This is a genomic window from Azospira inquinata, assembly GCF_018905915.1.
Taxonomy (GTDB): Bacteria; Pseudomonadota; Gammaproteobacteria; order Burkholderiales; family Rhodocyclaceae; genus Azospira; species Azospira inquinata.
The window spans coordinates 3068347-3182630 of record NZ_CP064782.1; the positions used below are offsets into that span (position 1 = coordinate 3068347).

Below are 114284 nucleotides of genomic sequence, written 5' to 3' on the forward strand. Positions count from 1 at the left end.
ATCTTGCGCGCACATCCCTTACCATTGGAGAAAAACCATTTCCATCAGGATTATCTGTTAGTTGTTGATTAGTCCAAGGAGGCAGAGTTATTTCTAACCAATGCTCACCACCGTCAGATGTTTTCCATATGCGCATCCCATCAGCAATAAGGTAGCCATGTCGTCCGTCCGGTAAAAAAAGAGGCTGTCCCGGTTGTACTCGATCAGGCCAAGGTAATTGGTGCCAGGTATTGCCTCCGTCGACGCTTTTCCAAAGTGTATGCCAGCGCTGTCCATACCCATCTGGACCATTAGGTAATTTGTAATTAGTCCAATCTGTAGTTACGTAAATTGTTCTCCAGTCTGGCGATATCCACCAAGCCCCATTTTGTCCTGGCTTTTCAAATATTCGTGCGATTCCATTCTTTAAATTCCCACGAAGAATGCGAATGGTGGATCTATTTTCAATTTCGTCTTCGTCCTTCATCCAGGGCTCTGTTTCTTCCGGTTTATAGTTGTCCGGTAATTTTCCTGTAGGTACCGCCTTAAACTTTATTTCCGGTGTTATTGGCTTAAAAACAATGGCCTGGGTTCCAGATATTCTCAAGTCACCGCCGCCGTAAGGCTTGTCATGTTCCATTAGTTCTGTTTCATAAGTCCATATATTAAGTGCCTTGTATAAACCATATCCCCCTGCGGTAAGTAATACAATGAAAAATGTGATCGCTAATATTGCTTTAATAATGGGGCATAAAATACACCAGATTCCTAATGAAAAAGAATGGAGAAAATTTTTTTAAATATGAAAATTCATCGTTTTAGTTGTTGCTAACCAAGTCTTTGGTGTGCACAAGGACACTTCTTATTTTGATAAAGGCCGTCCCGTGGCCGGGTCCAGCCCCTTGGCCTTTGCCATGGCAACAATACGGGCTTCACTGGGGAGGGGCGGGGGCTGGTTGGCTTCCCAGGCTTCCTGCCACTCCAGCTTGCCGTTCCAGGCTGGCAGCTTGGCGGGGGGCAGGGGAACGATCCGGTCTATTTCTGGGACCTGAGGTTTCAGGTAGGAGTAGACGGAGAGCATGTCCGCAATGATGCGATATCGCCTTGCCCGTTCTGGATCTTTTTGTCTGGCCTAAGTAATGCAGTTCATCGTTCGAGGCTGGGCCCGTAAAGCCATGTTCAAGAAAGGATGGGGCCACCTCGTTTCCGGCTTTTGCGCCGAGCTGGAAGATTTTGAGGGCTTCTTCGTAGTGTTTTAGTATTTTTTGGTGGATGGCGTATTCCAGGGCCGCTTCGCCATGGCCTTGTTCTGCTGCGCAGCGGAACATGGCATAGCCGATCGCTTGAATATCCGGTGGATTGCCAACCCCGCTGATTTTATCTCCCACTACGTACTGAGCTTCCGGATTCCCCAGGTCGGCCGCCTTTCGGTAGTACTTCAAAGCCAGTTCCTCGTCTTCCTTCACCCCATAGCCCTGTTCCAGCATCCGGGCCATGTCGTAATAGCCCCCCGGAATGCCACGGCGGATCAGGTCCTGGGTCAGTTGATAGATTTCTTCTTCCCGGTTATCGCTGGTGGCATTGCCTTCCCCCAGGAGGCTTCTTAGTTCCAGGTTGGCTTTGTCGTGACCATAAGCCGTGGCAATGCGTAGCAGCCGTTCCATTTGGGGATATTGGGCCGGGTTCTCCGTGAGCAGGTTCTTTTTACGGAGCCAGCGGGCGTAGCGGTAAAGCTGGTCTGCTTCCGGGTCCCGGGGCGGGATGCGGTCTTTTTCGTAGGCGCAGGTAAAACTTAAACGGGCTTTAACCTGTGCCCAGCTTTTGCCGTCTTGGGGGACGCTGATTTCCGGGAGGTCCGACATTCGGTGACCTTCCCCTAGAAAGGGGACCTCCCCATCGCAGGCCGTGAGGGCAATAAGGAGGGGAGCGAGGCACCAGAGGCTGCTGGCCTGCCACCCCTTCCTATTCCCTTTGATCGGGCCGCTCCGGTTCATTTTGGCAAGGGCCTTCCCGTGGCCGGGTCCAGGCCCTTGGCCTTTGCCATGGCCACGATTCGGGCCTCGCTGGGGAGGGGAGGAGGCTGATTGGCCTCCCAGGCTTCCTGCCATTCTAGTTTGCCGTTCCAGGTGGGTAGCTTGGCTGGGGGCAGGGGAACGATCCGGTCTATTTCTGGGGCCTGAGGTTTAAGGTAGGAGTAGACGGAGAGCATGTCCGCAATAGCGAGATATCGCCTTGCCCGTTCTGGATCTTTGGTCTGGCCTAAGTAATGCAGCTCATCGTTCGAGGCTGGGCCCGTAAAGCCATGTTCAAGAAAGGATGCAGCCACCTCGTTTCCGGCTTTTGCTCCAAGTTGGAAGATTTTGAGAGCTTCCTCATGGTTTCCTAAATCTTTCTGGTGGATGGCGTATTCCAGAGCCGCTTCCCCATGACCTTGTTCTGCCGCGCAACGGTACATGGCATAGCCGATCGCTTGAATATCCGGTGGATTGCCAACCCCGCTGATTTTATCTCCCACCACGTATTGAGCTTCCGGATTCCCCAGATCGGCTGCCTTTCGGTAGTACTTCAAAGCCAGTTCCTCGTCTTCCTTCACCCCATAGCCCTGTTCCAGCATTCGGGCCATGTCGTAATAGCCCCCCGGGATACCCCGGCGGATCAGGTCCTGGGTCAGTTGATAGATTTCTTCCTCCCGGTTATCGCTGGTGGCATTGCCTTCCCCCAGGAGACTTCTTAGCTCCAGGTTGGCTTTGTCGTGGCCATAGGCCGTGGCAATACGCAGCAGCCTTTCCATTTTGGGATATTGGGCTGGGTCTTCCGGGAGCAGGTTCTTTTTACGGAGCCAGCGGGCGTAGTGATAAAGTTGGTCTGCCTCCGGGTCCCGGGGCGGGATGCGGTCTTTTTCATAAGCGCAGGTAAAACTTAAACGGGCTTTTACCTGTACCCAGCTTTTACCGTCTTTGGGGACGCTGATTTCTGGGAGGTCTGACATTCGGTGACCTTTCCCTAGAAAGGGGACCTCCCCATCGCAGGCGGTGAGGGCGAAAAGGAGGGGGGCGAGGCACCAGAGGCGGCTGACCTGCCACCCCTTCCCATTCCCTTTGAACGGGCCTCTCCGGTTCATTTTGGCAAGGGCCTTCCCGTGGCCGGGTCCAGCCCCTTGGCCTTTGCCATGGCAACAATACGGGCTTCACTGGGGAGGGGCGGGGGCTGGTTGGCTTCCCAGGCTTCCTGCCACTCCAGCTTGCCGTTCCAGGCTGGCAGCTTGGCGGGGGGCAGGGGGACGATCCGGTCTATTTCTGGGACCTGGGGCTTTAGGTAGGAGTAGCCGGAGAGCATTTCTCCAATGAGGCGGTATCGCCGTACTCGTTCCGGGTCTTTGGTTTGCCCTAAGTATTCCAATTCATCATTCAGCTGCGGACCGTTAAATCCCTTTTCCAAAGCGAAGGCAGCTGTTTCATTTCCAGCTTTTGCGCCGAGTTGGAAGATTTTGAGAGCTTCGTCATAGTTTTTTAGAGCCTGCTGGTGGATGGCATATTCCAGGGCGGCTTGACCGTGGCCTTGTTCTGCTGCGCAGTGGTACATCTCCATGCCAATATTTTGTATATCCAAGTGGCCTGTTTGACGTACTAGTTTATCTCCCACCACATACTGAGCCTCCGGATTCCCCAGGTCGGCCGCCTTTCGGTAATACTTCAAAGCCAGTTCGTCATCTTCCTTCACCCCATAGCCCTGTTCCAGCATCCGGGCCATGTCGTAATAGCCTCCCGGGATACCCTGACGGATCAGGTCCTGGGTCAGTTGATAGATTTCTTCCTCCCGGTTGTCGCTGGTGGCATTGCCTTCCCCCAGGAGACTTCTTAGTTCCAGGTTGGCTTTGTCGTGACCATAAGCGGTGGCAATGCGTAGCAGCCGTTCCATTGGGGGATATTGGGCCGGGTCTTCCGGGAGCAGGTTCTTTTTACGGAGCCAGCGGGCGTAGAGGTAAAGCTGGTCAGCTTCCGGGTCCCGGGGCGGGATGCGGTCTTTTTCATAAGCGCAGGTAAAACTTAAACGGGCTTTGACCTGCACCCAGCTTTTACCGTCTTTGGGGACGCTGATTTCTGGGAGGTCTGACATTCGAGGTTCCTTACTAAATAGAGGGTGATCCGGGTCGCAGGCCGCTAGGGTGATGAGGAGCGGGGCTAACCGCCAGATTTTGTTGGAGTTAGTCTCCATTGCTGCGATCCTTAGTTCCGGCATAGAATTCCACCAAAGAGGCGATAGGCGAGTGTCCGAAACCTTGTTGTTCTTTGTTTCGGTTGATGACGTAATCCCAATTTTTGTAAGCCTCTGCCATTCCTTTTAGCCCTAGAGCTTCTTCTCCACTTTTGCTTTTTGTATGTAATCCCCACAGGTGTTTGCGGGTCGGCGTGGTAATTTCCGGGCGGTGGTGGGCGATGTTGAGTTCGCTATCCACCTGCATGCTGCGGGTATTCAAGTTGGCGCTACCCAGGGTCATGAAAGCGTCGTCAATGAGCATTAGCTTGGCGTGTACATAGACCGGAACCCAAGGGTGGCCTTGGGGAGTATTGGGTGCAACCAGGGTGCAGATATGGCATTTCAGCCCGGGCCGGTCGATGGCGGTAACTTTGTAGTTTTTGTCCTGGATGGTGGCCAATTCCCTGGCTTTTTCCTTTTGCTTGGCCTCTGCTGCCCGAACCTGGGCATTGGCCTTGTCGTAGCGTTGGGTCAGGTCTTGGGCTGTATTAGGCAACCCCGCCAACTGGCTGGCCTCCACGTCTAGTCCATGAAGCGAAGAGCGGGCGGACCGGACTTCCGTATTGGCGTCGCCTAAGGCACGCTTCGCCTGATCTTCCCGTTCTGCTTTTGCCACATTGGGTAGAACATCAGCCCGGCCCAGGCTTTCCAACATGCGATAGGTATTGACTTTACCTGCGCCCAAGCCTTCATTTTCGTCGGCGTTAGTGATTGCAAACAGATAGATAGGGCCATGCTTTCCCGGATCCCGCTTCATCTGGGCTTGTTTTGCCGCACAGGCTTTGAGCGTTTCTGCGAACGGTGGCCAGCGGAAGTATTGGTTTTCCACATAGACATATTGGGAAGCCATGGTCAGCGCTTGCAAATAACATTTTTTTATATCTTCGACTGCTTTTTTTTGGGATTGGGTGCGCAAAAATTGCCCCTTGATATAATTATCCCTGAGGGCGTAGGGGTAATCCTTGAATCGGGGCGGGGGAAGAGATTCTCCTGTTTCGTCTTTCCAGGCTTGGGCAAAGTTATCAAATAAATCTCCCACTAATTCGCCGGTTATCCTGGCGGAAAAATCCTGACGGGGCAGGTGGCCATTTCTTCCAGTATTGCTCGTGTATCTTTTATAGCCATGCGGACTATCGTCCCAATACTCGTCAAGCATGTTATGTCCCATAACATAGCCGACACAATGATGGGGGTCTTCATAATCAATAACGACTGATTTTTGGTGGTGGGAGGGGCCTGCGGCTAGTTTGAGTTTGGTTTCGTTGCTTAGGTCTTTGTCGTCATAACGCTTTTCCTTTAATCTTTCTCGGTCGCTATTGGAAAAGCCACGGCTGACAAATATTATATTTCCCGTTTTTGGCGTGGGGTTAATCCCCTTTATTTCTGACTTTTTGTTATAGTCGTTAAGAGTCTGATATCTGTCGTAACGAAAAAACCACTGTTGGTTATATTTGTATTGGTTGTCCGACATATTGCTAGGCTGATCTTTAATGGCTGATGCATGTCGCCCAGGAAGATTTGCTTCTCCTGGTATCATTCCTGTGATATTTATACCAAGACCTGCTGGATTTACTGCGTAGCTAATTATTCTTATCTTTACCCCGCGCTGGCCAACTTGTTCTAGTAACTCTCCAATGCAGGGTGTTGCTTCATTCCCATCACGGATAAAATACATCGAGGGTTGAAATCCCCAACAAACTATTGAGACCGATTTCTTGGCTCTGGCTATGGCTTCATGAATATCCCTGAAGGCATCTTTTCCATTGACGAGTAGGTGGAAAGCGCCGTTTTTTGGGGTATATTCCGATTTATTTAAAAACCATTGCGGAGTTAGGGTGGCGGATGATGTGTTATTTAGGCTGAGTGGTACGTTTATTTTGCTCATTTGTTATTCTGTTTCAGAGGAGTTTTTGGTAGTAGTCAAAGGCGTGATCCTTTGGGGGGATGTTTTCGCTTTCGCTGGCGCTGCTACCGGCGATATGAGGTATAAATCCAGCATTTAAAGCAGGGTCTTTTTCTGGATCGTCGTAATCAGTTTTAATGGGGATTTTATATATCAGTCCGTTGGCTAGTTCAACTCGGTACTCTTGAGTAATTACGGCATGGTCAACGAGAATGCTGCCTTCTTCGTCCAATACATCTTCCTTTATCAAGGCCCCGTCTGCGTATAGCTTATAAGGCATCCCCATCCAGGCTGTTTTGGCTCCGGCGGGGGCGTGGTCAAAATTAAAGCGTAAAGGCATTTTGTAGCTGCTTTGCGGGTAATCCGGATGGGCGGCAGTCATGCTGGCTGGGCCGCTCCAATCATGGGTCGCCCCCTTAATACTCACTACTCCCGGGGCATGGAGTTCAATCTTGCCGCCTTTGATACGGATATAGGCGCCGCCGCTGGTGAGCAGTACTTCCTCTTTGGCATTGAGGAGTTGTTTGGCGCTCACGCTGGTGATAGTGACATCCTTATCGGCGGTAATTTCCATAGCGTCGCTTTGCGCCTGCACCTGAACCTTGCCCTTGGCCGCAATGAGCTTGAGGGCGATCTGATCTTTCACTCCGGCGACGAAGAGGCTGATGTGTTGGCCCACGTTGTGGAGCCAGCGGCGGCCGGAGGTTTGTTGGGTGTCCCGTTGGGCGATCAGGTCCAGGTTGGTGCCGGTGCTCACCGTGGCGCTTTGTTCCGTCCCGGCGGCCAGGCCCCCGGGGGCGGAGAGGATCATGAGGGGCTGGCGCCCGGTCTGATCCTGGGCGGTTTTCCCTTCCGGGTCCGTGTTGCTGCCCCCTTCCCAGGCTTTCAAGGCGCTGACCTGGTGGTGCAGGTGGCCCGTGGGGGTTTTGCTGGCCTTGGCGTTGTTGGGCTGGATTTGTTCCGGGCCCGTTTCCACCGTATCCGCTAGCTGATGGGTGGCGTTTTCGCCCAGGGCCTGGCTTAGGGCCAGGGCGCTTTCCAGTTGGTGCTGGATGCCGCTCCGGGCCAGTTGTTTGCCGCCAGCGTTGGCCTGGGCTTCGGTGCTGAGGAGCAGGCCCTGGCCCGCCCGCAGGGCGCCTTGCCGGTCGGTTCGCAGTTCAAAGCCGTCCCCTCGGGGCGTGGCTTTGCCCTCGGTCCGGGGATGGGTGAGGAAGCCCTGGTTGAGCTGGGTTTTGCCGTGTTCGCTGGAGAGTTTGGCCCGCACTTCCCCCGGGGTGTCGTCGAAGAGCAGTTCGTTGTATTGGCCCCCCTGGTGTTCCTTACTCTTGATGCCGGAGAGGGTTTTGTTGGCGGGGAGGGTGCCGGCGCCGCTGAAGGTGGGGGGAAGGTGGCTGCCGTTATAGAGCACCCCGGTGATGAGGGGCCGGTCAATGTCCCCTTCCAGGAAGTCCACCAGCACTTCCTGGCCGATGCGGGGAATGAACTGGTGGCCCCAGGCGGCCCCGGCGCTGGGCATGGCGACCCGGAGCCAGCAGCTGGAGGTGTCGTCCCGATTGGCCCCCACGGTGGGGTGTTCGTCGGGCCGTTGCCAGTGGAACTGGACCTTGATGCGGCCCTGGGCGTCCGTATGCACTTCTTCCCCCGAGGGGCCCACCACGGTGGCGGTCTGGGCGCCCCGGGCCGTGGGTTTGGCCTGGTCGCTGTGGGCATAGGCCGGGGTGAGGGGGAGGCCCCGGCGCTGGGCGGTGAGGTGGGTCTGGAAGGGCTGGGCTTCTGTGGGGGAGAGGCTCCCGGCGCCTGAGGTGCCGGCGGTGGGGCTGGTCAGGGCGCTTTGCCCCAAAAGGCTGGGGGGCAGTTGCTGGGCCAGTTCTCCGGGCAGGTTGTTCCTGGCCGCGAACTGTTGCCGGGTAACCACGAATTCCCGCTGGTCGCTGCCCTTCCCGTCCAGGGCCGGGTGGTCGTCCAGGCGGAACCATTGACCCGCCAGAAGGCCCCGCACCGTGCCCTGGCCGGTGAAGGCCTTGGCGCTCCGGTCATGGGCCTGTTGGCGCAGGCGGGCGTAGCGTTCCAGCTGATCCGGGTCTTGGGCGTAGTAGAGGCTTTGGGGGTCGTAGTCTTCCAGGGTGGTGCCGGCGGCCTGGCCGTCTTTTCCCTGTTCCACGTGGCTCCCATCCCCTCCTTGCAGGGTGGTGACAGGCTGGTAGTCGAAGCTGGCCAGGCTCACTTTGCTGGAGACCACCTGGCGCTGGCTTTCCCAGTGGCTGAGGCCGTCTTCTTGCTCCGTGGCGTCGCTGCGGTGGAAGCGTACCCGCTCCAGGGGGGCGGCCGGGACCGCATAGGGATCGTCGAAGGCCACCAGGGTGACGTGGGGCGTACCTTCCTGGCTATGGTCAAAGCGCCAGGCCAATCCTTCTTCGTGGAGCAGGCGGACGATGAAGTCGTAGTCGGTCTCCCGGTACTGGAGACAGTAGCTGCGGGGGGAGAGGGGCTGGGTCAGGTGGAAGTCCAGCTGTTGCTGGGCGGCAAAGACCGGGTTGGCGGCCCGGTGTTCGTCCAGGATCTGGCGGATGATGGCGTCTGGGGTGAGGTCCTGGAAGACCCGGCTGGTGTGGCGGAGCTTGAGCAGGGCCAGGGGCGGTTCCAGGGTCAGGGCATAGCGGGCGAAGCCCCCGTCACTGGCCAGGGCTTCGGCACCGCTGACCACGCCGCAGCGCACCACCGGGGCCCCATCCTGGCCTTCCACCGTCAGGGCGGCGGCTAAGCCCAGGAGGCTTTTGAGTTCCAGACCCACGTCCGGGGACAGGCATTCCACCCGGTAGCGGTAGGACTGGGAGAGGCCTTCTTCCCCTTCCAGGGCGTGGGGCAACAGCCGCTCCGACCAGACTTGGCCATCCCCCAGTTGCAACCCGAACTGCCGACCCGCCTGCAAATACCCGCTTCCGTAACTCTCCAATAGCTCCGCCAGGGATTTCATACCAGCATACCAAATGCATGAAAGGCGGCATTGTAACCTGCTCCCTATGGCATGGGAATAATGTGACTTTCGTCACAGTTAAATCGTTCTAGCGCTTTTTGGAGGGGACTGGAGTTTTTCCGCTTTTTGGGGGTGATTTGGCATAAAAAAGCCCCGGACCTGCCGGGGCTTGATGTGGGGGAGGCGCAGCAATCAGCGGATTTCCAGCAGGCTTTCGTCCCAGCTGGGGTGTTTTTCCAGACCGATGAGGTTGGCGACCGTGGCGGCGATGTTGGAAAGGCCCGCCTGTTCGGTTTGCTTGAGGGAAAGCTTGCCGCCGCTCACGTTGTCGTAGAGGATCAGGGGCACCGGGTTCAGGGTGTGGGCGGTCTTGGCTTTGTAGGAGCCGTCCTTGTTCTTGGCCGGTTGCTTGGTTTTTTTGTCCAGCTCGTACATTTCGTCCGCGTTGCCGTGGTCGGCGGTGATCAGGGCAATGCCTCCGGCGGCGTCGATGACCGGGAGCAGGCGTTCCAGGGCCAGATCCACGGCTTCCACGGCCAGGGTGGCGGCGCGGAAGTTGCCGGTGTGGCCCACCATGTCCCCATTGGCGAAATTGCAGCGCAATACCTTGTGTTTCCCGCTTTTTACGGCGGCGATCATGGCGTCGGCGATTTCGGCGGATTTCATCCAGGGGCGCTGCTCAAAGGGCACCACGTCGCTGGGCACTTCCTGGGTGGTTTCCCCTTCAAATTTGCCCGAACGGTTGCCGTTCCAGAAATAGGTAACATGGCCGTATTTCTGGGTTTCGGAGCAGGCGAACTGGGTGACGCCGGCCTTGGCGAACCATTCCCCCATGGTGTTCTGGATGGCCGGTGGGGCTACCAGATAGCGCCGGGGTAGCTGCAAATCCCCATCGTATTGGAGCATGCCCGCGTAGGTGACCCGGGGATGGCGCACCCGGTCGAATTTGTCGAAGTGTTCTTCTTCAAAGGCCCGGCTGATTTCGATGGCCCGGTCACCCCGGAAATTGAAGAAAATCACCCCGTCCCCGTCCTGGATGGGGCCCAGGGGCTGGCCGTCCTGGGCGATGACGAAGGGGGGCAGATCCTGATCGATGGTGCCCGGGTGGCTCTGGCGCAGGGCCTGGATGGCCGCCGTGGTAGAGGGAAACTGTTCCCCTTCGCCCAGCACGTGGGTTTTCCAGCCCGCCGCCACCATGGCCCAGTTGGCTTCGTAGCGGTCCATGGTAATGACCTGGCGGCCACCGCCGGAGGCGATTCGGGCATCGAAGCCGGCATCGGAAATATCCGCCAGGAAGGCTTCAAAGGGGGTGACATAGTCCAGGGCGCTGGTTTCCGGCACGTCCCGACCGTCCAGCAGCACGTGGATGCGCACCGTGGCAATGCCTTCCGCCTTGGCCTGGGTGACCATGGCCTTTAGGTGGTCGATGTGGCTATGCACATTGCCGTCGGAAAAAAGCCCCAGGAAATGGAGTACCCCGGGCCGCCCGTTGGCGCCCTGTTTGACTCCATCCACCACCTGGCGCCAGCCGTCCCCCTGCCAGAGGCTGCCGGAGGCGATGGCCTGGGCCACCAGGGCCGCCCCCTGGGCATAGACCTGACCGGCGCCGATGGCGTTGTGGCCCACTTCCGAATTGCCCATATCGTCGTCGGAGGGCATGCCCACCGCCGTGCCGTGGGCTTTCAGCCGCACATTGGAATAGTGGGCGAAGAGCCCGTCCAGGGTGGGTTTGCGGGCGGCGGCGATGGCACTGCCCAGATCGTTTTTGGGCAGGCCGTAGCCGTCCATGACAATAATCACCACGGGCCCGGGCACGCCGGGGAAAGAGGAGAGCTTTTGCAGCATGGGAGAATCCTGTGAGGGACGGAAAGGAAATGCCGTTCCGTTTCGGCGGACCCCTGGGCCGGGAAAATCCCGGGGCCGGGCCGAAATGCACGGATTTGGCGCCGGGCGAAGTATCCTAGTGCACCGGAGCAACGTCAATCCGGAAATACCCGAAATTCCATGGAGGAGACGGCATGGTGGAAACGGTAGCAAACAGCGGTACAGCAACCCGCGCCATCAATCTGGCCTTGCAGGGCGGGGGCGCCCACGGGGCCTATAGCTGGGGGGTGCTGGACGCCCTGCTGGAAGACGGGCGTTTTGAATTCGAGGGGGTGAGCGGCACCAGCGCCGGGGCGGTGAACGGGGTGGTACTGGCCAACGGCCTGATGCAGGGCGGCCGGGACGGGGCCCGGGAGGCCCTGGCGGACTTCTGGCAATCCATTTCCGTGGATATGCCCATGGAGCTGCCCCTGGAAATGCCCTTTTCCTTCCTGGGCAACGACAATTCCCCCATCCTGCCCGCCACCCGGATGATGCTCAACTGGACCCAGTACCTGTCCCCCTATCAGCTCAATCCCTTCAACTTCAACCCCCTGCGGGACCGGCTGGTGGAGCGCATCGACTTTGCCGGGCTCCAGACCCATAGCCCAGTACGTCTCTTCCTCGCCGCCACCAATGCCAATACGGGCAAGCTGCGCCTCTTTCGCAACGGGGAGTTGAGCGTGGATACGGTGCTGGCCTCCGCCTGCCTGCCCATGCTCCACCACGCCGTGGAAATTGACGGGGAGCCCTACTGGGACGGGGGCTATTCGGCTAATCCGGCGGTTTTTCCCCTGTTTTACGAATGCCAGAGTAAAGACAATCTGCTGGTGCTCCTGGCCCCCCGCAGCTTTGGGGAATTGCCCACGGGGGCCGATGCCATCCGGGCCCGGGCCCTGGAACTGGCTTTCAACACCAGCGTGCTCCGGGAAATGCTCATGTTCGCCAACGTCACCGCCTTTTCCCAAGCCCATCCCGGGGCCCCCGGGGGCCTGGAGCAGCGCCTCATTTCCACCCGCTTCCACCTCATTGAGGCGGATAGCCTCCAGGCCCAGTACGGCAGCGCCACCAAAATCACCGTGGATTGGCCCTTCCTGCGCACCCTCCACGACCAGGGCTATGAGGAGGGAAAGCGCTGGCTGGCGGAAAACGGGGACCAGGTGGGGCATCGCAGCAGTATTGATCTGAAGGCCCGTTTCGGCGCTTGAGGGGGCGGCCTGCCCTCAAGGAGGACGGCCCCGGGGAACCAAATCCGAGGGGCGCCCCTCCCAAAAGCAGGCCCTTTCTATTTCTGCCCTTGCCATGAGCCCAACTCACCTTAACGCGGAAACCCCCGCCCAGCTTCAAGCCCGCCACCAAGCCTGGCGCCAGGCCCGTGAGGCCGAACTATCCGGGCCGGAAAGCTGGCTGGGGCTGGCGGGCCTGTATTGGCTGGAGCCGGGCGCCAACCCGGTGGGAAGTGCCGGAGAAAACAGCGTGATCCTGCCCCGGGGCCCGGCCCGGCTCGGCGCCCTAGATTGGGAGGGGGAAGCGGGGGTGTATTGGCGCCCCGCCTCCCCCGGAGAAACCCGGCGGGAGCCGGGTGGGGCCGGGGCGGCTGCGTCAGCGGATGGCTCCCCCGTACCCGCCGATCCCTGGGCCCAGCCCCTGGCGGATGATCGGGAGGGGCGGCCCGACCGGGTGTGCCTGGGGGGTCTGGTCTTTTTCCTCATCCGCCGGGGGGAGCGTCTGGGCGTCCGGGTGCGGGATCTGGACTGGGTCGCCACCCGGCCCTTTGGTGGGGTGCCCACCTATCCCTTTGATCCAGCCTGGCGCCTGACGGGCCGCTGGGAGCCTCTGGAGCCGCCCCAGACCCTGCTGGTGCCCGACGTGACGGGAGAGGAACGGCCCGTCACCGTGGATCACGGGGCCCGCTTTACCGTGGCCGGGGAAGACTACCAACTGCTGCCCCAAAGCGTGGGGCCGGACGGAGTACTGCTGGTTTTCCGGGAGTGGGGTAGTGGCCGGGAAACCTACGGGGGCGGCCGTTTTCTCCATTGCCCGCCACCTGAAGGTGGGCGCATTCTCCTGGACTTCAACCGGGCCTATAACCCGCCCTGCGCCTTTACCCCCTTTGCCACTTGCCCTCTGCCGCCCCCGGAAAACTGGTTGCCCCTAGCCATTCCTGCCGGGGAACGGAAGTGGGACGGCCATCCCTGATGTCGGCCTCCGGAAGGCCTTGGGGGCCGCCCTTCTCCGGGAGATAGGGGTGGAGAAAGGCCCGGGGCGGCCCGGACTGGACAGACCCGGTGGCGCCTGGCCTACAATAAGCCGATCAGTTCAATGTCATAGCTGACGCGCCAGCGGAAACGTGGGGGCGTCCCAAAGGAGCCGGCGGTGGACGATCATCAGCGACTGAAAACCCTGCTGGACGCCTTGCCCGATCCGGTGTTTTTCAAGGATGGGGAAGGGCGTCTGCGCCTAGCCAACGGGGTGGCCCTGGAAGTCTTCGGCCTGGACCGGGTGGCCTGGCAGGGCAAAACCGACCTGGAGCTGGCCGGGATGCTACCGGACCGGGCCCAGGCCCTGGTGGTCTGCCACAGCCAGGATCAGTTGGCGTGGGAAAAGGGCGGCCGTCACGATTCCCTGGAGCGGGTACCGACGGCGGATGGTCGGGAGCTCCTGAGTTACGAAGTCACCCGGGTGCCCCTTTTTAATCCGGATGGCAGCCGCCGGGCCCTGGTGGTGGTGGGGCGGGACTGCACCGCCCGCAAGGCCCTGGAAGAGGTGGAACTGCGTCAGCGCAACAGCCTGCGCCATCTGAACGAAATTGCCGCCTTTACCCAGCTTTCCCTGGCGGAACAGTTCCGTCGCGCCCTGACCATCGGCGCCGCCCATCTGGGCCTGGAATTCGGCCTGATTGTGGCGGTGGAAGGGGAGGAAGGGCGGCTGGTATCCCACGTTTCGCCCCCCGGGGTGCTGGCAGATGATCTGCGCCTGCCCCTGGCCCAGACCTATTGCAGCCTGACCCTGGCCCAGGGGGATGTGCTGGCCCTGCGCCAGACCGGGCGCTCCCTCTATCGGGATCACCCCGCCTACCGCTATCTGGGGCTGGAGTCCTATATCGGCGTGCCGGTGCTGGTGCGGGGTCGGATTTACGGGGTGGTGAGCTTTGCCTCGGTTTATCCCTACAAGCGGGAGTTTGACGAGGGGGACCGGGAATTTCTCAATCTCCTGGGCCGCTGGGTGGGTACCGCCATCGAGCGCCAGCAGTGGGAGGAGGAGGTGCGCCAGCTAGCCTACTACGATTCCCTCACCGGCCTGCCCAACCGGCGCCTCTTGCTGGACCGGCTGGAACTGGCCCTGGCCCAGGCCCGGCGCCAGAAGCGGGCCCTGGCGGTGATGTTCCTGGATCTGGACAATTTCAAGCAGGTCAATGATGCCCTGGGCCACGACGCCGGGGATCAACTGCTTCGGGAGGTGGCCCGGCGCCTCAAGGCCTGTGTGCGGGAAGGGGATACAGTGGCCCGTCAGGGCGGGGACGAATTCATCATCGTTCTTTCCGAAATCGGGGCGCCGGAAGACGCGGTCCGGGTCGCGGAAAAAATCCGGGATGCCCTGGTGCGACCCATTGCCGCAGGGGGAGATTACCGGGTGACCACGGTGAGCATGGGCATTGCCATCCGCCCCCGCCATGGTCGGGACGGGGTGCCGGAGCTGATGAAAAAGGCCGATGAGGCCATGTATGCCGCCAAACAGGGCGGCCGGGACGCCTATCGCTTTCACCCTTGAGGGGAAGGGAGGGTCTCAAGGGGCCAGGCTAGCATTAGAGGCCGTGAAGGCGGGTAGGGGCGAAGGGGGGCCAGGAACGCCAATAGGGACGCCGTTTTTCTCCCTATTGGTCTTAGGGTTAAGGTCGGAATAAAGATAAATCTCTTTGATATATAAGAGAATTCTTACCCTATTGGGTTTGCGTCACCCCTCCCGTAACGGTAGACTCGCCCTGTCCCCCAACGCAGGGGCACCGGTTTTCCTGGAAAACCGCCTTTAACGATACAAACCGCTACGGTTTTTCCCCAATGCCTTCCCTGGATGCCCTGGATATCCTGAAAACCCCGGTCTGGCTGGTCGCCCCCCAGCCGGAAGAACTGGTCTTTGCCAACGGTGCTGCTCGCCAACTGACCGGGGAAGCCACCCTGGAACGCCTGCGCCACGGCGCCTACTCGGCCCACGCCCAGCGCATTTTGACCGCCTACCTGCCAGCCCTGGCGGGGGACGAGCAGGTTGTGGAAATTCTCACCGTGGCCCGCCACGGGCGACCGGGGCCGATCAGTTGCCGCCTTTCCCTGACCCGCAGCCAGGGTCGGGAGTTGATCGTTTTTGAGGGGCTCCACACGGAAGTCCCCGGGGTGCCCGGCGCCATGCCCCTCCTGGGGCGCTTGTGCACCCGGGAATATTGCCGGGACGAGCGGGGCTTTTACGAGCGCCTGTTCCGCACCAATACGGCGCCCATGCTCCTTATCGACCCCCAGGAGGATGGCCGCATTGTGGATGCCAATCAGGCGGCCGCTGGTTTCTACGGCTACACCCACGATCAGCTTTGCGCCCTGCACACCTGGGAAATCAACGTGCTGGGGCGGGAGGTGGTGCCCGTCATGCACGAGGTGGCCAAGCTGCCCGGAGGCCACAAACCCCTCAATTTCGAGCACCGCCTGGCGGACGGCAGCACCCGCCATGTCCAGACCTATGCCGGGCCTTTGGAACTGGACGGGCGGCGTCTGATGCTCTGCATCATCCATGACATTACGGAACAAAAGCGCCTGGAACAGGAACTGGAACGGGCCGCCCTGCGGGACGCTCTGACCGGCCTGGGCAATCGGCGCCAGTTTCTCCAGCTGGTGGATCAGGCCCTGTCCCACAGCCGCCGCTACCATGAGGCCTTCAGCCTGCTCCTGGTGGATGCGGATAATTTCAAGGGCATCAACGACGGTCACGGCCATGACATCGGCGACGAAGTGCTGAAGCTCCTGGCCCACACCCTGGAAGCCCGGACCCGGGAAAGCGATGCGGTGTGCCGCTGGGGCGGGGAGGAATTCGTGGTCTTTCTCCCCCATACGGACCTGGTGGGGGCCCAGGAACTGGCCGAGGGGGTGCGTGCCGCGGTGGAGTGCCTGGTCCGCCCCGATCTACCTCCCCTGACCGTGAGTATTGGGGTCGCCCAGTATCGGGCCGACGAAGACGCCACCAGCCTCTTTAAACGAATGGACGAGGCCCTCTACCGGGCCAAGGCCGGGGGGCGGAACCGGATTCAGGCCTCCTAGTCACCGGACGGCCTGGACCGGAGGGACGCACCTCGGAGGAACCACCCCGGTTTCCCCCGGGGGGCGGTGACAACCCGGGGCCCGGCAGCCCTTTTAGCGCATGGCAAACAATTCCTGGTGGAAGCATCCGGCGGCCAGACCCCGGCCCCTCAGACCCGTTTCCATGGCCCGGCCAAAAGCCTGGGGCCCGCAGAACCACACTTCCGCCTGCTGCCAGTCCGGCACCACCTGACAGAGCCGTTCCACATCCAGACGCCCATCCCGTTGCTCCCAAAGCAGATGGAGCTTGACTCCGGCCTGGGCTGCTGCCCGGGTGAGCCGCTCCACGGCGCTGGCGTCATAGGTGGCGGTGGCGTGGAAGAGGTCGATTTCCGAAGGCTTTGGGGCGGAGCCGAGGGCGTCCAGCCGGGCCAGGAAGGGGGTGATGCCGATACCGGCGCCGATCCAGATCTGGCGCGGTTTGCCGCCGAAGGTGAATTGACCGTAGGGGCCTTCCACCCGCACCGGGTCGCCCACGGCCAGTTCCTGGGGCAGGCGCCGGGTGTAGTCCCCCAGAGCCTTGATCATGAAGCGTAAGCGCCCATCCCCGTGCCAGGCGGAGCTAATGGTGAAGGGATGGGCCCCTTCTTCATGGTGAAAGGTGAGATAGGCGAACTGACCCGCCTGATGGCCCGGCCAGCCCTGGGGAACCTGGATTTCCAGACTCAGGACGCCACTTTCCGGATGTACTTCCCGGGCCAGGATTTTGCCCGTGACGGGGCGCCGTCCGGCCCGGCGGCCGAACAGGGTGAGGAAGGCGGCTACCGTGCCCAGGGTTAGCAACAGGGCCATGATCAGGCCCACCGGGCCGCTCCAGTAGTCAGCCTTGAGCAGTACCACGCTGTGGAAGACCAGGGCCAGGTACACCAGGGGGAAAAGCCGGTGGGTCTGGAAAAAGCGCCGGTAGGGGAAGTATTTCACCAGGGCCAGGATCATGAGCAGGGCGGCGGCGTAAAAGGCCCATTCCCCCACCTGTTCCGCCGGGCCGTGGAGGTGTTGCAGCACCTGCTGCCAGGAGCCGTCGGGTAGAGGGGGGCGGCCATGGCGGGCGGGCCGGGTGAGCCAGCCCAGACCTACCAGCCATTTGGGGCCCTGGGCCAGAAGCCAGTGCCCCAGAGAGAGCACCAGGGCGCTGATGCCCAGCCATTTATGCAGGCGATAGAGCTTGTCCAGACCGCCCAGGCGTCGTTCCAGGAAAAGGGGGCGGACGGCCAGAATCATGGCCAGGCTCATGACCCCCATGAGTACCACGCCGCTGGCCTGCATGAGGAGTTTGCGCCAGGCGAAAAAGTCCCCCAGTTGGGAGAAGTCGGGCTGGTCGGTGATCCACCAGGCCAGGAAGAGTACGGTCAGGGCAGCCCAAAAGCTGCGGGTCAGGGTTTTCATGGCAAAGCCTCTTGCGTTAAGTCTGAGGTCAGCCTAGTGTCCTAATATCTTTCTCGCAAGATAATTTGCAGAACCTTACACCCCCCTACATTTCTTTGTAATCGGTGACAAAAACCAGGAAAGAAGGGGGCGGAGCCGCCATGGAAAACCAACCAAGCCTCGCTCACCATACCTGGGACTCTTCCCTGGACCCCCTGGCGGTGCCCCTGTTCCTTACCCTGCAATGGGCCCAGGGTCAGTCCCTGGCCCGCATGGGGCCCCTGTTGGCGAAACACGGCCTGAGTCAGGCGGAATTGGATGTGCTGGCCACCCTACGTAACGGGGGGCAGGAGAAGGACGGGAGCAGGGGGGAAGGGCGCTTTGAACTGACCCCCTCCCGGATTCAGGCCCGCATGCTCATTACCTCCGGTGGCCTGACCAAGGTGCTGGCCCAGCTGGAGCGGCGGGAGCTGGTTTCCCGCTCCCGTCAGGAGGGGGATCTGCGGGTAAAGCCCGTGTCTCTTACCCCCGCGGGACGGGCGCTAGTGGAAGCCGCCATGGCGGATCTGGTGGCGGCGACCGGAGCCTGGATGCGCCACGCCCTGAGTTCGGAAGAGATGGTCCGGCTGCAAACCCTGCTGGCCCGGCTGGCGGGAATGGGGCCCGCCCGGGAAACGGGGGACGACTCCCGGGAATAGGGGCGTTCGCCTTTCTAGGGGGCGCAGGACGATGGGCTAAATGCCGTCACCCCTGCTAAGGGGGGGGCTAGGAAACATAGGGAAAAGCGTGGCACGAGGGCCCGTGGGACATCCCAGGGGCTTCAGCCACGCCCCTTTCCCCTTGCCTAAATGCGGCTTCAGACCACCACCAGGCTCTGCCGGCCCCACCAGGTTTCCCCCGGGGCCAGTTCGATGGGCTGGGCTACGGCGGCGGCTTCCACGCAAAGCATGTAGCGAAAGCCGCTGGGAGGCATGTCGTCCATGGCCCCGCACTTTTCTTCCCAGGGATTCCACACCACCAGATCGGGGAAGCCTTCCGCGTAAATGCCCAGGGTCCGGTCCCCGTCTTGCAGCATCAGGGGCTTGGTTATGCCCGGATAGAGCCGGTCCACCTCTTCTTCCACCTGAAGCTCCGTGCCCGTATCCCGGTATTCCTGGAGGTCGCACCGGTCCAGGTAGGTGGCGCCGTGAAGCCCGGTGAGGGTGCTTTCTTCCACCTCTTTGACCTTGAGGTAGGTGTGCAGGGCGGCGGTGAAGCTGAAGGGTTCTCCCTCTTCCTGGTCCGGGTTTTCCACTTCCAGTTCCATGTCCAGGCGCTGGCCTTCCAGGGCTACGGTGAATTCGGCCTTGAAGGGATGGGCCCAGTAGCCGTAGCTCACCTCGTCCGCCTCCAGGGTAAAGACCGCCAGCACGGACTTACCGTCTTCCCGGAGTTCGCTGAGGCGCCAGGGCAGGAGCCGGGCGAAGCCGTGACGGTGGAAGGGGCCGGTGTCGGCGAACTGGGGAAAGATAATGGGCACGCCGCCCCGGATGGCCATTTCCGGCTCAAAAAAGGAATCTGGGCTGAGATAGAGCTGTTCCTTGCCCCCGGCGGGAATCCAGGACACCAGCTGGGCGCCCTGGCGAGTAATGACGGCCTTGGCCCCGTCCGGGGATTGGAGATGGACGGCCTCCAGGCCATTGAAATCGGTGTAATCGGGTAATTCGGTCATAACGGGCGATCAGAGGGGATAGGGGTGGCTGGGCCGGGCGGGCATTTTACCCCGAGCCGGGCCGGACCATGGGGCCTGGCCCCGGGGAAACGGAAAACGCCGGGGAAACTCCCGGCGCCATGGGGAGGAACCCGGGGCGGCCCCGGGCTCCGGCGATGGAATGGGGCTTAGAGGCTCCGTTCCAGCACCCGGCGGCTCACTTCCGGCGTCACTTCCCGGGTTTCCCCCAGGGCCGTCATGCCGTGGGTTTGCAACTGGGCGATGACCTGATCCACCCCATCCTGGCCCACTCCGTAATCCGCCAGGCGGGTTTTGGTGCCCATGGCCTCAAAGAATTCCCGGGTTTTGGCGATGGCGGCGTCAATACGGGCAGCCACGCTACCTTCCCGAATACCCCAGACCCGTTCCCCGTACTGGAGCAGCTTGGCTTCCTTGGCCTGGCGCCGTTCATCCATCATGGCGGGCAGCACCACCGCCAGGGTCTGGCCGTGATCCATGCCGTAAAGGGCGGTGAGTTCATGGCCGATCATGTGGGTGGCCCAGTCCTGGGGCACGCCGCAGGCGATGAGGCCGTTCAGGGCCAGGGTGGCGGTCCACATCACATTGGCCCGGATGTCGTAATCCTGGGGATTGGCCAGGGCCTGGGGCCCGATTTCCACCAGGGTTTGCAGCAGGCTTTCGGCAAAGCGGTCCTGGACCGGGGAATTCACCGGGTAGGTCAGGTACTGCTCCATGACATGGACGAAGGCATCCACCACCCCATTGGCAATCTGGCGGGGAGGCAGGGTAAAGGTCTTGGTGGGGTCCAGCACGGAAAAGCGGGGATAAACGGCGGGGTGGAGGAAGGGCAGCTTGGCTTTTAGCTCCTTGCGAGTTACCACCGCCCCGTTGTTCATTTCCGAGCCGGTGGCAGGCAGGGTCAGCACGGTGCCCAGGGGCAGGGCGCCGGTGACCTTGGCGCCATGGCTGGTGAGAATTTCCCAGGGATCGCCCGCGTAGCAGGCAGCGGCGGCGATGAATTTGGTGCCGTCAATCACCGAACCGCCCCCCACGGCCAGGAGGAAGTCGATTTTTTCCCGACGCACCAGTTCCACGGCGGGCAGCAGGGTTTCATAGGCCGGATTGGGTTCGATACCGGAAAATTCCAGCACATGGCGCTGACCCAGGGCGGCTTTGACCTCGTCCAGGGTGCCGTTTTTGCGCACGCTGCCGCCGCCGTAGGTGATCAGGACCCGGGCGTTCGCGGGGACCTGCTTGTCCAGGTCGGCGATGCGGCCTTTGCCGAAAATGATGTGGGTGGGGTTGTAATAGTCGAAGTTCTGCATGGCAGTCTCCTGTAGGGGGAAAGGGGCGGACCGCAGGGCGGTCCGGAAAGCTAAGCCTGGGTCGGAGGAAGACCCAGGCGGGAACGGGTAAGGGCCATGGCCTGGTCCAGGGCGCTTGCATCCAGGCGTAGCTTGGTGAGCAGGCTGGCGCCCAGCCACAGGGCGTAAAGCTCCAGGGCGGTGGCCGAGGGATTTGCCAGGGCGGGCAGGGAACCATCTTTTTGCCCGGTGGCCAGGGCTTCCGCCAGGCGGGCTATGATGCGCCGGGTGCCCTGATCCAGGGCTTCCCGCATGGCCACGGACAGGTCGGCTACCTCGGCGGACAGCTTTACCACCAGACATTGTTCCTCGGCCCGGCAGCCTCCCTGGTGGCGGCGCCAGCTTTCCCAGTAGTCCAGCAGGCCGGTGGCGGCCTGGGGGGTGGTCAGCAGCCGGTCCAGGTCGGCCAGATAGCGGTCGAAATACCGCTCCAGCAGGGCGGTGCCGAACTGTTCCTTGGAGCGGAAGTAATGGTAGAAGGAGCCCTTGGGCACCTGGGCGCTGCCCAGGATTTCCGCCAGTCCCACGGCGGCGAAACCTTTGCCCAGAATAATGGCTTCCCCTATTTCCAGAATGTGCTCCCGGGTGTCCGGGTGGGGGAGGGATGAAGTATTCATGGGCACCAGTCTAAATAAAATTAGACCGGTCGTCTAGTAAACAAAAAGGGGCTCGCTTGCTGGGGTGCTCACGCCCGCCCCCTTCTCTGATGTTGGCTGGGAAGGGGCCGATGAGACTCTGGCCTTCTGGAGAGAAGCCGGGGCCGAACTAAGGCTGGGAGCGGAAAAACTGGCTGGGAGGAACGCCGAAGGCCCGCTTGAACATGGCGGTAAAGGCGCTGGGGCTGGCGTAGCCCAGTTCATTGGCGATCTGGGCCAGGGGCAGGTTCTGGGCCACCAGGGTGGCGGCCCGGGAGAGGCGCAGTTGCTGGCGCCAGAGCCCGAAGCTCATGCCCAGTTCGCTTTGAAACAGCCGGTTCAGGGTGCGGGGGCTGGCCCCCACCTGGGCGGCCCAGTCCGCCAGGGGGCGTTCCGTGGCCGGATTTTCCAGGAGGGCGTCGCAGAGGGCCTTGAGGCGCCGGTCCCGGGGCATGGGCAGCCCCAGGGCCAGGGGCTGGGCTTGGCGCAGCTCCTCCAGGAGCAGGGTCTGGATCATGGTGCGGCGGGGCTCTTCCGGGGGCGGTGTGGTTACCAGGGCCTCGCTCAACGCCCCCAGCAGATGGGAGACGGCCACCACCTTGCAGGTTTTTTCCGGCAGGGGGGATTTGGCCCCATCCACGTACAGGGTGCGCAACTCCACTTCCCCCAGGGTCACCAGATGGTGCACCACCCCGGCGGGAATCCAGATGGCCCGGTAGGGCGGGACGATCCAGGCCGTATCTTCCGTGGAGAGCCGGATGGTGCCCGCCACCGGATAGGCGAACTGGCCCCAGGGGTGGCTGTGCCAGGGAATTTCCATATCCGCCGCCCCCTGGCGGAGATTGACCGTGACCGGGTCTTCCGGGCTGGGGGGGCGACGATGGAGATTGGGGAAGGTTTGGCGGGCCATGGCACTGGATTTGGCGTGGATGCGATAATTATTGTCCAATTGCTTTGTTTTTGCCAAGCCTTTCCCAGGTAGCATAGACGGGTCAAGAAAAGGGCTTTTTTGCCCTGGGCCGATTACGAGGATAGATCCATGACCGCTGCTGTTGCCGCTTCCGCCAACGACGCCCCGGAGGGGCGCCGGGACGGGGGCATTATCGCCGTGGTGGGCTTTGCCCACGGGGTTTCCCACTTTTTCCACCTGCTGTTGGCGCCCCTGTTTCCCTGGCTGATGAAGGATTTCTCCCTCAGCTTTACCCAGATCGGGGTAACCATGACCCTGTTTTTTGTGGTCTCCGGCTGCGGTCAGGCTCTGGCTGGCTTTGCCGTGGACCGCTGGGGTGCCCGGCGGGTGCTGTTCTGCGGGGTGGGCAGCCTGATTGCCGCTGGTCTGGTACTGGCGGCGGCCCCCGGAGTCTGGGCCCTGTTTCTTTCTGCGGCCCTGGCGGGGGCAGGGAATGCGGTTTTTCACCCCTGTGACTTCACCCTGCTGAACCGGCGGGTGTCCCCGGCCCGGTTGGGTCACGCCTTTTCCATCCACGGCCTGTCCGGCAACCTGGGCTGGGCGGCGGCCCCGGCCTTTATGACCGGGCTGGCCACCCTGGCGGGTTGGCGTATAGCGGCTCTGGGGGCGGCTCTGCTGGGAGTAGCGGTATTGGTGATTCTCTTCATCTGGCGGCGCCATCTGGCTACCCCGGCCCTGAGCCCGGAAGCGGCCAAGGCCGGCCAGGGGGATTCCCCCTTTGCCTTCCTCAAGGTGGGGGCGGTGTGGCTATGCTTTGGCTTTTTCTTTTTCACCACCGCGGCCTTTGGCGCCTTTCAGAATTTCGGTACCCCGGTGCTGGAGCGGGTCTACGGCCTATCCTTGGCCCTGGCCGCCTCGTCTTTGACCGCTTTCCTGCTGGGGGGCGCGGCGGGGATCGGGGTCGGGGGCTTTTTCGCCGGGGGCACGGTGGCCCACGACCGGCGTATTGCCGCCCTGCTGGTGGTGGCGGCGCTCCTGGCCCTGGTGCTGGCCTCCGGTTGGATACCGCCCATGGCGGTGCTGCCCGTCATGGCGGCCATGGGCTTTTGCACCGGTCTGGCCGGGCCTTCCCGGGATTTGCTGGTGCGCCGGGCGGCGGCGGCCCGTTTCGGACACCAGGCCTATGGCCGGGTCTATGGCTTTGTCTATTCCGGCCTAGATTCCGGTCAGGCCCTGGCGCCCCTGCTGTTTGGCCCCTTCATGGACCGGGGGGCGTTTGCCGGGGTGCTGGTGGGGGTAGCCCTGTTCCAGGCCTGCGCCGTGTTTACCGCCTTGGGAGTGGGGCGGAATCAGGCCAAGGGGGGCTGATGCTGGAATCCTCCGGAATCCAGTAGGCAAAAAGGGACGCCCAGGCGTCCCTTTTTTGTGGCCCTTACCCCTTGAAGCCATGGAGAGACAAGAAAAAGCCCCCGAAGGGGCGGAAAAGGAGGGTACAGCAAAGGGGGGGGCAGATCAGTGGCTACGGCTGGGGCGGCGGCCTCGGGGCGTGGCGGCATCCAGGGACTCTTCCAGGCCTTCCGTGACCTTGGCCGCGGTGTCGCTCAGGCTGGTGACGGTTTCCTGAATCAACTGTACGGCGGGCAGAATTTCCTGGGGGGTGGCCCGGCTAGCCTTGTCGATGCTGTAGGCCAGATATTCGTTAATGCCGTGGGCCTGGGATTCAAAGGACTGGATCAGTTGTTCCTGGGCGCTGATCCAGGTATCCAGCCAATCCTGGGAAAACTGGATGGCGTGGTCCTTGAGGCTTTCCCCCAGGGCATGGGAGAGGTTCGGGGCATTTTCCTGGCTGTGCCGGGAGAGGTTGGAGAGGCAATCTTCCTGGGCTGACCGCACTACGGTCAGGGCCCGTTCTCCCTGATCCAGAGCCAGATGCACCAGCCCGGCGAAATGGTCGATAGCGTTCAGGCTCAGGGTGCCCGCGTTGGGATTGATATAGTACATGGCTGTGCTCCAAGGGAAGGGGGTAGGGTCTTTTCTACCCCTTCCCCGTTACAGGGAAATGACGTGGACATGGTGGCTCGGGCGCCCCACTCCGCCCCTTTTTCCTCCCCCTTGAAAACCCGGTGACCGCCTCCACCTGGGGAGGGTAGAAGGCGTTCCCCGCGCCCGGTTTTCCCCTAGAGAAGCTGGAGGTACACAATGCTGAACCTGGTCTATAACAGCGAATCCTATTCGGTCCTGGCCTATCCGGCCCAGCAGGGCTATGAACTGCTGGACAAGGAGGGGCAGCGCAGCCTGTTTATTCAGGGCGCCCAGGCGCTTTGCTTCAAGGCCTCCATAGAGGCCGTGGCGACGGAAACGCCGGAGGTGGAGACTATTGACGCCTTTCTGGATGATTACTGCGCCGGCAGTGCCCGGCCCATCGTTTATCAATGAGGCGGTGAGGCCCTCAGGGCGGCTCCCGGGGGCAGGAAGCTCGTACCCGGGGAGCGCCCTGCCGTTCCGTTCCCGCTGGGGCGGGGGCAAGCCGGTTATAATGCCTCCTTCTTTACTGCTTTCCGGACATAGACCCATGGCGATTTACGAATCCGAACACACCAAGTTCATGCGCGAGCAGCTGGCCCAGCACCCGGAATGGGTGGAAGACCAGCGCCAGGGCCGGGCCCTGTGGTGGGACAAGGATCTTTCCCCCGCCGAACAGGCCGGTTTTCAGGCGGCCAAGGTGGCCCAGAAATCCTATCCCTACGACGTGAACAGCAAGTAATCCCGTTCCCCGCCAGGTCGGGGAGATGGCAAAAAAAGGCCGGTTGCCCCTTCGGGTTACCGGCCTTTTGCATTGGCGGGGGCGGGAACCCGGGTCGCCACCTCCGGTGCCGACGGGCCCACCCCCTGGAACGGTTAGTCTTGCAGGCTGAGAATCACCCGTTTTACGGTGGAATCCTCCGGATGGGGATGAACGGCGAAGCCTAAGCTGGTCATGAGTTTGAACATTTTTGCATTGCCCGATAGTACGTCCCCCACCACCGCCCGATAGCCCTTGCTGCGGGCGCAATCCACGATGGCGGCCATGAGGCGGCGGCCAATACCGTGTTTCTGCCATTGGTCCGAGACCGCCAGGGCGAATTCCACCGTTTCCCCGTCCGGGTTGGAGACGTAGCGGGCCACCCCGATCTGGACCTCCTTGCCTTCCTTTTCCGTGACGGCCACAAAGGCCATTTCCCGGTCGTAGTCGATCTGGGTAAAGCGTACCAGCATGGATTGGGTCAATTCCCGCAGGGTGTCCATGAAGCGGTAGTACTTGCTTTCCTCGGATAGCTGGGCGACGAATTCCTTTTCCATTTCCGCGTCTTCCGGGCGGATGGGCCGCAGAGTCACGATCTGGCCATCCGGCAGCACCCAGTCGTCGATCAGGTGGGAAGGGTAGGGGTGGATGGCCATGTGGGAATAGCGGTCATCCGCCGGGGCCGCGTAGTCGATGACGATACGGGCGTCGGCGGCCACCGCGCCGTTTTCATCCACGATCAGGGGATTGAGGTCCAGTTCCTGAATCCAGGGCAATTCGCAGACCATCTGGGAAATGCGCAGCAGCACGTCCTCCAAGGCCTGGAGATTGGCCGGGGGCATGTTGCGGTAATTTTCCAGGAGCCGGGCGGCCCGGGTGGAACGGATCAGGTCCTGGGCCAGATAGCTGTTCAGGGGGGGGAGGGCGATGGCCGTGTCACCGAAAATTTCGCATTCCGCCCCGCCCACTCCCAGGGTGATAACGGGCCCGAAAATCCGGTCCCGCAGCACCCCCACCTTGAGTTCCCGACCATGGGGTCGGGCCACGAAGGGTTCGATGGAAACCCCGTTGATCCGGGCGTCGGGCACGTTGCGGCCGACCGTGTCGATGATGTCGTGATAGGCGTTGCGCACCGCCGCCGCGTTGGCAATGTTGAGGCGCACCCCGCCCACCTCGGATTTGCGGGAGAGGTCGGGGGAATCCACCTTCATGGCCAGGGGGAAACCGATCTGTTCCGCCAGGAGCAGGGCTTCCGTGGGGGTGCGGGCCACCATGGTCTGGGCCACGGGCACCTTGAAAGCCCGGAGCACGGACTTGGATTCCATTTCGGAGAGCACCTTGCGCCGTTCGGATAGCACCGCCTCGATCAGCATCTTGGCCCCTTCCGTCTCGCTCTTGGCCTGACGGGGCGCCGGGTCCGGGGTTTGCAGCAGAAGCTTCTGGTTACGGTAGTAGGTGGAAATGTGGGAGAACAGATCCACCGCCGTTTCCGGCATGCGGAAGGCGGGAATGCCCGCCTCCGTGAGTAGGCGGCGGCAGGCCAGGGTGTGTTCTTCCCCCATCCAGCAGGCGACGATGGGCTTGGCGCAGGTTTCGCTGGCGCTGATCACCGCCCGGGCCACTTCCTCCGGCTGGGTCATGGCCTGGGGGGTGAGCATGACCAGTAGGCCGTCGATTTCTTCCGCCTGGGTACAGGCCAGAATGGCGTCCCGGTAACGTTCCGGGGTGGCGTCCCCCACAATATCCACCGGATTGGCGTGGGACCAGTTGGGGGGCAGCACCCCGTTTAGGGCGGTGACGGTCTGGGGCGCCAGGGTGGCCAGGGGAATGCCCAGCTCCGTGGCCCGATCCGCCGCCATGGCGCCGGGGCCGCCCCCGTTGGTCATGATCAGCAGCCGGTTGCCGCCGGGACGGAATTTGGAAGCCAGCCCCCGGGCGGCGTAGAACAGCTGGCCGATATTCCGAACCCGTACCACTCCGGCCCGTTTGATGGCCGCGTCAAATACGGCGTCCGAGCCGGCGGCTACCCCGGAATGGACCTGGGCGGCGGCGGAACCGGAGGCGTAGCGCCCGGCCTTGAGCAGAATAATGGGCTTGATGCGGGCCGCCGAGCGGAGGGAACTCATGAAGCGCCGGGCGTTGCGGATGCCTTCCACGTACATCAGGATGTAGTGGGTGCGGTGGTCATAGACCAGGTAATCCAGAATTTCCCCGAAATCCATGTCACTGGAGCCCCCCAGGGAAATGACCGAGGAAAAGCCCACCCCGTTCACCTTGGCCCAGTCCAGGATGGCGGAACAGAGGGCGCCGGACTGGGACACCAAAGCCAGATTGCCCGGATTGGCGGACACCTGGGCGAAGGTGGCGTTGAGCTTGATGGCGGGACGGATGAGGCCGAGACAGTTGGGGCCCAGGATGCGCACGTTGTAGCTGCGGGCGATTTCCAACATCTTCCGTTCCAGGGCCGCCCCCGTATGGCCCGCCTCGGCAAAACCGGCGGTAATAACGATGGCGAACTTGACCCCGCTACGCCCGCACTGCTCCACGATTTCCGGTACGCTGCGGGGCTTGGTGGCGATCACCGCCAGCTCTACCCGAGCACCGATTTCCTCTATGGATTTATAGGCCTGTAAGCCTTGCACCGTTTCGTGCTTGGAGTTAATGGGGTAAAGGCGTCCCTGGTAGCCCCCTTCCAGGAGATTGCGCAAAATGACGTTACCCACCGACCCTTCCCGGTCGGAGGCGCCGATGACGGCGACGGCTTTGGGCTCGAAAAGGCTCGTCAGGTAGTGTTGTTCCAGCATGATTCACCTATGGGTCGGCAGTGGCGAAAGGGTGGCGGCTGGGTGGCCGTCCGCTCCGGTGGGGCCCGGGTGAAACTCCCCCGGTATTTTTATTGTATGGTGCAGCGCAAAAATTTATCACGCCTCCATCTTTACGTCAGCAGGGGAAAGCAATTGAAGTCTAATGGAAATTCCGTGTCCGAGGGGGAGAAGGCTAGGCCTACCCCCTTAGGGGAGCCGTCGCCCTGGATCGTCGCCCATGGGAATGATCTGGCGCCCGGCAGCCGGGTGTTGGATCTGGCCTGTGGTCGGGGGCGCCACGCCCGTTATTTGGCGGCCCGGGGGCTAAGGGTGGTGGCGGCAGATCAAGACCGGGAGGCTTTGGCGAGCCTGGAAGGTATTCCGGGCATCCAGCCATTCTGGGCGGACCTGGAGGGAGCGCCCTGGCCCTGGGAACGGGACCTCTTTGACGCCCTGGTGGTGAGCCGTTATCTCCATCGCCCTTTGCTGCCCCATTTAGGCCCCACCCTGAAACCCGGAGGCGTTCTGCTTTACGAAACCTTCATGGTGGGCCAGGAAGCCCTGGGGCCGCCCCGCCGGGCGGAACACCTACTCCAACCCGGGGAATTGGGGGATTGGGCCCTGTCCGCCGGGCTGGTGGTGGAGGATTTTCAGGAAGGCCCGGTGACCGTGGCCGGGCGGCACCAGGTATTGCAGCGCCTCTGCGCCCGGCGGCCCGTATCGGGAGCGGGGGAAGGGCGGGCGCCGACCTTAAAAGGCGGCGCTGGCGGCTAGCAGTTCCCGGGCGGCCCGGGTCAGGGTGGCCCCGTCCAGGTTGTCCAGCACCAGGGGGGCGGCTCCCTTCCCGTTCTCCGGCCCGTAGTGGCGCAGGGAGCGCTGATAGAGGGGGTCGTAGTGGCGCTGTAGGAGATCGGCTACCAGGGCGGGCCAGTCCCCTGTGGCAATGAGGGACTGCCAGCGCCCCAGCACCTCCTTGCCCACCAGTTCCTTGAGCCGTTCCAGGCGGGCCAGCAGGGCCTCCTGGTCTGTAAGGAAATAATCGTAGTCCTCCAGCAGGTAGGCGACCCGGGCTTCCATGGGCACAGCCACCGGCTGGCGGCGTCCGGCGGCCATGGCAGTGAGGAGGGCAGTGGGCAAGGCCAGGCGACCCACCTTGCGGCTTTCCGCTTCAACGAATAGAGGTCGGGCTGGGTCCAACGCTTCCAGCTGCTGCCAGAGGGCGGTTTCAAACGCTTTCTGGGAGGGCTGCTGCTGGCCGGGGCAAAGCCCCAGCACCGAGCCCTTGTGGCAGGCCAGGGCTTCCAGATCCAGAATCTGCCCCCCTTCCCGGGCAATGGCCTGGAGCAACCGGGTTTTGCCGCTGCCCGTGGGGCCGCTGATGACCTGAAGGGCAAAGCGTCCGGGCAGTTCATCCAGCCCTTCCAGCACCCGGTGCCGATAGGCCTTGTAGCCCCCTTCCAGCTTGCAGGCTTTCCAGCCCACCTGGCGCAGGATAATTTCCATGGCGCCGCTGCGTTGCCCGCCCCGCCAGCAATACACCAAGGGCCGCCATTCCTTGGGCTTGGCAGCAAATTGCTGGCGCAGGTGGTGGGCAATATTTACCGCTACCAGGGCGGCCCCCAGCTTACGGGCTTCAAAGGGGGAAACCTGCTTATAAAGGGTGCCCACCTCCGCCCGCTGGGCGTCGTCCAGCACCGGGCAGTTGATGGCCCCGGGAATGTGGTCTTCCGCGTATTCACTGGGGGTGCGGACATCGATGATTTCCGCAAACTGGTCCAGCTGTGCTACGGTCGCCACCCCGTATTGCTGCATGATAGGGACTTTCCTTAATAATTTTTGAGGCGGGATTCTACCGGCTTCCAAGGGCTTAAGGTCACTCCGGCCCGTGGGGTCCCGATACGCGTATGTCCGAAACTAATTCATCCGAGGCGATAAAACTTACCGCCTTTTCCCACGGGGGCGGCTGCGGCTGCAAAATTTCTCCGGCGGTGCTGGAAAAAATCCTGGCCGCCACCCCCAGCGCCCTGATTCCTCCCCAACTGCTGGTGGGCACCGAGTCCTCCGACGATGCGGCCGTGTATCAGCTCAACGACGAGCAGGCCATTGTAGCCACCACGGACTTCTTCACCCCCATCGTGGATGACCCCTACGATTTTGGCCGCATCGCCGCCACCAATGCCCTGTCCGACGTCTACGCCATGGGCGGCCGTCCCCTCTTTGCTCTAGCGGTGGTGGGCATGCCCCTGGATAAGCTGCCTCTGCCTGCCATTGAGCGCATTCTTGCCGGCGGCGCCGCCATCTGCCAGGAGGCGGGCATTCCCATCGCCGGAGGCCATTCCATCGACGTGCTGGAGCCCATCTACGGTCTGGTGGCCCTGGGGGTGGTCCATCCCCGGGAGCTGCGCCGCAATCGGGACGCCCGACCGGGGGATTTGCTCATTCTGGGGAAACCCCTGGGCATCGGCATTCTTTCTGCGGCCCTGAAAAAGGGGCGGCTGGCGCCGGAGGATTACGCCACCATGGTGGCCCTGACCACCCGGCTCAACCGGGTGGGGCCGGACCTGGCCCAGATGGAAGGCGTTCATGGTCTGACCGATGTAACCGGCTTTGGCTTTGCCGGCCATTTGCTGGAAATCTGCCGGGGCGCGGGCCTGCGGGCCAAGGTACGCTTTGCCGATCTGCCCCTTATTCCGGCGGCCGTCGCCCTGGCCCAGGAAGGGCTGGCGACCGGCGCCTCGGGACGTAACTGGGCCGCCTATGGGGCCCAGGTTCGGGGGGCGGACACTTTGCCGGAGTGGCAGCAGAAGCTGGTTACCGATCCCCAGACCTCGGGCGGCCTGCTGGTCAGCTGCGCCCCCGAGTCCCGGGATCAGGTGTTGGCCTGCTTCCACCAGGCCGGTTTCCCGGAAGCCCGGGTGGTGGGCCATCTGGAGGCCGGCAGCGCCGGACTGGATCTGGAACCCTGAGCCTGGGGCTCGGGTTCTAGCGCCCACCCTTCAGTAGCGGCCCCAGTTTCTGCCACACGTTATCCAGAATGCGGGGCTGGGCCGCGGCCACGGGATGGAGACCGTCCGCCTGAAAAAGGGTGGGCTGGTCGGCCATGCCCGCCAGGAGAAAATCCACTAGAGGTAGCTTGAGGCGCCGGGCCAGGGCCGGGTAACTGTGCCGGAAATCTTCCCCGTAGCTTCCGTAATTGGGGGGCAGGCGCATACCCACCAGCAACACCCGGGCACCCGCCTGGCGGGCCAGGCCCGCCATGGCTTCCAGGTTATGGTTCATGGCCGCTAGGGGCAGGCCCTGGAGACCGTCGTTAGCCCCCAATTCCAGTATCACCACCGCCGGACGGTGTTCCCCCAGGGCCCGGGGCAGCCGGGCTAGGCCGCCCGCCGTGGTTTCCCCGGAAATACTGGCATTCACCACCCGGTAATTCAGGTGGGCCTGGGCTAGCCGCTTTTCCAGCAACACGGGCCAAGCTGCTTCCCGGGGCAAGCCGTAGCCGGCGGAGAGGGAATCTCCGTAGATGAGCACCACGGGCGCCCCGGCGGCGGCCAGCAGGGGCATAATCAGGCAGAGGCTGCCCAGCCCCAGCCATCGCCAATCCAAACCCAGATATTTTTTCATCATGTCCAGTCAATCCTTGTTGGAAGTCCGTGATCTTTGCAAAACCGTGGGAGATGGGGAAGGGCGTTTGACCATTCTCCAGGATGTGAATTTTGCCATTGACCCCGGGGAAACCGTGGCGGTGGTGGGAGCCTCCGGCTCGGGCAAGTCTACCCTGCTGGGTCTTCTGGCGGGGCTGGATCAGCCCAGCGGAGGGCAGGTGTGTCTGGACGGCATTTCCCTGGTGGCGCTGGATGAGGATGGCCGGGCTCGGCTGCGGGGGCGTTTGCTGGGTTTTGTCTTCCAATCTTTCCAGCTGCTTCCCGCTCTGACCGCTTTGGAAAATGTACTGCTCCCCCTGGAACTGTCCGGGGTGGAAAACGCTGCCGCCCTGGCCCGGGAATGGCTTACCCGGGTGGGGCTGGGGGAGCGTCTGGATCATTACCCCAAGCACCTGTCTGGCGGGGAACAGCAGCGGGTGGCCCTGGCCCGGGCCTTTGCCCCGGCGCCTCGCCTGATTCTGGCGGATGAACCCACGGGCAATCTGGATCAGGCCACCGGCGCCCAGATCATGGCTCTGATGTTCCGCCTGAATCGGGAGCAGGGCACCACCCTGGTGTTGGTTACCCACGACCCAGCCATGGCGGCCCGCTGCGGGCGCCAGCTACGGGTGGCGGAGGGGCGGGTGGAGGCCCTGGAAACGGTGGCTTGAAGGGCGCCGGACCTAGCGGTCCTCGGCCCGCACAATATGGTCCGCGATCCAGGTCCGCAGGGAAGCGGGGGACGGGTCGAAACGGTCGTAAATCATCAGGCTCTGGCCGAAAACGTAGGCGTAGAGCAACAGGCTGCGGGCCTTGGCTTCCCCTTCCGGCAGGCCATATTCCTCGAATAGGCGTCGGGCGTTTTCCAGGCGGCAGTTATCCACCTCAGCCACGATGGCCGCCGCATGGGCATCCCGACGGGCCCACTCCCGCACCGCCAGTTCAATGGAAACTCCCTTGCGGCTGCGGGCGGCGCTATACACATCGATGACGTGGTAAATCTGGTCCCGCTCTTTGCCCGGCTGGGCCGTGGTCTGCTTGATGATGTCCCGGATACGCCCGTCTTTCCAGGTGTCCAGCACGGCGGTGAGCAGGTCCTGGCGATCCTTGAAGTGCCAGTAAAAGCTGCCTTTGGTGACGCCGAACTGCTTGGCTAGCACCTCCACCCGCAGGCCATCCAGACCCTGGTCCGCCAGTACATGGGTAGCCAGCTCGATCCAGTCACGGCGATCCAGTTGGGAGCGGGTTTTGATGGGGGCGTTTTTCATGCGAACTCATTGACAGGGAATACCCCATACGCTACCGTATGCGGAGCCATACTGGCAAGTATGGGAGCCAATCTCGACGCGGTTCAGGGGGCAAACCCGGGCCGCGAATCCATAACGATTCACACCTGCCAGATCCTGAGGAGGATGCATTGAAAGTCTTGGTGCCAGTAAAACGAGTCGTGGACTACAACGTCAAGGTACGCGTCAAAGCTGACGGTACTGGCGTGGATATCGCCAACGTCAAGATGTCCATGAACCCCTTTGATGAAATTGCCGTGGAAGAAGCCGTGCGCCTGAAAGAGGCCGGTATCGCCACGGAAGTGGTGGTGGTCTCCGCCGGGGTCGCAGCTTGCCAGGAAACCCTGCGTACCGCCCTGGCCCTGGGGGCCGACCGGGCCGTGCTGATCGACAGCGGCGACACGGACCTGCAACCCCTGGCCGTGGCTAAGCTGATCAAGGCGGTGGCCGACAAGGAACAACCCCAATTGGTGGTGTTCGGCAAACAGGCCATTGACGACGACTCCAACCAAACCGGGCAAATGTTCGCCGCCCTGCAAGGCTGGCCCCAAGCCACCTTCGCTTCCAAAGTGGTGGTGGCCGACGGTAAAGCCACGGTGACCCGGGAAGTGGATGGCGGCCTGGAAACCCTGGAGCTGGCGCTGCCCGCTGTGGTAACCACGGATCTGCGCCTCAACGAGCCCCGCTACGCCACCCTGCCCAACATCATGAAGGCGAAGAAAAAGCCTTTGGAAACCCTGAAGCCGGCGGACCTGGGCGTGGATGTGACGCCCCGTCTCAAGACCCTCAAGGTCAGCGAACCGCCCAAGCGGCAGGCGGGGGTGATGGTGCCCGACGTGGCCACCCTGGTGAATAAGCTGAAGAACGAAGCGAAGGTGATCTAATGGCTATTCTGGTTATTGCCGAACACGACAATCAATCCCTGAAGGCGGCGACCAAGAACGCCGTTGCCGCCGCCGCCAAAATCGGTGGCGACATCGAAGTGCTGGTGGCAGGCGCCGGTTGCGCCGCCGTGGCGGCGGAAGCCGCCAAGCTGGCGGGGGTGACCAAGGTGAAGCTGGCCGATGCTCCCCAGTTTGCCGACCAAACCGCTGAAAACCTGGCCGCCCAGGTGATTTCCATGGCCACCGGCTACAGCCACATCGTGGCTGCCGCCACCACCTGCGGCAAGAATTTTGCCCCCCGGGTGGCCGCCCTGCTGGACGTAGCCCAAATCTCCGACATCGTCGGGGTGGAATCCGCCGATACCTTCGTGCGCCCCATCTATGCGGGCAATGCCCTGGCCACGGTGCAATCCGCCGATAGCGTCAAGGTCATCACGGTGCGTATCACGGCTTTTGACGCCGTAGCCGAAGGCGGTGCCGCTCCTGTGGAAACGGTGGCTGCCGTGGCTGACACGGGCAAGTCCAAGCTGGTCTCCCGGGAAATCACCAAGAGCGAACGGCCTGAACTCACTGCCGCCCGGATCATCGTATCCGGTGGCCGGGGTGTGGGCAGCGGGGAAAACTACCACAAGGTGCTGGACCCCCTGGCCGACAAGCTGGGTGCCGCCCAAGGCGCCTCCCGGGCTGCCGTGGATGCGGGGTTTGTACCCAACGACTACCAAGTGGGCCAAACCGGCAAAATCGTGGCTCCCGAGCTGTATGTGGCCGTAGGTATTTCCGGCGCCATTCAGCATTTGGCCGGGATGAAGGAATCCAAGGTCATTGTGGCCATTAACAAAGATCCGGATGCCCCCATTTTCCAAGTGGCGGACTACGGCCTGGTGGCGGACCTCTTCGAAGCGGTGCCTGAACTCACGGCGGCGCTCTGATCCGTTCCCCCGGGATTGCAGGCTATGAACCTGCCCGACAGCCTCCTTGCCCCCCTCTGGTACGAGGGGGGCTGGGGGCTGTTTGTTTTTGTACTCGGCCTGGCTATCTGGCGCGCCCCCTGGCGGCGCCTGGGGGACAACATCCAGTCCAACGTCTGGCTGGGCACGGCGGTGAGCCTCACCGTGCTGTGGAGCATGAAAGCCGGGGTTTCCCCGGGCCTCAATCTGCATCTTTTGGGAGCCATGGTCTTTACCCTGGAATTCGGCCCCGCTCTGGCCTTCATCGGCCTGACCCTGGTACTGGCCGGGATTACGATGAACGGTGCGGCGGGGTGGGCCAGTTTCGGCCTGAATGCGTTGTTGATGGGGGCGGTTCCGGTGGGGATTTCCTACGCCATCTACCGGTTTACCGATCGGAAACTGCCGAAAAACCTGTTTGTGTACATTTTTGCCAACGGTTTCTTCGGCTCCGCCCTGATGATCCTTGGGACCGGGCTGGCCGCTTCCGGCGTGTTGGCCCTGGCTGGGGCTTACACCCTGGAAAAACTCAGCGAGGACTTCCTGCCCTATTTCATTTTGTTGGGGTTTTCGGAAGCCTGGCTGGCCGGCATGGTCCTGACCCTGTTGGTGGTCTATCGCCCGGAATGGGTGTGGACCTTCGACGACTCGGTGTATCTCGCCAAGAAATAAGCACAACCATTTAATACAGAGGAGATAGCTTTAATGAGCGAATATATTGCCCCCCTCCGCGACATGCAGTTTGTCATGAAGGAACTGGCCGGTCTGGATCAGGTCCTGCAACTGCCGGGCAACGAGGAAGTGGATGCGGACGTGGTGGACGCCATTCTGGAGGAAGCCTCCAAGTTTGCTTCCAACGTTCTGTCCCCCATCAATTTCTCCGGTGACCAGGAAGGTGCCCATTGGGCCGACAAGGCGGTTACCGTGCCCGCTGGTTTCAAGGAAGCCTATCTGCAGTTCGCCGAAAACGGCTGGACGGCCTTGCCCTGTGACCCGGAATACGGCGGCCAGGGCCTGCCCAAGCTGGTGGCCACGGCGGTCAATGAAATGTGGAAGTCTTCCAACATGGCTTTCGCCCTGTGCCCCATGTTGACGGCGGGCGCCATTGAAGCCCTGCTCACCGCCGGCTCCGACGAATTGAAGCAGAAATTCCTGCCCAAGATGGTGGATGGCACATGGACTGGCACCATGAACCTGACCGAACCCAATGCGGGCTCCGATCTGGCCGCCGTGCGCAGCCGGGCCGAACCCGTGGGTGACGGCAGCTACAAGGTGTTCGGGCAAAAGATTTTCATCACCTACGGCGACCACAACATGACGGAAAATGTGGTGCACCTGGTGCTGGCTCGGACGCCCAACGCCCCCGAAGGGGTGAAGGGCATTTCCCTGTTCGTGGTGCCCAAGTTCATGGTCAAGGACGACGGTTCCCTGGGCGAACGAAATGACGCCTACTGCGTCTCCATCGAACACAAGCTGGGCATCCACGGCAGCCCCACCGCCGTCATGGCCTTCGGTGACAACGGTGGCGCCATCGGCTATTTGGTGGGGGAAGAAAATCACGGCCTGGAATACATGTTCGTGATGATGAACGCAGCCCGCTTTGCTGTGGGCCTGGAAGGCGTGGCCCAGTGCGAACGGGCCTACCAACGGGCCGCCGTCTATGCCAAGGAACGTATCCAAGGCACGGAACTGGGCGTCAAGGGCGGGCCCAAGGTGGCCATCATCAAGCATCCGGACGTACGCCGCATGCTCATGAGCATGCGCTCCCTCACGGAAGCCACCCGTACCCTGGCTTACGTGGTGGCCGGTGCTCTGGATAACGCCAAGTCCAATCCGGACGCGGAAGCCCGGGCCAAGGCCCAGGCCTTTGCGGATCTGATGATCCCGGTAGTCAAGGGCTGGAGCACGGAAACCGGTATCCAGGTGGCTTCCACCGGGGTGCAGGTGCATGGGGGCATGGGCTTCATAGAAGAAACCGGTGCCGCCCAGCACTTGCGGGATGCCCGGATTACGGCCATCTACGAAGGCACCACTGGCATTCAGGCCAATGACCTGATCGGCCGGAAAATGGCCCGGGAAGGGGGCGTTACCATTAAGGCGGTCATCGGCGAAATGCGCGCACTGGATGCCCAACTGGCCGCCCAGTCCGGCGCCGAATTCGCCGTGCTGCGCAGCCGCCTGAGCAGTGCGGTGAATGCCCTGGAAGAAGCGGTGAACTGGCTGTTGGACAACTTCAAGCCCAACATCAAGGCCGCCCACGCCGGTGCCGTGCCTTTCCTCCATCTGCTGGGCATCGTGGCCGGCGGCTGGCAGTTGGCCCGGGGCGCCCTGGTGGCCCAAGCCAAGATCGACGCCGGCGAATCCGATCCCTTCTACAAGGGCAAGATTGTCACCGCCCGTTTCTTTGCTGACCATCTGATGGTGCAAGCCCCGGCCCTGACCCAAAGCATCGTGGCCGGTGCGGAAGGCAGCCTGACTCTGGAAGAAGACCTGTTCTAAGGGACTTGTCTCCCTAAGTAAAACGGACCCCCCGGGGTCCGTTTTTTTATGGCCGGATGACCGTCCACGGGGCCCATGGCTTAGGGGCGGCCCGGGTGGGGCGCCGAGCCGCTGCCCCACTTTTTCTCCCAGCGCCTTCCTTGGAACGTCTAGGCGAGAGCCCCGGCCCGGTCCGGCAAACCCCGGGTCAGGCTGGCCATGGCGCCGATGTTGATATCTGCTACCAGCACTCCGTCAAAGCCGTTGGCTGCCTGGATGGGAATAGCCAGGGTGAGGCAAAAATCTTCCGTAGCGCTGGAGAGATAAATTTCCGAAATATAGGGCAGATGGCTTTGGCTGACCTGGCGGTAATAGTCGTGGTCCGCCCGACTGACCCCCATCCCCCCGGCCTTGATACGGCCATACATGTCCGGGTTGATCCAGTTGGGAAAGCGCTGGACCCCGGCGGCATCCAGCTCGAACACCATTTCAAAGAAGGGATAGCTTTTGAACCAGGTGTCCAGGGCATGGGGGTCCCGGCAGCGGGGGGCGGCCAGGAATTCCTGCAAGGCCAGAATGGCATTGTGTTTCCACAGGCCGCTCTTGCCCTTGTTGCGGTGCTTCAGCAGGCTGGGCGGAGCACCTTCCACCACAATGACGCTGCCCAGCTCAATCTTGCCCACTTTCTTCAGGGCGGCCGCCCGTTCCGCTGCCGCCACCGCGTTATCCAGGGGGGCGGTGCGCCCATTGACCACGGCGATGGAAATAGAGGCGATGGGGTGGGTGCAGCCATCTTCGGTGAGGAAGTGGCCCCGCTGGATGTCTTCTTTGTCGTAGAGGTGGGCCGCCAGGGATTCGAACTGATCCATCACGTCCAGCAGGTCTTCCGTTAAATCCACGCTACGGCCTTCCTGGATCAGGACGAAATCATCCCCGCCGATGTGGCCCAGGAGGCAGTCCCGGCGGCCGATGAAATTGAAACGCAGCAGCTCCGCCAGGGTGCGGATCATGGCATCCCCCCGGATAAAGCCGTAACGGTCGTTGTAGGCCTTGAAATGGTCCAGGTCGATATACACCAGACTGACGCCGCCCCCTTCCGCCAGACGGCTTTCCAGGGTGTGGCGCAGGTTAGGGCCGGTGGGGAGCTGGGAGAGGGGATGGAGGTTGTTGCCGTTTTCCCGGCGGGCCAGCATTTGGGCGATGAGAGTCATGGGATGGATGATGCCCATGTATTCCCCCTCACCCGAGGTGACCACCCAGGGGTCCGCATCCCGCCGGTCGTGGTAGAGCACCCGGGCCAGAGCCGAGGTGGTGAGCCGGTGGGGCAGGCTGCGGGCCACGGGTTCGCACACCTTGCCCAGGCTGCGGGTGTGCTGGGCCAGTACCCGGCCGCGACGGGCCATGCCCACAGGTTGGGCGTGGTCCGTGACCACCACCAGGGGCAGGGAAGGGTTGTCCGTGAATAGCTGGCGGGCCTCTTCGATGGGGGTAGGAATTTCCAGGGCGGGCCAGCAGTCCATCAAATCCGTCAGCTGAAAGCGCTCCATGGGACGGCTGCGGCAGGCGTCGTCCAGGTGGGGTAGGGGAGTGACCTGGGGTGTAGTGGCCGGGGCCGGGTGGGCAAAGAAAAAGCCCTGGGCGTAGCTGATCCCCATGTCCCGGACGAAATTCACGTCTTCCGGGCGCTCCAGACCTTCCGCGATCACCGTGGCCCCCAGGCGCTGGGCCATGGAGACAATGGCCTCCAGGAGCACGGACCGCACCCGACTGCCCTGGGCCCCATGGACAATGCTCCGATCCACCTTGATAAAGTCCGCCCGCACCGCCGCCAGGGTGGATAGGCCGTTGAAGCCCGAACCCATGTCGTCCAGGGCGATGCGGAAGCCCTGCATGCGCAGGGCCTCGCAGCTCCCCGCCAGGATGGTGGGGTCCACCTGTTCCGACTCCACCACCTCAATAATGATTTCCCGCCGATCAATGCCCAGCTGGTCCAGCCGGCTGACGAAGCGTTGGGCCCATTGCTGGTGCAGCAGGTTCTGGGGCAGCACATTGAGGAACAGGGGGGTTCCCCGGGGGAAACGCTGGGCCTTGGCGGCTAGAGCCAGGAGCTGGCACTCCACATCAAGATCCGCAGCCCGGTGCAGTTGGTCTGCGAGAAGAAAGGCTTCGGCTCCGTTGAGTAGACGCCCCGTGGGGTTTTCCAGGCGACACAGGGCCTCGAAGGCGAACACCTGGCCCTGGGCCAGATCCACCAGAGGCTGGAAGTGCATGCACAGATAGGGGGTCAGGTCAGCCAGCATCCAGGCGTTGAGGCGGCGGGCGTGGAAGGTGTTGAAGGGTAGGGCCTGTTGCAGGGTGGCGATGGCATCACCGTCTCCACCCCCCTGGACCTGGAGCACCAGGGTTTCCTTCAGGGTTTCCGGGTTGGTTTCCCGGGAGAGCCGCTCCAGCAGGTCATCCTGGCTGGCGGGGCTGGAGAACTCGAAGGACCAGACGTGCTGATCCACCTGTTGTCCGCCCAATTCGGTCCAGATGGCGGGAATGTAGGGGCCGTCGTACTTGAGTAGGAGTGCCATGATGGTCTAGGGAGAGTATTTGCTTGGTATTAAAGCAAACATCGCACCATGGCCCAGGCCCCGGTTTGGGCCGATAAAACGGGAAAGCGCCCCGGAGCGGGGCGCCAAAACGCACCGTAGCGGTGCCTACTCTTCAATATTCGGCGTGGAAGCGGAAGCCGATTACGTTTACCGGACCCCGGTCTGCGTTATAGGCCGGGTTCTGGATGCGCTGGTAATCCAGGGTCAGGGAAAGGTCCTTGGCCGCCACGAGGCTGTAGTAGGTCTCGAAAATATTTTCCGGCCGGTAATTCAGGGCTCCGTCGCCGATGAAGAAGGAGATACCCCCCGCCGCCAGATAATCCCGCCGGTCCTTGGAAATTTCGTTACGCATGAAGGAAACCCCCACCGTATCCTGGGACCGCCCCCACCGGTTGCCGTTGAGCACCAGGCCGGAGGCGAAGGAGCTATCCACTTCGGTGAAGGCCTGGGTTTCCGTGTGGCCATCCGCCTTCATGACCCGCAGAAAGAAGCCCAGGTCGTCGGCCAGTTCCTGTTCCACATTGAGCCCCAAGCCATACTTGGCCTGGACCCCGTTACGCACCTTGAAGATGCTTGGCGTTTCTCCGTGGACCAGGCCGTAATTGATGGCATCCCGGTAGCGGGCCAGCACCGCCTGATTGCGCCAGGCCAGCACCCGCAGGGCCCCGGGACGACCACCCAGGCTATGCCGGTGTTCCACTTCCAGCTGGTCGCCGAAATGGCGGAAATACTGGAAATCCAGGGGCAGCAGGTTGGGGGACTGGGGGGTGTTCATGCGCCCGAAGCGCAGAGTCCAGTCATCCTTGTACCATTCCCCGGCAAAGCCCCAGCCGAAGCCCCGGGCGTCCGCCGCGTAATCGTAGGCAGCGTAGCTCATGTTGCCCCAGTTCATGAACTGGACCCGGGGGTCTTTGGCATAGCGATTGTTGTCGAAGACGTCCAGGGTGGAAAAGTTGCCCAGGGTGAGGACAAAGCGGTTTTTGTCCTGGCTGCCCGCCAGTTGATTGATTTCGCCCTCCACCTTTTCCTCTCCACCCCCCTGGTTCCAGGTCTGGCGCAGGAAAAGGCGCTGCCGGTAAGCCTTGGGGATGGTACCGGAGGACCGGGTGATTTCCCCGTTGGTAAAGCCCCCGGTTCCCAGAAGATTGGAGAAGGGCACCCCCTGGGCCACTTCCACGTTGAGGTAGGCTTCCCCGCCCTGCCAGGGGCGAATACCGAAATACCCCGTGGTGGTGAAGGTGTAGCTGCGCTCCGTGCTGGTCAGCAGGCTGTTATCCCCGCTGTAGTCGGCATGAAAGCTTTGTTTGCGCTGCCACACGTAGGTGGTCTGAAAGCGGGCACTGCGGCTTTCGTAATCCCCTTTATCCCCATTCGATCCACTATCCACTACTCCGGTACCGGCGGCGCCCGGGTTCGGTGAATCGTCAGCCCGAACGGGGAGGGCGAAGGCGAGAAGCAGGGCGGTGACGAGGCAGGAAAGGCGCATGGGGCAAATTCTATTTTAGGCGGGGAGGAAAAATAAAAAGGCCGCCATGGGCGGCGGCCTGCATTGTATTGCGCTTTCGTGACAGCTACATGACGTGGCGCTCTACATATTGGGGTAATTGGGCCCTTCGCCCCCTTGGGGCACCACCCAGGTGATGTTCTGGGTCGGGTCCTTAATGTCGCAGGTTTTGCAATGCACACAGTTCTGGGCATTGATCTGCAAGCGGGGACTGGAGCCGTCTGCCTCCCGGACGATTTCGTACACTCCGGCCGGGCAGTAGCGCTGCTCGGGGGCGTCGTACTTGGCCAGATTGACCTCGATGGGCACCTTGGGGTCCTTCAGGTGCAGGTGACAGGGCTGATCTTCCTCATGGTTGGTGTTGGACAAAAACACGGAAGACAGACGATCGAAGGAAATCACCCCGTCCGGCTTGGGGTAGGCAATGGCCTGGCATTCGGCAGCGGGCTTCAGCTTGGCGTGGTCCGGAATGCTGTGGTGCAGGGTCCAGGGCACTTTGCCGCCGAAAAGCTTTTGCTCCAGGGCAAACATGAAGCTGCCCAGGTGCAAGCCTTTGCTCATCCAGGGCTTGAAATTCCGGGCCCGGTAAAGTTCGTCGTAGAGCCAGGACGCCTTGAATTTTTCCGGGAAAGCGGTCAGTTCGTCGTGGGCCCGCTTGGCTCCTAGGGCTTCAAAGCAGGCCTCGGCGGCCAGGGAACCGCTCTTGATGGCACAGTGGGAACCCTTGATGCGGGAAGCGTTGAGGAAGGCCGCATCGTCACCGATCAGGGCGCCCCCGGGGAAGGTGAGCTTGGGCAGGGACTGGATGCCGCCGGCTGCAATGGCCCGGGCCCCGTAAGCCACCCGCTTGCCCCCTTCCAGGAATTCCCGAATCTTGGGGTGGGTCTTGTAACGCTGCATTTCCTCAAAGGGGGACAGGTAGGGGTTTTCGTAACTCAGGCCCACCACAAAACCTATCGCCACCAGATTGTCTTCCAGGTGGTAGAGGAAGCCACCGCCGTAGGTGGCGCTGTCCATGGGCCAGCCGGCGGTATGGACCACCAGCCCGGGCTGGGATTTTTCCGGTTTCACTTCCCACAGCTCTTTGATGCCGATGCCGTAGGCCTGGGGATCCACCCCTTCCCGGAGCTTGAAGTGCTGTTGCAGTTCCTTGCCCAGGTGTCCCCGGCACCCCTCGGCGAAGAGGGTGTATTTGGCCAGCAGTTCCATGCCGGGCTGGTAGGCCGGGCCCTGGGAACCGTCTTTGAGCAAGCCCATGTCCCCGGTGGCCACACCTTTGACCGCGCCCTGTTCGTCAAAAAGGATTTCCGCCCCGGCAAAGCCCGGGTAGATTTCCACCCCCAGGTTTTCCGCCTGCTGGGCCAGCCAGCGGCAGACATTGCCCAGGGAGATGATGTAATTGCCTTCGTTATGGAAGCAGCTGGGCAGCAGGAAGGTGGGCACCTGGGTGGCGCCGGTTTCCGAAAGAAACAGCACCCGGTCTTCCGTGGCCTGGGTTTTCAGGGGGGCATCCAGCTCTTTCCAGTTGGGAATGAGCTCGCTCAAGGCCCCCGGGTCCATGACGGCGCCGGACAAAATATGGGCCCCGATTTCGGAGCCCTTGTCGATCAGACAGACGGAAACATCTTCCCCGCCTTTGGCCACGTTTTCCGCCGCCAATTGCTTGAGGCGAATAGCGGCAGCCAACCCGGCGGGTCCGCCGCCGACGATCAGTACATCATATTCCATGGATTCGCGTTGCATTGCGATCCCTCCTCGTCAGTCGTTGTTATGTGAAAACGCATACTATACGTTAACGTATGGAAACTTCAATGGATAAGCCACGGAAAGCCGCGCCAGCACTGGATCGAGGCCAAAAGTAATAGGTGCTTTAGTGGGGGGAATAAATGCTGCGGCGCAATAAAAAAGGGCTTCCACGAAGCCCTTTTTTCATCTTTTCAAGAAAAGACCGACAAAAATCTAGGAATGGCTCCCGAAGAAGCGCCCCAGGGTGCGGGACAGCCAGCCTCCTTCGTCCTTTTCTTCCACCAGCACGGTCATTTTGGGTTTGACCGCGGGCACGTAGGCCGAGTCGTCATTGCGGATGTGATTGAACAGCCAGCGGGACAAGAGGCGGTGCAGGCCGCCCGCCACGTCTTCCCCGGCTTTGAATTTTTCCTGGAATTCCGCCACCCGGCGCACGAACAGTTCATGGACCTTTTTGTGCCCCCGGAGGTATTCGTAGCCCGAATCCTCCATGAGGGTTTCCTCGAAGGCGAAATGGGACAGGGTGTAATCCACCAGGCCTTCGATCACTTCCCCGATCAATTCCCGGTCCCCGGTGGCCTGGGCATCATCCAATTGGTTGATGAAATCCACGATCTGCCGGTGCTGGCCGTCAATGACGGCAATGCCGGTATCCAGGTTATCCGTCCAGATCAGATGAGCCATGACCACTCCCGTAATCTTTTATAACTATATGGTTAGACATTTTACCAGCATCCCGGACAGGGGGATTTGTTCCCGCGCCTAGGAATTTGATTTAAATCAGCAAAAGCCAGACTTTTGAGGGGCGGATATGGCTAGAAATAGGGATGACCGGGAGTCTGGGTGGGCAAAAACATGCCGTTATGCTTTTCTTTCCGTCCCTTCCTAAGCCCTTCTTGCTCCAGGAAAAAGGGAAAACGGGGCACTTCGGAGAAAAGCGCCCCGACATGTGAGGAAGATGGGGAAAGGGGGTTTGAAAAATCCGCCCCTAACCCTTTTTTAGCCGAGCGGAGATGGTCCCGAACCCCTTACTTGTTTTTCGGAGAGAGCCTCGCCCCGCAAGGCTTTATTGTTCCTCGGATTTTATTTCCGCCCCCATCCCCGAGGATCGCCCCAGCAGGGGCGCCAACGCCTTAAGCCACTGCTGCCAGGGCAGGGACGGATCCCCGTCCACGGTCTGCCAGGGCAAAAATTCCACCCCACCGTTGGTCAGCAAGGCCTCCCGAAACCGGGCACCGCCACCGCAGAACGAGGGATAACGACCATCCCCCAGGGCTAGCAAGGCAAAAGACACCCCTTGCAGGGCGTGGGGGTCCAGGTGGGCGAGGAATTGACGGGCCGTTTCCGGCATCTCTCCCTGGCCGGTGAAGGCAACCAAAAACAGGCAATGGGGGTGGCGGCCCAATTCCCCTGGGGATACGGTCTCCAGGGAGGCGCAGGTGGCAACCAGTCCGGCACGGGTCAGCGCTTGGGCGGTAGCTTCCCCGTAACGGGCGGCCGTGCCCGTCTGGCTGGCGTAAGCCACCAGAATGGCGCGGTCCCCTCGCCGTTTACCCGGATTTCGGCGCCTTCCGCCCCATCCTTTGCGGGCCAGCCAGGCCCCTAGGCCGGTGACCAGCAAGGCGCTTAACACCAGGGCGGCCAGCAGATTCAGGAGCCCGGACCAGGGGCCGGCCCAGGTGCCTTCGTGGAGCTGCTTGATCAGCTCAGGTTTAGCCTCCAGGGGGCGAACCCGCCCCTTGGCATCGACGGCCAAGCGCAGGGGACGCCCGTCCTGGCCCAGAGCGAAGATCAGCACCGCCCCTTGGCGAAAACGGCGTACCTGGCGGATGGTTGCAGGGGCACCCGTGGCCTCTGCCAGTGTCACCGCTTGGGCCAGAGCCATGACCCGGGGCTTGCCCCCTCCCTGATTGCCCGGCCCTGGCCTGCCGCCTCCCAGGCCGCCGGGGGCGCCGGTACCGATATGGAGAATCATCAATATGGCCGTGATGGGGGTAAGCAGGACCAAAGGTGCCAGTAGCCAGCCCAGACCCTGGTGCCAATCCATCCATCCCCATTGGTGGAGCTGGGGTTTAAGCCGGGGCCACCCCAGGAGCAGGCCCAGGGCCAGGAGGGCGGTCAGGACATAGGTGGCAGCCTCCACCAGCGGATCAGCCTGGAGCAGGAGGGTTTTGTGTAGCCCCTTGGCCACCTCGAACCAGTCCCGATCCTGATTAGGGAGGGGCGCCAGGGTTCGGGCGTCATAGGTTTTGCGGCTCTCCGGGCTACGCCCTTGCAGCATCAGGCGTTGGCCGTCCGGGGAGAGGCTGGCATTGCCGGCCTGGCCTCGGGGATCCAGGGTTTCCAGGGCCTGAATCCAGGCCTGGGGCGTTAGCCCTGGCTGAGGCTGGTCGGCCTGCCAGGCTTCCCAGAGGGGTTTACAGGCGAGAAAAGCGCCAGATAGGAGAATGACAAGAAAGAGGGGAGCAAATACCAGGGCAGCCCAGCGATGCAAGAAAGCCGCCCCGCGCCGCAAAGGGAGTGGGGTCATGGTCGTACGCGTGAGGAAGGGTAGGGGCGGGCGTCCCGTGAAGGGGGCGCCCGGGTCGCCCATGGCTGGCTGTTGCGGCTAGCGACTTGGGAGGGCGAGGGGAGTGTGGCGGGATTTTGGGTAAAGGGGCGTAAGGGCTCCGTAAATTTGGGTAAAGCTTGGGCAAAATTCCCCCCGGGAGCCTTGTGGGGCGGGCTGCCATGAGTATCATCCCTTCCATCTTAGAAACTTGCCGGATCCACTATGACCCGAATTTTGCTGGTAGACGACGATGTGGAACTGGCCTCCCTGCTCAAGGAATATCTGGAGCGGGAAGGCTATGAGGCCCAGTTGGCCCATGACGGAGAAACCGGGGCCCAGACTGCCCTGAGCGGTGGCTTCGATCTGGTGGTGCTGGACGTGATGCTGCCCCGCCTGAATGGCATTGAGGCCCTGCGTCGCATCCGAGCCGCCAGCCTGGTGCCGGTACTCATGCTCACCGCCCGGGGGGACGATGTGGATCGGGTGGTGGGGTTGGAACTGGGGGCGGATGATTACGTTCCCAAACCCTGCACCCCCCGGGAGCTGGTGGCCCGTATTCGGGCCATTCTGCGGCGCACCCAGGGCATGGGCGCTCCCGCCGGGGAAGGGGAGGCCTGCGTGAGCGCCGGCCTTCTGGAGCTGCGCCCGGAACGGCGCAGCGCCACCTGGGGCGGCCAGAGCCTGGAACTGACGGCAGCGGAATTCAACCTTCTGGAAGTTCTGGTGCGCCACGTGGGGCAAGTGGTGGATAAGAACGCCCTGTCCCAGGAAGGTATGGGCCGCCCCTTGACCCGCTACGACCGTAGCATCGACGTCCATATCAGCAGCATCCGCCGCAAGCTGGCGAACTGCACCCCCACGGAATTGATTCAGACTATCCGGGGCGTGGGCTACCAGCTCATCCGGGAATAGGGGACACCATGGGCCGTCTTTTCTGGAAATTTTTCCTCGCCTTCTGGCTCGCCTTGCTGCTGGCCGGGGCCAGCGTGGGCACCCTGTTCTGGCTGCACCGGCAAAACCAGGCCGCCGCCAGCCAGGATCTGGCCATTTCTCCCCGCAGCGCCTTTCAGATCAATGCCAGCCTGGCCACCCTGCGCCACGGTGGTCCAGTAGCGCTGCGGGAACTGTTCCATGAGTGGGACCGGGAGACCGAGGCCCACGTCTATGTGGTGGACGAGCAGGGGAAGGAAATCCTGGGACGCAGGGTTTCCCCGGAAGCCATCGCCAAAGCCCGGGACATGGCGGACACCCCCCGCCTATGGGGCCCCACGGCCGCCAGCGCGGAAACCGGCAGCGACGGTCACACCTACCTGTTTTTTGTTCCCGGTGACCGGTCTTCTCCCGGGGAACCGGCCCGGCGCCACCCCCATCCTCCCTGGGGATTGCTGATTGCCGGGGACCTGCTCGCCAGTCTTTTGGTCAGTGGCCTCCTGGCCTGGTATCTGGCCAAGCCCATCCGCAGCCTGCGCTGGGCCTTCAATAAGGTTTCCGCCGGGCACCTGGAAACCCGGGTAAGCCGGAAAATGGGGCGCCGCCGGGATGAGATTGCGGATCTGGGGGTGGATTTCGACCGTATGGCCCTGCGCCTGCAGCAACTGGTGGGGGGGCAGCGGCGTCTGCTCCATGACGTTTCCCACGAACTGCGCTCCCCCCTGGCCCGGGTTCAGGCGGCCATCGGCCTAGCCCGGCAACAGCCGGAGCGGACCAACGCCTGTATGGATAGGATCGAGCAGGAGGCCAGTCGGCTGGACGAACTGGTGGGCCAGCTCCTGACCCTGTCCCGGCTGGAAGCGGGGATGCCCGGTTCTCGGGAGGAAGACCTGGATTTGAATGAACTGGTGGGGGCGGTGGCGGATGATGCCCGCTTCGAAGCGGAAGCCCAGGGTAAGGGGGTGAGTTTTCTCGGGGACGGGGAAGCCCTGCTTCAGGGCCAGCCCGAGTTACTGCACCGGGCTTTTGATAACGTTATCAGAAATGCTCTGAAATACACCGCCCCCGGTACCGCCGTGGAGGTCCAGGCCCGTACCGAACCCTTGCCCGATGGCCGCCATTGTTTTCGCCTGACCGTGGCGGACCGGGGGCCTGGAGTAGCGGAAGCGGACCTGGATACCATTTTTAACCCCTTTTTCCGGGGCGAAAACGGGGGCTTTGCGGAGGGCTTCGGCCTGGGCCTGGCCATTGCCCAGCGGGCCATCCAGGCCCACGGCGGCAGTATTGTGGCCCGCAATCGGGAAGGGGGCGGACTGACGATAACCATCCTCATGCCCCTCCAACCGCCTACAGCGGCGGAGGCCTAAGCGTTCTTCCTTCGTTACTCAGGGGAAGCGCTTCCCCTTGTTGCCAAGCAAAAAGGCCATCCCGAGGGATGGCCTTTGTTTTCCCCTAAAGGAAAAAATTAGCGGTGGGAGAACTTGGCCGCCAGTTCCTGAAGCTTTTCCGTCCGGCGCTTTTCCGCTTCTGCTTCCCGCTCCGCCGCCTGTTGGCTACGGCGCCGTTCCGCGTCTTTTTTGAACCGTTCTTTCAGTGTGTCCGCCGCGTGCTGCCGGTGTTCGTCCGTCAGGGCGTCGCTCTGATTGCCCTCCAGGTCAAAGCGGTGGGTGCCTTTTTCTACACTTTTCAGGTAGCGAACCGAATTGGTATGGTGGCGCAGGGTGAGACGTAGCACCTTCTTTTCCAGGTCCGGCATTTTGGCCAGTAGTTGCTTGTCGATGCCAATGGCCAGGGGGCGGCACTCCCGGAAGACCTCGAATTGTTCCTGCAAGCGCTTGAGGAGCGCCCGGGAAGCTTGTACGGGGGAGGGGGTGGCAGCAGCGACCGGAGCGGCTTCGGGGCTGACAGCGGGTTCGGCGGAGGGAGTAAGGGTTTCGGCGGCAGGTGCGGAACTCATTGCGACGGTATGTTTAGGTTACAGGGTGGAGAAGCGTACCACGTCTGCCCCGCGGATTCACCGTCCGGTCACAGAGCAAGCCCTAAGACCCGACAAAGTGTGGGGGAAATACCACTGTGCTGGCGGTTGGCTGGCAAGCCTTAAGGCTGGAGCCGCTTCTTGACTTTGCCTTTTATTTTGGCGTTTTTACCCGGTTTCACCGGAGCTTTGGTCGCTTCCGGATGCTGGGAGCGCCATTCCCAGGGCGCCAGGGGGCTTTCATCCCCCCACAGACCCAGACTTTCGAACTGGGCCTTGGATTCGGCAATTTCAAAGGCCTGGGCTTCCGCCGCCGGCTGGAAGCGGGCCTGCTGCCGGGACCACCAGGCCATGCCATGGCGCAGCTGGCTGAGGGCCACGTCCTGGCCGTGGCAGCGCACGGCGGCCAGGGTCAGATTAGGCTGGGGATGACGTCGCCCCAAGGTGCGGGGCTGAATATGGGCAGACTGGTCCAGACACATTTCGGAAAGGGACTGGCGGGCGTGTTCCCCGTATTTCTGCCGCAGTTCCGGGGCGTCGATGCCGGCCAAGCGAATACGCTGGGTCTGCTTGCCCTTTTGCACCCACAGGGTATCCCCATCCACCACTTTGATAACCCGGGCCGTATAGGCGGGTTCGGCGGCGGATAACTCCGCCATGGTGAGTCCGTTGAGGAGCGTCAGGCCGAGCAGCAGAAGCAGGGAGCGTTTCATAGGCCGGGCATGTTTGCACGGCCCGGGAGGGATGGCAATACCCCGGTCCGGCGGGACCAGGGTATTGCCGGGAATGTTACAAAAAATCAGACGGAAAGGGCTTCCCGGGCCCCGTCCCCATCCATGGTGGCTCCGGCGCCGGAGAGGATGATTTCCCCCCGCTCCATCACCAGATAATGGTCCGCCAGGGAGCGGGCGAAGTCGTAATACTGCTCCACCAGGAGAATGGCCATTTCCCCCGTTTCCGCCAGACTGCGGATGGCCCGCTCGATGTCCTTGATGATGGAGGGCTGGATCCCTTCCGTAGGCTCATCCAAAATCAGGAGCTTGGGCCCCATGGCCAGGGCCCGACCGATGGCCAGCTGTTGCTGCTGACCGCCGGAGAGGTCGCCGCCACGCCGGTGCAGCATCTGTTTCAGGACCGGAAACATGGTAAAAATGCGCTCCGGAATCTTGCTGTTGCCGGGGCGGGTGGCCAGGCCCATGAGCAGGTTTTCTTCCACCGTCAGACGGGGGAAAATTTCCCGGCCCTGGGGCACGTAGCCGATGCCCGCCTGGGCCCGCTGATGGGCGGGCAGGGCAGTGATGTCCCGTTCCCCGAAGGTGATGCGCCCGGTTTTGGCGGGCAGCAGGCCCATGAGGCATTTGAGCAGGGTGGTTTTGCCCACCCCGTTGCGCCCCAGGAGGGTGGTCACCTTGCCCATGGGGACTTCAAAATCCAGGCCCCGGAGAATATGGCTGCCCCCGTAGTACTGGTTCAGGTCTTGAACTTTTAACATGGTTTTTCCTTAAGTCGGGGAAGGCTGATCCGGGTCAACGCCCCAGATACACCTCGATTACCCGGGGATCGGCCTGGACCGTGGCCAGATCCCCCTCGGCCAGCACGGACCCTTCGTGGAGCACGGTGACTTTGCCGCCGACCCCGGTGGAGAGCTTTTCCACAAAGGCCATGTCGTGTTCCACCACCATCAGGGAATGCTTGCCCGCCAGGGACACAAACAGCTCGGCGGTGCGCATGGTTTCGTCGTCGGTCATGCCTGCCACCGGCTCATCCAGGAGCAGGAGCTTGGGTTCCTGCATCAGCAGCATGCCGATTTCCAGCCATTGCTTTTGACCGTGGGAAAGGAGCCCGGCGGGGCGATCCGCCTGGTCTTCCAGACGGATCAGCTTCAGGGTATCGGCGATCCGATCCCGCTGGCTGTCGTCCAGGCGGGCAAAGAGGCTTTTCCACACCCTCTTGTCCGTCTTCATGGCCAGTTCCAGGTTTTCAAAGACCGTGTGGCTATCGAAGATAGTGGGCTTCTGGAATTTGCGGCCGATGCCCGCATGGGCGATTTCCGCTTCGCTCATCCGGGTCAGATCCAGGGTCTGGCCGAAAAAGGCCGTACCTGCGTCGGGTCGGGTTTTGCCGGTGATTACGTCCATCATGGTGGTCTTGCCCGCCCCGTTGGGGCCGATGATGCAGCGCAATTCCCCCACGCCGATGGAAAGGCTGAGGTCGTTCAGGGCTTTGAAGCCATCGAAGCTCACGGAAATGTCCTGGAGATAGAGCATCACCCCATGGGACAGATCCAGGGCCCCGTCCTGCTTCAGGTGGGTAAGCCCCTGGGCTTCTCCTTCCCACTGGTTGTTGCGTTGCCCCTGGGGGGCGGTGGCGACGGCGTTCATAGCCCTTGTCCTTTCTGCTTGCGAACCAGTTGCTGCCAGAGCCCCACAATGCCCCGGGGCAGGAGCAGGGTGACCACGATGAACAGGAGACCGAGGAAAAACAGCCAGTATTCCGGGAAGGAGACGGTGAACCAGCTCTTGGCCAGATTCACCACAAAGGCGCCGATTACCGGCCCGATCAGGGTGGCCCGCCCCCCCACCGCCACCCAGACGGCGATTTCGATGGAGTTGGCCGGAGACATTTCCGAGGGATTGATGATACCCACCTGGGGTACATAGAGGGCGCCGGCGATGCCGCACAGGGCCGCCGACAAAACCCAGATGAAAAGCTTGTACCAGAGGGGGTTGTAGCCCAGGAACATGACCCGGGTTTCCGCGTCCCGCACCGCCGTCAGCACCCGCCCGAACTTGGAGTGGACCAGCCAGTTGGCCAGCACCAGGGTGGCCGCCAGGGCCAGGGCGGAAAGGGCGAAGAGCATGACCCGGGTTTCCGGGGAAGTCACCGAATGGCCCAGGATGCGCTTAAAGTCGGTGAACCCGTTGTTGCCACCAAATCCCGTTTCGTTGCGGAAAAAGAGCAGCATGGCGGCGTAGGTGAGAGCCTGGGTGATGATGGAGAAATACACCCCCTTGATCCGGGAACGGAAGGCGAAGTAGCCGAACACAAAGGCCACCAGGGCCGGCACCAGAATCACCAGCAGGGCCGCCCAGAGGAAATGATCCGTCCCCTGCCAGTACCAGGGGAATTCCTTCCAGTCCAGGAACACCATGAAGTCGGGGAGATCGGCGCCGTAGCTGCCGTCATGACCGATCTGGCGCATCAGGTACATACCGAAGGCGTAGCCCCCCAGAGCGAAGAAAATGCCGTGGCCCAGGGACAGAATGCCCCCGTAGCCCCAGATCAGGTCCATGGCCACCGCCACCAGGGCGTAGCACATGATCTTGCCCCCCAGGGTGACGTAGTAGTCGGAAAGGTGGAGGGGGCTGGCTTCGGGCACGGCCAGGTGCAGCACGGGGACCAGTACCAGGGTCAGCGTCAGGAACAGGCCCAGGGCCAGCCACCCCTTGGGGCCCAGACCGGCCAGATAGCGCACGGTCAGGGGTTGGCGGCCTGCCGCCACGGGGGGCAGGGTTTGGGAGGGAGATTGGGACATGGGGAACGTCCTCTCAGTTATCGACGAACCGCCCCTTGAGGGCAAACAGCCCCTGGGGACGCTTCTGGATGAAGATGATGACTATGACCAGGACGATGATTTTGGCGATCACCGCCCCCGCCCAGCCTTCCAGGAACTTGGAAACGATGCCCAGGCCCAGGGCGGCCCAGACGGCCCCCGCCAGCTGACCCACGCCCCCCAGCACCACCACCATGAAGGAATCCACGATGTAGCCCTGGCCCATATCCGGCCCCACATTGGCCAGCTGGGAGAGGGCCAGCCCGCCCAGGCCGGCGATGCCAGCCCCCAGACCAAAGGCCAGGGTGTCAATGCGGGCGGTGGGCACCCCGACGCAACCGGCCATGGCTCGGTTCTGGGTCACCGCCCGGACGAACATCCCCAGGCGGGTCTTGTTCATCAGCAACCAGACCAGGAAGAGGACGAAGAAGGCGAAGCCGATAATGGCGATCCGGTTCCAGGGCAGGGTCAGGTTGGGCAGCACGTCTATGCCGCCGGACATCCAGGAAGGATTGGAGACTTCCACGTTCTGGGCGCCGAAAATTACCCGGGCAGCCTGGATTAGCATCAGGGACAGGCCCCAGGTGGCCAGCAGGGTTTCCAGGGCCCGGCCATAGAGCCAGCGGATCACGGTACGTTCCATGATCATGCCGATCAGGGCCGCGCTGAAGAAGGCCACGGGCACGGCGGCCAGCAGATACCAGTCCTGGGCGTTGGGGAAATGGCGTTGGAAAAAGCCCTGCATGAAGTAGGCGGCGTAGGCCCCCACCATGAGGAGCTCCCCGTGGGCCATGTTAATGACCCCCATGACCCCGTAGGTGATGGCCAGCCCCAGGGCGGCCAGGAGCAGAATGCTGCCCAGGGAAATGCCGGTGAAGATGCGCCCCAGGTTATCGCCCCAGGCCAGACGGTGGTCGATGGACTTAATGGCGAATTTCACCTCGGCCCGCACCTTGGGGTCGGTTTCCACCCCTTCGTCCAGGCGGGCCAGGAGCAGGCTCCGGATATCCGGGGAGCCGCTTTGGGCCAGATCTTTCACCGCCTGCATGCGCAGGGCGGCGTCCGGGCTATTGAGATTGGCCTGGGCCAGGGCCTGAACCAGGAGGGCGCGGATTTTTCCGTCCTTTTCCCGAGCTACGGCCTGGGTCAGCAGGGGCGCCATTTCCGGACCCACATCGCTTTGCAGCTCCTGGGCTGCGGCCAAGCGCTTGTCCGGGTCCGGGTCCAGCAGGCGCAGTCCGGCCAGGGCGTTATCCAGCTCACCCCGGGCCCGGTTGTTGAGGCTCACGTTATCCCCGTTGTCCGGCACTTTGGCCAGGGGCTGGCCGGAGAGGGCATCCAGAACCTTGTCGTCGGCCTGGATGTAGAAACTTTGTTGGCTGCCGCTACCCACGGCATAGAGGTTGCCATCCGCCAGGGCTTGAAGCAGGCGCAGGGCGTCCCCGTCCGGGGTCTTGGCGATCTGCTGGATGGCGCTGATTTTCTGGTCCGTGTCATCCCCGCTCAACTGGCGCACCAGAGCCGGGTCCAGAGCGGCCCAGGCGGGCGTCGTCAGCCAGCAGAGAAGCAGAACAAGGAATCGGAATTTCATAATGGTCTCGATAGGGAGAGGGGAGGCCGGCAGGGGAATGGGGGCCGGCGCTCCCGGAAAAACGCCCGTCCGAGGAGGCCGGGCGGGCGTCGTCGAGAGGCGGCCCGAGGACCGCCGACTCGGGCTTACTTGCCTTCCGGCTCGTCCTTCTTGCCCTTATTGCTGGGAATGTAGGGGCTCCAGGGCTGGGCCTTGATGGGGGCCGGGGTCTTCCAGACCACATTGAATTGGCCATCGGCCCGGACTTCCCCAATGAACACGGGTTTATGCAGGTGGTGGTTCTTGGGGTCCATTTCCAGGGTGTAGCCATCCGGCGCCTTGAAGGTCTGGCCGCCCATGGCCGCAATCACCTTGTTCACATCGGTGCTGTGGGCCTTTTCCACGGCCTGCTTCCACATGTGGATGCCCACATAGGTGGCTTCCATGGGGTCATTGGTGACCACTTTGGTGGCGTTGGGCAGGTGGCGCTTGATGGCCCAGTCCTTGTACATCTTCACGAACTTGGTGTTTTCCGCGCTCTTCAGGGACATGAAGTAGTTCCAGGCGGCCAGGTGGCCCACCAGGGGCTTGGTATCCACGCCCCGCAGCTCTTCTTCACCCACGGAGAAGGCCACCACCGGCACGTCCTTGGCCTTCAGCCCGGCGTTGCCCAGTTCCTTGTAGAAGGGCACATTGGAATCCCCGTTAATGGTGGAGATCACCGCCGTCTTCTTGCCTTCGGAGGAGAACTTCTTGATCTTGGCGATAATGGTTTGGTAATCGCTATGACCGAAGGGGGTGTATTCCTCCAGGATGTCCCCATCTTTCACGCCCTTGCTGTGGAGGAAGGCCCGCAGGATTTTGTTGGTGGTGCGGGGATAAACATAGTCCGTACCCAGCAGCACAAAGCGCTTGGCGCTGCCCCCGTCCTTGCTCATCAGGTATTCCACGGCGGGAATGGCTTGCTGGTTGGGCGCCGCGCCGGTGTAGAAGACGTTCTTTTCCAGTTCTTCCCCCTCATACTGGACCGGGTAGAAGAGCAGGCCATTCAATTCCTTGAACACGGGCAGCACGGACTTGCGGGACACGGAGGTCCAGCAGCCGAAGACCACCGCCACCTTGTCTTTGCTCAGGAGCTGCCGGGACTTTTCCGCAAACAGGGGCCAGTTGGAGGCCGGGTCCACCACCACCGGTTCCAGTTTCTTGCCCATGACCCCGCCGGACTTGTTGATTTCGTCGATGGTCATGAGGGCCGTTTCCTTCAGCGCGGTTTCGGAAATAGCCATGGTCCCGGAGAGGGAGTGGAGAATGCCGACCTTAATGGTATCGGCGGCGTAGGCGGAGACGGAAACCATCCCGGCGGCGGCCAGGGCAACGGTGAGGGCCGTGGCCTTGATAAAGCTGCGACGCGTTTGCATGTGGGACTCCTGATAATGAGAAGGGGCGAAGTGTTGAACTGCAATGCGCCTTCAGATTAAGGAGTCCACCCCCGGTCAGGAATACGCAGGATTGCGTATCGGGTCGGGATCGGGGGGAAAGGGAGGGGGGATGGCGAGAAGCCGTTTGTTGCCTTTTAAAAAAACAAAACTAGCAACTTAACAATAAGTTGCGGATATTAGTTAAAGCGTTTTATCGGAGGCGACTGGGGGCAACTCAGTGGTTGGCGCCACCCTTCCACCCACCACTTCCCCCACCAGCAACAGGGCGGGGGAGGCCAATCCAGCCCGCCGGACGGCTTCCGGCAGGTCCGCCAGGGTGCCCAGCACCTGGCGCTGGGCCGGAGTGGTGGCCCGCTCCACCATGGCCGCAGGGGTCTGGGGCGGCAGGCCGTGGTCCATCAGACCCTGGCAGATTTCCGCCAGCCCCCCTAAGCCCATGTAAATAGCCAGGGTTCGGTCCGGTCGGGCTAACCCCTCCCAATCCAGGTTAATGGAATTGTCGTGACGGTGGCCCGTGGCAAAAATCAGAGTCTGAGCCTGATCCCGGTGGGTCAGGGGAATACCCAGAACGGTGGCCACCCCGGAGGCGGCGGTGATCCCGGGGATGATTTCCCAGGGAATGCCCGCCTGATCCAGGGCTTCCGTTTCTTCCCCCAGGCGTCCGAAGATCAGGGGATCTCCCCCCTTCAGGCGTACCACCCGATGCCCAGCTAGACCCAGCGCCACCAGGAGGGCATTGATTTCCTTCTGGGGTAGGGCGTGGCGCCCCGCCTGTTTCCCCGCATAGATGCGCTGGGCGCCGGGGGCGATGAGGGCCAGCACCCCGTCGCTGACCAGTTGGTCATAGACCACCACTTCCGCCTCCCCCAGGAGACGGGCGGCTTTCAGGGTGAGCAATTCCGGGTCCCCGGGGCCGGCGCCCACGAGAAACACCTGGCCAACGGAAGGGGTAGTGGGGGGGGCAGAGGTCAAGGCGCAAATCCACAAAAGGAAGGGGCGGGGACGCAAGGGCCCGCAAAGGCGGGCCGCAGCCCCATTTTAACCGGATTCCCCCAAGGATCGGAGCTTCGGACTTTCCCTAGCCGCCCTGCTTAGACTGGGCGGGAGACGCTTCCGCCACCGGATTCAGCTGTCCGTCCCAACCGCCTCCCAGGGCCTTGATGAGCAGCACCGCGGCCGTGTATTGGCGGCCCAGAAGGGTGAGGGCGGTACGCTCGTTGGTCAGGGCGGTGGTTTCCACGGTCACCACATTGAGGTAACTCACCGTGCCCGCCTTGTACTGATTGGTGGTCAGGGTGACCGATTCCCGGGCTGAGGCCACGGCAGCGTTCTGTACCAGCACTTCGTCATCCAGAATGCGCAGGGCCACCAGGTTGTCCTCCACTTCCCCCAGGGCCCCCAGCACGGTTTGCCGGTAGGCGGCCACGGCGGCATCGTAGGCCGCCCGGGCGCCGCTCACCTTGGCGGAGCGGGCGCCCCCATCAAACAGGGTTTCCGCCAGGGTGGGGCCGAGGGACCAGAAACGGTTGGGCGCGCTGATCCAGTTGGCCAGGGTGGCGCTCTGGTAGCCCCCGCTGGCGGTCAGACTGAGGCTGGGGAACCAGGCGGCCTGGGCTACACCGATCTGGGCATTGGCCGTCGCCACCTGGCGCTCCGCCGCCGCAATGTCCGGGCGCCGTTCCAGCAGGGCGGAGGGCAGACTGAGGGGCAGAGCCGGGAGCTGGCGGGCCAGGGACGCCGGGGCCAGGGTAAATTCCCCCGGCGCCTTGCCGATCAGGAGGGCAATGGCGTGTTCCAGCTGGCCCCGGGTAATTTCCACATCCAGGGCCTGGGCCTGGGTGGATTTAAGCTGGGTCTCCGCCTGGACCACGTCCGCCCGGGTGGCGACCCCCACGGCGTACTGGTTGCGGGTCAGTTCCAGGGAGCGGGTGTAGGCGGCCACGGTGCGCTCGTAGAGCCTTTTTTGTTCCTCCGCCACCCGTAACAAAAAATAGTCCTGAGCCAGGGTGGCCTGGGCGGAAAGCTTGGCATTGGCCAGGGTGGCGGCGCTGGCCTGGGCGGTGGCGGTGCCCGCTTCCACCGAACGGCGGATGCCGCCCCACAAATCCGCTTCCCAGCTGGCATCCAGACTCAGGCTGTGCTGGGTGGTCACGCTTTTGCCGGTGACGGTACGCCCCCGGCTATCCCCTAGGCTGGCGGATACAGTGGGGAAATAGGCCGCCCGGGCGCCCTGGGCCTGGGCTTGGGCCTGACGATACAAGGCTTCGGCCTGACGCACGTTCTGGTTATTGATGTCGATCCGGGCTTCCAGATCATTCAAGACCGGGTCCCCGAAGATTTCCCACCAGTTGCCCTTGGGCAGGTGATCCGCCGGCTGGGCGTTTTTCCAACCCTGGGCCTCCTTGAACTGGGCGGACAGGGGGGCATCGGGGCGCACATAATCCGGCCCCACGGTGCATCCGGCCAGACTTAGGCCCAGCACCAGAGCCAGGCTCCAGGGGGCGACGGAAAAGGGGGGCAGGGTAGAGAAATCCATGGGGAAACGGGCCTTGGAAAGGATGGGACGCGGGGCCGGAAGCAAAGTAAAGAAGGGCATAGGGGCCTCACTGTTCATTGAGGGCAGGCAGGGGGGCGCTTTTCCGTCCCCGGTGCCGTTCCCACCAGAGGCGGAAACGGTCCATATAGAGATAGACCACCGGGGTGGTGTAGAGGGTGAGCAACTGGGACAGGGCCAACCCGCCCACAATAGCCACCCCCAGGGGCTGGCGCAGTTCCGCCCCTTCGCCGCCGCCGATGGCTAGGGGCACGGCCCCCAGGAGGGCCGCCATAGTGGTCATCATGATGGGCCGGAAACGGAGCTGGCAGGCCCGGAATATGGCCTCCTTGGGCTCTAACCCATCCCGCCGCTGGGCCTCGATGGCGAAGTCGATCATCATGATGGCGTTTTTCTTGACGATGCCGATGAGGAGCAGCACCCCGATCAGGGCGATGACGGTGAATTCCATACCGAAGGCCAGCAGGGCCAGGAGGGCGCCCACCCCGGCGGAGGGAATGGTGGAAAGAATGGTCAGGGGGTGGATGTAGCTTTCGTACAGCACCCCCAGGACGATGTACATGGCCACCACGGCGGCCAGAATCAGCAGAGGCTGGTTATGGAGAGAATCCCCAAAGACCTTGGCCGTGCCCTGGAAACTGCCGTGGATGGAAGAGGGGGCGCCGATTTTGTCGATGGCCCCGTTAATGGCGTCCGCCGCCTGGGACAGGGAAACCCCGGCCTTCAGGTTAAAGAACATGGTGGAGGCGGCAAACTGGCCCTGGTGATTCACCGCCAGGGGGGTGGTGCCCGGGCCGAAATGGGCAATAGCGGAGAGGGGCACCATGGCCGTGGCACTACCGTTAGGAGAGGAGGCCCCGCCCAGGGCAGAATTGGCGGTCAGTCCGGTGGTCTGGGCTTGGACTCCGCCGGGCACATAGATGGCCCCCAGGGATTCCGGGTGCTGCCAGTATTCCGGCGCCACCTCCATGACCACGTGATACTGGTTCAGGGGGGCATAAAGGGTGGAGACCTGGCGCTGGCCGAAGGCGTCATTCAGGGCAGCATCCACCCGGCTGGCGGTGATGCCCATGCGGGCCGCCGTATCCCGGTCGATGGTCACATAGGTGGAAATGCCCGCATCCTGGCTATCGGAACTCACATCTTCCAGCTCCGGCAGGCCTTCCATGGCCTTCTTCACCCGGGGCTCCCAGGTCCGCAGTTCCCCCAGATCGTCCGCCTGGAGGGTGAATTGGTATTGGGCATTGCCTGGGCGGCCGCCCACCCGCACATCCTGGGCAGACTGGAGAAACAGGCTGGCACCGGGCACATGGCCCAGTTTTTTGCGCAGGCGGTTGATAACCTCGTCGGAGGAAACCTTTCGTTCTTTGAGGGGCTTCAAGCTCATGAACATCATGCCCCCGTTGCGCTGGCCGCCTCCGGTGTAACCGGCCACGAAGGCCACCGCCGGATCTTTCATGATAATGCGTTGAAAGGCTTCCATTTTCTGACGCATGGATTGGAAGGAAATGGCCTGGTCCGCCTGGACCATGCCCATAATCCGTCCCGTATCCTGCTGGGGGAAAAAGCCCTTGGGAATGATGATGTAGAGATAGACCGTAAGCCCCACGGTAGCCAACAGCAGGGTGAGCACCAACCGGCTGTGATTCAGAGCCCAGGCCAGACTGCGGCGATAGCCATCCTGAAGGTCGTCAAACAGGAGTTCCAGCCCCCCCAGGAAACGGCGCCAGCGGCTGGGCGGGCCCGGGGGCGTGGGGGACAGGGACTCGTCCTTACCCGTCTTACCCAGCAGATAAGCGCACAGGGTGGGGGTAGTGGTTAGGGAGACCACCAGGGAGACCAGAATGGCGACGGAGAGGGTCACCGCGAATTCCCGGAAGAGGCGCCCCACAATGCCCCCCATGGCCAGGATGGGGATAAATACGGAGATCAGGGAGAGGCTCATGGAGAGCACGGTAAAACTCACCTCCCGGGCCCCTTGAAGGGCGGCCTTGAAGGGGGGCATGCCCGCCTCCCGGTGCCGGGCGATGTTTTCCAACACCACGATGGCGTCATCCACCACAAAACCAGTGGCGATGGTGAGGGCCATGAGGGACAGGTTATCCAGGCTGTAGCCCGCCAGATACATGACCCCAAAGGTGCCGATCAGGGAAACGGGGACGGCCACGGCGGGAATCAGGGTGGCCCGGCCATTACGCAGGAAGAGGAAGACCACTAGGATCACCAGGGCCACGGAAATGGCCAGGGTTTTTTCCACATCCAGGAGGGAGCTGCGGATGGTGGTGGTCCGGTCCATGACCACCTGGGTATTGATAGAGCGGGGGATGGAGGCTTCCAGATTGGGCAGCAGAGCTTTGACCCGATCCACAGTATCGATAATGTTGGCCCCGGGCTCCCGGTAAATCATCAGGGTGACGGAGGGCTTGCCATTGGCCAGCCCGGCGTTACGCAGATCCTCCACCGAATCATCCACCCGGGCCACGTCCGCCAGGCGCACGGCGGCGCCGTTGCGGTAGGAAATGACCAGGGGCAGGTAGTCGGCGGCGTGATTGGCCTGATCATTGGCCTGAATCTGCCAGTGCCGGTCCCCGTGCTCAATGCTGCCCTTGGGGGTATTGGCGTTGCTGGCCGCCAGGGCAGTACGAACCTGTTCCAGGCTCAGGCCGTACTGGTTCAGGGCGTGGGGGTTGAGCTCCACTCGCACCGCAGGCAGGGAACTACCCCCCACCTGGACCTGGCCCACCCCATCCACCTGGGCCAGTTTCTGGGCCACGATGGAGGAGGCGGCATCGTAAATACGCCCCTGGCTCAGGGTATCAGAGGTCAGGGCGATGATCATCACCGGGGCATCTGCCGGATTGATTTTCTTGTAGGTGGGGTTGCCGGGCAGGCTGGTGGGCAGCAGGCTGCGGGCCGCGTTAATGGCGGCCTGCACATCCCGGGCAGCGCCGTTGATGTCCCGGTCCAGGTCGAACTGGAGAATGATCCGGGTATTGCCCTGGGAACTGCTGGAGGTCATTTCCGTAATGCCGGCAATGCGTCCCAGGGAGCGCTCCAGGGGAGTGGCCACGGTGGCTGCCATGGTTTCCGGGCTGGCGCCGGGCAGGTTGGCGCTCACCGCAATGGTGGGGAAATCCACCTGGGGCAGGGGGGCGACGGGCAGGAGCAGGAAGGCCAGCAGCCCGGCCAGGGCCACCCCCAGGGTGAGCAGGGCGGTGGCTACCGGGCGGTGGATGAAGGTGGCGGCCAGGCTCATGACGGCTTTCCGTCTTCCGTGACCGGGGTGCCTTCCGGCCCCTCATCGCCCCCCCTATGGCCCTGGGTTTCCGGCAGACCGAAGCGTTGGCGCAGGCGGCGGGAGAGCTTGTCGAAAGCCAGATAAATGACCGGGGTGGTGAATAGGGTCAGGGCCTGGCTTACCAGCAGTCCCCCCACCATGGTGATCCCCAGGGGGTGGCGCAGTTCCGAGCCTACTCCGGTGCCCAGCATCAGGGGCAGGGCCCCCAGCAGGGCCGCCAGGGTGGTCATCATAATGGGGCGAAAACGCAGCAGACAGGCCTGGTAAATGGCCTCCCGGGGCGCTAGACCCTGGTTGCGCTCCGCGTCCAGGGCGAAGTCGATCATCATGATGGCGTTTTTCTTGACGATGCCGATGAGCAGGATGATGCCGATAATGCCGATCACACCCAGGTCGTTACCGGAAAGGAGTAGGGCCAGGAGGGCGCCCACCCCGGCGGAGGGCAGGGTGGAAAGAATGGTGATCGGGTGAATGTAACTTTCGTACAACACCCCTAGGACGATGTACATCACCACCACGGCCGCCAGAATCAGCCATAGCTCATTGGACAGGGAGGCACGGAAGGCCCGGGCCGCTCCCTGGAGATCGGTCTCAATACTGGCGGGCATACCCAGTTCCGTTTCCGCCTTTTCCAGGGCATCCACCGCATCTCCCAGAGAAGCTCCATCCGCCAGATTAAAGGACACATTGGCGGCGGGGAACTGGCCCTGGTGGTTGATGAGCAGGGGGGCGGTGCGTTCCTCCACCCGCACCAGGGCGGAGAGGGGCACCTGGGTGCCGGCGGAGGTGGTGAGGTGGATGTCGTTGAGGGAATTCAGGTCTTTTTGCAGGTCCGGACTCACCTCCAGGACCACTCGGTACTGGTTGGACTGGGTGAAGATGGTGGAAACCAGCCGCTGGCCGTAGGCATCGTAAAGGGCGTTGTCGATGTCGGAAGTGGCCACCCCCAGACGGGAAGCGGTGGCCCGGTCAATCACGATGTAGGCCTGGAGGCCTTTATCCATCAGGTCACTGGTCACGTCCTTGAACTGAGGCAGGCCGGAGAGCTTATCCACCAGCTTGGGCACCCACTGGGCCAGTTCATCGAAATCCGCGTCCTGAACGGAAAACTGGTACTGGGTGCGGCTGACCCGATCCTCGATGGTCAGATCCTGTACCGGTTGCAGGTACAGGTCGATGCCCCCCACCCCCTGGGCCCGCCGCTGGAGCCGGGCCATGACCGTGGCCATGTCATCCCGGCTGGACTTGGGCTTCAGATTGATGAGCAGACGTCCGCTGTTCAGGGTGCTGTTGGTGCCATCCACGCCGATGAAGGAGGACAGGCTATCCACCGCCGGGTCCTGGAGCAGGGCCTGGGCCAGGGCCTGCTGGCGGGCGGACATGGCGGCAAAGGAGATGGATTGGGGGGCTTCGGAAATGCCCTGAATGGCTCCCGTGTCCTGGGTGGGGAAAAAGCCCTTGGGGATGAAGATGTAGAGCAGCACGGTGAGGGCCAGGGTGCCCAGGGCCACCCCAAGGGTGGCTTTTTGCCGGTCCAACACCCAGGTGAGCATGCGTCCGTAAGCCGCGATCACCCGGTCAATAACCCGGCCGCTGGCGTGGTAGAAGCGACCCTGTTTTTCCTCCGGCACATGGCGCAGGAGCTTGGCGCAGAGCATGGGGGTGAGGGTCAGAGACACCACGGCGGAAATCAGGATGGCCACCGCCAGGGTAATGGCGAATTCCCGGAACAGACGCCCCACCACGTCCCCCATGAAAAGCAGGGGAATGAGCACGGCCACCAGGGAAAAGGTCAGGGAAATGATGGTGAAGCCGATCTGGGCCGAGCCCTTGAGGGCCGCCTGGAGCGGGGATTCCCCGTTTTCCAGGTAACGGGCGATGTTTTCGATGACCACGATGGCGTCATCCACCACAAAGCCGGTGGCAATGGTGAGGGCCATGAGGGTCAGGTTATTGATGGAGAACCCGGCCAGATACATGACCCCGAAGGTGCCCACCAGGGAGAGGGGCACGGCAAAACTGGGGATCAGGGTGGCGGGCAGATTGCGCAGGAACAGGAAAATCACCATCACCACCAGGGCGACGGAAAGCAGCAGCTCGAATTGCACGTCATCCACGGAGGAGCGGATGGTCACCGTGCGGTCCGTCAGGGGCGTGACTTCCACGCTGCCCGGCAAGGAGGCTTTAAGGTCCGGCAGCAGGGCCTTGATCCGGTCCACTACCTGGATCACGTTGGCCCCGGGCTGGCGCTGGATATTGACGATAATGGCGGCCTGATTGTTGGCCCAGGCGGCCAGCTTGACGTTTTCCGCGTCATCCACCACATCCGCCACGTCCGTGAGGCGGACCGGCGCCCCGTTTCTGTAGGCCAGCACCATGGAGCGATATTCCGCCGCCGAGCGGAGCTGGTCGTTGGCATCGATGGTGGAGGCCCGGGTGGGGCCGTCGAAACTCCCCTTGGACTGGTTGGTGTTGTTGCTGTTGAGGGCCGTGCGCACCGCTTCCAGGCTGATACCGTAGGAAGCCAGGGCCTTGGGATTAACCCGCACCCGCACCGCGGGGCGCTGGCCGCCGCTCAGGGAGACCAGGCCCACCCCGGGCAACTGGGCGATTTTCTGGGCCACCCGGGTATCCGCCAGATCCTGAACCTTGGTCAGGGGCAGGGAAGGGGAGGTGACCGCCAGGGTCATGATGGGGGTGTCCGCCGGATTCACCTTGCTGTAGATAGGGGGGGCGGGCAGGTCGGCGGGGAGCAGGGTGTTGGCGGCGTTGATGGCGGCCTGAACCTCCTGTTCCGCCACGTCCAGGCTCAGGGAAAGGTCAAACTGGAGGGTAATGACCGAGGCGCCCCCCGAATTGGCGGAAGACATCTGGCTCAAGCCGGGCATCTGCCCAAACTGACGCTCCAGGGGGGCGGTGATGGAGGAGGTCACCACCTGGGGGCTGGCCCCCGGGTAGAGGGTCACCACCTGAATGGTGGGGTAATCCACCTGGGGCAGGGCGGAGAGGGGCAGCAGCCGGTAAGCCACCAGGCCCACCAGCAGAATTGCCAGCATGAGCAGGGAGGTGGCGACCGGGCGCAGGATAAAGAGGCGGGAGGGGCTGGCCATGATGGGGGGAAGGAAAACCGGGTCGGTGGGCGGGCGCTGGCCCGGAATTAAGGTCTGAATTCAGGAAACGGGGGCGGTATCAGGCGGGCCGTGCCCCACCCCTTTCTCCCGGCCAGGCCGGAAGCGGGAAGAGGGGTGGGAGGCAAGTCGCTCATGGGGCGGGCTTGGGACCGGGGGCCGCGTTGTGGGCCTGACCCGGCCCGCCGTGACGGCGGCCCTTGCCGCCCCGTTCCGCCGCTGCGGCCTGACGGGCGGCGGTGGCCTTGTCGATGGGGATGACCTTGCCCCCGTCCTTCAACTTATCCGCCCCGTCCGCCACCACCACGGCCCCGGCCTGGAGACCGGTGAGCACGGCGGTGGTTTCCCCCTGGGTGGGCCCCAGGGTGACGGGAGTCATGGTGACCTTTTTGTCCGCCCCCACCACATAGACAAAGGTGGCGTTCTGCTTACCCCGCTGCACGGCGGAGGTGGGAATGAGCACCACGTCATGGAGGGTATTCACCAGCAGGCGCACATTGACGAATTGGTTGGGGAAAAGCTTGTTGTCCCGGTTATCGAACAGGGCCCGCAGTTTCACGGTGCCCGTGGTGGTGTCGATCTGGTTATCCACGGTGAGCAGGGTGCCCGTGGCAATCAGTTCAGTTTGGGCCCGGTCGTAGGCTTCTACGGGCAGCGTGGTGCCGGGGGCTTTGTCCCCGTGCCCCGAATGGCCGCCCGGGGCCTTGCCGTGGCGACCGGCCGGCGCCTCCCTATTCCAGGCGTAGCCCGGCGCGGGGGAAGGGGCGGCTCCCGCAGGGGCAACGGTTGCCGGTCTGGCCGGAGGCTGGGCACCCGGGCCTAAGCGGCCCTTTTGCGGGGCGAAAGCAGGTTTATCCCCCCTCTCCCCCTGATGTCCGGTGAGTCGGGCCATGACCTGATCCAGGCTATCTTCCGGAATGCTGAAGACGGCCGTGATGGGCTGGAGCTGGGTGATGGTGACAATGCCCGTGGTGTCCGAGCTATGGATCATGTTCCCCGGGTCCACCGAGCGCAGACCCACCCGGCCGCCGATGGGGGCGGTAATCCGGGTATAGGTGAGTTGCAGCTTGGCGTTATCCACCCCCGCCTGGTCCACCGCCACCGTGCCTTGGTATTGGCGCACCAGGGCGGCCTGGGTATCCACCTGTTGCTTGGCGATGGAATCCTGGCTGAGCAGGGTCTTGTAACGGGCTAGATCCAGCTGGGCGTTATTGAGCAGGGCCTGATCGTGCAGCAATTGGCCCTTGGCCTGGGCCAGTTGGACCTCATAGGGCCGGGGATCGATTTCCGCCAGGAGCTGCCCGGCCTTGACCATCTGACCTTCGGTAAAGCCCACTCGGACCAGCTGGCCGTCAATCCGGGATTTGACGGTCACCGTATTGCGGGGGGTGACGGTACCCAGGGCGTTGATATAGACGGGCATATCGCCGCTACGGGCCGTATCCACGATCACCGGCGCCGGGCGCCCGGCGCCGAATTTGCCGTGCTTGCCACCGCCCCCCGGACCGCCTTCCATGGCCGCCCCGCTGGGGGCATGGCTACTGCGGTAGGCGTAAATACCGCCCCCCAGGGCCAGGAATCCGGCGCAGACCCAGAGCAGGGGGCGACGGTACCAGGGGCGGGAAGTGGCGGGAACGGGAGCGTTGGGGGGGGTCATGGGGCGCCTGAAGTAAAAGATAAGGCTGGGGTCGGGGTTGGGGTGACGCTGTTTTTGGTTTTTCGCCCGTGGGGCTGGAATGGCTTGCAAGGTTAAACAAATCCAGCCGGGGCGGTACGCTTTCCCTGGGCTTTTTACCTAACTTTACGGGCTGGAAATACTTCATTTACGGCGCTGTCAGCCAGGGGTCAGTTTCAAGAAAAAGGGGGGCTTTTCTCCTTTTCCGGAAAATTCCGTTGTTTGTCTTCCGGAGGCCGGGGGCAAAAACCATGGCCCGCCATTTTCCTCTCCCCGGCGGGCCCGGTAAATTCCTTCCTTTTTCCGGGAACCCTTTTTCGTGGCCCCAGACCTGGGATGCCGTGAAATTTCTGGCAAAAACCCCGGGTCTGATAAAATCCGGACTTTCCGTTTTCCTGGGCCGAGATGAAGTCCGCCCCCACCATAGAATTCAAAGGCACCAATCTTTCCTTGATGGTGCTCCAGGCCACCCTCCGTTCCGGCGATCCGGAAGCGGTGGCGGCCGCCCTGGAAGCCCTGTGCGGCCCCACGCCGGATTTTTTCAGCGGTGAACCCACGGTCTTCGATCTGGCCGAGTTGGGCTCATCCGCCCCCGTGGATTGGGCCGGGTTGTTGCCCCTGCTGCGCCGTTACCGCATCAGCCCCCTGGGGGTGCGCAATGCGGGGCCGGAGCAGGGGGAGGCGGCCCGTGCCGCCGGACTGATTCTGGTGGAAGATGCGGAAATACATACCCGCGCTCCCGCCCGTTCCCCGGAACCGGCGCCCCCCGTCGAGGCGGTGCCGGTAGCCGAAGTGCCTCCTCCCGCCCCGGCCGTCCAGGCCGCTCCTGCGCCGGTGGCGCCCCCCGTGCCCCCACCGCCTTCCGGCTCCATTATCGTGGATCGGCCTCTGCGCTCCGGCCAGCAGGTCTATGCCCGGGGCGGGGACGTGGTGGTGCTGGCCATGGTCAATCCGGGGGCCGAGGTCATTGCGGACGGCAATATCCACGTTTACGCCCCCCTCCGGGGCCGGGCCCTGGCTGGGGCTCAAGGCAATACGGAGGCCCGCATCCTGACCACCTGTTTTGAGGCGGAACTCACCTCCATTGCCGGGGTGTACCGGACCTTTGAATCGGGGACGGAAAAGGCCCTCACCGGCCAGCCGGTGCAGGTGCGCCTGGAAAACGAACCCGGCGGCCAGCATCAACGCCTGGTGCTGGAGGCTCTGACCATCCGCTGATAGCCGTTTCGGCCCGGACGCTTTATCATTCGCCCATCATTTTTCAACGCCATTTCCGAGGAAATCCTCCATGAGAATCATCGTCGTCACATCCGGCAAGGGTGGGGTAGGCAAGACCACCACCAGCGCCGCCTTTGCATCCGGTCTGGCCCTGCGGGGCTTCAAGACGGCCGTCATCGACTTCGACGTCGGCCTGCGCAATCTGGACCTGATCATGGGCTGCGAACGTCGGGTAGTGTATGACCTGGTCAATGTGATCAACGGGGAGGCCAACCTGAGCCAAGCCCTGATCAAGGACAAGCACGTGGATAAGCTGTCCATCCTGCCCGCCTCCCAGACCCGGGATAAGGATGCCCTCACCGAGGAAGGGGTGGAAAAGGTTCTGAAGGAACTGGAAACCATGGGCTTCGAATACGTGGTTTGTGATTCCCCCGCCGGTATCGAGCGGGGCGCGGTCATGGCCCTGACCTTTGCCGACGAAGCCATTGTGGTGTCCAACCCGGAAGTCTCTTCCGTGCGGGACTCGGACCGGATTCTGGGCATTGTCCAATCCAAGTCTAAGCGGGCCATGGAAGGCCACGAGCCGGTCAAGGAACACCTGCTCATCACCCGCTACACCCCGAAGCGGGTGGAAGACGGGGAAATGCTTTCCTATCGGGATGTGAATGAACTCCTGCGGGTGCCCCTGCTGGGCGTGATTCCCGAATCCGAAACCGTGCTGCAGGCCTCCAACCAGGGCACTCCGGCCATCCACATTCAAGGTAGCGATGTGGCTAAGGCCTATGAGGACATGGTCAGCCGCTTCCTCGGCGAAGACCTGCCCCTGCGCTTTGTGGATTACCAGAAGCCGGGCATCCTGAAGCGCCTGTTCGGAGGGAAGTAACCATGTCTCTCCTCAGTCTGCTGTTCGGCCAAAAACAGAAGTCGGCGGTAGTGGCCAAGGAGCGTCTCCAGCTCATCATCGCCCGGGAACGGGGTTCCCAGGGAAGCCCGGATTTCCTCCCCGCCCTGCAAAAAGAGCTGATCGAGGTGATTTCCAAATACGTGAACGTGGATCACGACGACATCAAGGTCTCCCTGGAAAAGCAGGGCAATTTCGAGGTACTGGAAGTCAATATCGTCCTACCCGACGGCAAATCGGCCTAAACCCCGATTCCCCGCCCGGGGAGAATAAAAAAACGGAAGCCTGGTGCTTCCGTTTTTTTATGGGACGAAACTCAGTCGGCGTAGAGGAATGTCCCCGACCTAGGGTTCCGCCGGCGGCAGAGGCGTCGCTTCAAACGCCTCCCCAGTGACAAAAAACTGCCCGCCCGCCACGTAATGGAGAGTGCGGCAAGCCTCATCGGGGAAATGCCAGCGCCCGTCGCTGAAAATGTCCGGATCGGCCCAGGCCGCCTCCACCCGGGCAATGAACAGATCATGGCGGCGCTCATTCTCCGGCTGGGGCTGGACCCGGCATTCCAGCCAGGCGGCGCAGCCCTGAATCAAAGGCGCTTGCACCTGGGTCGCGGGGAAAGTGGCAAAACCGCAGCGTTCCAGCTTGCCCCGTCCCGCCAGTTCCCGCGCAGAGCAGGAACCTGCGGCAAGGACTTTGGCGGCCTGGGCTCGCACCGGCAGATTCAGGGCAAATTCCCCGGAAGCATCCAGCAGGCCACGGCTGTAGGTCTGGCTGTCCAGCACCAGACAGACCAGGGGCGGATCGAAATCCAAAGGCATAACCCAGGCTGCGGCCATTACATTGGACTGGCCGCCATGGGCCGTGGTGACCAGGGTCACGGGGCCGTGATTGAGGAGTTTGTAGGCCTGGGGGAGGGGAACGGGGAGGGGGGAAGTCATGGGGCCATTATAAGGGACGGCACCTGTCGGGCTGTTTCACCCCTTTGTTCCTGGAGTTAAGCCCGGGTTAGGCCGCGTCTTCCTTGGCTTTCCGGCCCGGAATGCGGGGGGGCGATGCTACAATGACCCATTCCAAAATTCCGGAATCCCCCCGGGCTTTTCGTCCTTTTTCCGTGACGCCCCGGGGTATTCCGCCCCCCATTCCCCACCTTTTTGCCCATGCTCGAATCCCTCATCGATCCCCGTTGGCCGTTCTATGGGGTGGCCGCCGTTCTCGGCTTGCTCTCCCTGGGTTTTGTCATCCGTTTTGTGGTCCCCGCCTGGAAATTGGGGCGCCTGCTGGACGGGGTAACCGCCAAACTGGCCCAGCCCCAGGCGGGTGAGGACGGGCAGATTCCACCCCGGCCGGATCCCCGGATTTTGACCCGGGAGGTGTTCCAGGATGGCAAGCTCTCCCACCTGTGGCGGGAATATGCCCAGACCCTCCATCCCACGGAGGTGGCGGCCAAGGAGGGGCAGCCCGGCGGCCTGCGCTGGCGGGCCACCGCCCTGGCGGAAACCTTTTTTACTGAGCAGGCCCTGGTGGATACCCCCCTGCGGGTGGAGTTCTACAAGCATTTGCCCGGCATTCTCACGGGTATCGGTATTTTAGGCACCTTTACCGGCCTTATCCTAGGGCTGACCCAGTTCCAGGTAGGGGGCTCCACCGAAGTGGTGCGGGACAGTCTGGCGGTGTTGATCCAGTCCGTGGGCCACGCGTTCAAGGTGTCCGCCACAGCCATCGGCCTGGCCATGCTCTTTACCTGGATCGAACGCTCCCTGGTGGCGGCCCGCTACCGCCAGGTGGAACGGCTCAACCAGGTGATTGACGGTCTTTTCGATAGCGGCGTGGAAGAGGAATACCTGGCCCGGCTGGTGCGGGCCAGCGAAAACACCGCCCATCAAGGCGCCCAGCTACGCCAAGCCCTGGTGGGAGAACTGCGCCAGGCCTTGGGCCAGTTGGTCGTGCAGCAACGGGAAGAGGGCAAAAAGCAGCAGGAAGCTCTGGCGGCTGGCTTGGCCCAGGCCGTCTCCGCCGCCCTGAAGGAGCCCATGACCCGGATTGCGGCCACCATGGAAAAACTCAGCGCCGGTCAGGGGGATACCCTGGGGCAGGCGGTGGGCCAGGCCCTGGACCAATTCGCCGGGCGCCTGGGGGATCAGCTCCAGCGCCAGCAACAACAGGGGGATGCCCAGTTGGCCCGCAGCCTGACTGCCCTGGAAGGGGCGGGCAGTGCTTTTGAATCCGGTATCGGCCGCCTGGAAACCCTGGGCCGGGAAGCGGTCAGCGCCCTGAGCCAGCAGTTGCAGGGCTCGGCCCGCCAGCTGGCCAGCCACCAGGAGGCCCAGCAAAGCCGCCTGACGGAGGAAACGGAACGACTCCTGGCCCGGGTGGCGGACCAGTTAAGCGGCCTGGGGGATCAACTGGGCCAGGCGGCCCAGTCCTTGCAAGGGGGCGTGGTTCAGCTGGGGCAAGCCAGCGCCGGAGCCGTGGATCAGCTGCGGGAAGGGGCGACGGCGGTACGGGAAGCCTGCGGGGAATTTGCCGACGGGGGCAAAGAATTCAGCCTGGGGGCCCAGGCGGTGATGGAAGCGGGGGGGCGCATCCAGGCCGCGGCCCAATCCCTGGTGGAGGCCAATACGGGCAGCCGCCAGATTCTGGAAGAACAGCGTCAGCTGGGCCTGGGGCTGGTGCAACTGGTTCAGGAACTGGGACGTACGGTGGAAAGCGCCCGCAAAGAAGCCTCCCTGACCGGGGAACTGGTCAGCACCCTGGAAGCGGCCGCCGGCCAGCTGAAGCAGGCGGAAAGTCAGGCGGAAACCTACCTCCAGGGAGTGAATCAGGTACTCACCCAGGCCCACAGCGCCTTTGCGGAAAATGTGGAAAAAACCCTGAAGGAAGGCAATACCCAGTTCCAGCGGGAGCTGGCCGAAGCGGTGAGCTATCTCAAGGGGGCCATCGAGCACCTGGGGGATGTGCTGGAAACCACCGGCGAGGCCCGTTAAGCCATGTTTGGATTGAGTCGGCCCGCCAAACCCCGTCGGGACGAGGCGGAAAAGCCCTTCTGGATTTCCTTTTCCGACCTCATGTCCGGCCTCATGGTGCTGTTTCTCGTGGCCATGACCGTGGCCCTCCTGGCCATTACCCGTCAGGTGACGGAAGGGGAACAGGACAAAGCCCGGCGGGACAAGGACATTCACGCCCTGCTGCAACGGGTGCAACGGGAAGTGGTGCGGGATTTTCCCGGGGTGACGGTCCATGGCCAAACCATAGATTTTGGCGATCAAGCCCGTTTTGACACGGATAGCCATCGTCTGAGCCCGGACGAGGCCCGGGTGCTGCGCCGCTTTGTCCCCCGGGTCTTAGCCCTGGCCCGGGACCCCCTGGGGGAAAAATGGCTCAAGCGGGTGGTGGTGGAAGGCTTTGCTGACACCCGGGGCAGCTATCTGCACAACCTGAATCTCAGCCTGCAACGCTCCGAGCGGGTGCTTTGCGTCCTCCTGGCCGATGGTTCCAGCGCCCCTGATCCCCTCTCCGCCCCGGACCGGCAAATGGTGCGGGACATTTTCCTGGTGGGAGGCTCTTCCTACAACGAACAGCGCAGCAGTCCGGAGGCCAGCCGCCGCATCGAACTCAAGCTGGAATTCCTGGATGTGGGGGAAAAACGCCCTTCCGGCCCGGTCATGCCCCTGGGCGGGGATACCCGTTGCCCCCTGGACTGACCCATGCCCCGGACCTTTGCCCATGAATGACCTGGAACAACTGGACTTCGCCCTCACTGGCATCATGGCCGGGCGGGAAGGGGGCGCCTCCTGGGGGGACCCCACCGCCATGGCCCGGGCCCTGGGGGCGGTACGTCGGGCCTTCGGGGACATGGAGGCTCTGGCCGCGTCTCCCCGGGGCGCCCGGGGAGTGCTGGCCCTGCGGGTGACGGGGGGGCACCCGGGCTATCTGGATATCAAATACGCCTGCTACGGCATTGCCCGAAACTCGGGCTGGGACGGTCGTCGCCCCCTGGACGATGAGCGCCTGGTGCACAACCTGCTGCAACAGGTGGATAGCCTGCAGGCCGTACCCCGACGCTTTCGCCAATGTTACCGGGGCCTGCTGACCGGCTATTTCGCCTGTCCGGCCTATCTGGAAAGCGCGCCCGCCGGGGACCCGGGCTATCCCAACTGGCTGGTACTGCGCCGCTACCTGCAAGCCCATCTGCTCCAGGTGGCCGAATCCCGTCCGGCCTTGGCTTGGGCGGAGACCCTGGGGCGCTACCCGAAATTGCTGGAGAAGGACCCGGCCGCCCCCTGGGCTGCTTCCCTGCTAGGGGGAGAGGCGGGGGAATGGAATACCCTGTGCCGTCACCTGGATCTGCCCCCGGCCTGGTCCGCCCGGGTCGCCCTAGGGGCTCAGGTACGCCTCTGGCTTTCCCGTCGGGAGGCCCTGGGAGCTCACCCCCTGCCTCCGCTGCTGGAACAGCAGCGCCAGGCCTTGGCCCAGGGACTCCGGGAGGCTCGTCAGGCCCAACGGTTGCCCTATGGGCTGTGGAAAAACTGGCTCACCGCCCTGGGATTGGAACAGGAGCTGAATTCCACCTGGGAGGGGGGCTTGGCGGAATGAACCCGAACCCTGTTTCTGGACTAGCGGAGGAGGGTGGGACCGTATCCGCCTCCCGCCCCACCACCTCGCTGGCCCCGTCCCGTCCCGGATCGGAACCATCCCCCTGGCGCCTGTGGTTCGACGGTTCCGCCCACCCCAACCCGGGCCCCATGGCCTGGGGGGTCCGGCTGGAGGCGCCGGATGGGCGCAGTTGGGAGCGTTGCCATAAAATTGGCCGTAGTGGCTGCAACAACGAAGCCGAACTATTGGCTCTGGAAGCGGCTTTGCTCCTGGCCCGGGAGCAGGGGGCAGGTCTTCTGGATATTCGGGGCGACAGCGATTTCGTGGTTACCCAGGTCAATGGGGGGGCGCCGGAGACCGTTTCCCGGCTGGCGCCCCTGGTGGAACGCCTGCGTGGATTGATGGGGGATCAGGGCCAGGCGGCTCTGGCCTGGGTACCCCGGCACCGCAACCGGGAGGCGGACCGGCTTTGTCGTCAGGCCTTTGGTCTCCCCCCCAAACCCGCCCCCATTCCCGGCCATGGCGCCCGGCGGCCCAAGGCCTGATTCCCGTTTTTTCCGCCCTGGCGGTGCCTGCCCGCCATTCAACCAAGAGGAGCCCCCATGCCCATGAGCCCGGCCCCCGGAGAAATACTGGCTGCCAGCCTGTTTGCCCTGGCCATTCTGCACACCTTTGCCACCCGTTTGTTCCTCCACCTGGCCCATATCCGCCCGGCCCATAGGGGGCTCTGGCATTTGCTGGGGGAAGTGGAGGTGGCTTTCGGCTTCTGGGCCATGGTTCTGGTGGCGGCCCTGTTTGCCCTGCAAGGCGCCGTGGGAGCCATTACCTATGTGGAAGGGCTCAACTTCACCGAGCCCCTCTTCGTTTTCGCCATTATGGTCATCGCCGGTACCCGGCCGGTTTTGCAGGGTGCCCGGGGACTGGTCAGGGCTTTTGCCCGGCTGTTGCCCCTAACCACCGGCCTCGCCTTCTTCTGGAGCGTTCTGGTGCTGGTGCCCCTGCTCGGTTCCTTTATCACCGAACCGGCGGCCATGACCCTGGCAGCCCTGCTGCTGGGGCGGGATTACCTGGGGCGGGAGACCCTGTCCCCCCGTTGCAAATACGCCATCCTGGGGGTGCTCTTCGTCAATATTTCCATCGGCGGCACCCTGACCCCTTTTGCCGCGCCCCCGGTGCTCATGGTGGCCAAGGCCTGGGGTTGGGATACGGGCTTTATGTTGCAGACCTTCGGCTATAAGGCGGCCCTGGCCGTGGCCCTAAATGGCACCCTGCTGACCTGGCTGTTCCGCCGGGAACTGGCGGACATCAACCCAATAGGAGGAAGTGACGCTCCGGCGGTGCCCCTTCCTTTGATCTTGCTCCATTTCCTGCTTTTGTTGGGGGTGGTGCTGGCGAGCCACTATCCCCCCCTGTTTCTCGGGCTGCTGCTGTTTTTCCTCGGCATTGCCCAGGCCTATCCCCGCCATCAGGACCCTTTGATTCTCCGGGAAGGCCTGCTGGTGGCCTTTTTTCTGGCCGGTCTGGTGGTGCTGGGGGGAATGCAGCGCTGGTGGCTACAGCCCCTGCTTCTGTCCCTGAGTCAGGACGGAGTCTTTGTGGGGGCCATCCTGCTGACGGCCTTTACGGACAACGCAGCCCTGACCTATCTGGGTTCCCTGGTGCCGAATCTGCCTGCCAGCTTCCAATACGCCCTGGTGGCCGGAGCGGTGACTGGCGGTGGCCTGACCATCATTGCCAATGCCCCCAATCCGGCGGGGCTGGCCATCCTGCGCCAGCATTTCGGGGAAGAGGGGGTAAAGCCCCTGGGGTTGCTGGCCGCTGCCCTGTTACCCACCCTGGTAGCCGGTTTGGCCTTCCGTTGCCTGTAGAATGGCGACAACACTTCACTTTACGAGGACTGGGGCGCCATGGCCCACGCAGCTTGCAACGGCATAGAGCTGGAATACGAATGTTTCGGGGAGGCGGGGCAACCCGCCATTCTGCTGATCCAGGGCTTGGGGCTCCAGCTCATCCATTGGCCCGAAAGCCTGTGTCAGGCCCTGGCGGCCCAGGGTTATCGGGTGATCCGCTTCGATAACCGGGATTGCGGCCTCTCCACCCATCTGACCCAGGCCCGGCGCCTGCGCATGGGCCTGGCCGCCCTGGCCTATGGCCTCCATCTACCTTTCCGGGTGCCTTACACCCTGGTGCATATGGCCCAGGATTGCCTGGGGCTGCTGGACCATCTGGGTATTCAAAAGGCCCATGTGGTGGGGGCGTCCATGGGAGGCATGATCGCCCAGCTGCTGGCCGCCCTTTATCCGGAACGGGTCAAGAGCCTGACTTCCCTCATGTCCACCACCAGCAGCCGGCGCCTGCCCTGGGGCAAGCCGGAAGCCCTGCGCTCCCTGTTTTCCCGGCCGGACAACAGCCACGATCCGGAAAGCGTGGTGCGCTATCTCTTCAACATCCAGAAAGTCGTCGCCAGCCCGGACTATCCGACCCCGAACGAGGCGCGGGAAGCCCTGATCCGTCAGGCCATGGCCCGAGCCTACTACCCGGCCGGGGTGGCCCGCCACCTGTTGGCTGTCATGGCGGGCAAGGACCGGCGCCGCCTCCTGGGGCGCATTACCTGCCCCAGCCTGGTCATCCACGGGGAAGCCGATCCCCTCTTGCCCCTGGCCTGCGGCCGGGATACGGCCCAACATATTCCCGGCGCCATTCTCTACACCATTCCAGGCATGGGCCACGATTTTGCCCCCGGCTTAATGCCCATCTGGGCCAATGCCATCGGTGAACACGTGCGTCGGGCCGAGGCGCCAGACGCCAGCATTCACCTGGGAAGCGACCCAGTTAGCCGCCCTTCAAAGTAGTCAGGAGCCGCTGAAGGCTGGCGGCAGTTTCTTCCTGGTCCGTGACCACGAGCAGGCGCAAAGACGCTTCTTCCGGCGTCCATCGGGCCCCTCGGGCCAGTTGGCTTTCCAGAATTTCCAGGGTGGCTTCAGAGGCGTCTTCCCCTTGTTCCTGCCGCTGGCGGACCCGCTGGCGCAGAGTCTCGGGCGCCGCCTGGCACTCCAGGATGCGGCAGGCAATCCCCCGTTCCCGGGCCAGGGCGAGGAATGGGGCCCGCTGGTCCGGCGCAAGGAAGGTGGCGTCCACCACGCAGCTATAGCCGTGGTTCAAAATACCCCCCGCCAGGTCCAGCAGGCGGCCATAGGTACGGAGTCCCGCCTCCCGGGAGTAAATGCCGGTACCGGCGCCGGAATGGCTCACGGCCTTCGCTTCCAAGCCGTAAAGCCGTTTCCGTTCCACATCGGAGCGTATCAGGGCGGCCCCCAGAGAGGCTGCCAGCCCTTCCGCTAGTACCGACTTGCCGGAGCCGGAATAGCCGTAGGTGAGTACCAGGGTCGGGGAAGAAGAGGGGAGGGCAGCCCGGGCGTAGGCCATGTAGGAATCGGCCTCAGCCCTGGCCTGGCGGGCCGCCTCCCCATTTTCCTGCTGCCCGGCCAGAAACAGGGCCACCTTGGCCCGCACCATGGCCCGGTACAGGCAATAGAATTTCAGCAGTCCCAGCCCGGCGTAATCCCCGGTACCGGACAGATAGGTGTTGAGAAAAACCCAGGCCAAGTCGGGGCGGCCCCGGTGTTCCAGGTCCATGACCAGAAAAGCCGCTTCGTTGATGACATCGATCCAGCGCAGATTGGGGTTGAACTCGATGCCGTCGAAGGCCATGACCTGCCCCGCCACCGCTACCAGATTCCCCAGATGCAGGTCTCCGTGGCATTCCCGCACCCAGCCCTGTTTCCGGCGCTGGGCAAAGAGGGGCTGCAAACGTTCCAACTGGGCCCGGCTCCAGGCAGCCACTTCCCCCAGCTGGGAGTCAAAACTATCTCCCAGCAAATCTGCCAGTTGGGCGAAATTTTCTTCCACCGGATAGGCCACGGCGGCCGGGGTGCCGAAGGCCTCTTCCTGGGGACCGGCCACGGCGGCCTGTTCCCGATGGAATCGGGCCAGTAGCCGCCCCACCATCCCCATATGAGCCGGGGTCAGTCGTCCTTCCCCTAGCATGCGGTCAAACAACCCTTCCTGGGGGAAACGGCCCATTCGAACGGCGTATTCCAAGGGGGCGCCAGCACCGGTGAGATGGGGGGCCTCCGGTGTGCCGAAAATAGCCTGCACATCCAGATAAATGGACGGGGCCATGCGCCGATTGAGGCGAATTTCCTCTTCGCAGCAATGGCGTCGGGCCGCCAGGGTGGAATAGTCCAAAAAGCCCAGATTTAAGGGCTTTTTGATTTTGTAGGCATAGTCGCCAGCCAGCAGCAAAAAAGAGGCGTGGGTCTCGATCATTTGCCGCTGCCCCGGTTCCCCCGGCAGTTCCGGACTTTGGGCCAAAGCGACCACCAAGCGCCGTTGATTGGCCAAATCCAAGGAAGAGGGGGAGGGCGTGTCCGTCATGGGTGTTTTCCGTTCCGGCTTTGTAAATGCCCATTGTGCCCTTTTTTGGCGGGCGCCTCTGCTTAGCAAGGGAACAGCGACCACCTCATGGGGAGAGCGGCGCCCCCTAAGCCCCCTCAAATCGGTGGTTTCCCCTGGAGCATCCGCCCCAAGGCTTTATAGGGCTGCCCCTGCAGGACATCCTTGGCGGGGCGTACATCCACCAGAGGCGGCGACTTCCGGGGGCTCGGCTGATCTTCGGCCACGCGCCTCCTGACCTCTGTGCCGTCCGGGCAAGGCGAGGACTGTAAGCTTTTCCCCTGACCATCCATGCAGGTATATAAAGTTCCTCCCTGACAGGCCCCCGAACCTATTGTCAGCAGCAATAGCCAAGCTTTTCCCATAACGCCCCCGTTTATCTCCGAATCATTTGCTCCGGAGGAATTCTAGGTCCGTCAGGAATGAGGGAGGAAGAGCTCTTATAGTTTTCATCGGAAAGGTGGGGTAAAGGTGAACGCAAACAGCCCAATTCATCCTGGTTGCTCCCTAGTTGTAGAATGTACGTAATTTTACATAATACAAATTATACGAAAGGAAGGTAATTTTTAGGCTGTTGCATATTCTGGCCTTTTTACCTTTAATCATGCAACATCAGTCTACACAAAAGGTCATTTCGTCCTTTCGGTTTTGACCTTGAACCTTTTATAAAACTGATCGTTGGCGCTGTGGAGCTTGTGGGCAGCCGCCGACCTGTGGGCAAGTGGTGGGAAACGCACGGTTCAATGCGTTTTCCACGGCTTGTCCATAGGGAACCGCGCTTGCGCGGTTAGGCTGGTATCGGCGTAGCCGACTGTCCACAAATCCACAGTGCTTTTGCTTTTGACAATTTTTCTTGTTTTCAAGGTTGTGACGCCTTGCTGAAACACGTTTGGGACCGCCACATTCCGCAGGTTTTGCGCGAGCCAGCACTCTTTGACGATGCCGGGTTACCCAGATATTGGGCAACGGTTTGGTCGATGTATCAGACCTCGGACCTGGCTTCATCCAGCAAGCGCAAGGTGCTCGGTCATGTTGAGGCCCTATACCAGTTTTCTGAAACTCTGCACGGGCCCGGCATGCTTGACGATGCTTTGTTCCATGTCGATATCGAGAAGCTTGGTGAACTTCTCGAGGCCTATTTCGTTTCGATTCGTAATCTGCCAAACATCAACGAAACCGCCCAATTGAAGTGGCAAGCTGTCTACCGATTCGTCAGTGACATCATCATTCGTTTGAGCAAGAGCAATTTGCCTATATCCCAGCTTCAACAGATCAAGGGACGGCTGGATCACCTTGGCACACTTTACTCGCAGCTCCGGATCGGCAAGAAACGGACCCAGGACATCCTGCGTGCGCTTCCATACACAGTTGTCGAGGCGCTGTATGAACTGCTCGACCCGGCAGGCCCCAGGAATCCGTTTCGCGATGCCACGTCCAGGTGGCGTGCATTTCTCGTGTTCGTATTGTTGCTCCACCAGGGTTTGAGACGCGGGGAGCTCCTTATCCTGTCGTCGGATGCCATCAAGCATGGGTTTGATTCGAAACTGGGCCGCGATCGCTACTGGCTGTCCGTCATTGAGAATCCGTATGAGGAAGAGGATCAGCGATACAGCACCCCCAGCATCAAGACAGTAAATTCGGTGCGCCAGATCCCGGTCAGTGAGCTGACTGCCCGTATCGTCCAGGACTACGTCGAAAATTATCGGGGCAAGCCGGCACATTCATTTCTGATGAACTCGCAACGTGGAAGCCCGCTATCAGCCGAGTCCGTCACCAAGCTGTTCCAGAAGATCACGGCTTCCCTGCCAGCGTCCATCCTGAAGGACCTGAAAGACCGAACCGGGAAATGCTCCATTTCTGCTCATGATCTTCGGCACACCTGTGCAGTTGTTCGTCTGAATCAGTTGTTGCACCATGGCGATTCGATGGATGTGGCGCTCCAAAAGATGCGGACGTTTTTTGGGTGGGCACGTTCGTCAGACATGCCTCGGAAGTATGCTCGCGCAGTGTTCGAGGATCGGCTGGCATCTGTCTGGAACAATGTCTTTGACGACCGCGTGGCCATCTTGCGCGCAATTCCGGGGCACAGGGAATGATCTCGGCAACCGCCAACCAGAAAGGTCTATGGGATCAATTTGCCATAGTCGTGCCTGAGCTACCGTCTGTGATCCGATATTACGACGACTTTCTGGATGACTCATGCTCGATTCGCCACCCTGCAAAAAATGACATCTGGTCGCTATCGATATCCGGATCAATCGAGTCGCTCGACTTCGGGGACTTTGCACCTGAATATCGCCCAGTTCTAAAGCATTGGTGCTGCAACCAGATACAAACACTGGCAGTTGGCACTGCTCGAATAAGGTTTCAGAGATTGCGTTGTGTCTTGCCGAACGACTTACTTCTCATCCTTACCTCAACTCCAACTACTGTTCGTCCAATTTGGCAGGAGCTCATATCGAGAGCTTATCGGCCAAGAGAAATGGACTCCCTGAAAAGCCTCCTTTATCACTTCTGCAAGTTCAATCTTGCTGGCTGGTCATCTCAATATGCAGAATTTCTATCCACCCTGCCCTTGCCTGCCACAGACAAATACGCAAGTGTGCGGAGCGGTGACGTATTCCTGAGCGTTGATGAGGAGGCTGTGCTGGTCGCGCATTTTGACAAGTTGAGCAACACCATCACTTTGAACCCGCAAATGGTCACCGACCAAGAGCTACGGGAAGTTGTAATCTTCGTATGTTCATTCCAGTTCGGGTTACGGCCGATGCAAATTGGCATGCTCCAGATGCGTGATGTGCGGATCTGGGCGGATACGGATGACTCCATCGCCGCTGTCCATCTGACCTTCAGGATGATTAAGCAGCGGTCGAAGAGCAAGACACTACCTCTAGTGCGCAAAGTGAAACGAGAGTGGGCCCCTCTGTTCATTGAGCTTTATGAGCGCGCTCTCCGCGCTGGCCTGAAGGGTGACGACCGAATATTTGGTGTTTCGAGTGCGCGCGAAACTGGCTATGTCATCACGAAGGCTACGGCTGCCCTCCTCCCTGAATCACGTAGTGCAACCGAGCTCCGGCATACCGCAGCCCAGCGGCTGGTGGACGCCGGCGCAAGTCAGGAAGAATTGGCTGAATTCATGGGCCATAGCGATATCGACACAGGGCTCGTCTATTTCCAGACGTCAGCTAACCAGGCTGAACGAGTAAATGCCGCCCTAGGCATTTCCGCAATCTACCAACAGGTCACGAAAATCGCGCATGACCGGTTCATCGATGAAAAGGAACTAGCCGTGCTCAAAGGCGAACAGCAGATCGGCGCAGTCCCTCACGGTATTCCGATATCTGGTATTGGCGCCTGCGCCATTGGACAACCATCCTGTCCATCAAATCCGGTTACCGCATGCTACGGATGTTTCAAGTTCATGCCCCTCAACGATCCGGAAATTCATCGGCAGGTATTGGCGGACTTCCGGTCCATCGTTACATTTTTCTCGGAAGCTTCGAAGGGAGACGAGAACTCGCCGGCGTATGTCCAGTTGAAGCGAACAATCTCGAATGTCCAGTCCATCATTGCCGAGCTTGAAGGAGCCGGGCAATGAATGAACATTTCAGTGCATTCATTGATCTTGGCCGCCGGATTGCGAACGAGAACCGAGTGAACTGGAACGTTCGGCTTCAGTCTGATGGAACAGCACTTCCTGAGGATGCCTGGAACATCACGGAATTTGTCGGTGACTCCCCTCCTCCCGTTCATTGGGTTCGCGATTTTGGGCTAGACACCAAGGCACTTCAGGCACTGAATGAAAGGCGCAAGCAGCAAAACTGCCCTGCTCTTCCCAAGACGCCCTTGTCGCCGGGCTGGCTGGATCTTCTGAAGGCCGTCACGGTTGAGCAACTGTTCTTCCGGAAAAACTCGACAGGACACGTCATTTGCAATGTCGCCAGACCACTCCGCGTTTTGGCTACTGCGGTTGAAGGTCGTGAGCCATGGGAATTACGAGTTGATGACGTCGCACAAGCATTCGAGTTGGCCAAGGAGATTCAGGCATCTGGGAAACTGGCAGATATGGTTCTAGGCCTCGTCAAGACACTGATCGATGCCAATCACATCGCCGATATCGGGCCAATCTCCCCTGCCCTCTCCTTGAAAAGACACGGCGTCAGGGAGAAACGAGCCCGTCACACAAAGTCGATGGATGAGCTTCGTTCAGACCTAGAGGAACGCAAGCATGCCGAAAAGCTGCCGGAGCGACGTGCTTTCTGGGAGCTTGTCCGGATTGTGTTTACCGAACAACCTAAGAGCGTTCTCGATCTGCTTCGTTTTGCACAGGCCAAGGTCATCATGCTTTGTGGGCTTCGTGTTGGGGAAGCCTGCCTTTTGCCAGCGGACTGGAAGCGAGTCCGGGAGTATTTCGACCCTTCTGGCCGTGCCGCCGGTGAGCTTGGTGGCCACTCTACGGCACTGATGCTCCGGCACTTTGCAGAAAAACAGCAAACCTCTAATTCCGACAGCGTGGCGCTTTTCGAAACAGCGCAGTATGTGCCATCAATGTTCGAGGCGGTTCTGTCTGAAACACTGGATGAGGTATCCCGAGTCACACAGCCATTGCGCGAAACGCTTCGGCGTCAGGTAGCGGAGAACCGGATTCTTCCCTGGTTTAGGCGGGATCAACTGGTTTCCGCAATCGAGCTATATCCCTACCTCACCGGAAATCCTGTGTTGCTACCGTGGTCGGATGAAAAGCAGGAGCAATTGAAATCACGATACCGCACGGGCTTTCAGAGCCAATTGTTCGACGAAATCCATAAAGAACAATTACGGCAGGTTATTGCAGCCCCTTCGTTAATTTCCTCCTTATATATGTTTTACAACAGGCTGAAGGGGCAAATCACTTTCCGCCGTTGGGACGGCACTGAATGGCGAGACACGCAGCGTATGCGCTGGTCAGAGGTGTTCCTGCGCATCGATGAAGTGGAAGACTACTTGTTGGGGATAACAACCAAGCTGTCTGACCGGTCGCCGTTTCGGATTTCTCCGAGTGGGGAGATCCAGACTTGGGAATTGATGTTCCTGATGCCAAAAAGAGCTTTGGCAGAAGGTCGAAACGATGGCTTATGTGACATCACGCGTTATTACTCGGTTGGACGGTTCAGCCCGGACATGATGCAACTCGCACTTGGCGGTAAGGAAGGAAAAAGCAGCGGCCCCACCCTCTTCGAGTCTTACAGCAGTTCGGATGAGGATCGCGCATTGACCCTGAATCCGCACACGCTGCGGCATTTGCAAAACACTGAGCTCTTCCGCCTCGGGGTCGCCGACACGATCATTACCAAGCGATTCAATCGTCGTAGTGTAGCGCAAAGCTACGAATACGATCATCGCAGCCTGGCAGAGGAACTGGAAGATATCGAGTTGCCGGTAGAGGTTGAAGCCGCACTGGGTAGCAAGGCGGCCACCGTTGCCCGAATGATCAAGGCTGGCAAGGCAAGTGGTCCAATCGTTGATTCATTCAAGAACATACAGCGGACTCATGGCGACGACGCTGCTTTCGAGTTCCTCAAGGTCGAGGCTGACGGCTTTCACTCGACACCCTATGGGCATTGCATCAACAGTTTTACAGTTGATCCCTGTCCCAAGCATCTGGAGTGCTTTGCCGGATGCCGGCACCTTACTGCGACCGACATGCCGAAATACCGCACACATCTTGTGCAATTGGAGGGGCGCTTCAAGGAGGCTGTGAAGGCTATTGAATCACGGTCGGCAAAGACAATCGGTAGAGATAACCAGCTCACCCATGCGAAGAACCGACTTGATGCGGTCAGGCAGATATTGGTGACGCCCGAGGGTATGCAGGTATTTCCCGAAGGGGCCGATCTTTCCAAATCAGATAGCAATCCAGGGAGCGTGCTCGATGCCCACGAATAAACACAATTCGAAAAATCAAGGCGACGAACTGCTGATACAGATACTTGACGGACTGTTGCAGCGTGATGAGGACATTACCGCCCGTGCGGTGGCACGTTTGCATCCGAATATAGGCCATGCCTCAACGATTACACGCAATCCAACTCGATCTGAGCTGTTGGCACAGTATCAGACTAAACAACAAGACATCCGAAAACACATAGGTCGCCTGACAAAACGATCGAAAGAATCTACGGCAGCTGAACTGGCAAGCAAGGATCAGCGGATTGCTGAACTGGAAAGGCAGGTTGATCTACTTCGCTCATCACACTTGGCCATGATCCGTGCCGTTGGGGAATTGGGTGGAATGAGCAAGTGGATGAAGTTTTTTGAAAACTTCAAGGAGGTTCGCGATCAATTGCACAAATTGGGAGCTATGCCTATTGCTGATCTTGAGAACCTCACGAGACACACAGAATGAATCGCCCCGGGAATTGAGGAGGCTCCATTACCTGAGGCAATGGAGTCATGAGCAAGACGAACAAGTATTCCCCGGAAGTCAGAGAGCGTGTCGTACGGCTGGTGCAGGAGGCACGCAAGGATTACCCCTCGCTGTGGTCGGCGGTCGAATCGATTGCACCAAAGATCGGCTGCGCAGCGGTCACGCTGCATGAGTGGGTCAAGAAACACGAAATTGAAGCTGGCGTACGGGACGGCGTTCCTCTGGCTGAACGAAAACGGATCAAAGCGCTGGAACGCGAGGTCAAGGAACTGCGGCAGGCCAACGAGATACTTCGCCTGGCGAGCGCGTTTTTCGCGCAGGCGGAGCTCGACCGCCTCAAGAAGAAGTGAGATTGTTCATCGACCAGCAGCGTGAGCGTTTCGGGGTCGAGCCGATCTGCAAGTTGTTGCAGGTTGCCCCGTCCGGCTACTGGCGCCATGCTTCGCGCCAACGAGATCCATCGTTACGCAGTGCGCGGGCGCGGCGGGACGACTTCCTGATGCCGCAGATCCAGCGCGTCTGGTTGGCCAACTTCCAGGTGTATGGTGCCGACAAGGTCTGGCGGCAATTGCGGAGGGAAGGGATTGAGGTGGCGCGTTGCACCGTTGAGCGCCTGATGCGTCGTCTCGGCTTGCGGGGCGTGATGCGTGGCAAGGTTGTACGAACCACCTTTGGCGCCCCGGCCGCGCCATGTCCGCTGGATCGCGTCAATCGGCAGTTCAAGGCGGACCGGCCAAATCAGCTCTGGGTCTCGGACTTTACCTACGTTTCCACTTGGGCTGGGTTTGTCTATGTCGCTTTCGTCATCGACGTTTTTGCCCGCCGGATCGTCGGTTGGCGTGTGAGCCGTTCGATGCGTACCGACTTCGTGCTGGATGCCCTCGAACAAGCGCTCTACGCCCGCCAACCTGAGCGGGATGCCAGCTTGATCCATCATTCGGATAGTGGGTCCCAATACGTTTCCATCCGCTACACCGAGCGACTGGCAGAGGCAGGGATAGAGCCTTCCGTCGGGAGCAAGGGCGACAGCTATGACAATGCGCTGGCCGAAACCATCAACGGGTTGTACAAGGCCGAGTTGATCCATCGCCGAGCCCCCTGGAAAACGGTCGAATCACTCGAACTCGCCACCCTCGAATGGGTAACTTGGTTCAACCACCAAGGACTCCTCGAACCCCTCGGATACATCCCACCCGCCGAGGCTGAGGATCGGTATTATTTGCAACTCACCGCGCAGGCCGAACCCGCCTGTACTTAAACCACGGAGCCTCTACGAAACCCGGGGCGATTCAAACTGCAGGCATGCAGCGCAGGCCAGGAATAACCCTAAGTGGATCATCCGCTATGAGAGGAAAGGCAAAAATTGGCCGTAATGATCTCTGTCCGTGCGGTAGTGGCATGAAGTACAAGAAGTGCCATCTGGGAAAGGCAGACTGAGAAACGGTAGTTATGAAGCATGCGAATCGAGTCGGGGTGGATGGCCAACTGGCATTCAATAGCGGCCCATGTTTAGGCCAATGAACACCTTATCCGATAAAGTGTTCGACTAATCACGCTCCCAGCCGTGGCTGGAGCAGATAGCACACACCGGAGGCTGAGTTGCCGATGCGCATGGATTTTACTGAAATTCGAGAACACCGGGGCACCCAGATGGGTGGCTTCGAAGAGCTCTGCTGCCAGCTAGCTGCCTTGGAGGATCCGGCGGAGGGCTCACGGTTCGTTCGGAAAGGACCGGGAGCGGACCAGGGGCTGGAGTGCTACCGCGCGTACGCAGACGGGTACGAGGTTGGCTGGCAGGCCAAGTACTTCATGAATGGGTTCGAATCGCCCCAGGTCGCGGATCTGGCCGAATCCCTGCAGCGTGCGATGGCAGCCCATCCGCAACTTATGACGTTTATCGTTTGCCTGCCCATCGACCTTCGAGACAACCGCTCGGGTAGGAAGCTGAGTGAGGTACAGCTGTACGAAAAGTGGCGAGATAAGAGCATCGCGGCCGCCGTGGCGCAGGGCCGCTCGTTGAAGCTCGAACTTTGGAGCGCGTCAAGCATCCAGGAACGGCTCGGCCGCGACACTCCAGCCTATTCGGGGCGGGCCCGCTACTGGTTCGACACCGTCAGCTTCAGCTCAGCCTGGTTTCGCGAGAAGTTCGAGATCCAGCGCCGCAATCTCGGCGAGCGTTACAGCCCCGAGAGCCATGTCGACTTGCCTATCCGGCAAGCCCTGGAAGCACTCGCGCGGGACCCGGAACTGCTGAACGAGCCAAACGCCTGGGCTGCAGAAATCACGTACCGACTCGACGGGGCGACCCGCAGCTTGGCGCGGGAAGGCTTGACGTCCGCCGCTGATCAGATGAAGCAAGCTTGCGAGCCGCTAATCGATGCCCTCGCGGGTTCACCGGCTGCGCTGGATGCTTATATCCCCTTGGACACTTGGATCCCGCTGTTAGAGGCTGGCGCACAGAGTGTCTCAAGTGCGCTAGCCGAACTTCAAGACAAAGTCGCCGACAAGGACCGTGCTATTGCTCGCCGGGACCTGTTCGATCTGTATTCATCGGTAGACCACGTTCGCCGCGAGCTCGCAAGCACGCGTTGGCGGCTGGCGAACAAGCGGGAGCTGCTCATCTCTGGACAGGCTGGCATCGGCAAGTCGCATCTGCTGGCCGACTTCGGAGTAAAGCAGCTCGAACTGACACGCCCCTTCGTCCTGGTCCTGACTGGAACCCTGACCGAGGCCGACCCGTGGGAGCAAATTCGAGCGCAGTTGGACCTGACACAGGTCAGCACCAACGAGTTTCTCGGAGCTTTGGATGCTGCTGCTGAGGCCGCGGGCTACCGAGCGGTGCTTGCAGTTGATGCCCTGAACGAGAGGCATGGGGTTGACCTGTGGGAAACGCGCCTGCAAGGCTTCGTTGCGCACATACAGCGATTTCCGCGCTTGGCCGTGGTCCTGACTGTGCGCGACACGTACCTGCACTACCTCCCGCTGGATGGCATTGAGCACTTGGTTCACCACGGGTTCGCGGACCGTGCTGGGGCTGCAGCCAAAGCATACCTGGACCGGCGCGGCATTGCGCGGCCCAGCTCGCCAAATCTGGCCCACGAGTTTGAGAACCCCCTGTTCCTGCGGACGTGCTGTAGATACCTGGAGCAGAAGAACCTCAAACAACTGCCCAAGGGTCTGCAAGGAATCACAGCCATTTTCAATTTCTACCTGTCGGCGGTCGCGGAGAAGGTGGAAACGGAGCTGCGCCTTGTTCCCCAGCAGAAGATTACGCGTAAGGCGCTCGACGGCTTCCTTGATGCTTCCACTGCTGACGGGGACGGTGGCAGTTTGCCACTCGAGACAACGATTGAGCTATTCGAACGCTACCTCAATTCAGGGGGCAGAGTGGAACGTAGCCTTCTGTCGGCGTTCCTCTCCGAAGGCGTGCTTACGCAGGAAATCGAGCGCCACCAAGGCAGAACTGTCGAAACCATCAGGTTTACGTTCGAGCGGCTGTCGGACCACCTGCGAGCCGGACGCCTCATCGCGCAAATCGACCCTGCCGACCTTCAGGGCTCGATCCAACAGCAGCCGCTGATTACCTACTTTGACCCCCAAGCATCTTGGCGCTTTGCTGGGGTCATCGAGGCGCTTGCGGTCCAGTTTCCCGAGCAGTTCGGGTACGAACTGCTCGATGTGCTGTCCGCAGATGCAATCAAGGATGCATCGTTAGCTGACGCGTTTGTGAGCTCGCTTGCCTGGCGTGCTCCCGAAGCGTTCACGCAGCGGACGGTCGATTGGGTATACACGCTCTGTAAGTTGACCGGTCAGTCTTCGTATGCGTTGCTGCTGCTGGTTTGCACCGAGCCGGAAAATCAGTTCAATGCCGAATGGCTGCACCTTGACCTCTGGCAGCGTCCTCTGCCTCAAAGGGACGCCGTGTGGTCTATCTTCTTGGCGGAAGACGACTTGAGTGAGGGTGGTACCGTGGAGTCCCTCATCGACTGGGCTTGGCAGGTGGAAGCCGGCGAAGTGGAAGAACAGCGTCTATGGCTGGCGGCCGTCGCGCTGACTTGGTTCCTGTCTGCCAGCAACCGCGCTGTGCGGGATCGGGCTACGAAAGCCCTGGTAAATTTGCTGTCCTCCAACCTTAATGTGGCAGCTGCCCTGCTCGACAAGTTCGTCGACGTCGACGACCCGTATATATCTGAGCGTCTGCTCGCTGCATGTTACGGAGCAGTGATGCAGGGAGTAGACCGTGCCGGATCCGGGGCCGTAGCGTCAGCAGTTTGGGCGAACCACTTCGCCGGGGATCGCACCCCTCCACTTCACCTACCCGCACGCGATTATGCTATTGGTATTCTACTGTATTCTCAAGCTGCTGGGCTCTTGCCCTCGGAGGTGGACATTGAAACCGGAAAGGCCAAGTTCACATCGCCTTGGCCTTTGGAGTCGATAACCGATGACGACCTCAAGGAGTTCCGCAAGAAGGGGTACGGGGACTCCATTTTCTCTTCGACTGAAGAACATGGAGATTTTGGCAATTACACCTTAGACACTTGGCTGAACGATATCATGAGCCTGCCGCGGGCATTCGCGGGGCTTACCACGCAGCAGCTCTACGAGCGTTGGGAAGCCGACTTCGAGCGTAAGGCTACGGCAGCGCAACTTCAGGCCTACACAAACCTGCTTCGCGCAAGCCTGAACTACCGCCAACGACCCGAGCGTGGTTGGTTCAGCGAGAAGGACAGGGAGGAGTCAGAGAGACTATGGGAAGAGCTGGCGCAGGCAAACATGGCTCTGAAGGACCAACTCCCCCCCGGGATACTCGCTGAGTACAGCGGTTTCGCCGAACAGCACCTGCTTGAAGCGACTAGGATGAACGACGACGACAGGCGCCCACCCGAGTTTGACCACGCGACCGTGAGGCGCTGGATATGTGCTCGTGCGCACTCGATAGGGTGGACTGAGGAGCTCTTCGAGAAGTTTGACGAGGGTCCCCGCATCTCTCGCGAGCGTATGGGCAATCATCGGGTCGAGCGGATAGGAAAGAAGTACCAGTACATAGCGCTTGCGGAGGTCATGGCTCGGCTGACCGACAACCTTGCTGTGTCCTCCTACCACGACGATGGCAAGCTGCGGGCTTTCGAGTACGGCCCCAGTGGCCGCGCCATGAAGAAGGATATTGACCCGTCACTCCTTGTACGCAACACCCAAGAGTCTGGCTGGTCTTCGACTCCATTCACCTGGTGGACGCCTTCCTCCCCGCGACTGCCGTCCGGCGATACGGACTTGCTCCTTGCCTGGGTTGCGGTAGAGAGTGACCTGTGCAACGGTCCCGAAGAGATTGAAGTGGTCAGCCCTGACGGCCACCGGTGGCTTGTAGTGCACAGTTTTCGCCACTGGAAGGTTCCGGGTCAGAGCAGGCGTAACCACGCAGATGCCTGGTCCCACATCAGGTGCTTGGTCACCCGCCAGGGTGCCGGCCCTGCATTGGCCAAGGAACTGCTGAGCGAGCAACGTGGTGACTCGTCGAGACTGTCAGATGAAGGGCATCTGGAAACCTTCTTGGGGGAGCACGGCTGGCGCGGCGAAAAGACAATTAAGCTATCGAGGAACACTTACATAGGTATTGCCACGCCCTACGCCGGCATCGTCGAGTCCCTTACCGCTGAGGGCAACACCAAGGATAATTCGGTCGAGGAGTCGTTCACGCTCCACCTTCCGTCTGTAGCCGCCATGAAGCTTCTTGATCTTCGCCTTCGCAGCGGAAAGAAGCCGGAATACCTTGACGCTGAAGGTATTCTTCGATGGCAAAACCCCTCCCTTCACACGCGTGGGGCCGGAGCAGGAGTGGTCTCTCGTGACTATTTCCTGGAACACCTCACCCAAGCCGGACTCGAGCCGGTATGGGTTCTAGCCGGCGAGAAGAATGTGTATGGAGGTCAGAGCTTGGGAGGCAGCAATGGGTTTGGCGGCCGCCTCCATCACACCACCGTGTTCACCGTTGATGGCGGAAGCTTGGCGCCGTTTGGTCAGAGGACTGAAATGCTTCAGCCCAGTAAGGAACAGTTGAAAGCGCTCCATGAGAACCGATAAAACATAGCGGTCATGGCTGGTCGCTACACTCTACAGGTCTCTAGGATAGACTGGCGAATGGCAACAATGGGGCAGACGGCCGCAGTGACGACTCCTGACCAGAGACGGTCTGCAGCGTTCTTCCGCACGGTGGCTGCTGCAATCCCTAACCGGTCGGCTAGAGAACGGAATCAGCCTAGATGTACGAGCAGCCGCTTTTGAAATTCTCTTTGGCGAGTAGTTGCTTTGGAGCTGGTGAGTGGAAGGAGCGCTCATGGAAGGGAAAGTTCGCTCTCACACCAGTAAGCCACCACCCAATTCCTAACCAGAACACCAACGGCAGCTTTGCGGCAGTGCAACCAGAGCGTCAATTTCGGCCAGAAGCAGCCGTCCGCGACCGGCTGCTCCGGCGTAGCAGATCTGTTCGAGCTTTTGGCCGGGGCGCCGTGGCTCACACCCGCCGTGCCCCGGAACGCAGAAGCGGCGGCGGGCTAAACGAAAAAGACGCCGCTCTTTAGCGTCTCGCCGAACTCGTCGTACGTGTTGCTCCGGTGAAGCAGGCGCACTTGCCAGAGATAAAACGATCGAACCACGTGTCCTTCGGCGGCCGGGATCTCGCGGTACTTCGTTCCGCGAGAGACCAAGGCCGCACCGCAGGCTCCACTCAGCGGTCCCGGACGCACCGGACCCCAGCCCGCGTTCCAGTGAGCGTAGTCCGCCACCACTTGTTCATCCACGAGGACCTCGAGCGTGGAGCCCACCTGGCGCACCTCGGTTTGAGCAGCCCCCACTAGCATCGGCACGAATAGTCGAGATGGATAGAGGTTCAATTGCAGGTATCCCATGCGACCAAAGTCCATCCGTCCGGCCAAAGGCAACGACGCAAACCAATCGTCCAGCAACTGATCGATAGGCACCGCTCCCAACCAAGTCTTCTTGTCGAGCGGCGTCGTGGACACGCTTGGCAGCATCGGCATGTCGCGCCAGAAAGAATCGAGATGTGAAGCCAGATCCTGGTCTGCCACTTCGCTGTCGCCGGCCTGCAGCCAGTGCACCAGCGACACCTCCACGCAGCGTCCCATCGTTATCTCGACGGGAGTGCTGAGCGCAATCAGCTCATCGCCGGGTCGCTCGGTCGCGACGCGGTGGACGACTCCTCGCAGGATTCCCTCGATCGAGTTCGCGTCCCCGCTGAAGTCCCCTCGCACAGGCACCCATGCCGGACGTGAAGGCCTCAGCGCGGCCAGCGTTGGATGAATAGGCAACGCCTTAAGCGCGAAATGGCGCACGACACCAGACGGCAGCCCCCACAACCGTTCCGCTACAACCAAGGTGCGCAAGTATGCAGAGATCGCACGAAGGGCGGCGCGGGCAGAGTACGGGCCCACGAAACCTTTGCCCAGCGGTCGCGCAAAGTGCCAAGTGTCGCCCTGCAGGGGAGCCTCGGGATAGGTCGTCCGGTTTTGAGCCCACTCGAACGCCATCTGGCGAATCAGAGGGAGTTTGGTCCGAAGCTCCAGTTTCGTCAGCGTGGTCCGGAAGATCCTGGCCACGTCTCCCCCCTGCACACCATCGAAATCACCGGAGATCTGGAAGTCCTTTGGCGCCGCTTTGAGGTCGGCATCGAGCGCCTGCGCTTCGAAGCCAAGGTTTTCGAGGAACAGGTTGGACAGTAGCGACGTTTTCGGTATGCGGTTCGGCAAATCCGGACTGGGGACGTAGCCGTACTCAGCCGCAGCCATCCAAAAGATGCAGAGCGCCTCGACGACTTCCGCCTCAAGCTTGCGCGAGTGCAGCAGTACCAGGAGCGCGGCCTCGGTCTCTGCCGTCGTCCCATGGGCGCCCAGTCGTTTTGCCAATTCCTGCATTGTCCACCATCGAGCGGCCGGTGTCGGCCATCCGAGACGAGCGATGAGAATTCGAAGGTCGTCCATCAAGCCCCCGGCACGTCCGCTGCAGCCAGCTCGATTCCCCAGCGAGGGACAGTCAGCGGGAGGGTTCGGGTGTCTTCGAGCACGCAGTCGACCATGACCTGCGCGAACGCGACCGCCGCATCGATGCGCCCCTGCTTCGCGTAGAAGTACACCATGGCCTCGCCCGGCGCGAATCGCGGCCGCTCCGGCTCACCGAACATGGCATAGGCCGTTTCGGTCACGAAGTCGTCGCACCGCGTCGGGTAGTACTGGGCCACAAGGTCCAGCCGCGCGAGCGTCTTCTCTTCGCGCTCCATGTAGCCAATCCACCCGCCTCTGTTGATCTGCGCGCTGACGAGGTACTTCCAGGCCGACTTTAGGCCACTCAGCTTGCGTCGGGTGTGGAAGGCGTGGGCGGATAGGTGAAGCAGGTCCCGACCTCGACCTCGGTCGGACAAGAGTGAAGCATCGAGCGCTTCAAGGAGCCGCTTCCCCTGGCCCTGCCCCTCCCAGTACCGATACCAGGCCAGAAGCACCGCTTCGTCGTCGTAACCACCACCCGAGAGACGATCGAGCAAGGCCTGCATCTGCTCGGGCTCGAAGGTCGAGACGTCACCATCGAAGGGTTTTCCATCCGTACTGGAGCCCGCGTGTTCCTCGCGATTCAGAACGCCGATGTCCCACCCCCCGTGAGCGTTGAGTACCAGCAGTCGCTCGCCGGCCCCCGCGACGCCCTCATTGGCAAGCCGCTGCAGCACATCGCCAACATCCGGGTGCAGGCCCGTTCGCATCAGCGCATCAAGTGGCCAGCCGCCCTTCACGCCCTGCTCGACGTATGCACTTAGGCTGTTCTCGGCCTGAGACCACTGTCCGGCGTCGACATGCTCCTCGTACTTAACCACCAATGCCGCGGGAGCCAACTTGGCCAGCAGCTGGTCCGCCTCGGTCAGAGCATGCCGGGTGCCGCTGCCGTCCGTGTAGTCTAGGACCGAGTGGACTTGAGAGGCCACCTGCGCCAACAGTCGTCGTGCATCCTTCGGCGCGAGTTCGACTAGGAAGCCGATCGCGTCAAGGGTGTTGTTCAGGGTCGGGTCCTTGCGATGAGAGAAACCCGTTGCCAGCTCCCAAGTCTGCCGGCAGAGTTCGCGCGCTGGCACCACCAATGTATGGGCGACCGCGATCCCGCACAGTTGCAGCGGCGTCTGCAGATGCACACTGGTCTCCTCGCGGACCTCCGCATCGAACAGCGTGCGTTGGGATCGCACGAAAGCCGCTGCGGCCTCATCGGACATCTTCGTCAAGAGTCCAGCGGCGTACTGCTCACGGAAGGACGCGGCGTCGAACCATTTGAAGGCCCCCGCGGTGACCAGCGTCGCTTCCGTCAGATCAACCTCCACGGTATGGCCCAACAGGATGCTGCCGAGTCGAACGTCGCAGGCCACGCGATGCAGCGCAGCCCGGAAGTCATCGGCCGCTGATTGCCAGTCGTGGCTCTGTCGGAAATGCCTGAACTCCATTGGGTCTAATATTTCAAAGACCTCGTGAAAGTCTACGAACTCTCCCCGCCACCAGTGATGGGCCACCTGGGCAGCGACGCCGGAGAGCGCGTTCAGGAAGTCTGTGACGTTCTCTCGGTCGGCATAAAGCGGCGCGCGTGCAAAGCTGAACTCGGTCTGCCCTTCCGCGGCCATGCACAGGCTCAAATGCACTGTGCTGAAGAACCAGTGGTGCACCAACCTCGCAAGGGCTAGCTTGCGCTCGCGGTAGTCGGGTCCCAGCCAGTCGATCGGGATCGAAGCGTTTAAGGTCGTCACAGCCCGCCTGTGGGCCGTCTCCACGGCTGCAACAAAGGGCGTTCTGGCGAGTGCCTTGAAGTCGGGGCGCTCGACGATGCTTGCATTAACCTGAGCCGCGGCCCGGAGGCACGCATCGCTGACCACGCGCTTGCGCCAGCCGGCGCCCATCGAAGTCGCGAGCGCCATCAGCTCGTCCAGCTGCCCCTCCGCGGCCATCAGCCGTATGCTCGGCAGCCACCCCTCCGGGTGAGTCTGTGTCACGAGCCGCTTGAGTCCCTCCGGCGTGGTCCCTATTACGCCCAGGCGCGCAAACGCACCCGCCAGGAACCTGAAAGCATCCAAGCCGTTGCCCGTGGCGTACTCGCTTGAGAACCGACTCGCACCCCGGAATCGTCGCAGCGCCTCCTCGCCGCATGCCTCGGCCACGACATGGTCGCCGCGCGCCCGCAACGCGAGACCCAGCGCCGCCACGAGCTTGATATCCGTCTCGTGCCTGGAAGCAACAGCCTCGCGGATCACCCCGTCGTCTGGCGCCAGCATCCACGTGTAAGAGACCAACCGAGCCATGTCCTCGTCTTGCATCTGGTACTGGCTGCCCTCAACCATGCGGGCCTTCAGGTGCTGGAGGCGATAGGCCTGCGCGAACTCAGCCCGGTCCAGCGCCGCGGTCACGGCGTCGGTAATCAAGGTTTCGAACAGCGACTGCGGATATCCCTCTTCCAGGCGCAGCAGGATCCAGTCCCGTGTCAGGCCCGCGATCAGCTGGCTTGGATCGCCGAGCTGTGCCTGGACCGTCCAGAGCCAGTTCACCCGCAAAGCGTTTGGTGCCAACGTCTCCAGCCAGCGCGCGACCTCCGGCCTCAGCGCGGCAATGCGATCGACGTAGCCATCGGTCGAGCGCACGTACACGGCCAGGCTCTCGTGGAAGACCTTCATCCCGGCGGCCGACGAATGAAGCAAATGCTCGACCTTCTCGATCTCGGGCGCCGCCAGCCTCATCTCGGCCGCGATCTCATCGAACGCGGTCCGCGGCCAGAAGAATGGGAAAGCGCACACCAGTCGCAGGACATCCTTCAAGCTAGGCGAAAGATGCTCCCACAGCGATCCGTAGTAGAACTTCGCGTCTTGGCTCAGATCGCCGGTAAGTTGCTCGACGTCCCATCGCGTGACCTTGCCACCTGCAAGCACCAGCGCGGAGGTCGCATAGATGACGTGCAGCGGGTGACCGTTGGTCCTGGCGCGCAGCGCTGCCGCGGCACTCTGCAACTCCTGCTCAGCGATAGCTTGGCGCGCAGCAGAAACACCTGGGGCTTCGACCCCCTCCGGCTCTGCATGAACATCCGGCTCATCGGGCTCAAAGCCTGTGCTCAGCCGACCGGTCTGCACCGCCTGACGCAAGTGCGAAAGGACGGCGTCGCCGGACATGGCGGGAAGCGTCTTCCAGTTCGCCTTCGGCGCCGCAATCAAAAGATCTGCCGGTAGTTGAGCGTCGTCCACCGGCTGCGTGCCTACGAGGAGCACCATGTTCTCAGGACATGGCACCACCTGCGCAAAGAGGTCCTCCAGCGGTTGTTTGTCTTCGGCGTTGATGCGCCAGACGTGGTCGAGACCGTCCAAGATCAGAACAAAGGGCTTGTCGAGCGTCTTGTAGTGCACCGCAGTGGCTTCCAATAGCGCGCGCAGACCACCGGGCGGTCGGGGGACGCCGGGATGAAATCGCTCGATTTGCGATCGGATCGACTCCTCGACGACGTAGCTGTGCACGCGATCCCGGCCGCGCTCAGTTGTGGACAGGAAGTAGTGGTGGCGGACCGTCGGAATGTCTATGTCGGCAAGTGTGTCGCACAGCGCGCTGAGGTAGGTGCTCTTTCCGCGACCAGGTGAACCGGTCAGAACAATCGCCTTGCCGGTCGAACGCAGCGCGTCCTTGATGAAAGTGTCGTGGAAGTCAGCATCGGGCACCTCATAGCCCTTGGGGACCGCAAAGTCTTCCGGCAGCGGTGCCGGCGGCGTCGCCTGGAGGATCGCACGAAGGTCTGGCAACGTGATCCAGCCGAATGGCGGCGGAGAGTTCTTCTGGGTCGCCCAGTTCAAGGCGACATTCTTGAGGACGGCGATGCCCTCCGGCGTGCCATGCGCGCGCAGCCGTGCATTGATCTCGTGATCGAGGGTCTCGTAGCCCTTGTCGCTGTGCGTGATCTGCAGTCGGCCGAGAAACTCCTCACAGTCCTTCTCACCGCCGAGTTCGGCGATGAGCATCGCGCGCCTCGGGTCAGGAACCTTGGAAAAGTCAATCTTTCCCCCGGCCAGGCAGGCTTCAATCTCGGCATCCGGTCGCCGGTTGGTCAGGAGAGAGAGCTCGCCGATGCGTGCCGGGTCCAGCGACCTGTACGCATCAAACCACTTCTTGAACATCGACCGGGACCGTTCCGTCTTGCCGGACTTCTCAAGCAGCCAATCCCAGGACAGCGGGTGTGCATTTGGGTTTGGAGTGAACTTGACCTGCTTGAGGTCATGCAGCCCGTCCGTGCGTTCGACCACGATGTCGTCCAGACCCGTCGGTGCATCCGCCTCAACGTCACACTCGAACTTGACCTTTGCGTAGCGACTCGGTGAATCCAGCCAGTCGCACAACACCCGCAGCCCTTGCCGGTTCTGATAGATGTAGCCAGCGGCGGTGATCGCCGTGTTCTTGATGTTCTCAGTCATAGTTCGCAGTCCCTTACCCCGCGAGAACTTCCCGCCCAGTCGCTTCTGAGTTGGAAGCGGTCGTTGTCAGGCGAAGCCTCGAACGCCCGCTTCGTCCGAACGACGGAAGTTGGGTGTTCTTCCCTGCCCTACTTCGTTTTGACATTATCGCCCACGCGTTCAGGACGCTGCGTGCTAATCACTCGACGAACATGATTTCGATCATGGCTTCCGTATGATCCACGATCGTAATCTCTCGCAAAAGGACTGGGGCGGAATTTTCCGGTAAGTGGGTGGAAATTTTTTCAGTGGTGGACGTAGGGCGATATTGCGCTCAGTAGGTGCAATATGAGCCTGCCTCTGCAGTTCGTTGGCGAGATCCGCCACCGCTTTGTGTGATCGAAGTTCCGAAACATATCTTTCTGGGAGATCGACGACCTTAAGGTCAGACGTCTTAATTTCGATTACTCCACGCGGGTTTCTGTTCACACAAAGCCACTCATTGCTTTCAAGAGGCCCCACGGTGCTCCCAGATGGGCCGGCAAGAAGGTCGGACACCAGCAAGATATCGCTTATAGGCCATGCCTTAGTGATATGAAGGGTTCCATAACGTTGAAGCGATGTTGTCGACCAACCACTTACAATGTCGAAATCCAAGCATATCGAGCATACACCGGCCTGCTTGGCTGCCATGGCAAGCATCGGAAACAGTTCGATCTGATCACATTGTCGATTAGCGGCAATGTACTGCCCGCCTTTTTCGTCCAGAGGCGCGACCGCGCGCTGTAAGACAATGTCGTTGCCGGAATAGATGTGCGACAGAATGCTTTGTGTCTGACGAGTAACTTCCGCCAGTTCCTTAGCTAGGGCCGTCAACTTTGTGTCACTGTAGCTATCAAGGAGCTCTGCCGCACCTGCATACCCCTTGCCTTCTCCGTCTACGGAACGGTCTGGTCGTGTTGGGAAACGAACCACGCCAAAGTTGCGTGTAGCCAGATAGCTGACCACAATCGCCTTTGCAGCTAGACGGTCGTGCCACACGCCAATCAATAGATCACGAAGATCGTTGGAAATCTGAATCCCTTTATTCCCTGTTAGCCAAGCTCGTATTTTTTCCATAGATTCGTAATGTTTTGGCTCCGCACGAAAAAAGCGGCGGCGCATTCGTACGGAATATGAAGAGACCAGAGGCGAGAGACTTACACCTCGAGATGATGCTAAAGCAATTTGCTGCCCTTACTTGCGTCCCCTTTTTTAACATTATCCCCAGCAGGTCAGGAGTTTGGCATTTCCAGTTATTGGCCAATCGTTCGCCGGATTATGCTTTATGACTGGGCTGGATGACTTAGCCGTTTAGCGAAGCAAATGCCGGGTTTCTGGAAACAGCACCGAGATAAATTCATCGTATTGCCTATCGTACTCAGTCTCTTCGTCGAGATAGGTAAGGAATTTTTCCAGCGTGATTGCCTGTGTTGCCGTGCGCGGAGGCTCGTAGGTTTGCCAGACTTTTAGAAATAGGCGTCGCAGCGGATGATGCCCATTTTTTCCCTCTACATAAAGCTGCCGCCAGAACGTTAAATGGGCCATTAAGCCGACTACCAACGGTTCGTCCCAGTTGAAAAGATAGGAGCACAGGTAGGATTCCTTTGCCTCCCCAGAAGGCCGGATTAAGCGCCGGCGCAAATTCATCTCGCCAGTAGCGATAGCGGGGCAACCGACAGATATCAGCAAAGAGTACCTGCTGTTGGTCCTTGGAGGAGCATGCGTCATAGAAACGGGTGGCATGCTCAAGCAATGTGCGCATCGCCTGATCCCAAGATTCATTCGTATCACAGGGGTGTTTATCGAGCTCGCTAAGCACCACCCGCTCCCACGCCCCCTTTAGGCGCAGATGGTGTTCGACCAATTGGCGATCTGGATAACTGAAATGCCCTCCCCTGACCTGTTCGATGCCATGACGGATCATCATCAAAATGGTGACCTCCCCCCGGCTAACCGAGCTGTCGAAACTAGAGATTTCCGACTTCAAGGTGAGCAAGCCGGAACTCGCTCGGGGTCAGATTGCCCAGCGAACTGTGCGACCTGAATTCGTTGTAATCCAAACGCCAGTGCTCAATTTTCTCACGGGCATCGCTCAGTGAGAGGAACCAATGCACATTCAGGCATTCGTCCCGCAAACTGCAGTTGAAGGATTCAATGAACGCATTATCCGTCGGTTTGCCTGGACGTGAGAGGTCCAACGTTACGCCATGTTCATAGGCCCATCGGTCCGGCGCCCGCGAAATGAACTCGCTGCCATTGTCGACTTGAATCCGTTTAGGCGTGCCACGCAACGCTTGCAAGTGCTGCATCGTTGCCACCACATCCGCTGCCTTCAGCGCGTAATCTACCGTGATCGCCAAGCTTTCCCGGCTAAAGTTATCGACCACAGTTAACGCCCGAATCTTCTGGCCGTTGAACAGCTGATCGGCCACAAAATCCATGCTCCAGCAAGCATTCAATGTAGAGATCACGGGACGTTCCTGCCGGTGAGCGGCAGCGACTCGGCGCCGCGGGCGCTTACTGCGTAGGTTCAGGCCTTCCTCACAGTAAATCCGGTAAGTCTTCTTGTGATTAATCAGCCAGCCTTCGCGCCGCAGTAGCACGTGGATACGTTCTGCACCATAACGAATCCGCGTGGCTGCGATCTCTCGAATCTGTTGCCTTTCGGCCCGGTCGCCCCGAGGCTTCGCACGGTAGAAATACGTTGCCTGTCGTAGCCAGATCAACGCCGTCGCCCGTCTAATACTGACGCGGTAGGCGTCAATCAGGAAGTTTGCCAGCTCGCGCTTGCGGGCTGGCTTCACAGCTTTTTTTGGATGACCTCCTGCAACATCTGCTTATCCAGACTCAGGTCAGCCACCATGCGCTTGATCCGCGCATTCTCCTCTTCAAGCTGCTTCAACCGGCGTAGTTCGGTGATGCCCAGACCACCGTATTTATTCTTCCAGTTGTAAAACGTCGCTTCGGATACGCCCATCTTGCGACAGACCTCGGCAACAACGGTACCGGACTCCGCCTAGCGTAGTGCAAACGCGATCTGTTCTTCGGCGAACTTCGATTTCTTCATGTCAAATCTCCTGGAATGGGCGTTAAATTTGCCAGAAATCTCTACTTCTTGCTGCTACGGTTTTATGGGGGGAGGTCAATTTTGGAAGTTTGGGAAAGTGATGATGACTGCCGAGCAAGGTCGTTTGCCCTTGCTGATGGATCAAGCGTCCTTGATGCCCACTGTGATACCGAACAGGCCTCACGCGCAAATTTCATTTTGGTAGCACGCTTTTGAGCTAACTACGCAACACTATCTTTTCTGATGTTGCATGACTTTAAAGAAGCTAGCTCAAAAGTGTTGCGTAACTCAGCGAGCTTGCCAGCAACACAGTGGGTTTCTTGGTTGTTGCAACACACACTCTCTATTTGATGCTGTTTTATTAAGCGACGTAAGGAAATTAATCATGCAACACATATCCTATATTACCTAGAGAACGATCTACTAGTAATGGATCGGGGGGAGGAGCAACTTATCTTTGACTCATCGCCACAACTCCCGGTCTCATTAGTAAAAAACCCAGCAAAACCGCCTTCCTGCAGCCATTTTCCCCTTGTGCACACTACCGCCAAACGCTATAATTTCCGTTATTGAAAAACGTCACAAAAAACAAAAGATGGCTAAGGAATTTACTCCCGCCGCGATGGCAACCCCGGAACTTCCTGGTTTGAGCCGTCGGGGTCGCCCCCGGGCTTTGCATCCCTTAAGCCCCGCAGAACGGGCCAAGCGCTTTCGGGCCCGCCGGGCGTTTATGAGTGCGGTTCAACGGCTCAAGGATTCGGGGCTGGACCCTTTGGTTTTGCTTCAGAGTCTGGATGTCCAGGACGCCTGATTTACCCATTTCCGGAACAACTTTTCCATGTACAAACCTGTTCTTGTGATTTCCCTGGGCGCTGCCCTAGGGGCGCTGCTGCGCTGGCAGCTGGGGCTCAAGCTCAATAGCTTTTTCCCCTCCCTACCGCCGGGGACCCTGGTGGCAAATCTGGTGGGCGGCTACATCATTGGCTTGGCAACCGCTTTTTTTGCTCAGACCCCAACCCTCTCGCCGGAATGGCGCCTCCTGGTCATTACAGGGTTTTGCGGCGGATTGACCACCTTTTCCACCTTTTCTGCTGAAGTGGTGTCCCTGTTGCAGGAAGGTCGTTTGGCCATGGCCCTGGGGTCGGTGGCCACCCACGTTACCGGCTCCCTGGTCATGACCCTGGCGGGAATCTGGACCTGGTATCTTTTGCGGCAAGCTTGAGGAGAAGAAAAATGCAGGGATATCAGCTGACTTTTTTGACCCAGCAAAATCGTAGTCACGACCATCAGCCCTTGGCGGAGTGGCTGCTCCAGGCCGCAAAACGCCTGGGTATCCGGGGCGCCACGCTGATTGCGGCGGCGGAGGGGCTGGGGCACGATCAACGCATCCACTCCGCCCGTTTCTTCGATCTGGCGGATCAGCCCCAGGAGATCTTGATGGTGGTTTCCGAGGCGGAGGCGGATGCTCTATTTGCCTTGATTGCCCAGGAAAAGGTCAAGGTTTTCTACGTCAAAACTCCCGTGGAATTCGGTACCACCGGGGACCAAGGGGTGTAAAGCTTAGTGCAGGGCGCTGCTTGCGGGGGCTTCCCGGTGCCGCAGGGACCATTCCCGCACCATTTCATCCGCCCCGGCCAGGGTTTGCTGGCGCAAGCCTTCCGGCATTTGCTGGGCCAGAGAAGCGAATAGCTGCTGGGTGACTGATTGAGCCAGGCCTTCCTGGGCCAACCCGTGTTCCAGGCAGGTGGTCTGGATGTCCGCCATGGACTTGGCTACCACCACCCAACCCAGGCGGGGCATGGCATTGAAGAGCCCCAGCATCAAGCCCCCCAGGTGGGTGCTGATTTCCTGGGCGGCCTGGGCTTCGCTTTCCGCAATGGCTGCGTGCCAGAGCGCCACATGGAGGGCGCTCTGGAGCTGCACCTTGAAGGTAAAGCCCTTCTCGTCCTCTTCCGCTAGATTCTGAAAAAACACCTGGCAGGCTGCCTCATTCTCCAGTCGGTCCCGCAGGGCGCCCACAAGCTCACTCAAACCCGTCAGGGCGCCAGCGCCCACCAGGGGGGTGTAAGCCTGGCCCCATTGATCCAGCCCCAGCAGGGTAACCGCCTGACGCAGCAAGACGCCCTCCCCCGTGCCACTCCCCTGCCAAGCCACTAGGCGTTCCAGAAGCTCTTCCACCACCCCCCGCCGTTCCTGGGCCGGGTGTTCCACGGTGGCCCGCAGGGCCCGGGTAAAGGCGTCCTGGATAACGGTGGCGGCTTCCCGCTGGCGTTCAGCGGGCATCAGGGACAGGTAGGTATCCGTCAGGGGCTGGGTATTTTCGGGCATGGGCGTTAAATGGCTGGATTATTTGTCTTGGGCGCCGGCCTGGCGCAGCACGTCGGCAATGTCCGTATTGCCGTTTTTCAAGGCCCATTCCAGGGCGGTCAGGCCGTTGCCGTTCTGGTAATTCACCTCCGCATGATGCTTGAGGAGCAGACGCACCGCCCCTAGCTGCCCGTTACGGGAGGCAATCATCAAGGCGGTGGAGCCGTTGTCCCCGGCATCATCCACGTCCGCCCCCTTTTGCAGCAGATATTCCATGATGTCTTCGTGGCCGTTGAAGGCGGCGTAAATCAGGGGCTGCCAGCCCTGTTCCCGGTCCAGGGGGGCGCCTGCCTCCACCAGGCGCTTGACTACCGGCAGATGACCTTTGAAGCAGGCCAGGAGCAAGGCGTCATCCCCGTAACGGTTGCGAGCGGTGATTTTTGCCCGGCGCTTGATGAGCTCATCCACCAGGGGCAGGTTGCCGTTGCGGGCAGCGATCATCAACAGGGTATTACCCTCCCCGTCCGCCGTATCCACCTCCATGCCCTGCCCCAGCAAATCCACTACGTCGGCGGTGTTGTCCAGATTCACGGCCCGGAGCATGTCGTCGTAACTTTCCGACCAGGCGGAAGGAGAAGAAAGGGCCAGGAATAGCAGGCCCAAAAACAAGCGTTTCATCAGCTAACCTCTAGTAGTTGCCGTTCCCCCTTGTAGCAGCGCTTTGGCGCTGGGGAACAGGCGAAAAAAGTTGGCGCAGCTCGCAGCTTCGATGTCTTCCACGGTAAGCCCTTTCAGACGGGCCACCTCTTCCGCCACGTAGCGCACCCAGGCGGGTTGATTGACTTTGCCCCGATAGGGAGTGGGGGCCAGGTAAGGAGAATCGGTCTCCACCAGAAAGCGGTCCAGGGGCACCCGAGTCGCCACGTCTTTGACGGTGGCCGCATTCTTGAATGTGACTATGCCGGAAAAAGAGAGGTAAAAACCCAGATCCAGGGCGCGCTGCCCCACGGCCCAGTCTTCGGAGAAGCAGTGCATGATGCCTCCTACCGCTCCCGCATCCTCCTCTTCCAGAATCCGCAGGGTATCTTCCGCTGCCTCCCGGGTATGGATCACCAGGGGTTTGCCGCAGGCTTTGGCGGCCCGGATGTGGCGGCGAAAGCGCTGCCGTTGCCATTCCGGTCGATCCTTATGCCAGTAATAGTCCAGGCCGGTTTCCCCGATGGCTACCACCCGGGGATGATCCGCCAGCCGTACCAGGGTGGCCTCATCCGGGTCCGCTCCCTCCGTGACCTCCGGGTGTACGCCCACAGAGGCCAGCAGATTGGAGTGGCTTTCGGCCAAGGCCAGAACCCGGGGAAAATCTTCCAGGTTGACGGCAATACAGAGGGCGGCGCCTACCTGGTTTTGGCTCATAGCCTCCAGGACTTGGGCGGTACGTTCTTGAAATTCGGGGAGATCCAGGTGGCAGTGGGAGTCGATCAGCATGGAAAGCAATAAAGGGCCGAAACGCCCTTAGATGGTATGGGTGGCCCGGCTGGAATGCATTACCCCGGCCAGCAGGCCTTCGATTTTACGCCGGGCTTCCACCCCGCTTTCATCGTTATTGAACAGGACACCGATGCCCTGGGCCTTGCTGTTCTGGGCGCCGGCGGGGGTAATCCAGACCACCTTGCCCGCAATAGGCAACTTGGTGGGGTCTTCCATGAGGGAAAGAAGCATGAACACTTCATCCCCTAGCTGGTAGTGCCGGTTGGTGGGAATAAAAATGCCGCCATTTTTCAGGTGGGGCATATAGGCCGCGTAGAGGGCGGACTTGGAATTGATGTTCAGGGACAGAACGCTGGGGCGGGTAGCACCGCCGGGAGCGGCTTTAGGGTCGTACATGGTTTCCTCCGGGGGGCGGGAACACCCCTTGATAGGCAAACATGACTTCTTCCAAAAACAGTCTGGCGTTTAACGGATGCTCAGACTGAACTTTAAATTCATAGACTTTCTTATTGAATCTAAAAAGCTTCTTTTGATCCGCGCTTTGCGCGAGTTGATCTATTGTAGCCACTTCACCCACAAAAAAGCGGGGCGCCAGATGGTGGCTGGACAGAATCAGGTCCGTTGTCCATTTCTGCACCCACTCCATGACCCAGCGCAGGGCCAGGGTACCGGACTTATCCCCTTTGAGCAGGCGTTCCACTACTCCGGCGCCGTCCAGGGGGGCAAGTTTGCCGCCCTGGCTTAGCAGCTTGGTCATGGTTTCCAGCAGTTGGGCCTGCTGGTTGGCGGCCAGACTGACCGCCAGGAGAGGAGCGCCCCCCGCCAGGGCCAGCCAGCGGGAGGCATCCCCCACGCCCTGCTCCGCCAGCCAGCGTTCCGCCTGCTCGGGGGCGGGCACGAACAAATCCACCCGCTGGCAGCGGCTGCGAATGGTGGGCAGCAAACGGTCAGGCTCATGGGAAACCAGGAGAAACAAGGTGCCGGGCAGGGGTTCTTCCAGGCCCTTGAGGAGGGAGTTGGCGGTACTCCGATTCATGGCCTCCGCCGGATGAAGCAGCACAATGCGCCGTCCCTGGCGGTGGGTGCCCACGTGCAGAAATTCGTCCAGCTCCCGAATCTGTTCAATGGTGATCTGCTGGCTGGGTTTTTTCTTGCCCCCCTCCCCCTCCTCTTCCCCTCCTTCGCCGCCCAAGGCCGCAGGTTGGACCAGGCGGAAGTCCGGGTGATTGCCCTGGGCAAACCAGTTGCAGGCCGGGCATTGGCCGCAGGCTTGCTGGTCAGGCCGGGGGTGTTCGCAGAGCAGGCTGGCCGCGAAAGTCTGAGCCACCTCCAGCTTCCCCACCCCCCGGGGGCCGGAAAGCAGCAGGGCGTGGGGAAGCTGTTCCCGACGGGCTTGCAGGTGCTGCCAGGCTTGGGGCTGTAAATCAAAAATATTCATAAACAATTAGATGTAACCAATTGTTCAATCTCTTTCTTAATCTCATCCAGGCTTCTTTCCCCCCTTATTACCTGCATACGACGGGGGTGGGCGGCCGCCCGCTCCAGGTAGGCCTGACGCACCCGCTGATGGAAATCCCGCTTTTCCTGCTCAAAGCGGTCCAGCTGGCGGGTGGTGGCGATGCGGGCCTGGGCCACTTCCAGGGAAACATCGAAGAGTAGGGTGAGATCCGGCTGAAAATCCCCTTGCACCCATTGTTCCAGGGCCTCCAGCTTACCCATTGCCAGCCCCCGACCGCCTCCCTGGTAGGCCATGGAGGCGTCGGTAAAGCGGTCCGAGATTACCCAGGTGCCCTTTTCCAGGGCCGGATAGATAACCCGGGCCAGATGTTCCCGGCGGGCCGCAAACATCAGCAGGGCCTCGGTTTCCAGGTGCATGTCATCGGCCAGCAACAAGGCTCGGAGCTTTTCTCCCAGGGGCGTTCCCCCGGGTTCCCGGGTGGTCAGCACCCCGTGGCCTCGCTGGCGCAGCCAGTTGGCCAGCCATTCGATGTGGGTGCTCTTGCCCGCGCCATCGATGCCTTCAAAGGTGATGAACTTGCCCCGTTCGCTCATGGAATTGGTCTTTCGGCCCTTAAGGGCGATTTTTCAATTGGTAGCGGGCCACGGCCCGGTTATGGCTTTCCAGATCAGCGGAAAATTCACTGCTGCCATCCCCCCGGGCCACAAAATACAGGGCGCTGCTGCGGGCCGGGTGAAGCGCGGCCTGGAGAGCGGCATTACCGGGCATGGCGATGGGCGTGGGGGGCAGGCCCCGATGCCGGTAGGTATTGTACGGCGTATCCCCTTGCAGATCGGCCTTGTGTAGATTGCCGTCGAAATTCCGTCCCAGGCCGTAGATGACCGTGGGGTCCGTCTGCAAGGGCATGCCCCGCTTGAGGCGATTGAGGAAAACTGCGGCCACCTTGGGCCGGTCTTCCGCCACCGCCGTTTCCTTTTCCACCAGGGACGCCACCACCAGGGCCTGGTAGGGAGAGGTGTAGGGCAGACGGCCATCCCGCTCCTGCCAGGCCTGCTGAAGCTTGTCTTGCATCAGGCGGTAGGCTCGGACATAGACTTCCAGATCGCTGCCGCCCTTATCAAAAAGATAGGTGTCGGGGAAAAACAGACCTTCCGGGTGATTTTCCGTTGCGCCAATGTGTTGCAGAATTTCCTTGTCCGTCCAGGCCACGGTCTGGTGGCTTAGGTCCGGGTTGGCGTTGAGGCGCTCCCGAAACTGGCGGAAGGTCCAGCCTTCGATGAGGGCCACTTCCCCCTGGCTGGTGTCGCCCCGGGTCAGCTTTTGCAAGAGTTGCCAGGGGGTTACCCCTTGGCGCAGTTCATAGCTCCCCGCCTTAATGCCCGCAGCGCTACGGGTCAAGCGAACCAGCAGTTCAAATACCCGGGGATTGAGATCGGCCCCGGCTTCCGCCACCTGGCGTCCCACGGCCCGGGCGGTACTGCCCGAGCTAATCTGTACATCTAGGGGGCTTTGACTAAGGGCGATGGGGGTAAAAGCGCGCCAGGCCAGCAGCACGGCCCCCAACAGGGCAAAAGCTCCCACCCCCCCCAGGAGGCGCCAGAAAAATTTCATCACAACGATCGCGAGCGCCCCAAGGGCGGAACATAATGTGGCCGGGAGGCCGAACCGAACAAAGCACCCCCCAAGGGCTGCCGCTTATATTATGGTGGTCAAGGTAGCGCCCATGGTGCCCGATCTACCCCGCCTGGCTGCGGCCTTAAGGGGCCGAAACCGGGCGATATAATAGACCAATCCCCCTAACTTATCTCAACAGACCAACATGATTAGTCCTTCCTGGCATCAGTTTCTTACCGACCTGGGTGGCGCAGTCGCTGCCGATGGGGATGTTTCCGGATTGGGTGGCCAAATTTCCCCGGCCGCCCCCTATCTCTGCCCCCTGCCTGCCTATGCCCTGATTTCCGCTACCGGGGACGAAGCCCAGGCTTTTCTCCATGGCCAATTCACCAGCGATGTGAACCACCTTCCCGAGGGACGGCTCCAGCATTCCGCCTGGTGCACCGCCAAGGGACGCATCTACGCCAGTATGCTGCTCTGGCATCTGGCGGGGAATGAATTCGAGTTGCTGGTGGCGGCCGATCTGCTGCCCGCCATGCTCAAGCGCCTGAAAATGTACGTGTTGCGCTCTAAGGTGGTGCTGGCGGAAAAAACGGATCAGGTCATTCTGGGCCTGGGGGGGCAAGGTGCCACCGCCCTGCTCCAGGCGGCGGGCCTGACACTTCCGGCCGAGCCTTTGACCTACGCCACTTTCGAGGGCGGCCGAGTGGCCCGCCTGGAAGGGGAAGAACGGTTTTTGCTGGTAGTGGAAGAAAGCGCTGCGGCTACCTGGTGGCAGAAGCTCTCTGCCCACGCCCACCCCGCGGACAGTGCCGTCTGGCGCCTGGGGGACGTGGCGGCGGGCATCCCCTGGGTATGTCTGGCGACCCAGGAGGCTTTCATTCCCCAGATGGTGAATTTCGAGCGCATCGGCGGGGTGAGTTTCCACAAGGGCTGTTATCCGGGCCAGGAAGTGGTGGCCCGCACTCAGTACCTGGGCAAGGTAAAGCGCTCCCTTTTCCGGGGCATTTCTCCCCTTCCCGTGGCGCCGGGGCAGCCCCTAGTGACCCCGGACATGGAAGATGGGGCGAGCGGTCAGGTGGTCAGCGGTGCCCCGGATGCCCAGGGGCAATGGCACTTTCTCGCCGTACTGCCGGAAAGCTGGCAGGGCCGCCCGGTCCACCTGGGAGACAAGGAGGGCGCCGTTGTCACCCTGTCTCCGGTGGCGCCGGAAGAACCGGCAGCCTGACGCCTTCCCCGGGGCATGTGCCTGATTCTGGCCGGGTACGGCCTCCATCCCACCTTCCCCTTGGTGGTGGCGGCCAACCGGGATGAGTTCTACGCCCGCCCGGCGGCTCCTGCCCACTTCTGGGAACAATTCCCCGACCTGTTCGCTGGCCAGGATTTAAGTGCCGGGGGCACCTGGATGGGCATCGGGGCCCAGGGCCGCTGGGCGGCTCTAACCAATTACCGGGACCCAGCCCAGCCCCCCGCCTCGCTCTCCCGAGGCCTATTGGTGCGGGACTATCTGACCTCTGCGCTTAATCCGGAGGAGTTTTGGCGCCAGCAGGAAAAGGAGTCTTACGGCGGTTGCAATCTGCTGTTCTGGGATGGACGGGGATTGAGCTACGCCGCCAACCGGGGCGCCCCCTGGCGTCTGCTGACTCCTGGGCTTTACGGCCTGTCCAATCATCTGCTGGATACCCCCTGGCCCAAGGTGGTCCGAGCCAAAGCGGCCTTTGCCCGGGGCCTGGCAGACCTAGGGGAAAGGTGGAACCCGGGAGCGGTTGGGCCGTTTCTGCAACTCTTGGCGGATACTCGTCCGGCCCCGGATCAGGAATTGCCCCATACCGGGGTCAGCCTGGATTGGGAGCGGGTCCTCTCCCCCATCTTTATTCGTACTCCGGATTACGGCACCCGGGTATCCACGGTACTGGCCCTGGATCAAACCGGGTGCTGGCACTGGGCCGAGCAGGCTTTTGGCCCGGAAGGCGCCTTGGGAGCCCTGCAAATCCGGGAGATCCCCCCTGGTGCCCATGGTCCGAAAATGGAGCGAAGTTCGGCTTAATCCTGGTCCCGGATTTCCACCCGGGTATGGGGAGAAACCAGATCAAACAGGGCCATAACATCCCGGTTGGCCATGCGGATACAGCCATGGGAGCGGGGCTGCCCCAACCCGGCCTCGTCCGCCGTGCCATGGATATAGATGTAGCGGCGCATGGTATCCCGCTCTCCCATGCGGTTTTTGCCCGGTTCCAGGCCCGACAGCCAGAGCACCCGGCTAAGAATCCAGTCCCGCCCCGGGTGCTGTTCCGCCAAGGCCGGGGAATAGCACTCTCCGGTGGGGCGCCGCCCCACCAGCACGCTATGGGAAGGCAATCCGGCGCCGATCTTGGCCCGGACCTGATGCCAGCCCCGGGGCGTGCATTGGCTTCCGGGATGTTCCCCCGGCCCCCGGGCTGCGGTGGATACGGGAAAACGATGCAGGATTTCGCCGGCCTCCCCCACCACTTCCAGGGTTTGCCGGGGGATGGAAATGCGCAAAAACATTTCAGGCCCCTCCTTTGTTGCGTCGACGTTCGGCAAAGAAATCGGACAAGAGCTGTCCGCACTCTGCCGCCAACACCCCGCCTTCCACCTGGGTGTGATGATTCAGCCGTTCCACGGCAAACAAATCCACCACGCTGCCGTGAACGCCGGTCTTGGGGTCCCGGGCACCGTAGATCACCCGGGCAATGCGGGCGTGGAGCATGGCCCCGGCGCACATGGCGCAGGGCTCCAGGGTAACGAACAGTTCGCAGCCGGGGAGTCGGTAATTTTCCAGGTTGCGGGCCGCATCCCGCAGGGCAGCAATTTCCGCGTGGGCGGTGGGGTCGTGGTCCCCAATGGGGGCGTTAAACCCCCGGCCCACGATTACCCCTTCCTTGACCACGACCGCCCCCACGGGCACCTCCCCCAAACAGCCCGCAGCCTGGGCCTGGGAAAGGGCTTCCCGCATGTAGTATTCGTCGTTCATGGTCCCAGTTTCTCCCTTGTGCCTTGCCCACCCGAAACAGCTCGGCCTGCCTCAGGCTGAGCCATCTTCGTTCCGGGCTTTGCTGTGTTTTTGAATATTTTTGATAACGTTATCTTTTAAGCTGCTGTTGTCCCAGAGGCCTAGCAAAGCGGCGGCGGCTCCCGCCAGTCTATCCTTGTCCGCCCCATCCAGGGGAGCCCGCAAACCTTCCAACGCCCGGGCCAGGGCCCGCAATTCCCCATCCCGGCGGGCCCGGTAGAGGCGCATGTTCTGGCGGACCTGCTCATCCCGCTCCGCATAGCGGGTTTTGGGCCGTCCCCGTTTGGCGGGGGCAGACTCCGGGGCGGGTGGCGGAGGAATTTCCGGACTGGGCATGGGACGACATTTCGGATAACGTTATCAAAATTAAACCACAAAAGCCCCCGTCATGCCGATTTCACCGCTTTCTTCTCTCACCGACCGCCTTCCAGGGCTCCAGCTATGCCCCATGGAGGAGGTCCATCTGCCTCAGGTATGGGAACTCCAGTGCCTGGCCTATGCCCCTGAGTTCCATGAATCTGAGGCGACCTTCCGGGCTAAGCGAGCAGCCTGGCCGGACTGCTGCTGGGTGCTGGTGCAGCATGGACAGGTTCTGGCCTACCTCTTTGCCCAGGAAGGCCGCCTGGGCCACCCCCCCTGTCTGCACAGTGAGGGGCGGGAATTGGGGGAGCGGGATTGCTTCCACCTCCATGATCTGGCCATTCACCCGGATTTTCGCGGTCAAGGCCTGGGGCGGCCCCTGATTGATGGGGGGCTAGCGGAAGGGCGCCGCCGGGGACTGAGCTGGGCCTCCCTGGTAGCGGTGCAGCAATCCGTGGCGTTTTGGGTCAAGCAGGGATTCGGAGAGGCGCCGCCAGAGCTGAATCCTCCTTTGACCAGCTACGGACCGGATGCCCGTTATCTGATTCGGGCTCTAAAGAAAGAAAGCTAGTTCGGCTTGTCCTTGCCCACATCGGGCAGGCGAAAAACATCGATGCCCTCTTCCTGGAGGGCCTGGAAGTCCTCGTCGCTGGCCTGCCCCCGGATGGTTCGGGCCGGAGCTTCCGCGTAATGAATGCGCCGGGCCTCCTCCGCAAAGCGGGGGCCCACATCCTCGCTCTCCGCCTTCAGAGCACTCACCATCTCCCGTAGCAGGGCCAGGGGGCTAGTGGGAGCGGCCTGAGGCTCCGTTGCCGGAGCGGAGACGGAATTAGAGGGCGCTTCAATGGGAAGGGCCATACCGCCCCGGTGCAGCCCAGCGGGCAGGCGACGGACTTCCCGGCTACCGCAATGGGGGCAGACCAATAGCCCCTCTTCCCTTTGGGCGGAAAAGTCTTCCGGAGAGCGGAACCAGCCCTCGAAGCGATGCTCCTGGGGGCAGATGAGGTCGTAAACAATCACGGGATAGGCCAAAAAAGGAAACAACGGTAGGGCGGGCGGATTCTAGCATCTTGCCCGGCTGCCACGCCGGACGGGCTTATTCGGAGGTGCTGGGGCTCCAGAAGGCCTGGAGTATTTCCGGTTGTTCCGCCAGGGATTGGGTCAGGGCGTCCAGGACGCCCCCTTCCGCAGCCGTAGCCACCAGCATGGCCTCGATTTCTACCGCGTCTTCCCCGAAGGCGTGGACGGAAAGGGTGCTGGCCGGGTAATCGGCTCCATCCAGGGCTGCCTCCAGCAGCTGGCGGGCCCGTTTCTGGTGAAGCTTGGGGGCGATCACATAGACCGTGTTGGTAACTTCCACGGCCGGAGTATCCAGGGGCTGGCGATTGATCTTGTCCACCACGGGACGCAACAGGGTATTAGCGGCCAGGACAAAGGCGGTGGCCAGGGCCGCTTCCAGCACCAGATCAGCGCCGGCGCAGGCGCCGATGGCGGCGGACCCCCACAGGGTGGCGGCAGTGTTCAGGCCCCGTACATTGCCCTCTTCCCGCATGATGACCCCGGCCCCGAGAAAACCAATACCGGAGACCACGTAGGCCAGTACATGGGTGGCCCCTTCTGCACCACCCAGGCGGTTGGCGATATCCACAAAAATAGCCGCCCCCACGGCCACCAGCACATTGGTACGCAAACCGGCGGTACGCTGCCGGTACTGGCGCTCCAATCCCACCAGCCCGCCAAACAGGAAAGCCGTCCCCAGGCTGATCAGGGTATCCAGCAGGGAGGCCAGATTAATATTGGCAACGGCTTGCATGGCAAATTGGGGGAAGGAGATGCGGGAGGTGGGTGGTGCCCGGGACGGGAATCGAACCCGTACGCCTTGCGGCTCCGGATTTTAAGTCCGGTATGTCTACCAATTTCATCACCCGGGCGGGAGGAGCCGAATTATAGCGGTTTCCCCAAGCATGACAAAAGGCTGGTGCGGAAAAACAAAAAGGGAAGCGACCAGCGCTTCCCTTTTTGCATTTTATGGAGCGGGAGACGAGTCTCGAACTCGCGACCTCAACCTTGGCAAGGTTGCGCTCTACCAACTGAGCTACTCCCGCATAAAACTTTTTGGCCCGATACCAATGCGCCAAATTCTTGGAGGCGCGGGCCGGAATCGAACCGACGTAGACGGATTTGCAGTCCGCTGCATAACCACTTTGCTACCGCGCCTCGAAACCGATCACTCGGATTAAAACGGTGCCACTAAAAAAGGAAAGCTGGTAATGCTGAGCTTTCCTTTTCAGAAAAACTTGGAGCGGGAGACGAGTCTCGAACTCGCGACCTCAACCTTGGCAAGGTTGCGCTCTACCAACTGAGCTACTCCCGCGTCGATCAACGAGGTGCGCATTATATAGGCTTTCCGAGAGGTGTCAACAAAGCCGCCCAATTTTGATCAATTTTCTTTGTGCAGGGCGATCTGGGGCCATGCCATACGCATGTAATAACCCATGGACCAGAGGGTCAGCACTGCCGCCACATAAATCAACCAGGTCCCGGCCTGACGGATGTCGTAACCGGCCACGGGAGCCTGATAAAGCAACAGGGGAATAGCGGACATCTGGGCGGTAGTTTTGATCTTGCCGATCATGGAAACCGCCACGCTCTTGGAGGCGCCGATCTTAGCCATCCACTCCCGCAGGGCGGAAATGGTGATTTCCCGGCCAATGATGATGGTGGCGATGACCGCATTGGTACGATCCAGCTGCACCAGCATAATCAGAGCCGCTGCCACCATGAGCTTATCTGCCACCGGATCAAGAAAGGCGCCGAAGGCGGAGGTCTGCTTCAAGGCCCGGGCTAGATAGCCGTCCAGCCAGTCCGTCAGGGCGGCCACCACGAAAATAGCCGTAGCCACCCCGTTTTTTTCTTGGAACCCCAGCCAGGTGTCCGGCAGGTAATACACGGTCACCAACAGGGGAATGAGGAGAATGCGCAGCCAGGTAAGGAAAATGGGTATGTTGAAGGGCATTAATGCAAAGCCGAATAAATGCGTTCCGCCAGCTCCCGATTGATGCCCGGGACCTGGGCCAGGCGGTCCACGCTGGCCGCCATAATTTCCTGCAATCCACCGAAGTGGGCCAGCAGCGCCCGGCGCCGGGTCGGCCCCACCCCCCCGATGTCTTCCAGGCGGGAGGTTTTCCGGGTTTTGCCCCGTCGGGCCCGGTGGCCCGTAATAGCGAACCGGTGGGCCTCATCCCGTACTTCCTGCACCAGATGCAGACCAGGATGTTCGGGAGGCAATTGTAGCGGCGATTTCCGCCCCTCGGGGAAAATCAGTTGCTCCAGCCCGGGTTTACGCTCCACCCCCTTGGCCACCCCGATCATGGGCAGGTGACTCAGACCCAATTCCTCCAGGGCCGAAAAGGCGGCCCCCACCTGGCCCTTGCCCCCGTCGATGAGAATCAGGTCTGGGCAGACGCCTTCCCCGGCCGCCACCTTGTCGTAGCGGCGCAGTACCGCCTGGCGCATGGCGGCGTAGTCGTCCCCGGGCTGGATATCCTTGATGTTGAAGCGCCGGTATTCGGACTTGCGCATACCGGTGCTCTGATACACCACGCAGGACGCCACGGTGGCTTCCCCCTGGGTATGGCTGATATCGAAGCATTCGATGCGCTGGGGGGCTTCTGGCAACTCCAGAGCCTCTCGCAGGGCCTCCTGGCGCTGGCCCTGCATGGTGAGGGTAGCCTGGCGGGCGGTAATGGCAATGCGGGCGTTCTGCTCCGCCATTTCCACCCAGATACGCCCCGCCCCCTGGCGGGGTTGAAGCACGGGCACGGGGCGGCCGTTGCCATCCTCCAGGCCCGCCAGCCCTTCCTCGTCCGGTAAGGCATTGACCAGAATGCGCTGGGGCACAGGGCGCCCCTCATAGTGCTGGGCGAGAAAGGCACCAATGGCCTCGGCGGGAGCGCAGTCGCTGGCGTTCCGGGGAAACTGGGGTTTATCCCCCAGGTGCTGACCGCCCCGTACCATGGCTAGGTTCAGGCACAGCACCCCGTTTTCCACCACGGCGGCCACAATATCCACGTCCTCATCCTTGCCGCTATCCACGTATTGCTTGTCCTGGATGCGCCGCAGCCCGGAAATCCGGTCCCGCAGCATGGCCGCCTGCTCGAAGGCCAGTTGCTCTGCCGCCTTTTCCATGGCGCTGGTGAGACGTCGGATCACCTCGTGGTGCCGGCCATTGAGGAACATGGAGGCCAGTTGCACGTCCCGAGCGTACTCCTCCCGACCGATGAGCCCCACGCAGGGGCCGCTACAGCGCTTGATCTGGTGCAATAGACAGGGACGGGAGCGGTTGGCGAAGACTGAATCTTCACAGGTGCGCAGGTGAAAGGTTTTTTGCAGCAGGTGAATGGAATCCCGAACCGTGGAAGCGGCCGGGAAAGGGCCGAAATAGTCCGCCTTGCGATCCGGACTGCCGCGAAAAAAGCCCAGCCGGGGGAATTCCTGGCGGGTCAGGAGAATGTAGGGGTAGGACTTGTCATCCCGAAAAAGGATGTTGAACGGCGGGTCCAGGGTCTTGATCAGGTTGTTTTCCAGCAGCAGAGCTTCCGCTTCGGAACGCACTACCGTGGTATCCACCCCGGCGATCTGGCTCACCATGAGGGCAATGCGGGGGCTGGCCAGGGTTTTCTGGAAATAGGAGGAAACCCGACGCTTCAGGTTTTTCGCCTTGCCCACGTAGAGCACCCGCCCGTCCTTATCCAGCATGCGATAGACGCCGGGCAATTCGCTCAAGGTAGCCAGAAACGACTTGCTGTCGAAGCGGGGCCGTTCCCCTGCCTCGGGCACCGTAATGGCATTTTTCGTGGCCAACCGGCCCTCCGATACGGAGGTAGGAGCGCTCCCCTCCCCGTCCAGGAGGCCCTTAGGGCTGGCGGGGGGCGTGGCGCCTTGATCTTCAGCCATGGTCACTCCTACTGCAAATGCTCCCGGATGGCCTGAATCACCCCCTCGAAAGCCGCCGTGGTGAGCCGTCCGGTACGGGTGTTGTAGCCGCTACAGTGATAGCTGGAAAAAAGCTGGAGCCCGTTGGGCAGGACGTAGTGGCAGCCGTGACCAAAGGGATAATCCTTGAGCTTCAGCTGTTGGGACCAGAGCACCGCCTGATGGGCAATGCTGCCCAGGCTGAGAATGGCCTGAAGCTTGGGCATGGCTTGAATTTCCTGGTCCAAGAAAGGGTTGCATTGGCGAATT

General features: G+C 61.5%; 93 protein-coding genes, 4 tRNA genes, 2 pseudogenes and 1 other annotated feature (2 of these 100 only partly in view). Of the genes and pseudogenes, 38 read left to right on the forward strand and 61 right to left on the reverse strand.

The genetic code is table 11. From position 1 onward, the window contains the following. From Azoinq_RS13830 to gpmI, 8 genes and pseudogenes are all read right to left on the reverse strand, one after another. Positions 1 to 619: the 5' portion of a WD40/YVTN/BNR-like repeat-containing protein gene (locus Azoinq_RS13830; RefSeq protein WP_216128322.1), read on the reverse strand. The gene continues 578 nt to the left of window position 1, outside the view; 619 of the gene's 1197 nt are visible here — the first part of the coding sequence; its start codon is at positions 617 to 619; the stop codon falls past the left edge of the window. Between the two features lie 222 nt (positions 620 to 841). After that, entirely contained in the window at positions 842 to 1060 is a 219-nt protein-coding gene (locus tag Azoinq_RS15255) for a DUF6396 domain-containing protein (RefSeq protein ID WP_408627080.1), read from the reverse strand. A gap of 373 nt (positions 1061 to 1433) precedes the next feature. Next, a pseudogene (locus tag Azoinq_RS15260) lies at positions 1434 to 2087 on the reverse strand (hypothetical protein); the annotation flags it as partial. Further along, positions 1970 to 2968 carry an SEL1-like repeat protein gene (locus tag Azoinq_RS13840; protein ID WP_216128320.1) on the reverse strand — a complete coding sequence of 333 codons (999 nt, stop codon included), beginning with the start codon at positions 2966 to 2968 and terminating at the stop codon, positions 1970 to 1972. The pseudogene Azoinq_RS15260 and the gene Azoinq_RS13840, both read right to left, overlap by 118 nt. A gap of 128 nt (positions 2969 to 3096) precedes the next feature. Further along, on the reverse strand, positions 3097 to 4095 hold the full coding sequence (locus Azoinq_RS13845; protein WP_216128319.1) for an SEL1-like repeat protein: 999 nt from the start codon (positions 4093 to 4095) through the stop codon (positions 3097 to 3099). A gap of 88 nt (positions 4096 to 4183) precedes the next feature. Beyond that, a complete protein-coding gene (locus tag Azoinq_RS13850) occupies positions 4184 to 6121 on the reverse strand; it encodes a phospholipase D-like domain-containing protein (protein ID WP_216128318.1) in 1938 nt (645 codons plus the stop codon). A gap of 13 nt (positions 6122 to 6134) precedes the next feature. After that, positions 6135 to 9113, reverse strand: coding sequence for a type VI secretion system Vgr family protein (locus Azoinq_RS13855; RefSeq protein ID WP_216128317.1), 2979 nt, complete (start codon positions 9111 to 9113; stop codon positions 6135 to 6137). Positions 9114 to 9305: 192 nt separating this feature from the next. Then, positions 9306 to 10958, reverse strand: coding sequence for a 2,3-bisphosphoglycerate-independent phosphoglycerate mutase (gene gpmI / locus Azoinq_RS13860; protein WP_216128316.1), 1653 nt, complete (start codon positions 10956 to 10958; stop codon positions 9306 to 9308). 173 nt (positions 10959 to 11131) lie between these two features. On the opposite strand from gpmI, the gene Azoinq_RS13865 reads away from it, so the two are divergent. From Azoinq_RS13865 to Azoinq_RS13880, 4 genes are all read left to right on the forward strand, one after another. Further along, complete coding sequence (locus Azoinq_RS13865; protein WP_216128315.1) at positions 11132 to 12184, forward strand: patatin-like phospholipase family protein; 1053 nt, start codon at positions 11132 to 11134, stop codon at positions 12182 to 12184. 94 nt (positions 12185 to 12278) lie between these two features. Next, positions 12279 to 13175, forward strand: coding sequence for a DUF1684 domain-containing protein (locus Azoinq_RS13870; RefSeq protein ID WP_216128314.1), 897 nt, complete (start codon positions 12279 to 12281; stop codon positions 13173 to 13175). 177 nt (positions 13176 to 13352) lie between these two features. After that, positions 13353 to 14747 carry a diguanylate cyclase domain-containing protein gene (locus Azoinq_RS13875; protein WP_216128313.1) on the forward strand — a complete coding sequence of 465 codons (1395 nt, stop codon included), beginning with the start codon at positions 13353 to 13355 and terminating at the stop codon, positions 14745 to 14747. Between the two features lie 287 nt (positions 14748 to 15034). Further along, complete coding sequence (locus Azoinq_RS13880; protein WP_216128312.1) at positions 15035 to 16276, forward strand: sensor domain-containing diguanylate cyclase; 1242 nt, start codon at positions 15035 to 15037, stop codon at positions 16274 to 16276. A 93-nt stretch (positions 16277 to 16369) separates the two neighbouring features. Here the strand turns inward: Azoinq_RS13880 and Azoinq_RS13885 are convergent, their stop codons facing one another. Then, on the reverse strand, positions 16370 to 17701 hold the full coding sequence (locus Azoinq_RS13885; RefSeq protein WP_216128311.1) for a ferredoxin reductase family protein: 1332 nt from the start codon (positions 17699 to 17701) through the stop codon (positions 16370 to 16372). A 140-nt stretch (positions 17702 to 17841) separates the two neighbouring features. Between Azoinq_RS13885 and Azoinq_RS13890 the strand changes: the two genes are divergently transcribed. Further along, positions 17842 to 18378 (forward strand): MarR family winged helix-turn-helix transcriptional regulator, encoded by a 537-nt coding sequence (locus tag Azoinq_RS13890; RefSeq protein ID WP_216128310.1) that lies wholly within the window; start codon positions 17842 to 17844, stop codon positions 18376 to 18378. Between the two features lie 158 nt (positions 18379 to 18536). Here the strand turns inward: Azoinq_RS13890 and Azoinq_RS13895 are convergent, their stop codons facing one another. The 4 genes from Azoinq_RS13895 to Azoinq_RS15165 all read right to left on the reverse strand — a co-directional run bounded on the left by Azoinq_RS13895 (position 18537) and on the right by Azoinq_RS15165 (position 22339). Further along, positions 18537 to 19391 (reverse strand): D-hexose-6-phosphate mutarotase, encoded by an 855-nt coding sequence (locus Azoinq_RS13895; RefSeq protein WP_216128309.1) that lies wholly within the window; start codon positions 19389 to 19391, stop codon positions 18537 to 18539. A gap of 167 nt (positions 19392 to 19558) precedes the next feature. Beyond that, positions 19559 to 20716: an iron-containing alcohol dehydrogenase gene (locus Azoinq_RS13900; RefSeq protein WP_216128308.1), complete on the reverse strand. Its 1158-nt coding sequence runs from the start codon at positions 20714 to 20716 to the stop codon at positions 19559 to 19561. Positions 20717 to 20766: 50 nt separating this feature from the next. Continuing rightward, positions 20767 to 21372 (reverse strand): TetR/AcrR family transcriptional regulator, encoded by a 606-nt coding sequence (locus Azoinq_RS13905; protein ID WP_216128307.1) that lies wholly within the window; start codon positions 21370 to 21372, stop codon positions 20767 to 20769. A gap of 148 nt (positions 21373 to 21520) precedes the next feature. Further along, on the reverse strand, positions 21521 to 22339 hold the full coding sequence (locus Azoinq_RS15165; protein ID WP_269751300.1) for an AraC family transcriptional regulator: 819 nt from the start codon (positions 22337 to 22339) through the stop codon (positions 21521 to 21523). Between the two features lie 90 nt (positions 22340 to 22429). Between Azoinq_RS15165 and Azoinq_RS13915 the strand changes: the two genes are divergently transcribed. Next, on the forward strand, positions 22430 to 23668 hold the full coding sequence (locus Azoinq_RS13915) for an MFS transporter (protein ID WP_216128306.1): 1239 nt from the start codon (positions 22430 to 22432) through the stop codon (positions 23666 to 23668). Positions 23669 to 23812: 144 nt separating this feature from the next. On the opposite strand, the gene Azoinq_RS13920 is transcribed toward Azoinq_RS13915, so the two are convergent. Beyond that, positions 23813 to 24301: a hypothetical protein gene (locus tag Azoinq_RS13920; RefSeq protein WP_216128305.1), complete on the reverse strand. Its 489-nt coding sequence runs from the start codon at positions 24299 to 24301 to the stop codon at positions 23813 to 23815. Between the two features lie 198 nt (positions 24302 to 24499). Between Azoinq_RS13920 and Azoinq_RS13925 the strand changes: the two genes are divergently transcribed. Both Azoinq_RS13925 and Azoinq_RS13930 read left to right on the forward strand, forming a co-directional pair. Beyond that, entirely contained in the window at positions 24500 to 24736 is a 237-nt protein-coding gene (locus Azoinq_RS13925; RefSeq protein ID WP_232368502.1) for a DUF3567 family protein, read from the forward strand. Positions 24737 to 24872: 136 nt separating this feature from the next. Then, positions 24873 to 25064 (forward strand): DUF3460 family protein, encoded by a 192-nt coding sequence (locus tag Azoinq_RS13930; RefSeq protein WP_216128304.1) that lies wholly within the window; start codon positions 24873 to 24875, stop codon positions 25062 to 25064. 134 nt (positions 25065 to 25198) lie between these two features. On the opposite strand, the gene Azoinq_RS13935 is transcribed toward Azoinq_RS13930, so the two are convergent. Next, positions 25199 to 27886, reverse strand: a complete 2688-nt coding sequence (locus Azoinq_RS13935) for a bifunctional acetate--CoA ligase family protein/GNAT family N-acetyltransferase (RefSeq protein ID WP_216128303.1) — start codon at positions 27884 to 27886, stop codon at positions 25199 to 25201. Positions 27887 to 28060: 174 nt separating this feature from the next. Here Azoinq_RS13935 and Azoinq_RS13940 point away from each other — a divergent pair, with 174 nt between their 5' ends. Next, positions 28061 to 28660, forward strand: coding sequence for a class I SAM-dependent methyltransferase (locus Azoinq_RS13940; RefSeq protein ID WP_232368503.1), 600 nt, complete (start codon positions 28061 to 28063; stop codon positions 28658 to 28660). Here Azoinq_RS13940 and mnmH read toward each other — a convergent pair. Next, positions 28637 to 29698: a tRNA 2-selenouridine(34) synthase MnmH gene (gene mnmH / locus Azoinq_RS13945; protein WP_216128301.1), complete on the reverse strand. Its 1062-nt coding sequence runs from the start codon at positions 29696 to 29698 to the stop codon at positions 28637 to 28639. The genes Azoinq_RS13940 and mnmH overlap by 24 nt on opposite strands. Before the next feature lie 92 nt (positions 29699 to 29790). Between mnmH and selD the strand changes: the two genes are divergently transcribed. Then, positions 29791 to 30852, forward strand: coding sequence for a selenide, water dikinase SelD (gene selD / locus Azoinq_RS13950; RefSeq protein ID WP_216128300.1), 1062 nt, complete (start codon positions 29791 to 29793; stop codon positions 30850 to 30852). Positions 30853 to 30868: 16 nt separating this feature from the next. Here the strand turns inward: selD and Azoinq_RS13955 are convergent, their stop codons facing one another. Further along, positions 30869 to 31510: an arylesterase gene (locus Azoinq_RS13955; RefSeq protein WP_232368504.1), complete on the reverse strand. Its 642-nt coding sequence runs from the start codon at positions 31508 to 31510 to the stop codon at positions 30869 to 30871. Between Azoinq_RS13955 and Azoinq_RS13960 the strand changes: the two genes are divergently transcribed. Then, positions 31509 to 32198, forward strand: coding sequence for an ABC transporter ATP-binding protein (locus tag Azoinq_RS13960; protein WP_216128299.1), 690 nt, complete (start codon positions 31509 to 31511; stop codon positions 32196 to 32198). The genes Azoinq_RS13955 and Azoinq_RS13960 overlap by 2 nt on opposite strands. 12 nt (positions 32199 to 32210) lie before the next feature. Here Azoinq_RS13960 and Azoinq_RS13965 read toward each other — a convergent pair whose 3' ends face one another. Continuing rightward, the gene (locus tag Azoinq_RS13965; protein ID WP_216128298.1) at positions 32211 to 32795 is read right to left on the reverse strand and encodes a TetR/AcrR family transcriptional regulator; all 585 of its coding nucleotides are present in this window, start codon (positions 32793 to 32795) and stop codon (positions 32211 to 32213) included. A 149-nt stretch (positions 32796 to 32944) separates the two neighbouring features. Here Azoinq_RS13965 and Azoinq_RS13970 point away from each other — a divergent pair, with 149 nt between their 5' ends. From Azoinq_RS13970 to Azoinq_RS13985, 4 genes are read left to right on the forward strand one after another with little or no spacing between them, the layout of a single operon-like run. After that, positions 32945 to 33697, forward strand: a complete 753-nt coding sequence (locus tag Azoinq_RS13970; protein ID WP_216128297.1) for an electron transfer flavoprotein subunit beta/FixA family protein — start codon at positions 32945 to 32947, stop codon at positions 33695 to 33697. Then, on the forward strand, positions 33697 to 34626 hold the full coding sequence (locus Azoinq_RS13975) for an FAD-binding protein (protein ID WP_216128296.1): 930 nt from the start codon (positions 33697 to 33699) through the stop codon (positions 34624 to 34626). The genes Azoinq_RS13970 and Azoinq_RS13975 overlap by 1 nt, the downstream gene beginning before the upstream one ends. 24 nt (positions 34627 to 34650) lie before the next feature. Next, positions 34651 to 35316, forward strand: a complete 666-nt coding sequence (locus Azoinq_RS13980; RefSeq protein WP_216128295.1) for an energy-coupling factor ABC transporter permease — start codon at positions 34651 to 34653, stop codon at positions 35314 to 35316. 33 nt (positions 35317 to 35349) lie between these two features. Then, positions 35350 to 37143: an acyl-CoA dehydrogenase C-terminal domain-containing protein gene (locus tag Azoinq_RS13985; RefSeq protein ID WP_216128294.1), complete on the forward strand. Its 1794-nt coding sequence runs from the start codon at positions 35350 to 35352 to the stop codon at positions 37141 to 37143. A gap of 149 nt (positions 37144 to 37292) precedes the next feature. Here the strand turns inward: Azoinq_RS13985 and Azoinq_RS13990 are convergent, their stop codons facing one another. The 5 genes from Azoinq_RS13990 to Azoinq_RS14010 form a co-directional block, all read right to left on the reverse strand. Next, positions 37293 to 39698: an EAL domain-containing protein gene (locus Azoinq_RS13990; protein WP_216128293.1), complete on the reverse strand. Its 2406-nt coding sequence runs from the start codon at positions 39696 to 39698 to the stop codon at positions 37293 to 37295. 133 nt (positions 39699 to 39831) lie between these two features. Further along, a complete protein-coding gene (locus tag Azoinq_RS13995) occupies positions 39832 to 41205 on the reverse strand; it encodes a carbohydrate porin (protein WP_216128292.1) in 1374 nt (457 codons plus the stop codon). A gap of 102 nt (positions 41206 to 41307) precedes the next feature. Continuing rightward, positions 41308 to 42966 (reverse strand): electron transfer flavoprotein-ubiquinone oxidoreductase, encoded by a 1659-nt coding sequence (locus tag Azoinq_RS14000; RefSeq protein ID WP_216128291.1) that lies wholly within the window; start codon positions 42964 to 42966, stop codon positions 41308 to 41310. 216 nt (positions 42967 to 43182) lie between these two features. Then, entirely contained in the window at positions 43183 to 43653 is a 471-nt protein-coding gene (locus Azoinq_RS14005; RefSeq protein WP_216128290.1) for a bacteriohemerythrin, read from the reverse strand. Positions 43654 to 44035: 382 nt separating this feature from the next. Further along, a complete protein-coding gene (locus Azoinq_RS14010) occupies positions 44036 to 45499 on the reverse strand; it encodes a PepSY-associated TM helix domain-containing protein (protein ID WP_216128289.1) in 1464 nt (487 codons plus the stop codon). 243 nt (positions 45500 to 45742) lie between these two features. Here Azoinq_RS14010 and Azoinq_RS14015 point away from each other — a divergent pair, with 243 nt between their 5' ends. Then, positions 45743 to 46432: a response regulator transcription factor gene (locus tag Azoinq_RS14015; RefSeq protein ID WP_216128288.1), complete on the forward strand. Its 690-nt coding sequence runs from the start codon at positions 45743 to 45745 to the stop codon at positions 46430 to 46432. Between the two features lie 8 nt (positions 46433 to 46440). Further along, a complete protein-coding gene (locus Azoinq_RS14020; RefSeq protein WP_216128287.1) occupies positions 46441 to 47817 on the forward strand; it encodes a sensor histidine kinase in 1377 nt (458 codons plus the stop codon). Between the two features lie 98 nt (positions 47818 to 47915). On the opposite strand, the gene Azoinq_RS14025 is transcribed toward Azoinq_RS14020, so the two are convergent. The 12 genes from Azoinq_RS14025 to Azoinq_RS14080 form a co-directional block, all read right to left on the reverse strand. Then, positions 47916 to 48407: a ProQ/FINO family protein gene (locus tag Azoinq_RS14025; RefSeq protein ID WP_216128286.1), complete on the reverse strand. Its 492-nt coding sequence runs from the start codon at positions 48405 to 48407 to the stop codon at positions 47916 to 47918. 140 nt (positions 48408 to 48547) lie between these two features. Beyond that, complete coding sequence (locus tag Azoinq_RS14030) at positions 48548 to 49138, reverse strand: thermonuclease family protein (protein ID WP_216128285.1); 591 nt, start codon at positions 49136 to 49138, stop codon at positions 48548 to 48550. 86 nt (positions 49139 to 49224) lie between these two features. Further along, on the reverse strand, positions 49225 to 49917 hold the full coding sequence (gene urtE / locus Azoinq_RS14035) for an urea ABC transporter ATP-binding subunit UrtE (protein ID WP_216128284.1): 693 nt from the start codon (positions 49915 to 49917) through the stop codon (positions 49225 to 49227). A 34-nt stretch (positions 49918 to 49951) separates the two neighbouring features. Continuing rightward, positions 49952 to 50806: an urea ABC transporter ATP-binding protein UrtD gene (gene urtD / locus Azoinq_RS14040; protein ID WP_216128283.1), complete on the reverse strand. Its 855-nt coding sequence runs from the start codon at positions 50804 to 50806 to the stop codon at positions 49952 to 49954. After that, complete coding sequence (gene urtC, locus Azoinq_RS14045; RefSeq protein ID WP_216128282.1) at positions 50803 to 51960, reverse strand: urea ABC transporter permease subunit UrtC; 1158 nt, start codon at positions 51958 to 51960, stop codon at positions 50803 to 50805. The genes urtD and urtC overlap by 4 nt, the downstream gene beginning before the upstream one ends. A 13-nt stretch (positions 51961 to 51973) precedes the next feature. Continuing rightward, on the reverse strand, positions 51974 to 53569 hold the full coding sequence (gene urtB / locus Azoinq_RS14050; protein WP_216128281.1) for an urea ABC transporter permease subunit UrtB: 1596 nt from the start codon (positions 53567 to 53569) through the stop codon (positions 51974 to 51976). Between the two features lie 125 nt (positions 53570 to 53694). Beyond that, positions 53695 to 54966, reverse strand: coding sequence for an urea ABC transporter substrate-binding protein (urtA, locus tag Azoinq_RS14055; protein WP_216128280.1), 1272 nt, complete (start codon positions 54964 to 54966; stop codon positions 53695 to 53697). A gap of 201 nt (positions 54967 to 55167) precedes the next feature. Further along, positions 55168 to 55959: a uroporphyrinogen-III C-methyltransferase gene (cobA, locus tag Azoinq_RS14060; RefSeq protein WP_232368505.1), complete on the reverse strand. Its 792-nt coding sequence runs from the start codon at positions 55957 to 55959 to the stop codon at positions 55168 to 55170. A 106-nt stretch (positions 55960 to 56065) separates the two neighbouring features. Beyond that, complete coding sequence (locus Azoinq_RS14065) at positions 56066 to 57523, reverse strand: efflux transporter outer membrane subunit (protein ID WP_216128278.1); 1458 nt, start codon at positions 57521 to 57523, stop codon at positions 56066 to 56068. A gap of 67 nt (positions 57524 to 57590) precedes the next feature. Next, positions 57591 to 60797, reverse strand: a complete 3207-nt coding sequence (locus Azoinq_RS14070) for a multidrug efflux RND transporter permease subunit (protein WP_216128277.1) — start codon at positions 60795 to 60797, stop codon at positions 57591 to 57593. Then, on the reverse strand, positions 60794 to 63949 hold the full coding sequence (locus Azoinq_RS14075) for an MdtB/MuxB family multidrug efflux RND transporter permease subunit (protein ID WP_216128276.1): 3156 nt from the start codon (positions 63947 to 63949) through the stop codon (positions 60794 to 60796). Before Azoinq_RS14075 ends, Azoinq_RS14070 begins: the two co-directional genes overlap by 4 nt. Positions 63950 to 64100: 151 nt before the next feature. Next, positions 64101 to 65624: an efflux RND transporter periplasmic adaptor subunit gene (locus tag Azoinq_RS14080; RefSeq protein WP_216128275.1), complete on the reverse strand. Its 1524-nt coding sequence runs from the start codon at positions 65622 to 65624 to the stop codon at positions 64101 to 64103. Between the two features lie 423 nt (positions 65625 to 66047). On the opposite strand from Azoinq_RS14080, the gene minC reads away from it, so the two are divergent. The 3 genes from minC (at position 66048) to minE (ending at position 68006) form a co-directional block, all read left to right on the forward strand. Continuing rightward, positions 66048 to 66860 (forward strand): septum site-determining protein MinC, encoded by an 813-nt coding sequence (gene minC / locus Azoinq_RS14085; RefSeq protein ID WP_216128274.1) that lies wholly within the window; start codon positions 66048 to 66050, stop codon positions 66858 to 66860. Positions 66861 to 66930: 70 nt separating this feature from the next. Next, positions 66931 to 67743 carry a septum site-determining protein MinD gene (gene minD / locus Azoinq_RS14090; protein WP_216128273.1) on the forward strand — a complete coding sequence of 271 codons (813 nt, stop codon included), beginning with the start codon at positions 66931 to 66933 and terminating at the stop codon, positions 67741 to 67743. 2 nt (positions 67744 to 67745) lie between these two features. Beyond that, on the forward strand, positions 67746 to 68006 hold the full coding sequence (gene minE / locus Azoinq_RS14095) for a cell division topological specificity factor MinE (RefSeq protein WP_216128272.1): 261 nt from the start codon (positions 67746 to 67748) through the stop codon (positions 68004 to 68006). 99 nt (positions 68007 to 68105) lie between these two features. Here the strand turns inward: minE and Azoinq_RS14100 are convergent, their stop codons facing one another. Further along, positions 68106 to 68696 (reverse strand): flavin reductase family protein, encoded by a 591-nt coding sequence (locus Azoinq_RS14100; protein WP_216128271.1) that lies wholly within the window; start codon positions 68694 to 68696, stop codon positions 68106 to 68108. A gap of 219 nt (positions 68697 to 68915) precedes the next feature. Here Azoinq_RS14100 and Azoinq_RS14105 point away from each other — a divergent pair, with 219 nt between their 5' ends. From Azoinq_RS14105 to Azoinq_RS14130, 6 genes are read left to right on the forward strand one after another with little or no spacing between them, the layout of a single operon-like run. After that, the gene (locus Azoinq_RS14105; RefSeq protein WP_216128270.1) at positions 68916 to 70742 is read left to right on the forward strand and encodes a hypothetical protein; all 1827 of its coding nucleotides are present in this window, start codon (positions 68916 to 68918) and stop codon (positions 70740 to 70742) included. A gap of 3 nt (positions 70743 to 70745) precedes the next feature. Further along, positions 70746 to 71459 (forward strand): OmpA family protein, encoded by a 714-nt coding sequence (locus Azoinq_RS14110; protein WP_216128269.1) that lies wholly within the window; start codon positions 70746 to 70748, stop codon positions 71457 to 71459. A gap of 22 nt (positions 71460 to 71481) precedes the next feature. Continuing rightward, positions 71482 to 72351 carry a hypothetical protein gene (locus Azoinq_RS14115; RefSeq protein WP_216128268.1) on the forward strand — a complete coding sequence of 290 codons (870 nt, stop codon included), beginning with the start codon at positions 71482 to 71484 and terminating at the stop codon, positions 72349 to 72351. After that, the gene (locus tag Azoinq_RS14120; RefSeq protein WP_216128267.1) at positions 72348 to 72896 is read left to right on the forward strand and encodes a ribonuclease HI family protein; all 549 of its coding nucleotides are present in this window, start codon (positions 72348 to 72350) and stop codon (positions 72894 to 72896) included. The genes Azoinq_RS14115 and Azoinq_RS14120 overlap by 4 nt, the downstream gene beginning before the upstream one ends. Positions 72897 to 72953: 57 nt before the next feature. Beyond that, the gene (locus tag Azoinq_RS14125; RefSeq protein ID WP_332460831.1) at positions 72954 to 74219 is read left to right on the forward strand and encodes a putative Na+/H+ antiporter; all 1266 of its coding nucleotides are present in this window, start codon (positions 72954 to 72956) and stop codon (positions 74217 to 74219) included. Positions 74220 to 74258: 39 nt separating this feature from the next. Then, positions 74259 to 75203: an alpha/beta hydrolase gene (locus Azoinq_RS14130; protein ID WP_216128266.1), complete on the forward strand. Its 945-nt coding sequence runs from the start codon at positions 74259 to 74261 to the stop codon at positions 75201 to 75203. On the opposite strand, the gene Azoinq_RS14135 is transcribed toward Azoinq_RS14130, so the two are convergent. Continuing rightward, positions 75184 to 76788 carry a bifunctional aminoglycoside phosphotransferase/ATP-binding protein gene (locus tag Azoinq_RS14135; RefSeq protein WP_216128265.1) on the reverse strand — a complete coding sequence of 535 codons (1605 nt, stop codon included), beginning with the start codon at positions 76786 to 76788 and terminating at the stop codon, positions 75184 to 75186. The two genes, Azoinq_RS14130 and Azoinq_RS14135, sit on opposite strands and share 20 nt — an antisense overlap. Positions 76789 to 77681: 893 nt before the next feature. Between Azoinq_RS14135 and Azoinq_RS14140 the strand changes: the two genes are divergently transcribed. The 7 genes from Azoinq_RS14140 (at position 77682) to Azoinq_RS14170 (ending at position 89293) form a co-directional block, all read left to right on the forward strand. Then, positions 77682 to 78902, forward strand: a complete 1221-nt coding sequence (locus Azoinq_RS14140; RefSeq protein ID WP_216128264.1) for a site-specific integrase — start codon at positions 77682 to 77684, stop codon at positions 78900 to 78902. 386 nt (positions 78903 to 79288) lie between these two features. After that, on the forward strand, positions 79289 to 80404 hold the full coding sequence (locus tag Azoinq_RS14145; RefSeq protein WP_216128263.1) for a site-specific integrase: 1116 nt from the start codon (positions 79289 to 79291) through the stop codon (positions 80402 to 80404). Continuing rightward, the gene (locus Azoinq_RS14150) at positions 80401 to 82731 is read left to right on the forward strand and encodes a hypothetical protein (protein ID WP_216128262.1); all 2331 of its coding nucleotides are present in this window, start codon (positions 80401 to 80403) and stop codon (positions 82729 to 82731) included. Before Azoinq_RS14145 ends, Azoinq_RS14150 begins: the two co-directional genes overlap by 4 nt. After that, the gene (locus Azoinq_RS14155; RefSeq protein ID WP_216128261.1) at positions 82718 to 83191 is read left to right on the forward strand and encodes a hypothetical protein; all 474 of its coding nucleotides are present in this window, start codon (positions 82718 to 82720) and stop codon (positions 83189 to 83191) included. The genes Azoinq_RS14150 and Azoinq_RS14155 overlap by 14 nt, the downstream gene beginning before the upstream one ends. A 47-nt stretch (positions 83192 to 83238) precedes the next feature. Further along, positions 83239 to 84470 (forward strand): IS3 family transposase gene (locus Azoinq_RS14160; RefSeq protein WP_216128260.1). Its coding sequence is split into 2 segments (ribosomal slippage): positions 83239 to 83527 and positions 83527 to 84470, totalling 1233 coding nucleotides; the frame shifts between segments, so codons are not numbered across the junction. Continuing rightward, positions 83517 to 83633: a sequence feature (AL1L pseudoknot), on the forward strand. (Overlaps the previous gene by 117 nt.) Before the next feature lie 86 nt (positions 84471 to 84556). After that, on the forward strand, positions 84557 to 84649 hold the full coding sequence (locus Azoinq_RS15265) for an SEC-C metal-binding domain-containing protein (RefSeq protein WP_408627122.1): 93 nt from the start codon (positions 84557 to 84559) through the stop codon (positions 84647 to 84649). A gap of 174 nt (positions 84650 to 84823) precedes the next feature. Beyond that, on the forward strand, positions 84824 to 89293 hold the full coding sequence (locus Azoinq_RS14170; RefSeq protein WP_216128256.1) for an NACHT domain-containing protein: 4470 nt from the start codon (positions 84824 to 84826) through the stop codon (positions 89291 to 89293). Positions 89294 to 89763: 470 nt separating this feature from the next. On the opposite strand, the gene Azoinq_RS14175 is transcribed toward Azoinq_RS14170, so the two are convergent. The 5 genes and pseudogenes from Azoinq_RS14175 to Azoinq_RS14195 all read right to left on the reverse strand — a co-directional run bounded on the left by Azoinq_RS14175 (position 89764) and on the right by Azoinq_RS14195 (position 98778). Beyond that, positions 89764 to 91206 carry a hypothetical protein gene (locus Azoinq_RS14175; protein WP_216128254.1) on the reverse strand — a complete coding sequence of 481 codons (1443 nt, stop codon included), beginning with the start codon at positions 91204 to 91206 and terminating at the stop codon, positions 89764 to 89766. Beyond that, positions 91206 to 95690 carry an ATP-binding protein gene (locus tag Azoinq_RS14180; RefSeq protein ID WP_216128252.1) on the reverse strand — a complete coding sequence of 1495 codons (4485 nt, stop codon included), beginning with the start codon at positions 95688 to 95690 and terminating at the stop codon, positions 91206 to 91208. The genes Azoinq_RS14175 and Azoinq_RS14180 overlap by 1 nt, the downstream gene beginning before the upstream one ends. A 201-nt stretch (positions 95691 to 95891) precedes the next feature. After that, the gene (locus Azoinq_RS14185; protein WP_216128250.1) at positions 95892 to 96833 is read right to left on the reverse strand and encodes a hypothetical protein; all 942 of its coding nucleotides are present in this window, start codon (positions 96831 to 96833) and stop codon (positions 95892 to 95894) included. Between the two features lie 189 nt (positions 96834 to 97022). Continuing rightward, the gene (locus tag Azoinq_RS14190; RefSeq protein ID WP_216128248.1) at positions 97023 to 97400 is read right to left on the reverse strand and encodes a hypothetical protein; all 378 of its coding nucleotides are present in this window, start codon (positions 97398 to 97400) and stop codon (positions 97023 to 97025) included. A gap of 278 nt (positions 97401 to 97678) precedes the next feature. Continuing rightward, positions 97679 to 98778, reverse strand: a pseudogene (locus Azoinq_RS14195) (IS3 family transposase). A gap of 838 nt (positions 98779 to 99616) precedes the next feature. Between Azoinq_RS14195 and crcB the strand changes: the two are divergent. Together crcB and Azoinq_RS14205 are read left to right on the forward strand one after the other, a co-directional pair. Continuing rightward, positions 99617 to 100000 (forward strand): fluoride efflux transporter CrcB, encoded by a 384-nt coding sequence (crcB, locus tag Azoinq_RS14200; protein WP_216128246.1) that lies wholly within the window; start codon positions 99617 to 99619, stop codon positions 99998 to 100000. Positions 100001 to 100011: 11 nt separating this feature from the next. Continuing rightward, positions 100012 to 100335, forward strand: coding sequence for a DUF190 domain-containing protein (locus Azoinq_RS14205; RefSeq protein ID WP_216128244.1), 324 nt, complete (start codon positions 100012 to 100014; stop codon positions 100333 to 100335). A gap of 3 nt (positions 100336 to 100338) precedes the next feature. Here the strand turns inward: Azoinq_RS14205 and Azoinq_RS14210 are convergent, their stop codons facing one another. Genes Azoinq_RS14210 through mltG form a run of 7 tightly spaced genes read right to left on the reverse strand, consistent with a single transcriptional unit; the run spans position 100339 to position 105643 of the window. Then, on the reverse strand, positions 100339 to 101106 hold the full coding sequence (locus Azoinq_RS14210; protein WP_216128242.1) for a hypothetical protein: 768 nt from the start codon (positions 101104 to 101106) through the stop codon (positions 100339 to 100341). Positions 101107 to 101124: 18 nt separating this feature from the next. Then, entirely contained in the window at positions 101125 to 101763 is a 639-nt protein-coding gene (locus tag Azoinq_RS14215) for an ankyrin repeat domain-containing protein (protein WP_216128241.1), read from the reverse strand. 3 nt (positions 101764 to 101766) lie between these two features. Next, positions 101767 to 102570 (reverse strand): TatD family hydrolase, encoded by an 804-nt coding sequence (locus tag Azoinq_RS14220; protein ID WP_216128240.1) that lies wholly within the window; start codon positions 102568 to 102570, stop codon positions 101767 to 101769. 27 nt (positions 102571 to 102597) lie between these two features. Then, entirely contained in the window at positions 102598 to 102969 is a 372-nt protein-coding gene (locus tag Azoinq_RS14225; protein ID WP_216128239.1) for a PilZ domain-containing protein, read from the reverse strand. Next, positions 102956 to 104011 carry a DNA polymerase III subunit delta' gene (holB, locus tag Azoinq_RS14230; RefSeq protein ID WP_216128238.1) on the reverse strand — a complete coding sequence of 352 codons (1056 nt, stop codon included), beginning with the start codon at positions 104009 to 104011 and terminating at the stop codon, positions 102956 to 102958. Before holB ends, Azoinq_RS14225 begins: the two co-directional genes overlap by 14 nt. Further along, the gene (gene tmk, locus Azoinq_RS14235) at positions 104008 to 104625 is read right to left on the reverse strand and encodes a dTMP kinase (protein WP_216128237.1); all 618 of its coding nucleotides are present in this window, start codon (positions 104623 to 104625) and stop codon (positions 104008 to 104010) included. Before tmk ends, holB begins: the two co-directional genes overlap by 4 nt. Positions 104626 to 104644: 19 nt before the next feature. After that, positions 104645 to 105643, reverse strand: a complete 999-nt coding sequence (gene mltG, locus Azoinq_RS14240; RefSeq protein ID WP_216128236.1) for an endolytic transglycosylase MltG — start codon at positions 105641 to 105643, stop codon at positions 104645 to 104647. A gap of 208 nt (positions 105644 to 105851) precedes the next feature. On the opposite strand from mltG, the gene ygfZ reads away from it, so the two are divergent. Further along, on the forward strand, positions 105852 to 106874 hold the full coding sequence (gene ygfZ, locus Azoinq_RS14245) for a CAF17-like 4Fe-4S cluster assembly/insertion protein YgfZ (protein WP_216128235.1): 1023 nt from the start codon (positions 105852 to 105854) through the stop codon (positions 106872 to 106874). Positions 106875 to 106889: 15 nt separating this feature from the next. Next, complete coding sequence (locus Azoinq_RS14250) at positions 106890 to 107693, forward strand: NRDE family protein (protein ID WP_216128234.1); 804 nt, start codon at positions 106890 to 106892, stop codon at positions 107691 to 107693. Here the strand turns inward: Azoinq_RS14250 and Azoinq_RS14255 are convergent. The 3 genes from Azoinq_RS14255 to Azoinq_RS14265 are packed head-to-tail and all read right to left on the reverse strand — an operon-like array spanning position 107690 to position 109016. Then, a complete protein-coding gene (locus Azoinq_RS14255) occupies positions 107690 to 108175 on the reverse strand; it encodes a L,D-transpeptidase (RefSeq protein ID WP_216128233.1) in 486 nt (161 codons plus the stop codon). The two genes, Azoinq_RS14250 and Azoinq_RS14255, sit on opposite strands and share 4 nt — an antisense overlap. 1 nt (position 108176) lies before the next feature. After that, positions 108177 to 108641, reverse strand: a complete 465-nt coding sequence (gene tadA / locus Azoinq_RS14260; protein WP_216128232.1) for a tRNA adenosine(34) deaminase TadA — start codon at positions 108639 to 108641, stop codon at positions 108177 to 108179. Between the two features lie 51 nt (positions 108642 to 108692). Beyond that, positions 108693 to 109016, reverse strand: coding sequence for a hypothetical protein (locus Azoinq_RS14265; protein WP_216128230.1), 324 nt, complete (start codon positions 109014 to 109016; stop codon positions 108693 to 108695). 112 nt (positions 109017 to 109128) lie between these two features. Between Azoinq_RS14265 and Azoinq_RS14270 the strand changes: the two genes are divergently transcribed. Further along, entirely contained in the window at positions 109129 to 109611 is a 483-nt protein-coding gene (locus Azoinq_RS14270) for a GNAT family N-acetyltransferase (RefSeq protein ID WP_216128228.1), read from the forward strand. Here the strand turns inward: Azoinq_RS14270 and Azoinq_RS14275 are convergent. From Azoinq_RS14275 to Azoinq_RS14315, 9 genes are all read right to left on the reverse strand, one after another. Continuing rightward, the gene (locus Azoinq_RS14275; RefSeq protein WP_216128227.1) at positions 109608 to 110060 is read right to left on the reverse strand and encodes a DUF1178 family protein; all 453 of its coding nucleotides are present in this window, start codon (positions 110058 to 110060) and stop codon (positions 109608 to 109610) included. The two genes, Azoinq_RS14270 and Azoinq_RS14275, sit on opposite strands and share 4 nt — an antisense overlap. A gap of 76 nt (positions 110061 to 110136) precedes the next feature. After that, positions 110137 to 110853, reverse strand: a complete 717-nt coding sequence (locus Azoinq_RS14280) for an MgtC/SapB family protein (protein ID WP_216128226.1) — start codon at positions 110851 to 110853, stop codon at positions 110137 to 110139. Positions 110854 to 110886: 33 nt separating this feature from the next. Further along, positions 110887 to 110971, reverse strand: a tRNA-Leu gene (locus tag Azoinq_RS14285). Positions 110972 to 111069: 98 nt separating this feature from the next. After that, positions 111070 to 111145 (reverse strand) — tRNA-Gly (locus Azoinq_RS14290). Positions 111146 to 111183: 38 nt separating this feature from the next. Beyond that, positions 111184 to 111257 (reverse strand) — tRNA-Cys (locus Azoinq_RS14295). Positions 111258 to 111338: 81 nt separating this feature from the next. Then, positions 111339 to 111414: transfer RNA gene (locus Azoinq_RS14300), tRNA-Gly, on the reverse strand. A 66-nt stretch (positions 111415 to 111480) separates the two neighbouring features. Then, a complete protein-coding gene (pgsA, locus tag Azoinq_RS14305) occupies positions 111481 to 112056 on the reverse strand; it encodes a CDP-diacylglycerol--glycerol-3-phosphate 3-phosphatidyltransferase (RefSeq protein WP_216128225.1) in 576 nt (191 codons plus the stop codon). Next, a complete protein-coding gene (gene uvrC / locus Azoinq_RS14310; RefSeq protein ID WP_232368633.1) occupies positions 112056 to 113798 on the reverse strand; it encodes an excinuclease ABC subunit UvrC in 1743 nt (580 codons plus the stop codon). Before uvrC ends, pgsA begins: the two co-directional genes overlap by 1 nt. Before the next feature lie 206 nt (positions 113799 to 114004). Further along, on the reverse strand, positions 114005 to 114284 hold the 3' end of the coding sequence (locus Azoinq_RS14315; protein WP_216128223.1) for a uracil-DNA glycosylase. It continues 380 nt past the right edge of the window; the window shows 280 of its 660 coding nt (coding positions 381-660); its start codon lies beyond the right edge, outside the window; the stop codon is at positions 114005 to 114007.

Excerpts from the sequence above, each read along its gene's own strand:
- Azoinq_RS15255 (WP_408627080.1), bottom strand. The coding sequence starts at position 1,060 with ATGCTCTCCGTCTACTCCTACCTGAAACCTCAGGTCCCAGAAATAGAC.
- Azoinq_RS13840 (WP_216128320.1), bottom strand. The coding sequence starts at position 2,968 with ATGTCAGACCTCCCAGAAATCAGCGTCCCCAAAGACGGTAAAAGCTGG.
- Azoinq_RS13845 (WP_216128319.1), bottom strand. The coding sequence starts at position 4,095 with ATGTCAGACCTCCCAGAAATCAGCGTCCCCAAAGACGGTAAAAGCTGG.
- Azoinq_RS13850 (WP_216128318.1), bottom strand. The coding sequence starts at position 6,121 with ATGAGCAAAATAAACGTACCACTCAGCCTAAATAACACATCATCCGCC.
- Azoinq_RS13855 (WP_216128317.1), bottom strand. The coding sequence starts at position 9,113 with ATGAAATCCCTGGCGGAGCTATTGGAGAGTTACGGAAGCGGGTATTTG.
- gpmI (WP_216128316.1), bottom strand. The coding sequence starts at position 10,958 with ATGCTGCAAAAGCTCTCCTCTTTCCCCGGCGTGCCCGGGCCCGTGGTG.
- Azoinq_RS13865 (WP_216128315.1), top strand. The coding sequence starts at position 11,132 with ATGGTGGAAACGGTAGCAAACAGCGGTACAGCAACCCGCGCCATCAAT.
- Azoinq_RS13870 (WP_216128314.1), top strand. The coding sequence starts at position 12,279 with ATGAGCCCAACTCACCTTAACGCGGAAACCCCCGCCCAGCTTCAAGCC.
- Azoinq_RS13880 (WP_216128312.1), top strand. The coding sequence starts at position 15,035 with ATGCCTTCCCTGGATGCCCTGGATATCCTGAAAACCCCGGTCTGGCTG.
- Azoinq_RS13885 (WP_216128311.1), bottom strand. The coding sequence starts at position 17,701 with ATGAAAACCCTGACCCGCAGCTTTTGGGCTGCCCTGACCGTACTCTTC.
- Azoinq_RS13890 (WP_216128310.1), top strand. The coding sequence starts at position 17,842 with ATGGAAAACCAACCAAGCCTCGCTCACCATACCTGGGACTCTTCCCTG.
- Azoinq_RS13895 (WP_216128309.1), bottom strand. The coding sequence starts at position 19,391 with ATGACCGAATTACCCGATTACACCGATTTCAATGGCCTGGAGGCCGTC.
- Azoinq_RS13900 (WP_216128308.1), bottom strand. The coding sequence starts at position 20,716 with ATGCAGAACTTCGACTATTACAACCCCACCCACATCATTTTCGGCAAA.
- Azoinq_RS13905 (WP_216128307.1), bottom strand. The coding sequence starts at position 21,372 with ATGAATACTTCATCCCTCCCCCACCCGGACACCCGGGAGCACATTCTG.
- Azoinq_RS13915 (WP_216128306.1), top strand. The coding sequence starts at position 22,430 with ATGACCGCTGCTGTTGCCGCTTCCGCCAACGACGCCCCGGAGGGGCGC.
- Azoinq_RS13920 (WP_216128305.1), bottom strand. The coding sequence starts at position 24,301 with ATGTACTATATCAATCCCAACGCGGGCACCCTGAGCCTGAACGCTATC.
- Azoinq_RS13925 (WP_232368502.1), top strand. The coding sequence starts at position 24,500 with ATGCTGAACCTGGTCTATAACAGCGAATCCTATTCGGTCCTGGCCTAT.
- Azoinq_RS13930 (WP_216128304.1), top strand. The coding sequence starts at position 24,873 with ATGGCGATTTACGAATCCGAACACACCAAGTTCATGCGCGAGCAGCTG.
- Azoinq_RS13935 (WP_216128303.1), bottom strand. The coding sequence starts at position 27,886 with ATGCTGGAACAACACTACCTGACGAGCCTTTTCGAGCCCAAAGCCGTC.
- mnmH (WP_216128301.1), bottom strand. The coding sequence starts at position 29,698 with ATGCAGCAATACGGGGTGGCGACCGTAGCACAGCTGGACCAGTTTGCG.
- selD (WP_216128300.1), top strand. The coding sequence starts at position 29,791 with ATGTCCGAAACTAATTCATCCGAGGCGATAAAACTTACCGCCTTTTCC.
- Azoinq_RS13960 (WP_216128299.1), top strand. The coding sequence starts at position 31,509 with ATGTCCAGTCAATCCTTGTTGGAAGTCCGTGATCTTTGCAAAACCGTG.
- Azoinq_RS13955 (WP_232368504.1), bottom strand. The coding sequence starts at position 31,510 with ATGATGAAAAAATATCTGGGTTTGGATTGGCGATGGCTGGGGCTGGGC.
- Azoinq_RS13965 (WP_216128298.1), bottom strand. The coding sequence starts at position 32,795 with ATGAAAAACGCCCCCATCAAAACCCGCTCCCAACTGGATCGCCGTGAC.
- Azoinq_RS13975 (WP_216128296.1), top strand. The coding sequence starts at position 33,697 with ATGGCTATTCTGGTTATTGCCGAACACGACAATCAATCCCTGAAGGCG.
- Azoinq_RS13980 (WP_216128295.1), top strand. The coding sequence starts at position 34,651 with ATGAACCTGCCCGACAGCCTCCTTGCCCCCCTCTGGTACGAGGGGGGC.
- Azoinq_RS13985 (WP_216128294.1), top strand. The coding sequence starts at position 35,350 with ATGAGCGAATATATTGCCCCCCTCCGCGACATGCAGTTTGTCATGAAG.
- Azoinq_RS13990 (WP_216128293.1), bottom strand. The coding sequence starts at position 39,698 with ATGGCACTCCTACTCAAGTACGACGGCCCCTACATTCCCGCCATCTGG.
- Azoinq_RS13995 (WP_216128292.1), bottom strand. The coding sequence starts at position 41,205 with ATGCGCCTTTCCTGCCTCGTCACCGCCCTGCTTCTCGCCTTCGCCCTC.
- Azoinq_RS14000 (WP_216128291.1), bottom strand. The coding sequence starts at position 42,966 with ATGCAACGCGAATCCATGGAATATGATGTACTGATCGTCGGCGGCGGA.
- Azoinq_RS14005 (WP_216128290.1), bottom strand. The coding sequence starts at position 43,653 with ATGGCTCATCTGATCTGGACGGATAACCTGGATACCGGCATTGCCGTC.
- Azoinq_RS14010 (WP_216128289.1), bottom strand. The coding sequence starts at position 45,499 with ATGACCCCACTCCCTTTGCGGCGCGGGGCGGCTTTCTTGCATCGCTGG.
- Azoinq_RS14015 (WP_216128288.1), top strand. The coding sequence starts at position 45,743 with ATGACCCGAATTTTGCTGGTAGACGACGATGTGGAACTGGCCTCCCTG.
- Azoinq_RS14020 (WP_216128287.1), top strand. The coding sequence starts at position 46,441 with ATGGGCCGTCTTTTCTGGAAATTTTTCCTCGCCTTCTGGCTCGCCTTG.
- Azoinq_RS14025 (WP_216128286.1), bottom strand. The coding sequence starts at position 48,407 with ATGAGTTCCGCACCTGCCGCCGAAACCCTTACTCCCTCCGCCGAACCC.
- Azoinq_RS14030 (WP_216128285.1), bottom strand. The coding sequence starts at position 49,138 with ATGAAACGCTCCCTGCTTCTGCTGCTCGGCCTGACGCTCCTCAACGGA.
- urtE (WP_216128284.1), bottom strand. The coding sequence starts at position 49,917 with ATGTTAAAAGTTCAAGACCTGAACCAGTACTACGGGGGCAGCCATATT.
- urtD (WP_216128283.1), bottom strand. The coding sequence starts at position 50,806 with ATGAACGCCGTCGCCACCGCCCCCCAGGGGCAACGCAACAACCAGTGG.
- urtC (WP_216128282.1), bottom strand. The coding sequence starts at position 51,960 with ATGTCCCAATCTCCCTCCCAAACCCTGCCCCCCGTGGCGGCAGGCCGC.
- urtB (WP_216128281.1), bottom strand. The coding sequence starts at position 53,569 with ATGAAATTCCGATTCCTTGTTCTGCTTCTCTGCTGGCTGACGACGCCC.
- urtA (WP_216128280.1), bottom strand. The coding sequence starts at position 54,966 with ATGCAAACGCGTCGCAGCTTTATCAAGGCCACGGCCCTCACCGTTGCC.
- Azoinq_RS14065 (WP_216128278.1), bottom strand. The coding sequence starts at position 57,523 with ATGGATTTCTCTACCCTGCCCCCCTTTTCCGTCGCCCCCTGGAGCCTG.
- Azoinq_RS14070 (WP_216128277.1), bottom strand. The coding sequence starts at position 60,797 with ATGAGCCTGGCCGCCACCTTCATCCACCGCCCGGTAGCCACCGCCCTG.
- Azoinq_RS14075 (WP_216128276.1), bottom strand. The coding sequence starts at position 63,949 with ATGGCCAGCCCCTCCCGCCTCTTTATCCTGCGCCCGGTCGCCACCTCC.
- Azoinq_RS14080 (WP_216128275.1), bottom strand. The coding sequence starts at position 65,624 with ATGACCCCCCCCAACGCTCCCGTTCCCGCCACTTCCCGCCCCTGGTAC.
- minC (WP_216128274.1), top strand. The coding sequence starts at position 66,048 with ATGAAGTCCGCCCCCACCATAGAATTCAAAGGCACCAATCTTTCCTTG.
- minD (WP_216128273.1), top strand. The coding sequence starts at position 66,931 with ATGAGAATCATCGTCGTCACATCCGGCAAGGGTGGGGTAGGCAAGACC.
- minE (WP_216128272.1), top strand. The coding sequence starts at position 67,746 with ATGTCTCTCCTCAGTCTGCTGTTCGGCCAAAAACAGAAGTCGGCGGTA.
- Azoinq_RS14100 (WP_216128271.1), bottom strand. The coding sequence starts at position 68,696 with ATGACTTCCCCCCTCCCCGTTCCCCTCCCCCAGGCCTACAAACTCCTC.
- Azoinq_RS14105 (WP_216128270.1), top strand. The coding sequence starts at position 68,916 with ATGCTCGAATCCCTCATCGATCCCCGTTGGCCGTTCTATGGGGTGGCC.
- Azoinq_RS14110 (WP_216128269.1), top strand. The coding sequence starts at position 70,746 with ATGTTTGGATTGAGTCGGCCCGCCAAACCCCGTCGGGACGAGGCGGAA.
- Azoinq_RS14115 (WP_216128268.1), top strand. The coding sequence starts at position 71,482 with ATGAATGACCTGGAACAACTGGACTTCGCCCTCACTGGCATCATGGCC.
- Azoinq_RS14120 (WP_216128267.1), top strand. The coding sequence starts at position 72,348 with ATGAACCCGAACCCTGTTTCTGGACTAGCGGAGGAGGGTGGGACCGTA.
- Azoinq_RS14125 (WP_332460831.1), top strand. The coding sequence starts at position 72,954 with ATGCCCATGAGCCCGGCCCCCGGAGAAATACTGGCTGCCAGCCTGTTT.
- Azoinq_RS14130 (WP_216128266.1), top strand. The coding sequence starts at position 74,259 with ATGGCCCACGCAGCTTGCAACGGCATAGAGCTGGAATACGAATGTTTC.
- Azoinq_RS14135 (WP_216128265.1), bottom strand. The coding sequence starts at position 76,788 with ATGACGGACACGCCCTCCCCCTCTTCCTTGGATTTGGCCAATCAACGG.
- Azoinq_RS14145 (WP_216128263.1), top strand. The coding sequence starts at position 79,289 with ATGGACTCCCTGAAAAGCCTCCTTTATCACTTCTGCAAGTTCAATCTT.
- Azoinq_RS14150 (WP_216128262.1), top strand. The coding sequence starts at position 80,401 with ATGAATGAACATTTCAGTGCATTCATTGATCTTGGCCGCCGGATTGCG.
- Azoinq_RS14155 (WP_216128261.1), top strand. The coding sequence starts at position 82,718 with ATGCCCACGAATAAACACAATTCGAAAAATCAAGGCGACGAACTGCTG.
- Azoinq_RS15265 (WP_408627122.1), top strand. The coding sequence starts at position 84,557 with ATGAGAGGAAAGGCAAAAATTGGCCGTAATGATCTCTGTCCGTGCGGT.
- Azoinq_RS14170 (WP_216128256.1), top strand. The coding sequence starts at position 84,824 with ATGGATTTTACTGAAATTCGAGAACACCGGGGCACCCAGATGGGTGGC.
- Azoinq_RS14175 (WP_216128254.1), bottom strand. The coding sequence starts at position 91,206 with ATGGACGACCTTCGAATTCTCATCGCTCGTCTCGGATGGCCGACACCG.
- Azoinq_RS14180 (WP_216128252.1), bottom strand. The coding sequence starts at position 95,690 with ATGACTGAGAACATCAAGAACACGGCGATCACCGCCGCTGGCTACATC.
- Azoinq_RS14185 (WP_216128250.1), bottom strand. The coding sequence starts at position 96,833 with ATGCGCCGCCGCTTTTTTCGTGCGGAGCCAAAACATTACGAATCTATG.
- crcB (WP_216128246.1), top strand. The coding sequence starts at position 99,617 with ATGTACAAACCTGTTCTTGTGATTTCCCTGGGCGCTGCCCTAGGGGCG.
- Azoinq_RS14205 (WP_216128244.1), top strand. The coding sequence starts at position 100,012 with ATGCAGGGATATCAGCTGACTTTTTTGACCCAGCAAAATCGTAGTCAC.
- Azoinq_RS14210 (WP_216128242.1), bottom strand. The coding sequence starts at position 101,106 with ATGCCCGAAAATACCCAGCCCCTGACGGATACCTACCTGTCCCTGATG.
- Azoinq_RS14215 (WP_216128241.1), bottom strand. The coding sequence starts at position 101,763 with ATGAAACGCTTGTTTTTGGGCCTGCTATTCCTGGCCCTTTCTTCTCCT.
- Azoinq_RS14220 (WP_216128240.1), bottom strand. The coding sequence starts at position 102,570 with ATGCTGATCGACTCCCACTGCCACCTGGATCTCCCCGAATTTCAAGAA.
- Azoinq_RS14225 (WP_216128239.1), bottom strand. The coding sequence starts at position 102,969 with ATGTACGACCCTAAAGCCGCTCCCGGCGGTGCTACCCGCCCCAGCGTT.
- holB (WP_216128238.1), bottom strand. The coding sequence starts at position 104,011 with ATGAATATTTTTGATTTACAGCCCCAAGCCTGGCAGCACCTGCAAGCC.
- tmk (WP_216128237.1), bottom strand. The coding sequence starts at position 104,625 with ATGAGCGAACGGGGCAAGTTCATCACCTTTGAAGGCATCGATGGCGCG.
- mltG (WP_216128236.1), bottom strand. The coding sequence starts at position 105,643 with ATGAAATTTTTCTGGCGCCTCCTGGGGGGGGTGGGAGCTTTTGCCCTG.
- ygfZ (WP_216128235.1), top strand. The coding sequence starts at position 105,852 with ATGATTAGTCCTTCCTGGCATCAGTTTCTTACCGACCTGGGTGGCGCA.
- Azoinq_RS14250 (WP_216128234.1), top strand. The coding sequence starts at position 106,890 with ATGTGCCTGATTCTGGCCGGGTACGGCCTCCATCCCACCTTCCCCTTG.
- Azoinq_RS14255 (WP_216128233.1), bottom strand. The coding sequence starts at position 108,175 with ATGTTTTTGCGCATTTCCATCCCCCGGCAAACCCTGGAAGTGGTGGGG.
- tadA (WP_216128232.1), bottom strand. The coding sequence starts at position 108,641 with ATGAACGACGAATACTACATGCGGGAAGCCCTTTCCCAGGCCCAGGCT.
- Azoinq_RS14265 (WP_216128230.1), bottom strand. The coding sequence starts at position 109,016 with ATGCCCAGTCCGGAAATTCCTCCGCCACCCGCCCCGGAGTCTGCCCCC.
- Azoinq_RS14270 (WP_216128228.1), top strand. The coding sequence starts at position 109,129 with ATGGAGGAGGTCCATCTGCCTCAGGTATGGGAACTCCAGTGCCTGGCC.
- Azoinq_RS14280 (WP_216128226.1), bottom strand. The coding sequence starts at position 110,853 with ATGCAAGCCGTTGCCAATATTAATCTGGCCTCCCTGCTGGATACCCTG.
- pgsA (WP_216128225.1), bottom strand. The coding sequence starts at position 112,056 with ATGCCCTTCAACATACCCATTTTCCTTACCTGGCTGCGCATTCTCCTC.
- uvrC (WP_232368633.1), bottom strand. The coding sequence starts at position 113,798 with ATGCTGGATAAGGACGGGCGGGTGCTCTACGTGGGCAAGGCGAAAAAC.